Origin of the sequence: Enterobacter asburiae (genome assembly GCA_011754535.1) — a bacterium.
In the GTDB taxonomy this organism is placed as follows: domain Bacteria; phylum Pseudomonadota; class Gammaproteobacteria; order Enterobacterales; family Enterobacteriaceae; genus Enterobacter; species Enterobacter cloacae_N.
On record JAAQVN010000001.1, the window covers coordinates 1 to 115,343 of the forward strand.

General features: G+C 56.3%; 96 protein-coding genes and 1 other annotated feature (1 of these 97 running past the window's edge). Of the genes, 63 read left to right on the top strand and 33 right to left on the bottom strand.

From position 1 onward, the window contains the following. From dnaA to gyrB, 4 genes are read left to right on the top strand one after another with little or no spacing between them, the layout of a single operon-like run. Window positions 1-1,395, top strand: a complete 1,395-nt coding sequence (gene dnaA, locus HBM95_00005; GenBank protein ID NIH41334.1) for a chromosomal replication initiator protein DnaA — start codon at window positions 1-3, stop codon at window positions 1,393-1,395. 4 nt (window positions 1,396-1,399) lie between these two features. Beyond that, window positions 1,400-2,500, top strand: a complete 1,101-nt coding sequence (dnaN, locus tag HBM95_00010; protein NIH41335.1) for a DNA polymerase III subunit beta — start codon at window positions 1,400-1,402, stop codon at window positions 2,498-2,500. Continuing rightward, the gene (gene recF, locus HBM95_00015) at window positions 2,500-3,573 is read left to right on the top strand and encodes a DNA replication/repair protein RecF (protein ID NIH41336.1); all 1,074 of its coding nucleotides are present in this window, start codon (window positions 2,500-2,502) and stop codon (window positions 3,571-3,573) included. The genes dnaN and recF overlap by 1 nt, the downstream gene beginning before the upstream one ends. A 28-nt stretch (window positions 3,574-3,601) precedes the next feature. Next, the gene (gene gyrB / locus HBM95_00020) at window positions 3,602-6,013 is read left to right on the top strand and encodes a DNA topoisomerase (ATP-hydrolyzing) subunit B (GenBank protein NIH41337.1); all 2,412 of its coding nucleotides are present in this window, start codon (window positions 3,602-3,604) and stop codon (window positions 6,011-6,013) included. Between the two features lie 29 nt (window positions 6,014-6,042). Here the strand turns inward: gyrB and HBM95_00025 are convergent, their stop codons facing one another. Then, complete coding sequence (locus tag HBM95_00025; protein ID NIH41338.1) at window positions 6,043-6,978, bottom strand: LysR family transcriptional regulator; 936 nt, start codon at window positions 6,976-6,978, stop codon at window positions 6,043-6,045. Between the two features lie 108 nt (window positions 6,979-7,086). Here HBM95_00025 and HBM95_00030 point away from each other — a divergent pair, with 108 nt between their 5' ends. The 8 genes from HBM95_00030 to HBM95_00065 all read left to right on the top strand — a co-directional run bounded on the left by HBM95_00030 (window position 7,087) and on the right by HBM95_00065 (window position 15,370). After that, window positions 7,087-8,112, top strand: coding sequence for an NAD(P)-dependent alcohol dehydrogenase (locus HBM95_00030; GenBank protein ID NIH41339.1), 1,026 nt, complete (start codon window positions 7,087-7,089; stop codon window positions 8,110-8,112). Window positions 8,113-8,227: 115 nt separating this feature from the next. Further along, complete coding sequence (yidA, locus tag HBM95_00035) at window positions 8,228-9,040, top strand: sugar-phosphatase (protein ID NIH41340.1); 813 nt, start codon at window positions 8,228-8,230, stop codon at window positions 9,038-9,040. A gap of 226 nt (window positions 9,041-9,266) precedes the next feature. Continuing rightward, a complete protein-coding gene (gene dgoR / locus HBM95_00040) occupies window positions 9,267-9,956 on the top strand; it encodes a D-galactonate utilization transcriptional regulator DgoR (protein NIH41341.1) in 690 nt (229 codons plus the stop codon). After that, window positions 9,953-10,831: a 2-dehydro-3-deoxygalactonokinase gene (locus HBM95_00045; protein ID NIH41342.1), complete on the top strand. Its 879-nt coding sequence runs from the start codon at window positions 9,953-9,955 to the stop codon at window positions 10,829-10,831. The genes dgoR and HBM95_00045 overlap by 4 nt, the downstream gene beginning before the upstream one ends. Then, window positions 10,815-11,432: a 2-dehydro-3-deoxy-6-phosphogalactonate aldolase gene (locus tag HBM95_00050; GenBank protein NIH41343.1), complete on the top strand. Its 618-nt coding sequence runs from the start codon at window positions 10,815-10,817 to the stop codon at window positions 11,430-11,432. The genes HBM95_00045 and HBM95_00050 overlap by 17 nt, the downstream gene beginning before the upstream one ends. Next, on the top strand, window positions 11,429-12,577 hold the full coding sequence (dgoD, locus tag HBM95_00055) for a galactonate dehydratase (protein NIH41344.1): 1,149 nt from the start codon (window positions 11,429-11,431) through the stop codon (window positions 12,575-12,577). The genes HBM95_00050 and dgoD overlap by 4 nt, the downstream gene beginning before the upstream one ends. Window positions 12,578-12,757: 180 nt before the next feature. Next, on the top strand, window positions 12,758-14,095 hold the full coding sequence (locus HBM95_00060; GenBank protein ID NIH41345.1) for an MFS transporter: 1,338 nt from the start codon (window positions 12,758-12,760) through the stop codon (window positions 14,093-14,095). Between the two features lie 9 nt (window positions 14,096-14,104). Next, window positions 14,105-15,370, top strand: coding sequence for a DUF3748 domain-containing protein (locus tag HBM95_00065; GenBank protein ID NIH41346.1), 1,266 nt, complete (start codon window positions 14,105-14,107; stop codon window positions 15,368-15,370). A 2-nt stretch (window positions 15,371-15,372) separates the two neighbouring features. Here the strand turns inward: HBM95_00065 and HBM95_00070 are convergent, their stop codons facing one another. Next, window positions 15,373-15,705, bottom strand: coding sequence for a YceK/YidQ family lipoprotein (locus HBM95_00070; GenBank protein NIH41347.1), 333 nt, complete (start codon window positions 15,703-15,705; stop codon window positions 15,373-15,375). 250 nt (window positions 15,706-15,955) lie between these two features. Next, window positions 15,956-16,027: a sequence feature (ROSE (Repression Of Heat Shock gene Expression) occurs in the 5'-region of heat shock genes and acts as an RNA thermometer to modulate expression.), on the top strand. Here HBM95_00070 and ibpA point away from each other — a divergent pair. From ibpA to HBM95_00090, 4 genes are all read left to right on the top strand, one after another. Then, window positions 16,021-16,431: a heat shock chaperone IbpA gene (gene ibpA, locus HBM95_00075; GenBank protein NIH41348.1), complete on the top strand. Its 411-nt coding sequence runs from the start codon at window positions 16,021-16,023 to the stop codon at window positions 16,429-16,431. It overlaps the preceding feature by 7 nt. A gap of 136 nt (window positions 16,432-16,567) precedes the next feature. After that, window positions 16,568-16,996: a heat shock chaperone IbpB gene (gene ibpB / locus HBM95_00080; protein NIH41349.1), complete on the top strand. Its 429-nt coding sequence runs from the start codon at window positions 16,568-16,570 to the stop codon at window positions 16,994-16,996. Between the two features lie 117 nt (window positions 16,997-17,113). After that, window positions 17,114-18,268 carry an IS481 family transposase gene (locus HBM95_00085; GenBank protein NIH41350.1) on the top strand — a complete coding sequence of 385 codons (1,155 nt, stop codon included), beginning with the start codon at window positions 17,114-17,116 and terminating at the stop codon, window positions 18,266-18,268. 183 nt (window positions 18,269-18,451) lie between these two features. Further along, the gene (locus HBM95_00090) at window positions 18,452-20,113 is read left to right on the top strand and encodes a putative transporter (GenBank protein NIH41351.1); all 1,662 of its coding nucleotides are present in this window, start codon (window positions 18,452-18,454) and stop codon (window positions 20,111-20,113) included. Here the strand turns inward: HBM95_00090 and HBM95_00095 are convergent. Next, window positions 20,081-20,827, bottom strand: coding sequence for a GntR family transcriptional regulator (locus HBM95_00095; protein ID NIH41352.1), 747 nt, complete (start codon window positions 20,825-20,827; stop codon window positions 20,081-20,083). The genes HBM95_00090 and HBM95_00095 overlap by 33 nt on opposite strands. Before the next feature lie 221 nt (window positions 20,828-21,048). Between HBM95_00095 and HBM95_00100 the strand changes: the two genes are divergently transcribed. The 4 genes from HBM95_00100 (at window position 21,049) to HBM95_00115 (ending at window position 24,767) form a co-directional block, all read left to right on the top strand. Continuing rightward, window positions 21,049-22,671, top strand: a complete 1,623-nt coding sequence (locus tag HBM95_00100; protein ID NIH41353.1) for a PTS transporter subunit EIIC — start codon at window positions 21,049-21,051, stop codon at window positions 22,669-22,671. After that, window positions 22,668-23,990, top strand: coding sequence for a 6-phospho-alpha-glucosidase (locus tag HBM95_00105; protein NIH41354.1), 1,323 nt, complete (start codon window positions 22,668-22,670; stop codon window positions 23,988-23,990). Before HBM95_00100 ends, HBM95_00105 begins: the two co-directional genes overlap by 4 nt. A 92-nt stretch (window positions 23,991-24,082) precedes the next feature. Then, the gene (locus HBM95_00110; GenBank protein ID NIH41355.1) at window positions 24,083-24,430 is read left to right on the top strand and encodes a YidH family protein; all 348 of its coding nucleotides are present in this window, start codon (window positions 24,083-24,085) and stop codon (window positions 24,428-24,430) included. After that, on the top strand, window positions 24,420-24,767 hold the full coding sequence (locus HBM95_00115) for a DUF202 domain-containing protein (protein ID NIH41356.1): 348 nt from the start codon (window positions 24,420-24,422) through the stop codon (window positions 24,765-24,767). Before HBM95_00110 ends, HBM95_00115 begins: the two co-directional genes overlap by 11 nt. 17 nt (window positions 24,768-24,784) lie before the next feature. Here the strand turns inward: HBM95_00115 and dsdA are convergent, their stop codons facing one another. Continuing rightward, window positions 24,785-26,071, bottom strand: coding sequence for a D-serine ammonia-lyase (dsdA, locus tag HBM95_00120; GenBank protein NIH41357.1), 1,287 nt, complete (start codon window positions 26,069-26,071; stop codon window positions 24,785-24,787). A 95-nt stretch (window positions 26,072-26,166) separates the two neighbouring features. Here dsdA and HBM95_00125 point away from each other — a divergent pair, with 95 nt between their 5' ends. Continuing rightward, the gene (locus HBM95_00125; GenBank protein NIH41358.1) at window positions 26,167-27,255 is read left to right on the top strand and encodes a glycoside hydrolase family 5 protein; all 1,089 of its coding nucleotides are present in this window, start codon (window positions 26,167-26,169) and stop codon (window positions 27,253-27,255) included. Here HBM95_00125 and emrD read toward each other — a convergent pair. From emrD to tisB, 4 genes are all read right to left on the bottom strand, one after another. Beyond that, window positions 27,158-28,342, bottom strand: a complete 1,185-nt coding sequence (emrD, locus tag HBM95_00130; GenBank protein ID NIH41359.1) for a multidrug efflux MFS transporter EmrD — start codon at window positions 28,340-28,342, stop codon at window positions 27,158-27,160. The genes HBM95_00125 and emrD overlap by 98 nt on opposite strands. 175 nt (window positions 28,343-28,517) lie before the next feature. After that, window positions 28,518-29,351, bottom strand: coding sequence for an EamA family transporter (locus HBM95_00135; protein ID NIH41360.1), 834 nt, complete (start codon window positions 29,349-29,351; stop codon window positions 28,518-28,520). Window positions 29,352-29,413: 62 nt separating this feature from the next. Further along, complete coding sequence (locus HBM95_00140; protein ID NIH41361.1) at window positions 29,414-29,860, bottom strand: GNAT family N-acetyltransferase; 447 nt, start codon at window positions 29,858-29,860, stop codon at window positions 29,414-29,416. 64 nt (window positions 29,861-29,924) lie between these two features. Further along, on the bottom strand, window positions 29,925-30,014 hold the full coding sequence (tisB, locus tag HBM95_00145) for a type I toxin-antitoxin system toxin TisB (protein NIH41362.1): 90 nt from the start codon (window positions 30,012-30,014) through the stop codon (window positions 29,925-29,927). A 719-nt stretch (window positions 30,015-30,733) separates the two neighbouring features. On the opposite strand from tisB, the gene HBM95_00150 reads away from it, so the two are divergent. The 11 genes from HBM95_00150 (at window position 30,734) to HBM95_00200 (ending at window position 40,588) form a co-directional block, all read left to right on the top strand. Beyond that, window positions 30,734-31,447 carry a hypothetical protein gene (locus HBM95_00150; GenBank protein ID NIH41363.1) on the top strand — a complete coding sequence of 238 codons (714 nt, stop codon included), beginning with the start codon at window positions 30,734-30,736 and terminating at the stop codon, window positions 31,445-31,447. Next, window positions 31,440-31,622, top strand: coding sequence for a hypothetical protein (locus tag HBM95_00155; protein ID NIH41364.1), 183 nt, complete (start codon window positions 31,440-31,442; stop codon window positions 31,620-31,622). Before HBM95_00150 ends, HBM95_00155 begins: the two co-directional genes overlap by 8 nt. A 21-nt stretch (window positions 31,623-31,643) precedes the next feature. Next, on the top strand, window positions 31,644-32,123 hold the full coding sequence (gene hcp, locus HBM95_00160) for a type VI secretion system tube protein Hcp (GenBank protein NIH41365.1): 480 nt from the start codon (window positions 31,644-31,646) through the stop codon (window positions 32,121-32,123). A gap of 107 nt (window positions 32,124-32,230) precedes the next feature. Beyond that, complete coding sequence (gene ivbL / locus HBM95_00165) at window positions 32,231-32,329, top strand: ilvB operon leader peptide IvbL (protein NIH41366.1); 99 nt, start codon at window positions 32,231-32,233, stop codon at window positions 32,327-32,329. A gap of 106 nt (window positions 32,330-32,435) precedes the next feature. After that, a complete protein-coding gene (gene ilvB, locus HBM95_00170; GenBank protein NIH41367.1) occupies window positions 32,436-34,124 on the top strand; it encodes an acetolactate synthase large subunit in 1,689 nt (562 codons plus the stop codon). 3 nt (window positions 34,125-34,127) lie between these two features. Next, a complete protein-coding gene (gene ilvN, locus HBM95_00175) occupies window positions 34,128-34,415 on the top strand; it encodes an acetolactate synthase small subunit (protein ID NIH41368.1) in 288 nt (95 codons plus the stop codon). An 82-nt stretch (window positions 34,416-34,497) separates the two neighbouring features. After that, window positions 34,498-35,091: a transcriptional regulator UhpA gene (gene uhpA / locus HBM95_00180; GenBank protein ID NIH41369.1), complete on the top strand. Its 594-nt coding sequence runs from the start codon at window positions 34,498-34,500 to the stop codon at window positions 35,089-35,091. Beyond that, entirely contained in the window at window positions 35,088-36,593 is a 1,506-nt protein-coding gene (gene uhpB / locus HBM95_00185) for a signal transduction histidine-protein kinase/phosphatase UhpB (GenBank protein NIH41370.1), read from the top strand. The genes uhpA and uhpB overlap by 4 nt, the downstream gene beginning before the upstream one ends. After that, a complete protein-coding gene (locus tag HBM95_00190; protein ID NIH41371.1) occupies window positions 36,586-37,905 on the top strand; it encodes an MFS transporter in 1,320 nt (439 codons plus the stop codon). The genes uhpB and HBM95_00190 overlap by 8 nt, the downstream gene beginning before the upstream one ends. Before the next feature lie 132 nt (window positions 37,906-38,037). Next, window positions 38,038-39,435, top strand: coding sequence for a hexose-6-phosphate:phosphate antiporter (gene uhpT, locus HBM95_00195; GenBank protein ID NIH41372.1), 1,398 nt, complete (start codon window positions 38,038-38,040; stop codon window positions 39,433-39,435). Window positions 39,436-39,583: 148 nt separating this feature from the next. Continuing rightward, on the top strand, window positions 39,584-40,588 hold the full coding sequence (locus HBM95_00200) for an alpha/beta hydrolase (GenBank protein ID NIH41373.1): 1,005 nt from the start codon (window positions 39,584-39,586) through the stop codon (window positions 40,586-40,588). Here the strand turns inward: HBM95_00200 and HBM95_00205 are convergent. Beyond that, a complete protein-coding gene (locus tag HBM95_00205) occupies window positions 40,576-41,478 on the bottom strand; it encodes a LysR family transcriptional regulator (GenBank protein NIH41374.1) in 903 nt (300 codons plus the stop codon). The two genes, HBM95_00200 and HBM95_00205, sit on opposite strands and share 13 nt — an antisense overlap. Before the next feature lie 99 nt (window positions 41,479-41,577). On the opposite strand from HBM95_00205, the gene HBM95_00210 reads away from it, so the two are divergent. From HBM95_00210 to nepI, 3 genes are all read left to right on the top strand, one after another. Next, window positions 41,578-42,030: a DUF1198 domain-containing protein gene (locus HBM95_00210; protein ID NIH41375.1), complete on the top strand. Its 453-nt coding sequence runs from the start codon at window positions 41,578-41,580 to the stop codon at window positions 42,028-42,030. Between the two features lie 98 nt (window positions 42,031-42,128). Next, window positions 42,129-42,656 (top strand): SRPBCC domain-containing protein, encoded by a 528-nt coding sequence (locus tag HBM95_00215; protein ID NIH41376.1) that lies wholly within the window; start codon window positions 42,129-42,131, stop codon window positions 42,654-42,656. Between the two features lie 65 nt (window positions 42,657-42,721). Further along, window positions 42,722-43,912, top strand: a complete 1,191-nt coding sequence (gene nepI, locus HBM95_00220; GenBank protein NIH41377.1) for a purine ribonucleoside efflux pump NepI — start codon at window positions 42,722-42,724, stop codon at window positions 43,910-43,912. A 112-nt stretch (window positions 43,913-44,024) separates the two neighbouring features. Here nepI and HBM95_00225 read toward each other — a convergent pair whose 3' ends face one another. The 6 genes from HBM95_00225 to HBM95_00250 all read right to left on the bottom strand — a co-directional run bounded on the left by HBM95_00225 (window position 44,025) and on the right by HBM95_00250 (window position 50,378). Beyond that, window positions 44,025-44,930, bottom strand: coding sequence for an EamA family transporter (locus HBM95_00225; protein ID NIH41378.1), 906 nt, complete (start codon window positions 44,928-44,930; stop codon window positions 44,025-44,027). Window positions 44,931-45,508: 578 nt separating this feature from the next. Then, window positions 45,509-46,888, bottom strand: a complete 1,380-nt coding sequence (locus tag HBM95_00230) for a carbohydrate porin (protein ID NIH41379.1) — start codon at window positions 46,886-46,888, stop codon at window positions 45,509-45,511. A 136-nt stretch (window positions 46,889-47,024) separates the two neighbouring features. Then, window positions 47,025-47,330 (bottom strand): PTS lactose/cellobiose transporter subunit IIA, encoded by a 306-nt coding sequence (locus HBM95_00235; GenBank protein ID NIH41380.1) that lies wholly within the window; start codon window positions 47,328-47,330, stop codon window positions 47,025-47,027. A gap of 2 nt (window positions 47,331-47,332) precedes the next feature. Next, on the bottom strand, window positions 47,333-48,709 hold the full coding sequence (locus tag HBM95_00240) for a glycoside hydrolase family 1 protein (GenBank protein NIH41381.1): 1,377 nt from the start codon (window positions 48,707-48,709) through the stop codon (window positions 47,333-47,335). Window positions 48,710-48,726: 17 nt separating this feature from the next. Then, window positions 48,727-50,052, bottom strand: a complete 1,326-nt coding sequence (locus HBM95_00245; GenBank protein ID NIH41382.1) for a PTS sugar transporter subunit IIC — start codon at window positions 50,050-50,052, stop codon at window positions 48,727-48,729. Between the two features lie 11 nt (window positions 50,053-50,063). Then, window positions 50,064-50,378: a PTS sugar transporter subunit IIB gene (locus tag HBM95_00250; GenBank protein NIH41383.1), complete on the bottom strand. Its 315-nt coding sequence runs from the start codon at window positions 50,376-50,378 to the stop codon at window positions 50,064-50,066. A 293-nt stretch (window positions 50,379-50,671) separates the two neighbouring features. Between HBM95_00250 and HBM95_00255 the strand changes: the two genes are divergently transcribed. Further along, complete coding sequence (locus tag HBM95_00255; GenBank protein NIH41384.1) at window positions 50,672-51,622, top strand: LacI family transcriptional regulator; 951 nt, start codon at window positions 50,672-50,674, stop codon at window positions 51,620-51,622. A gap of 45 nt (window positions 51,623-51,667) precedes the next feature. Here HBM95_00255 and HBM95_00260 read toward each other — a convergent pair whose 3' ends face one another. Further along, the gene (locus HBM95_00260; GenBank protein NIH41385.1) at window positions 51,668-51,964 is read right to left on the bottom strand and encodes a hypothetical protein; all 297 of its coding nucleotides are present in this window, start codon (window positions 51,962-51,964) and stop codon (window positions 51,668-51,670) included. 139 nt (window positions 51,965-52,103) lie between these two features. On the opposite strand from HBM95_00260, the gene HBM95_00265 reads away from it, so the two are divergent. The 20 genes from HBM95_00265 (at window position 52,104) to HBM95_00360 (ending at window position 94,950) form a co-directional block, all read left to right on the top strand. Then, entirely contained in the window at window positions 52,104-52,523 is a 420-nt protein-coding gene (locus HBM95_00265; GenBank protein ID NIH41386.1) for a GNAT family N-acetyltransferase, read from the top strand. A gap of 129 nt (window positions 52,524-52,652) precedes the next feature. Next, the gene (locus HBM95_00270) at window positions 52,653-52,919 is read left to right on the top strand and encodes an AbrB/MazE/SpoVT family DNA-binding domain-containing protein (GenBank protein NIH41387.1); all 267 of its coding nucleotides are present in this window, start codon (window positions 52,653-52,655) and stop codon (window positions 52,917-52,919) included. Between the two features lie 305 nt (window positions 52,920-53,224). Further along, window positions 53,225-54,025, top strand: coding sequence for a lipoprotein NlpA (gene nlpA, locus HBM95_00275; GenBank protein NIH41388.1), 801 nt, complete (start codon window positions 53,225-53,227; stop codon window positions 54,023-54,025). 122 nt (window positions 54,026-54,147) lie between these two features. Continuing rightward, window positions 54,148-54,927: an MBL fold metallo-hydrolase gene (locus HBM95_00280; protein ID NIH41389.1), complete on the top strand. Its 780-nt coding sequence runs from the start codon at window positions 54,148-54,150 to the stop codon at window positions 54,925-54,927. Between the two features lie 26 nt (window positions 54,928-54,953). Then, window positions 54,954-55,907, top strand: a complete 954-nt coding sequence (locus HBM95_00285) for a helix-turn-helix domain-containing protein (GenBank protein ID NIH41390.1) — start codon at window positions 54,954-54,956, stop codon at window positions 55,905-55,907. 237 nt (window positions 55,908-56,144) lie between these two features. Beyond that, a complete protein-coding gene (locus tag HBM95_00290) occupies window positions 56,145-57,785 on the top strand; it encodes a ShlB/FhaC/HecB family hemolysin secretion/activation protein (GenBank protein NIH41391.1) in 1,641 nt (546 codons plus the stop codon). A gap of 14 nt (window positions 57,786-57,799) precedes the next feature. Then, window positions 57,800-70,936, top strand: a complete 13,137-nt coding sequence (locus HBM95_00295) for a filamentous hemagglutinin N-terminal domain-containing protein (protein ID NIH41392.1) — start codon at window positions 57,800-57,802, stop codon at window positions 70,934-70,936. Continuing rightward, window positions 70,933-71,292, top strand: a complete 360-nt coding sequence (locus HBM95_00300) for a hypothetical protein (protein NIH41393.1) — start codon at window positions 70,933-70,935, stop codon at window positions 71,290-71,292. Before HBM95_00295 ends, HBM95_00300 begins: the two co-directional genes overlap by 4 nt. An 866-nt stretch (window positions 71,293-72,158) precedes the next feature. Further along, window positions 72,159-73,091: a VENN motif pre-toxin domain-containing protein gene (locus HBM95_00305; protein ID NIH41394.1), complete on the top strand. Its 933-nt coding sequence runs from the start codon at window positions 72,159-72,161 to the stop codon at window positions 73,089-73,091. A gap of 5 nt (window positions 73,092-73,096) precedes the next feature. Further along, window positions 73,097-73,468: a hypothetical protein gene (locus HBM95_00310; protein ID NIH41395.1), complete on the top strand. Its 372-nt coding sequence runs from the start codon at window positions 73,097-73,099 to the stop codon at window positions 73,466-73,468. Window positions 73,469-73,791: 323 nt separating this feature from the next. Then, complete coding sequence (locus HBM95_00315; protein ID NIH41396.1) at window positions 73,792-74,040, top strand: DUF4258 domain-containing protein; 249 nt, start codon at window positions 73,792-73,794, stop codon at window positions 74,038-74,040. Continuing rightward, entirely contained in the window at window positions 74,037-74,303 is a 267-nt protein-coding gene (locus HBM95_00320) for a hypothetical protein (GenBank protein ID NIH41397.1), read from the top strand. Before HBM95_00315 ends, HBM95_00320 begins: the two co-directional genes overlap by 4 nt. Window positions 74,304-74,361: 58 nt before the next feature. Further along, window positions 74,362-74,778: an EndoU domain-containing protein gene (locus tag HBM95_00325; protein NIH41398.1), complete on the top strand. Its 417-nt coding sequence runs from the start codon at window positions 74,362-74,364 to the stop codon at window positions 74,776-74,778. 10 nt (window positions 74,779-74,788) lie between these two features. Then, on the top strand, window positions 74,789-75,040 hold the full coding sequence (locus HBM95_00330; protein NIH41399.1) for a MafI family immunity protein: 252 nt from the start codon (window positions 74,789-74,791) through the stop codon (window positions 75,038-75,040). A gap of 842 nt (window positions 75,041-75,882) precedes the next feature. Next, a complete protein-coding gene (locus HBM95_00335; protein NIH41400.1) occupies window positions 75,883-91,317 on the top strand; it encodes a filamentous hemagglutinin N-terminal domain-containing protein in 15,435 nt (5,144 codons plus the stop codon). Continuing rightward, window positions 91,304-91,858 carry a hypothetical protein gene (locus HBM95_00340; protein ID NIH41401.1) on the top strand — a complete coding sequence of 185 codons (555 nt, stop codon included), beginning with the start codon at window positions 91,304-91,306 and terminating at the stop codon, window positions 91,856-91,858. Before HBM95_00335 ends, HBM95_00340 begins: the two co-directional genes overlap by 14 nt. A 237-nt stretch (window positions 91,859-92,095) precedes the next feature. After that, a complete protein-coding gene (locus HBM95_00345) occupies window positions 92,096-92,614 on the top strand; it encodes a sigma-70 family RNA polymerase sigma factor (protein NIH41402.1) in 519 nt (172 codons plus the stop codon). Further along, window positions 92,611-93,363, top strand: a complete 753-nt coding sequence (locus HBM95_00350) for an anti-sigma factor (protein ID NIH41403.1) — start codon at window positions 92,611-92,613, stop codon at window positions 93,361-93,363. The genes HBM95_00345 and HBM95_00350 overlap by 4 nt, the downstream gene beginning before the upstream one ends. Before the next feature lie 121 nt (window positions 93,364-93,484). Continuing rightward, window positions 93,485-94,498: a beta-propeller fold lactonase family protein gene (locus HBM95_00355; GenBank protein ID NIH41404.1), complete on the top strand. Its 1,014-nt coding sequence runs from the start codon at window positions 93,485-93,487 to the stop codon at window positions 94,496-94,498. A 29-nt stretch (window positions 94,499-94,527) separates the two neighbouring features. Next, on the top strand, window positions 94,528-94,950 hold the full coding sequence (locus HBM95_00360; GenBank protein NIH41405.1) for a nuclear transport factor 2 family protein: 423 nt from the start codon (window positions 94,528-94,530) through the stop codon (window positions 94,948-94,950). Between the two features lie 63 nt (window positions 94,951-95,013). Here HBM95_00360 and HBM95_00365 read toward each other — a convergent pair whose 3' ends face one another. From HBM95_00365 to HBM95_00385, 5 genes are all read right to left on the bottom strand, one after another. Further along, the gene (locus tag HBM95_00365) at window positions 95,014-95,745 is read right to left on the bottom strand and encodes a carbonic anhydrase family protein (GenBank protein NIH41406.1); all 732 of its coding nucleotides are present in this window, start codon (window positions 95,743-95,745) and stop codon (window positions 95,014-95,016) included. A 102-nt stretch (window positions 95,746-95,847) separates the two neighbouring features. Further along, window positions 95,848-96,936: an AAA family ATPase gene (locus tag HBM95_00370; protein ID NIH41407.1), complete on the bottom strand. Its 1,089-nt coding sequence runs from the start codon at window positions 96,934-96,936 to the stop codon at window positions 95,848-95,850. A 146-nt stretch (window positions 96,937-97,082) separates the two neighbouring features. Next, window positions 97,083-98,042, bottom strand: coding sequence for a DUF523 and DUF1722 domain-containing protein (locus HBM95_00375; GenBank protein ID NIH41408.1), 960 nt, complete (start codon window positions 98,040-98,042; stop codon window positions 97,083-97,085). A gap of 102 nt (window positions 98,043-98,144) precedes the next feature. After that, window positions 98,145-98,555: a hydroxyisourate hydrolase gene (gene uraH, locus HBM95_00380; protein NIH41409.1), complete on the bottom strand. Its 411-nt coding sequence runs from the start codon at window positions 98,553-98,555 to the stop codon at window positions 98,145-98,147. A 99-nt stretch (window positions 98,556-98,654) separates the two neighbouring features. Next, complete coding sequence (locus HBM95_00385; protein NIH41410.1) at window positions 98,655-99,380, bottom strand: MerR family transcriptional regulator; 726 nt, start codon at window positions 99,378-99,380, stop codon at window positions 98,655-98,657. Between the two features lie 117 nt (window positions 99,381-99,497). Between HBM95_00385 and HBM95_00390 the strand changes: the two genes are divergently transcribed. Next, window positions 99,498-100,022 carry a lipocalin family protein gene (locus tag HBM95_00390; GenBank protein NIH41411.1) on the top strand — a complete coding sequence of 175 codons (525 nt, stop codon included), beginning with the start codon at window positions 99,498-99,500 and terminating at the stop codon, window positions 100,020-100,022. A 3-nt stretch (window positions 100,023-100,025) separates the two neighbouring features. Here HBM95_00390 and HBM95_00395 read toward each other — a convergent pair whose 3' ends face one another. The 6 genes from HBM95_00395 to HBM95_00420 are packed head-to-tail and all read right to left on the bottom strand — an operon-like array spanning window position 100,026 to window position 106,062. After that, window positions 100,026-101,036: a type 1 fimbrial protein gene (locus HBM95_00395; protein ID NIH41412.1), complete on the bottom strand. Its 1,011-nt coding sequence runs from the start codon at window positions 101,034-101,036 to the stop codon at window positions 100,026-100,028. After that, window positions 101,036-101,551 (bottom strand): type 1 fimbrial protein, encoded by a 516-nt coding sequence (locus HBM95_00400; GenBank protein ID NIH41413.1) that lies wholly within the window; start codon window positions 101,549-101,551, stop codon window positions 101,036-101,038. Before HBM95_00400 ends, HBM95_00395 begins: the two co-directional genes overlap by 1 nt. Then, complete coding sequence (locus HBM95_00405) at window positions 101,542-104,067, bottom strand: fimbrial biogenesis outer membrane usher protein (protein NIH41414.1); 2,526 nt, start codon at window positions 104,065-104,067, stop codon at window positions 101,542-101,544. Before HBM95_00405 ends, HBM95_00400 begins: the two co-directional genes overlap by 10 nt. Window positions 104,068-104,090: 23 nt before the next feature. Next, on the bottom strand, window positions 104,091-104,768 hold the full coding sequence (locus HBM95_00410) for a fimbria/pilus periplasmic chaperone (protein ID NIH41415.1): 678 nt from the start codon (window positions 104,766-104,768) through the stop codon (window positions 104,091-104,093). Window positions 104,769-104,821: 53 nt separating this feature from the next. After that, on the bottom strand, window positions 104,822-105,406 hold the full coding sequence (locus tag HBM95_00415; GenBank protein NIH41416.1) for a type 1 fimbrial protein: 585 nt from the start codon (window positions 105,404-105,406) through the stop codon (window positions 104,822-104,824). 53 nt (window positions 105,407-105,459) lie between these two features. Next, the gene (locus HBM95_00420; GenBank protein ID NIH41417.1) at window positions 105,460-106,062 is read right to left on the bottom strand and encodes a response regulator transcription factor; all 603 of its coding nucleotides are present in this window, start codon (window positions 106,060-106,062) and stop codon (window positions 105,460-105,462) included. A gap of 706 nt (window positions 106,063-106,768) precedes the next feature. Between HBM95_00420 and HBM95_00425 the strand changes: the two genes are divergently transcribed. From HBM95_00425 to HBM95_00445, 5 genes are all read left to right on the top strand, one after another. Beyond that, a complete protein-coding gene (locus HBM95_00425) occupies window positions 106,769-107,530 on the top strand; it encodes a transcriptional regulator (GenBank protein NIH41418.1) in 762 nt (253 codons plus the stop codon). A gap of 1 nt (window position 107,531) precedes the next feature. Beyond that, window positions 107,532-108,011, top strand: coding sequence for a hypothetical protein (locus HBM95_00430; protein ID NIH41419.1), 480 nt, complete (start codon window positions 107,532-107,534; stop codon window positions 108,009-108,011). A gap of 204 nt (window positions 108,012-108,215) precedes the next feature. Next, entirely contained in the window at window positions 108,216-109,142 is a 927-nt protein-coding gene (locus tag HBM95_00435) for a helix-turn-helix domain-containing protein (GenBank protein ID NIH41420.1), read from the top strand. A gap of 85 nt (window positions 109,143-109,227) precedes the next feature. Further along, window positions 109,228-110,226: a class I SAM-dependent methyltransferase gene (locus tag HBM95_00440; protein NIH41421.1), complete on the top strand. Its 999-nt coding sequence runs from the start codon at window positions 109,228-109,230 to the stop codon at window positions 110,224-110,226. 102 nt (window positions 110,227-110,328) lie between these two features. Beyond that, window positions 110,329-110,772, top strand: coding sequence for an acetyltransferase (locus HBM95_00445; GenBank protein ID NIH41422.1), 444 nt, complete (start codon window positions 110,329-110,331; stop codon window positions 110,770-110,772). Between the two features lie 32 nt (window positions 110,773-110,804). On the opposite strand, the gene HBM95_00450 is transcribed toward HBM95_00445, so the two are convergent. The 4 genes from HBM95_00450 to HBM95_00465 form a co-directional block, all read right to left on the bottom strand. Next, window positions 110,805-111,326 (bottom strand): hypothetical protein, encoded by a 522-nt coding sequence (locus HBM95_00450; GenBank protein ID NIH41423.1) that lies wholly within the window; start codon window positions 111,324-111,326, stop codon window positions 110,805-110,807. 73 nt (window positions 111,327-111,399) lie between these two features. Beyond that, window positions 111,400-111,879 (bottom strand): type VI secretion system tube protein Hcp, encoded by a 480-nt coding sequence (hcp, locus tag HBM95_00455; protein NIH41424.1) that lies wholly within the window; start codon window positions 111,877-111,879, stop codon window positions 111,400-111,402. A gap of 211 nt (window positions 111,880-112,090) precedes the next feature. Continuing rightward, complete coding sequence (locus HBM95_00460) at window positions 112,091-112,786, bottom strand: hypothetical protein (GenBank protein NIH41425.1); 696 nt, start codon at window positions 112,784-112,786, stop codon at window positions 112,091-112,093. A gap of 498 nt (window positions 112,787-113,284) precedes the next feature. Continuing rightward, window positions 113,285-113,626 (bottom strand): type I addiction module toxin, SymE family, encoded by a 342-nt coding sequence (locus HBM95_00465; GenBank protein NIH41426.1) that lies wholly within the window; start codon window positions 113,624-113,626, stop codon window positions 113,285-113,287. Window positions 113,627-113,762: 136 nt separating this feature from the next. Here HBM95_00465 and HBM95_00470 point away from each other — a divergent pair, with 136 nt between their 5' ends. Continuing rightward, window positions 113,763-113,939 carry a toxin-antitoxin system HicB family antitoxin gene (locus HBM95_00470; GenBank protein ID NIH41427.1) on the top strand — a complete coding sequence of 59 codons (177 nt, stop codon included), beginning with the start codon at window positions 113,763-113,765 and terminating at the stop codon, window positions 113,937-113,939. A gap of 64 nt (window positions 113,940-114,003) precedes the next feature. Here HBM95_00470 and HBM95_00475 read toward each other — a convergent pair whose 3' ends face one another. Next, window positions 114,004-114,870, bottom strand: coding sequence for a hypothetical protein (locus HBM95_00475; GenBank protein ID NIH41428.1), 867 nt, complete (start codon window positions 114,868-114,870; stop codon window positions 114,004-114,006). A 193-nt stretch (window positions 114,871-115,063) separates the two neighbouring features. Continuing rightward, window positions 115,064-115,343 carry the 3' portion of an RNA-directed DNA polymerase gene (locus HBM95_00480; GenBank protein ID NIH41429.1) on the bottom strand. Its footprint extends 671 nt past the window's final position, so 280 of the gene's 951 nt are visible here — the last part of the coding sequence; its start codon lies beyond the right edge, outside the window; its stop codon occupies window positions 115,064-115,066.

The following is a 115,343-nucleotide window of genomic DNA, read 5'->3' on the forward strand; positions in this document are numbered from 1 at the left end:
GTGTCACTTTCGCTTTGGCAGCAGTGTCTTGCCCGATTGCAGGATGAGTTACCAGCCACAGAATTCAGTATGTGGATCCGCCCGTTGCAGGCGGAGCTGAGCGATAACACGCTGGCTTTGTATGCGCCAAACCGTTTTGTGCTCGATTGGGTAAGGGACAAATACCTTAATAACATCAATGGTCTGCTGAACGATTTCTGCGGGTCAGATGTCCCACAGCTGCGTTTTGAAGTGGGCACAAAGCCGGTCACCCAAACCGTTCGTGAAACCGTAAATGTAGCCGCGCCTGCTCAGGCTGTTCCGGCTCCGGCACCTCGCGTCGCACCCGCTCGTCAGGGCTGGGATAACGTCCCTGCCCCCGCAGAGCCAACCTATCGCTCTAACGTTAACGTGAAACACACGTTCGATAACTTCGTTGAAGGTAAGTCGAACCAGCTGGCGCGCGCGGCGGCCCGTCAGGTTGCGGATAACCCCGGCGGAGCCTACAACCCGCTGTTCCTCTATGGCGGCACGGGTCTCGGTAAAACCCACCTGCTGCATGCGGTAGGTAACGGCATTATGGCGCGCAAGCCTAACGCGAAAGTGGTGTATATGCACTCCGAGCGCTTCGTTCAGGACATGGTAAAAGCCCTGCAAAACAATGCGATCGAAGAGTTTAAACGCTACTACCGTTCCGTTGACGCGCTGCTGATCGATGACATCCAGTTCTTTGCCAATAAAGAACGATCGCAGGAAGAATTTTTCCACACCTTCAACGCCCTGCTGGAAGGTAATCAGCAGATCATTTTGACCTCGGATCGTTATCCAAAAGAGATCAACGGCGTTGAAGATCGTCTGAAATCCCGCTTCGGCTGGGGCCTGACCGTGGCGATCGAGCCACCGGAGCTGGAAACCCGCGTTGCGATCCTGATGAAGAAAGCCGATGAGAACGACATTCGCCTGCCGGGTGAAGTGGCGTTCTTCATTGCCAAGCGTCTGCGCTCCAACGTGCGTGAGCTGGAAGGGGCGCTGAACCGCGTTATCGCCAATGCCAACTTTACCGGTCGTGCGATCACCATCGATTTTGTGCGTGAAGCGCTGCGTGATTTGCTGGCATTGCAGGAAAAACTGGTCACTATCGACAATATTCAAAAGACGGTGGCCGAGTACTACAAGATTAAAGTGGCAGATTTACTGTCTAAACGTCGTTCCCGCTCGGTGGCGCGTCCGCGTCAGATGGCGATGGCGCTGGCAAAGGAGTTAACCAACCACAGTCTGCCGGAAATCGGCGATGCGTTTGGTGGCCGTGACCATACGACCGTGCTGCACGCTTGTCGCAAGATTGAGCAGTTACGCGAAGAAAGCCACGACATAAAAGAAGATTTTTCCAATCTAATCAGAACATTATCATCGTGACGCTATGAAATTTACCGTTGAACGTGAACATTTATTAAAACCGCTGCAACAGGTGAGTGGCCCATTAGGCGGCCGCCCAACGCTGCCTATTCTCGGAAACCTGCTGCTTCAGGTCGCGGACGGTACGCTGTCGCTGACCGGTACAGATCTGGAAATGGAAATGATCGCGCGCGTTACGCTGACGCAGCCGCACGACGCGGGCGCGACCACGGTTCCGGCACGTAAATTCTTTGATATCTGCCGCGGGCTGCCGGAAGGCGCTGAAATCGCCGTGCAGCTGGAAGGCGACCGCATGCTGGTGCGCTCTGGCCGCAGCCGTTTCTCACTCTCCACGCTGCCAGCTGCAGACTTCCCGAACCTGGACGACTGGCAGAGTGAAGTGGAATTCACCCTGCCGCAGGCGACGATGAAGCGTCTGATTGAAGCCACGCAGTTCTCCATGGCGCATCAGGACGTTCGTTACTACTTAAACGGCATGCTGTTCGAAACCGAAGGTGAAGAGCTGCGTACCGTGGCTACCGACGGCCACCGTCTGGCGGTCTGTTCTATGCCGATTGGCGACTCACTGCCAAACCATTCGGTGATCGTGCCGCGTAAAGGGGTGATTGAGCTGATGCGTATGCTCGACGGTGGCGACACGCCGCTGCGCGTGCAGATCGGCAGCAACAACATCCGCGCGCACGTGGGTGATTTTGTCTTCACATCGAAGCTGGTTGACGGCCGTTTCCCGGATTATCGCCGCGTGTTGCCGAAGAACCCGGACAAAACGCTGGAAGCGGGCTGCGATAGCCTCAAGCAGGCGTTTGCCCGTGCCGCTATCCTCTCTAACGAGAAATTCCGCGGCGTGCGCCTTTACGTGAGTGAAAACCAGATCAAAATCACCGCTAACAACCCGGAGCAGGAAGAGGCAGAAGAGATTCTGGACGTCACCTACGCCGGGGCTGAGATGGAAATCGGCTTTAACGTCAGCTACGTGCTGGATGTGCTCAATGCACTGAAATGCGAGAACGTGCGCATCCTGCTGACCGACTCCGTTTCGAGCGTACAGATTGAAGATGCCGCATCACAGTCGGCTGCTTATGTTGTCATGCCAATGAGACTGTAATGTCGCTCACCCGTCTGTTGATCCGTGACTTTCGCAATATCGAAAGCGCGGATCTCGCTTTATCCCCCGGCTTTAACTTCCTGGTTGGCGCGAACGGCAGCGGCAAAACCAGCGTGCTGGAAGCCATCTATACGCTCGGCCACGGTCGGGCGTTTCGCAGTTTGCAGATTGGTCGCGTCATTCGCCACGAGCAGGAATCCTTTGTTCTGCACGGACGTTTGCAGGGCGCAGAGCGGGAAACCGCCATCGGCCTGACCAAAGACAAGCAGGGCGACAGCAAGGTGCGCATCGACGGCACCGACGGCCATAAAGTGGCGGAGCTGGCGCTGCTGATGCCGATGCAGCTGATTACGCCGGAGGGGTTTACTTTACTCAACGGCGGCCCCAAATACAGAAGAGCGTTCCTCGACTGGGGATGCTTTCACAATGAAGCCGGTTTCTTTAACGCCTGGAGCAACCTGAAGCGTCTGCTCAAGCAGCGTAACGCCGCGTTGCGTCAGGTTACCCGTTACGCCCAGCTGCGTCCGTGGGACATGGAGTTAATCCCTCTCGCGGAACAAATCAGCAACTGGCGTGCCGAATACAGCGCGGGTATCGCCGAAGACATGGCCGACACCTGCAAACAGTTTTTACCCGAGTTCTCTCTCACCTTCTCCTTCCAGCGTGGCTGGGAGAAAGAGACGGATTATGCCGAGGTGTTAGAGAGAAGCTTTGAGCGCGACCGCATGTTGACCTACACCGCGCACGGCCCGCACAAGGCGGATTTTCGCATTCGTGCTGACGGTGCGCCGGTGGAAGATACGCTGTCGCGCGGGCAGCTCAAGCTCCTGATGTGCGCGCTGCGCCTGGCGCAGGGGGAGTTCCTCACCCGCGAGAGCGGGCGGCGCTGCCTGTACCTGATAGATGATTTTGCCTCGGAACTTGACGACGCGCGGCGCGGGCTGCTTGCCAGCCGCTTAAAAGCCACGCAGTCGCAGGTTTTCGTCAGCGCCATAAGCGCTGAACACGTTATGGACATGTCGGACGAAAATTCGAAGATGTTTACCGTGGAAAAGGGTAAAATAACGGATTAACCCAAGTTGAAATGAGCGAGAAACGTTGATGTCGAATTCTTATGACTCCTCCAGTATCAAAGTCCTGAAAGGGCTGGATGCGGTGCGTAAGCGCCCGGGTATGTATATCGGCGACACGGATGACGGCACCGGTCTGCACCACATGGTATTCGAGGTGGTAGATAACGCTATCGACGAAGCGCTCGCGGGTCACTGTAAAGACATCGTGGTCACCATCCATGCGGACAACTCCGTCTCCGTCACCGATGATGGCCGTGGCATCCCAACCGGTATTCACCCGGAAGAGGGCGTATCCGCTGCGGAAGTGATCATGACCGTTCTGCACGCAGGCGGTAAGTTCGACGATAACTCCTATAAAGTTTCCGGCGGCCTGCACGGTGTAGGCGTTTCCGTAGTTAACGCCCTGTCGCAGAAGCTGGAGTTGGTCATCCAGCGCGAAGGCAAAATTCACCGTCAGATTTACCAGCACGGCGTGCCTGAAGCCCCGCTGGCCGTTACCGGCGATACCGACAAAACCGGTACCATGGTGCGTTTCTGGCCGAGCCTCGAAACCTTCACCAACGTCACCGAATTCGAGTACGACATTCTGGCGAAACGCCTGCGTGAACTGTCGTTCCTGAACTCCGGCGTATCGATTCGCCTGCGCGACAAGCGTGACAACAAAGAAGACCACTTCCACTACGAAGGCGGTATCAAGGCGTTCGTTGAGTATCTGAACAAAAACAAAACGCCAATTCACCCGAATATCTTCTACTTCTCCACCGAAAAAGACGGTATCGGCGTGGAAGTGGCGCTGCAGTGGAACGATGGTTTCCAGGAAAACATCTACTGCTTCACCAACAACATTCCACAGCGCGACGGCGGTACTCACCTTGCGGGCTTCCGCGCGGCGATGACCCGTACCCTGAACGCCTACATGGACAAAGAAGGCTACAGCAAAAAAGCTAAAGTCAGCGCCACCGGTGACGACGCCCGTGAAGGCCTGATTGCCGTTGTTTCCGTTAAGGTGCCGGATCCGAAGTTCTCCTCACAGACCAAAGACAAGCTGGTCTCTTCCGAGGTGAAATCAGCGGTTGAGCAGCAGATGAACGAACTGCTGAGCGAGTACCTGCTGGAAAACCCGAACGACGCAAAAATCGTTGTGGGCAAAATTATCGATGCGGCGCGTGCCCGTGAAGCGGCGCGTAAAGCCCGTGAGATGACCCGTCGTAAAGGCGCGCTGGACTTAGCGGGCCTGCCGGGCAAGCTGGCTGACTGTCAGGAACGCGACCCGGCGCTGTCCGAACTGTACCTTGTGGAAGGGGACTCCGCGGGCGGTTCTGCGAAGCAGGGCCGTAACCGTAAAAACCAGGCAATTCTGCCGCTGAAGGGTAAAATCCTCAACGTTGAGAAAGCGCGCTTCGACAAGATGCTCTCTTCCCAGGAAGTGGCGACGCTCATCACCGCGCTGGGCTGCGGCATTGGCCGCGATGAGTACAACCCGGACAAGCTGCGCTATCACAGCATCATCATCATGACCGATGCGGACGTCGACGGCTCGCACATCCGTACGCTGCTGTTGACCTTCTTCTATCGTCAGATGCCTGAAATCGTTGAGCGTGGCCACGTCTACATTGCACAGCCGCCTCTGTACAAGGTGAAGAAAGGCAAGCAGGAACAGTACATCAAAGATGACGATGCGATGGATCAGTACCAAATCGCGATCGCCCTTGACGGTGCAACCCTGCACGCGAACTCCAGCGCTCCGGCACTGGCAGGCGAGCCGCTGGAGCGTCTGGTCTCCGAGTTCAACGCCACGCAGAAAATGATTGGCCGTATGGAGCGCCGTTATCCAAAAGCGCTGCTGAAGGAGCTGGTCTATCAGCCGACCCTGACCGAAGCCGATCTGAGCAACGAGCAGACCGTGACGCGCTGGGTGAACGCTCTGGTGAGCGAGCTGAACGAGAAAGAACAGCACGGCAGCCAGTGGAAGTTCGACGTTCAGCAGAATGCGGCACAGCAGTTTGAGCCTATCGTTCGCGTCCGTACCCATGGCGTCGACACCGACTATCCGCTGGAGCACGAATTTGTGACCGGTCCGGAATACCGTCGTATCTGCACCCTCGGCGAGAAGCTGCGCGGCCTGATCGAAGACGATGCGTTCATCGAACGTGGCGAGCGTCGTCAGCCGGTAGCCAGCTTCGAGCAGGCGCTGGAATGGCTGGTGAAAGAGTCCCGTCGCGGTCTGTCTATCCAGCGTTATAAAGGTCTGGGCGAAATGAACCCGGATCAGCTGTGGGAAACCACCATGGATCCGGAAAGCCGTCGCATGCTGCGCGTCACCGTGAAAGACGCGATTGCTGCGGACCAGCTGTTCACCACTCTGATGGGTGACGCGGTTGAACCGCGTCGTGCCTTCATCGAAGAGAACGCGCTGAAAGCGGCGAATATCGATATCTAATGCCGTTACACTGCGATAAAAGCCGCGCTTCAGCGCGGCTTTTTTATGGGCGCAGGAAGGTCCAGCGACATCACAGCCGGTAAACGGCTCGCCAGCGTATCTACAGCAATTCTAACCCTCAGCGGCAGATGAGGCGTCAGCTGCCAGACGGCATGAACGTTGAAGTGAACATCCGGCGCCTGCTTCAGGAGCGGGACGAGTTTTCCCTGATGAATTTCTTTGATGACCATCCAGCAGGGCAACCAGGCAATGCCGTGCCCGGCCAGCGCAGCGTCGCAAATAGCCTGCAAATCATCCATGTTTAGCGACGAACGGGGAGTAAAGGTGCGAGACGTTCCTTCGTCATCCATCAACTGCCAGGGCAACACTCTGCCCGCGCGCAGATAGTTAATGGCAGTATGCTGGGGTAAATCATCAACGCGTTGTGGCTGGCCTTTCTTCTGCAGGTAATCCGGCGCGGCGCACAGCACCATGCGGTGTTCTCCAAGCTTTCTGGCCACCAGCACGCTGCTGTCCTGCAGCGTGCCGTTACGTACCGCCATATCAAACCCTTCCTCGACCAGATCCACCACGCGGTCGCTGAATGACATTTCCAGTTCAAGCCCGGGGTGTTCCTGCGCCAGCGCGATCAGCAGCGGGGCGACGCACTGACGGCCAAACAGTACCGGCATGGCAACGCGCAGGCGGCCACTGACCTGCTGTTTCCCTGTTTCAAGTAGCGATTCCGCGCCACGGATTTCCTCCAGCGCGCGCAGGCAGCGTTCATAAAAAAGGGCGCCGTTATCGGTCAGCCTCTGGCTGCGGGTGGTGCGGTGAAAAAGACGAACTCCCAACCGCTGTTCGAGGCGAGCGATGCTTTTTCCTACCGCCGAGCGTGACAAATGCAGACGAATGGCGGCCTGCGCAAAACTACCCGCCTCAACGGCGGCCACAAAAACAGGAATATCCTTCAGCGTATCGGACATAGATTGTCTCTATTCTGGCGTCAATAAAGGGAAAACTTATCGCCACTGGAGAATATGAGTCAACGGTAGACTGTCATTACTGAAGCTTATCTGATGGCAGGAGAAAAAATGACAGAAACAATGCAGCGCTGGTCAATGAACGCCCTCGGGCGCGAGAATCTTAAACTCGTTCATGAACCGGTTCCCCAGCCAGGCCCGGGTGAAGTGCGCGTGCGGGTAAATGCCGTTGCGCTCAACTACCGCGATAAAATGGTCATTGAAGGCACGATGCCGATCCCGCTTTCCTTCCCGTTCACCCCGGCGTCTGACATGGCGGGCGTGGTGGACAGCGTGGGTGAAGGCGTTACGCGTTTCAAACCTGGCGCTCGCGTCATTTCAACCTTCTTCCCGGAGTGGATCGACGGCAAGCCGCAGGCAGACGCGCGCAACTTGCCCTACAAAACGTCCGGCGGCTATTTCCAGGGAATGCTGGCCGAGTATGTGATTGTAAATGAAAACGCGCTGGTGGCTTCCCCGGAAACCCTGGATGACGCAGAGGCCAGCACGTTACCCTGCGCAGGTCTTACCGCCTGGTTCGCACTGGTGGAGCGGGGTCAGCTCCGCGCCGGGCAATCGATACTGGTACAGGGGACGGGCGGCGTGGCGATTTTCGCCCTGCAAATTGCAAAAGCGCACGGCGCAGAGGTCATTGTCACGTCCGGGAGCGATGAAAAGCTGGCGCTCGCCAAAAAACTGGGCGCCAGACAGGGCGTCAACCGCCTGAAAAGTGACTGGGCTGAAGAGGCATTGGCGCTGACTCAGGATCGCGGCATCGACCATATTATCGAAACCGTAGGTGGGGAGAACCTGAAGCATTCCCTGCGCGCCGTTGCCGTTCACGGGCGTATCTCCGTCATTGGCGTGCTGGGCGGAACTGACATTTCGCTGCCTGCTGGCGAGCTGCTGCTTAAATCCCCCGTCATTCAGGGGATTGGCGTGGGGCACCGTCGGGCGCTGGAAGATTTTGTCCGCGCTGTTGACGTCACGGGACTGAAGCCGGTGATTGAGCATCGCTACCGTTTTAACGAGCTTGAACAGGCCCTTGAACATCTGGATCGCGGCGCATTCGGTAAAATCGTTCTCACCCGCGAGTAAGTCGTCGTTCCCCGGGATTTGCGTAAAAGGGGTGTTTCTGTTGCGCAATGTAGCTCTATTTTTGTGTGCTTAATCGCGTTAGCATGAGGCAGCACTCATTTATCCCGGGGAACTCATGGCTATCAAACTTATTGCAATCGATATGGACGGCACGCTGCTGCTGCCAGACCACACTATCTCTCCAGCCGTTAAAAATGCGATCGCCGCCGCACGCGCAAAGGGTGTGAATGTGGTTCTGACCACGGGGCGTCCGTATGCGGGCGTTCACAGCTACCTGAAAGAGCTGCACATGAATCAGCCGGGTGATTACTGCATCACTTATAACGGCGCGCTGGTGCAGAAAGCCGCAGATGGCAGTACGGTTGCGCAAACCGCGCTGAACTATGACGACTACCTGTTCCTGGAAAAACTGTCCCGCGAAGTGGGGTCCCACTTCCACGCGCTCGATCGCAATACGCTTTATACCGCTAACCGCGATATCAGCTACTACACGGTACATGAATCCTACGTTGCGACCATTCCGCTGGTGTTCTGTGAAGCCGAGAAAATGGACCCGGCGACCCAGTTCTTGAAAGTAATGATGATCGACGAGCCGGAGATCCTGGATAAAGCCATCGCGCGCATTCCGGTCGAGGTAAAAGAGAAGTACACCGTGCTGAAAAGTGCGCCGTATTTCCTCGAAATCCTCGATAAACGCGTCAATAAGGGTACCGGTGTGAAATCGCTTGCTGATACGCTGGGCATCAAACCTGAAGAGATCATGGCGCTCGGCGACCAGGAGAACGACATCGCGATGATTGAATTCGCGGGTGTGGGCGTGGCGATGGATAACGCCATTCCGTCGGTGAAAGAAGTGGCTAATTTCGTCACCAAATCCAACCTGGAAGACGGCGTTGCCTACGCGATCGAGAAGTTTGTGCTGCAGTAACGCTTATTTTCAATCATCAGCCTCGGTTATCAACCGGGGCTTTTTTTTGCGCTGAACTTATCCAATTGTTCTTTTTGTGATCTTGATTGTAGTACAACATTAATTGATTGTACTACATTGTCACCACAGCAAAGACGAACTCTCTCACGTTTGTACTGCAAAAGTGAGGTGAAATTCAGCGGTCGCGGTAAAGTAGTGCTGGACATACAGAGCACAAGGACTCTCCATGACACTCAATAAAACCGATCGCATTGTTATCACGCTGGGTACCCAGATTGTGGGCGGTAAATACGTTCCCGGTTCGCCGCTCCCCGCAGAGGCTGAACTGTGCGAGGAGTTTGAAACCTCGCGCAACATCATCCGGGAAGTGTTCCGCTCGCTGATGGCGAAGCGGCTGATTGAAATGAAGCGCTATCGCGGCGCGTTTGTTGCCCCGCGCAACCAGTGGAACTACCTCGATACCGACGTGCTGCAGTGGGTGCTGGAAAACGACTACGACCCGAGGCTTATCGGCGCGATGAGTGAAGTTCGAAACCTGGTGGAGCCGGCAATTGCGCGCTGGGCGGCGGAACGCGCGACCTCCGGTGATTTGGCCCAGATTGAATCGGCTTTAAACGACATGATCGCCAATAACCAGAACCGGGAGGCGTTCAACGAGGCGGACATTCGCTATCACGAAGCGGTGCTGCAGTCGGTGCATAACCCGGTATTACAGCAGCTTAGCGTGGCGATCAGCTCGCTACAGCGAGCGGTATTTGAACGTACCTGGATGGGTGATGAGGCCAACATGCCAAAAACGCTCCAGGAACATAAAGCGCTGTTCGATGCGATACGGCATCAGGACGGCGATGCGGCAGAGCAGGCGGCGCTTACCATGATTGCCAGCTCGACACGAAGGCTGAAGGAAATCACATGACATCTCGCTACATCGCAATTGACTGGGGATCGACCAATCTGCGCGCCTGGCTATACCAGGGCGAGCAGTGCCTGGAGAGCAGGCAATCAGAAGCAGGCGTGACGCGCCTGAACGGTAAATCCCCCGAGGCGGTGTTAGCTGAGGTCACACAAAACTGGCGCGACAGCGCCACGTCGGTGGTAATGGCGGGAATGGTGGGCAGTAACGTAGGCTGGAAAATTGCACCTTATCTGCCGGTTCCCGCCCGTTTCTCCGCTATTGGTGAGCAGTTAACGTCCGTTGGCGACAATATCTGGATTATTCCCGGTTTGAGCGTCTCTCGCGACGATAACCGCAACGTGATGCGCGGCGAAGAGACGCAGCTGCTTGGCGCGCGCGCTCTCTCTCCTTCTTCTGTCTACGTCATGCCCGGCACGCACTGTAAGTGGGTCCAGGCTGACGCTGAGCAAATCCACGATTTTCGCACCGTAATGACCGGCGAGCTGCACCATTTGCTGCTCAACCATTCGCTGGTCGGGGCCGGTTTACCTGAGCAGGAATCCTCGTCAGAGGCGTTTGCCGCCGGGCTTGAACGTGGGATCGCCTCCCCTGACGTTTTGCCGCAGCTTTTTGAGGTTCGCGCCTCGCACGTGCTGGGACTTCTCCCGCGCGAGCAGGTCAGCGAGTTTCTCTCCGGCCTGCTGATTGGCGCAGAGGTCGCCAGCATGCGTGAGTTCATCGCGCACGAGCAGGCCATTACGATTGTCGCAGGCGCATCGCTAACGTCGCGCTACGAACAGGCATTTCGCGCCGTTGGGCGTGATGTTTCGACGGTATCCGGCGACACGGCATTTCAGGCAGGAATAAGGAGCATCGCTCATGCAGTGGCAAACTGATCTTCCCCTTATCGCGATTTTGCGCGGCATCACGCCCGATGAGGTGTTAGACCACGTCGGCGCGGTTATCGACGCCGGGTTCGACGCGGTAGAAATCCCGCTCAACTCGCCCGAGTGGGAAAAAAGCATTCCGGCCGTGGTGGAGGCCTTCGGCGATAAGGCGCTGATTGGCGCAGGTACCGTGTTACAGCCTGAGCAGGTCGATCGGCTGGCAAAGATGGGCTGCAGGCTTATCGTCACACCCAATATTCAGCCTGAGGTGATCCGCCGCGCAGTGGGTTACGGCATGACAGTCTGCCCGGGCTGCGCCACCGCCACAGAAGCCTTTACTGCCCTTGATGCGGGCGCGCAGTCGCTCAAAATTTTCCCGTCATCGGCTTTTGGACCGGACTACATCAAGGCGTTGAAAGCGGTATTGCCCGCCAGCGTGCCGGTCTTTGCCGTGGGCGGCGTAACGCCAGAAAACCTGGGCCAGTGGATGAGCGCTGGTTGTGTGGGCGCAGGGCTGGGCAGCGATCTTTATCGTGCCGGACAGGCCGTGGAACGTACCGCACAGCAGGCGGCAGCATTTGTGAAAGCGTATCGAGAGGCAGTGAAATGAAAATAACCAAACTCACCACGTACCGTTTACCCCCGCGCTGGATGTTCCTGAAAATCGAAACCGATGAAGGGGTTGTAGGCTGGGGCGAACCGGTGATTGAAGGGCGCGCGCGCACCGTTGAAGCGGCAGTACACGAGCTGGGCGAATACCTGATTGGTCAGGATCCGGCGCGCATTAACGACCTCTGGCAGGTGATGTACCGCGCGGGCTTCTACCGCGGTGGTCCGATCCTGATGAGCGCCATCGCCGGTATCGACCAGGCGCTGTGGGATATCAAAGGTAAAGTGCTTAACGCGCCGGTCTGGCAGCTTATGGGCGGCCTGGTGCGCGACAAAATCAAAGCCTACAGCTGGGTCGGTGGCGACCGTCCGGCGGAAGTGATCGACGGCATCACGCAGCTGCGCAACATCGGCTTTGACACCTTCAAGCTCAACGGCTGCGAAGAGATGGGCGTTATCGACAATTCGCGTGCGGTAGACCGGGCGGTCAATACCGTGGCGCAAATTCGTGAAGCCTTCGGCAACGAGATTGAGTTTGGCCTGGATTTCCACGGCCGCGTCAGCGCGCCGATGGCCAAAGTGCTGATTAAAGAGCTGGAGCCTTATCGCCCGCTGTTTATCGAAGAGCCGGTGCTGGCCGAGCAGGCGGAGTACTATCCGAAGCTGGCTGAACAGACCCACATTCCTATCGCGGCGGGTGAACGTATGTTCTCGCGCTTCGAGTTTAAACGCGTGCTTGAAGCGGGCGGGATTGCGATCCTGCAGCCTGATCTCTCTCATGCGGGCGGCATCACCGAATGCTACAAAATTGCCGGGATGGCAGAAGCTTACGACGTGGCGCTGGCACCGCACTGCCCGCTCGGCCCAATCGCGCTGGCGGCCTGCCTGCACGTCGACTTCGTCTCCCGCAATGCGGTGTTCCAGGAACAGAGCATGGGGATTCACTACAACAAGGGCGCGGAACTGCTCGATTTTGTGAAAAATAAAGAAGACTTCTGCATGGAAGGCGGTTTCTTTAAACCGCTTATGAAGCCGGGCCTTGGCGTGGAAATTGACGAAGCTAAAGTCATTGAGCTGAGTAAGAATGCGCCGGACTGGCGAAACCCGCTGTGGCGTCATGAGGACGGCAGCGTAGCCGAATGGTAAATGCGCGTCATACTTCGCGCTGGTGATGCGTTGGCTGCGTTTTCTTACCCCGGTCACATACTTTTGTATGCTCCCGGGGATGCGAAAACTTGCCGCCTTCCCCCAGCACGAATTATTTAGCGCATTCTGTTTACGTTTTTAATTAAAAAAACCAAATACACCCTCTGTAAATTACAGGGCATGGTGAGCGGCTTCGCTATGCCCAAAATCTGGAGACAGATTGCGATGGATATTCCAGTTACCGCTACAAAAACCGGGCGTCGCCGCTACCTGACGCTGATTATGATCTTTATTACCGTGGTCATTTGCTATGTCGACCGCGCCAACCTTGCCGTGGCATCGGCCCATATTCAGGAAGAGTTTGGCATCACCAAAGCGGAAATGGGCTACGTCTTCTCGGCGTTTGCCCGGCTGTATACCTTATGCCAGATCCCCGGCGGCTGGTTTCTTGACCGCGTGGGTTCACGTCTGACCTACTTTATCGCCATATTAGGCTGGTCCGTGGCGACCCTGTTCCAGGGCTTCGCCACCGGGCTGATGTCGCTGATTGGCCTGCGTGCCATCACCGGGGTTTTCGAAGCGCCCGCGTTTCCGACCAACAACCGTATGGTGACCAGCTGGTTCCCGGAACACGAGCGTGCGTCCGCCGTTGGTTTTTACACTTCCGGGCAGTTTGTCGGCCTGGCGTTCCTGACGCCGCTGCTGATCTGGATCCAGGAGCTGCTGAGTTGGCACTGGGTGTTCATCGTCACCGGCGGGATTGGCATTATCTGGTCGCTTATCTGGTTCAAGGTCTACCAGCCGCCGCGTCTGACCAAAAGTATCACCAGGGCCGAGCTGGATTACATCCGCGACGGTGGCGGTCTGGTGGATGGTGATGCGCCGGTGAAAAAAGAGGCGCGCCAGCCGCTGACCAAAGCGGACTGGAAGCTGGTCTTCCACCGTAAGCTGGTTGGCGTTTATCTGGGCCAGTTCGCGGTTACTTCTACGCTGTGGTTCTTCCTCACCTGGTTCCCGAACTACCTGACCCAGGAAAAGGGGATCGCGGCGCTGAAGGCGGGCTTTATGACCACCGTGCCGTTCCTCGCCGCATTTTTCGGCGTGCTGCTCTCCGGCTGGCTGGCCGATAAGCTGGTGAAAAAAGGGTACTCGCTGGGCGTGGCGCGTAAAACGCCGATTATCTGCGGCTTGCTGATCTCAACCTGCATTATGGGTGCCAACTACACCAACGATCCGGTGTGGATTATGGCCCTGATGGCGGTGGCGTTCTTTGGTAACGGTTTCGCCTCTATCACCTGGTCGCTGGTGTCGTCCCTTGCGCCGATGCGGCTGATTGGCCTGACCGGCGGCGTGTTCAACTTTGTCGGCGGACTGGGCGGGATCACCGTACCGCTGGTCATCGGCTACCTGGCGCAGGACTACGGCTTCGGTCCGGCGCTGGTCTACATCTCTGCCGTAGCGCTGATCGGGGCTCTCTCCTACATCCTGCTGGTGGGCGATGTGAAACGAGTAGGCTAATCCCTGCGGATGTTTTACCCTGATGCACTCACCGTGCATCAGGGTATCCTCATGAAACAAATCACCTTCGCCTCCCGCAACCACCAGCTCACCAACGTCAATACCTGGACGCCGGACAGCCGGTGGCTGGTCTACGACGTACGTCCGTCAGGCGCGTCCTTCACCGGCGAAACCATTGAGCGGGTCAATGTCGCTACGGGTGAGGTGGAGGTGGTCTATCGCGCCACTGACGGCGCGCATGTTGGCGTGGTGACCGTTCATCCGGCAGAGGATAAATACGTCTTTATCCACGGCCCGAAAAATCCGGATGCAGGCTGGCGCTACGATTTTCATCATCGTCAGGGGGTGATCGCGCATAACGGTCAGGTCAGCAATCTGGACGCGCTGGATATCACTGCCCCTTACACCGCAGGCGCGCTGCGCGGCGGCAGCCACGTGCACGTCTTCAGCCCGAACGGGCAGTTCGTCAGCTTCACCTATAACGACCATGTTTTACATGAGCGCGATCCAAAGCTCGATTTACGCAATGTCGGCGTGGCGGCGCCTTTCGGCCCGGTGAACCCGCAGGGGAACCATCCGCGTGAATATTCTGGCACGTTCTGGAGCGTGCTGGTCAGCCGCACGACGCCCGACCCGCAGCCGGGCAGCGATGAAATCAATCGCGCCTATGAAGAGGGCTGGGTGGGCAACAACAGGCTGGCGTTTATCGGCGATACCCTGTCCGCGCAGGGCGAAAAAGTGCCTGAACTGTTTATTGTTAACCTGCCAGAAGACGAGCAGGGCTGGAAACAAGCGGGCGATGCGCCGCTGCAGGGAACGCCAGACACCCTGCCAGCGCCGCCTGCCGGGGTGATGCAGCGTCGTTTGACCTTTACGCATAAGAGGGCGTATCCGGGCCTGGTGAACGTGCCGCGTCACTGGGTACGCAGTAATCCGCAGGAGACGCAGATCGCGTTTCTGATGCGGGATGATAACGGCATTGTGCAGCTGTGGCTGATCTCTCCTGAGGGCGGCGAGCCGCGCCAGTTAACCCATACGGAGAGCGGGATTCAGTCTGCGTTTAACTGGCACCCTTCCGGGAACATGCTGGGATTTGTGCTTGAAAACCGGATCGCCTGCTGCGACGCGCAGAGCGGAGAGGTAACGTTTTTGACGTCCGATCACGGCAACCCGCCGTCTGCTGATGCCGTCGTGTTTTCCCCTGACGGGCGCTTTATTGCATGGATGGAAGAGACGGGCGGTTTCCGCCAGCTGTGGCTAACGGAAACCGCTTAGGACTAGCGCGGGGGCATTGCAGCGGGCGGGATGACGGAATTGGTCGCCAGATTTTCCTGCTCGCTTTTCTCAACGCGTGAGCGCACGGAATTGTCCGTGCGGAACATGTCCCACGGCAGCAGCAGCGTATCGGCGACTGCCGTGAAAGGCATATCCAGGATAACCAGGGATTTGGTGCCCCAGTTGGTATCGTCATCGGAGATCATCGCCGCGCTGGCGCGCGTCCCCGGATATGTTCCTTCTTTACCGCCGGTGTGAGACATCACGCTCGAACACCCGCAAAGCAAAACTACCCCGCTGAACGCCGTCAGCTTTATCAGAACATTTTTCATCATCACTCAGTCATCGTTAATGGCACTGCATAGACCTGCAACTCAGGGTTATAGCGAGCCTTATCCGAAATGAATAGCCCGATAACCCCGCACTGTGGCAGCCATCGCAATTTAACCCTTTGTGCTGTTGTCCCAGAGTCTATGCGACAACCAGCAAAGTGCAAAAAAATCTCACAACAATACGCTTGAAAAGCCCGATTCCAGACCCATTTTAAGAATGTGGCCCGATAACGAGCACGCCTGATGGGTGTTCGGGGGCGCAAAGGCCTGTCCATGGTGGAAGGCTACAATTTCTCGCTGATTTCAGGAGTTTTATTTATGCGTAACTTCGATCTTTCTCCGCTATACCGTTCTGCAATTGGTTTTGATCGCCTGTTTAACCATTTAGAAAATAACCAAAGCCAGAGCAACGGCTACCCTCCATACAATGTTGAGCTGGTTGACGAAAACCACTATCGCATCGCCATTGCCGTCGCCGGTTTTGCAGAACACGAACTGGAGATCACCGCGCAGGACAACCTGCTGGTGGTGAAAGGTTCCCATACGGCCGAGCAGAAAGAACGTACCTACCTTTATCAGGGCATCGCCGAGCGCAACTTTGAACGCAAGTTCCAGTTAGCCGAGAACATTCACGTTAAAGGCGCGAACCTGGTCAACGGCCTGCTGTTTATCGAACTGGAACGTGTGATTCCGGAAGAGAAAAAACCGCGCCGTATCGAAATTAACTAATTACGCGGGTCGCGTGAGCGGCCCACCCGGACTTGCTTGCCGTAACGGGAGCATATGCGAATCCATCACGATTTGCAGGAACAACTGCGCACAAAATTAAACTGTGCCGAACTCGCTTCTCAGAAGGAGATTTAGTATGCGTAACTATGATTTATCCCCCCTGCTGCGTCAGTGGATTGGTTTTGACAAGCTGGCTAACGCCCTGCAAAGCACCACCGAGCAACAGACGTTTCCGCCGTACAACATCGAAAAAAGCGACGATAACCACTATCGCATTACCCTTGCGCTGGCCGGTTTCCGCCAGGACGATCTGGACATCCAGCTTGAAGGCACTCGCCTGACCGTGAAGGGGTCGCCGGAAAAACAAGAGGCTGAGACCCGGTGGCTGCATCAGGGGCTGGTTAATCAGCCGTTTAGCCTGAGCTTTACCCTGGCAGACCATATGGAAGTGTCCGGTGCGACGTTTACTAACGGGCTGTTGAATATCGACCTGATCCGTAACGTACCGGAGGCCATCGCGCCGCAGCGTATCGCCATTAGCGAGCGCCCGGCGTTGAATAGCTAATAGTGTGCGGGCTGATGCCCTCACCCCAGCCCTCTCCCACTGTACAGTCCGGGGACATAGTGAACACTTGTTCGGGGACATGGTAGACACTTACAACTGAGGCATAAGAACCCGTTTATGGAGTCGCTTATGCCCTGGGATGCGAGAGATACCATGTCATTACGTACCGGGTTTGTTTTGTTCGCCTCGCAGGACGGGGCGAACATCCGTTCCCTCTGCCGTCGCTTTGGCATTTCACCTGCCACCGGCTACAAGTGGCTTCGCCGCTGGGCTCACGAAGGCCCGTCCGGCCTTCAGGACCGCCCGCGCATACCGCACCATTCCCCGAACCGCTCATCTGACGACATCACAGCCCTGCTGCGCATGGCGCATGACCGTCATGAACGCTGGGGCGCACGCAAGATTAAGCGCTGGCTCGAAGACCAGGGGCACCCCATGCCCGCCTTCAGCACCGTCCATAACCTCATGGCCCGTCACGGCCTGCTGCCGGGCGCTTCACCGGGCATTCCCGCCACGGGACGCTTCGAATACGACGCGCCGAACCGCCTCTGGCAGATGGATTTTAAGGGCCACTTTCTCTTTGGCGGTGGCCGCTGCCATCCGCTCACCCTGCTGGACGACCACTCCCGTTTTTCCCTGTGCCTTGCGCACTGTACTGATGAACGGCGCGAGACCGTGCAGCAGCAGCTGGTCAGCGTGTTTGAGCGTTACGGCCTGCCGGACCGGATGACGATGGACAACGGCTCACCGTGGGGCGACACCACCGGCACCTGGACGGCGCTGGAGCTGTGGCTGATGCGTCTGGGTATCCGGGTGGGGCACTCCCGGCCTTACCATCCGCAGACGCAGGGCAAGCTGGAGCGTTTTCACCGCAGCCTGAAGGCGGAAGTGCTGCAGGGAAAATGGTTCGCGGACAGCGGTGAGCTGCAGCGCGCCTTCGACCACTGGCGGACGGTCTATAACCTTGAACGCCCGCACGAGGCGCTGGATATGGCGGTACCGGGCTCGCGGTATCAGCCGTCAGCCCGGCAGTACAGCGGCAACACAACGCCACCGGAATATGACGAGGGCGTGATGGTCAGGAAAGTGGATGTCAGCGGAAAGCTGAGCGTGAAAGGTGTAAGTCTGAGCGCAGGCAAGGCGTTCAGGGGAGAACGGGTCGGGCTGAAGGAGACGGTGAAAGATGGCTGCTATGAAGTATGGTGGTACAGCACGAAAGTGGGGGTGATCGACCTGAAGAAAAAGTCGATCACCATGGGTAAAGGATGTTAAAAAGTGTTCATCATGTCCCCGAACACCTGTCTACCATGTCCCCGGACTGTACACCCACAGGGAGAGGGTGAAAAGATAAAGCCCTGCCCCGGCAGGGCTTTTTTGTGCGCCATCGCCCATACAACCGCCCCCGGCTCTGAGAGAATCCTTAGCATAACTAAGGTTATGCCAAGGAAGTGGATCATGAGTGATATCGCGTTAACCGTAAGCGTGTTGGCCCTGGTCGCTGTTGTTGGCCTGTGGATAGGGAATATCAAAATTCGCGGCGTCGGGTTTGGGATAGGCGGGGTGCTGTTTGGCGGCATTTTTGTCGGACACTTCGCCGACAAGCTCGGGCTGGTTCTCAGCGCCGAAATGCTCCACTTTACTCAGGAGTTCGGCCTGATCCTCTTCGTCTACACCATCGGGATTCAGGTAGGGCCGGGCTTTTTCGCTTCCCTGCGCGTCTCCGGGCTACGGCTAAACCTGTTTGCCCTCGGCATTGTGGTAATGGGTGGGCTGGTCACCGCGATCCTGCACAAAATCTTTGCTATCCCGCTGCCCGTGGTGCTGGGCATTTTCTCCGGGGCGGTCACCAACACGCCGGCGCTCGGTGCCGGGCAGCAAATCCTGCGCGATTTGGGCATTGAGTCCGGCATTGTCGACCAAATGGGGATGAGCTACGCCATGGCCTATCCGTTTGGTATTTGCGGCATTTTGCTCTCCATGTGGCTGGTACGCGTCCTGTTTCGTATTAACGTCGAAACAGAGGCAAAAGATCACGAAACCACGCTTACCAACGGCCATATGCCGATCAAAACCATCAACATTCGCGTCGATAACCCCAATCTGAACAATATGGCGATTCAGGACGTACCGATCCTGAACAGCGCCAATATCATCTGCTCCCGCCTTAAGCGTGACGATATGCTGATGGTGCCTGCGCCTGGCACCGTCATTCGGCAAGGCGATCTGCTGCACCTGGTCGGCCAGCCGGGGGATTTAAATAACGCGCGGCTGGTGATTGGTCAGGAAGTGGATACCTCGCTCTCAACCCGCGGCACCGATATGCGCGTGGAGCGCGTAGTGGTGACTAACGAGCACGTTCTTGGCAAAAAAATTCGCGATCTGCAGGTAAAAGAGCGCTATGACGTGGTGATCTCTCGACTTAACCGTGCAGGTGTCGAACTGGTCGCCAGCCCGGAGGCCAGCCTGCAGTTCGGTGATATCCTCAACCTGGTCGGGCGCCCGTCGTCCATCGACGCCGTGGCGGATATGGTGGGTAACGCCCAGCAGAAACTGCAGCAGGTGCAGATGCTGCCGGTGTTTATCGGTATCGGGCTCGGCGTGCTGCTCGGTTCTATTCCTGTGTACGTGCCGGGCTTCCCGGTGGCGCTCAAGCTCGGCCTGGCGGGCGGGCCGCTGATTATGGCGCTGATCCTCGGGCGTATCGGCTGTATCGGGAAGCTCTACTGGTTTATGCCGCCGAGCGCCAACCTGGCGCTGCGCGAGCTGGGCATCGTGCTGTTCCTGGCGGTAGTCGGGCTAAAATCCGGAGGGGATTTTGTCGATACCCTGGTCAAGGGCGAAGGGATGAGCTGGGTCGGCTACGGCATCTTCATCACGGCGATTCCGCTGCTGACGGTGGCAATCCTGGCGCGGATGTTCGCCAGAATGAACTACCTGACGCTTTGCGGCATGCTGGCGGGCTCCATGACCGATCCGCCCGCGCTGGCCTTTGCCAACAACCTGCACGCCACCAGCGGCGCGGCCGCGCTCTCCTATGCCACCGTCTACCCGCTGGTGATGTTTCTGCGTATCATCACCCCACAGCTACTGGCGGTGCTGTTCTGGGGGATGGGCTAGCAGATCGTCCGGGTGGATGCGCCGCAGATGGTAGTCCACCTGGTAATCGCTGGTATTTCGGAACATCACGGAATAATTGAGGAACTCGCCGCTGTCGCTGTAGGAAAGAGAGGTAATGCGCAGCAGCGGCGTCTGTTCCGGCAGGTTCATATAACCGGCCAGCGTTTTATCTGCCAGCACCGGCGTCAGGCTTTCGTAGTTGCCGCTGATGGTGATCCCGCACTCCTTCTCGATGTAATCGAACTTAGACCCCTCAAGATGCGCCAGCGACAGGTTGCGGAACAGCTTCACCGGCATAAAGCTGTCCTCCAGCATCAGCGGCTTCCCGTCCACGTAGCGTACCCGCCGTGAAAAGTAGATCCGCTCATCCACCTGAATCCGAAGCTGGCTGGCGATGGCGGGCGGGGCGGGCATCACTTCGAACTGCAGCACCTTGCTCTGCACCTCTTTTCCCTGCTGACGCAGCACCTCCACCAGCCCGGTCAGGTTGGTGGTTTCGTGATGTACGTCTTTGCGTGAGACAAACGTTCCGCTGCCGTGCCGCCGCTCAACCAGCCCCCAGCTCACAAGCAGGTCTAACGCTTTTCGAATGGTCATTCGCGCCACGCCGAACTCCTGCGCCAGCGCTTTTTCGCCGGGCAGCGGGCTGCCGATATTGTAGTCCGACGAGTTCAGCCGCAGCCGCAACCTGTCGGCAATAGATTTGTAGATCACCACCAGACCTCTCTGCCCTTATCAGGGCGTGGATTACGTCCTTACATGTCCATATTTACCGCAAAAAGTAGACCTGATTGGTCAAAATAAAACCATGAATGCGATCACGAATCGCAGCGGCACGCCATGTTCACGCATCAGTAAGTTCTTATGCTCACCTCAGGCCAGCAAAAAACCATAAAGGCCTCTACCCCTACAGGTTGTTTCATGAGGATTTAAAAATGCTCAGTCAAATACAACGTTTTGGCGGTGCCATGTTTACCCCGGTGTTGCTGTTTCCGTTCGCCGGGATCGTGGTGGGAATCGCCATCATGCTTCGCAACCCGCTGTTTGTTGGCGAAGCGCTAACGGCCCCCGATCATCTTTTCGCGCAGATTGTTCACATCATTGAAGAGGGCGGCTGGGCGGTGTTTCGCAATATGCCGCTGATTTTTGCCGTCGGTTTGCCGATTGGCCTGGCGAAGCAGGCGCAGGGCCGCGCCTGTCTGGCGGTGCTGATTAGCTTCCTGACCTGGAACTACTTCATTAACGCGATGGGGATGACCTGGGGCCACTTTTTCGGCGTCGACTTCTCCGCCGAACCGACGGCGGGTAGCGGGCTGGCGATGATTGCCGGGATCAAAACGCTCGATACCAGCATCATCGGGGCCATTGTGATTTCAGGCATTGTCACCGCCATCCACAACCGCTACTTCGACAAGCCGCTGCCGGTGTTTCTGGGGATTTTCCAGGGCAGCTCGTTTGTCGTTATCCTCGCGTTCTTCGTCATGATCCCCTGCGCCTGGCTGACGCTGCTGGGCTGGCCGAAAGTGCAGATGGGCATCGAGTCCCTGCAGGCGTTTCTGCGCTCTGCCGGCGCGCTGGGCGTATGGGTGTATACCTTCCTGGAACGCATTCTGATCCCAACCGGATTGCACCACTTCGTCTACGGTCCGTTCATCTTCGGCCCGGCGGCGGTGGAGGGCGGGATTCAGGTCTACTGGGCGCAGCACCTGCAGGAGTTCAGCCAGAGCACCCTGCCGCTGAAAACCCTCTTCCCGGAAGGCGGGTTCGCGCTGCACGGCAACTCAAAAGTGTTTGGCTCGGTCGGGATTGTATTTGCTATCTGGTACACCGCGTCGCCGGAAAACCGCGTCAAGGTGGCGGGCCTGCTGGTTCCTGCCACGCTCACCGCCGTGCTGGTGGGCATTACCGAACCGCTTGAGTTCACCTTCCTGTTTATCTCGCCGCTGCTGTTTGCCGTGCACGCGGTGCTGGCGGCCACCATGGCAACGGTGATGTACACCTTCGGCGTGGTCGGGAACATGGGCGGCGGCCTGCTGGACCAGTTCCTGCCGCAAAACTGGATCCCGATGTTCCATAACCACGCCACGACGGTCTTCACCCAGATCGGCATTGGCGTCTGCTTCACCGGCATCTACTTCGTGGTCTTCAAAACGCTGATCGAACGTCTGAACCTGAAAACGCCTGGCCGGGAAGAGAGCGAAATCAAACTCTACAGCAAGGCCGACTATAAGGCTGCGCGCGGGCAAACCACCGCCCCGGCGGCGGCCAGCCAGCAGGTTGGACAGGCCGCCGGATTCCTGCAGGCGCTGGGCGGCGCGGCCAACATCGAAAGCATCAATAACTGTGCCACCCGCCTGCGTATCGCGCTGGTCGATATGGCGAAAACCCAAAGCGATGACGTCTTCAAAGCCCTCGGCGCCCACGGCGTGGTGCGACGCGGCAACGGCATTCAGGTGATTGTCGGCCTGCACGTTCCTCAGGTGCGCGACCAGCTGGAATCGCTGATGAAAACTCCTTTAACGAATGAACAAACCACCCTGACAGAGGCTATATCATGAAAAAATTCTCAGTTGTCATTGCAGGCGGCGGCAGCACCTTTACGCCTGGTATCGTCCTGATGCTGTTAGCCAACCGTGACCGCTTCCCGCTGCGCGCGTTGAAGTTCTATGACAACGACGGCGCACGTCAGGAGACCATCGCCGAAGCGTGCAAAATCATCCTCAGGGAGCAGGCCCCGGAGATTGAGTTCAGCTACACCACCGATCCTAAAGCGGCGTTTACCGATGTGGATTTCGTGATGGCGCACATCCGCGTGGGCAAATACCCGATGCGCGAAAAAGATGAAAAAATTCCGCTGCGCCACGGCGTGCTGGGTCAGGAAACCTGCGGACCGGGCGGTATCTCTTACGGCATGCGCTCTATCGGCGGCGTGCTGGAGCTGGTGGATTATATGGAGCAGTACTCCCCGAACGCGTGGATGCTGAACTATTCCAACCCGGCGGCGATTGTCGCAGAAGCCACGCGCCGCCTGCGCCCGAACGCCAAAATTCTCAACATCTGCGATATGCCGATCGGCATTGAAGGACGCATGGCGCAGATTGTCGGCCTGAAGGACCGTAAAGAGATGCGCGTGCGCTACTACGGCCTGAACCACTTCGGCTGGTGGACGTCGATTGAGGATCTGAACGGCAACGATCTGATGCCAAAACTGCGCGAATACGTGGCGAAAAATGGCTATGTTCCGCCTTCCGAAGATGCACATACCGAAGCGAGCTGGAACGATACTTTCGCCAAAGCCAAAGACGTGCAGGCGCTGGATCCGGACACCATGCCGAACACCTACCTGAAGTATTATCTGTTCCCGGACTACGTGGTTGCGCATTCCAACCCGGAACGCACCCGCGCCAATGAGGTCATGGACCACCGTGAGAAGCACGTGTTCAGTTCCTGCCGGGCGATTATTGAGGCGGGCAAATCCTCCGCAGGTGAGCTGGAAATCGACGAACATGCGTCGTACATCGTCGATCTGGCGACGGCGATTGCCTTTAATACGCAGGAGCGGATGCTGCTGATTGTGCCAAACAACGGGGCCATCCATAACTTTGATGCCGATGCGATGGTGGAGATCCCGTGCCTGGTGGGCCATAACGGGCCGGAGCCGCTTACGGTGGGCGATATTCCGCACTTCCAGAAAGGGTTGATGAGCCAGCAGGTGGCGGTGGAAAAACTGGTGGTGGATGCCTGGGAGCAGCGCTCGTACCAGAAGCTCTGGCAGGCCATTACCCTGTCGAAAACCGTGCCGAGCGCCTCCGTCGCGAAAGCGATTCTGGATGACCTTATTGAGGCCAACAAAGAGTACTGGCCAGAGCTGCATTAATCGTCCTGACCGGCATCGCCCGATGCCGGTCTCCTTGTCCTTGTCGATTTACGCTATGCTGAAGCCTGCCTGTAGCACGACAAGGAACCTCCATGAAAATTTCCCGCCTCGGCGAAGCGCCGGACTACCGCTTCTCTCTGGCTAATGAACGCACTTTTTTAGCGTGGATCCGCACCGCACTGGGCTTTCTGGCCGCAGGTGTCGGCCTTGACCAGCTCGCACCCGATTTTGCCACGCCCTTGATTCGTGAAGTGCTGGCGCTGCTGCTGTGCCTGTTCGCGGGCGTGCTGGCGATTTACGGTTACCTGCGCTGGCTTCGCAATGAGAAGGCGATGCGTCTGAAGCAGGATCTGCCCTATACGCGCGGGTTACTCATCATCAGCGTGATTCTGCTGACGGTGGCGGGCGTGGTAATGGTGCTGGTGTTCTATGCCGGATAGCCGCAAAGCGCGGCGCGAAGCGGACCCTGGCCTGCAGCCTGAGCGAACGTCGCTGGCCTGGCTGCGCACGCTGCTGGGGTATGGCGCGCTGATTGCCCTTGCGATTAAGCACAACTGGCACCGCACCGGGGTGCCATTCTGGATCTCGATTGTTGTGCTGGCGCTGGTAGCCATCATTTTATGGCGCTATACCCGCAGCCGTAACCTGATGGACGTGGCGCAGAACGACTTTGTCCAGCCGAAAGCGGTACGGGATAAGTTCCTGATCGCACTCGCTGTTCTCTCGCTGTCGCTGCTGTTTGCGGTAACCCATATTCAGCAAATTTTGAGCCTGTAAGCCGGGTGGCGGCTTAATTACTTCCCTTTAGCCAGATACTTCGCCATCTCGTCTTCCGGCACCATGCCGCCGCCGGTTGCCCACACCAGGTGGGTAACGCTGGCATCCGAATGAACGCGCACCGGCCCGGCCATCCCCGCCAGCGCCGACGGTTCCAGACGGATCCCTTCCTCCTGCGCCAGCCAGCCGAGCATGTCGTACATGCTCTGGTCGGAAAGTGTATAGAACCCGTCGAGCAGTCGCTCCATCGCGCGGCCGACGAAGCCGGACGCGCGCCCAACCGCCAGACCGTCCGCCGCCGTCACGTTATCAATGCCCAGATCCTGCACCGCGATTTCATCGTGCAGACCGGTGTAAACGCCCAGAAGCATGCACGGGGAGTGCGTTGGCTCTGCGAAGAAGCAGTGGACGTTATCGCCAAAGGCCAGCTTCAGGCCAAACGCCACCCCGCCGGGGCCGCCGCCGACGCCGCACGGCAGGTAGACGTACAGCGGGTGATCCGCATCCACCACGCGGCCCTGTTCGGCAAACTGCGCCTTCAGGCGCTCGCCTGCAACGGCGTAGCCCAGGAATAAGGTGCGGGAATTTTCATCGTCAATGAAGAAGCAGTTCGGATCGCTTTCCGCCGCTTTTCGTCCTTGCTCTACCGCCACGCCGTAATCCTGCTCATATTCCACGACGATGACGCCGTGACTGCGCAGTTTGGCTTTTTTCCACTCGCGGGCGTCGGCAGACATATGTACCGTCACTTTAAAGCCGATGCGTGCGCTCATTATGCCGATAGACAACCCCAGGTTGCCGGTTGAGCCCACCGCAATGCTGTACTGGCTGAAAAAGGCCTTAAAGCGCGGCTCCAGCAGAATGCTGTAATCGTCTTCGATGGTCAGCAACCCGGCTTCCAGCGCCAGCTTCTCCGCGTGGGCCAGCACTTCATAGATGCCGCCGCGCGCTTTAATCGAGCCGGAAATCGGCAGGTGGCTGTCTTTTTTCAGCAGCAGCGTGCCGGGAATGGCCTTGCCAGATTCTTTCTCCAGCCGTTTTTTCATTGCCGGAATAGCAACCAGCTCGGACTCGATAATCCCGCCCGTTGCCGCCGTTTCCGGGAAGGCTTTCGCCAGATACGGCGCGAAGCGTTTCAGGCGCGCGTGGGCGTCGTCCGCGTCGGCTTTGGTCAGCCCGACGTACGGCAATCCTTCCGCAAGCGTCGTGGTGCGCGGGTTAAGCCAGGTGGTTTCTTTCAGGGCAATCAGATCCTCAACCAGAGGAAACTGCGCGATGAGTGTATTGATGGCCGTTGCGTTCATAATTTTTCTCAGCAATTAGTTCGTTCTGACTCTACACCAAATGTGAAAAAGCGTGCTAAATACAGGTAATGCTTTCGATTTATCCAGGGTAAACCGTGCTAAAGCCTCTTATTGCTACCGCGTTACTGATCTCTTCCGGCTGGGCCATTGCCGCCGAGCCGCCGCTGACGGCTGCCCGTTATGCGCAGCAGCTGGGCGTCGGGATGGATGTGGACTGGGCGCGCACCGAGCGCGGCATACGCGAATTCGACCCGCTGGTGGTACGGGATTTTCGTGCAAAAGGCATTACCCACGTGCGCATTCGCGTCGCCGATGAGCCGACGGAAGCGCGGTTGATCCACCTGCGCAAGCTGGTGGAAGCCTGCGAGCAGTATGGCGTGATCCCGATTATCGCTTATCAGGCTGATGAATATAAAAACGACCCCAAAGCCGATAACGAGAAAGAGACGATCAACTGGTGGATTGCCGTGGCGCACTATTTCGGTCAGAGCTACCCGCTGCTGGGTTTTGATCTCATTTATGAGCCAGCCGACAAGCTTAACCACAACCTCGCGTCGTTAAACCGTGTGTATGAAAAAACCATTAAAGCGATCCACGATATAGACCCGCAGCGCATGATTTTCATTGCGCCGCGCCTGCGTGCCGCGCCGGAAGATTTATCCAGCCTGAAGCTGCCTGCGCACAGTCAAAACTACCTGCTGGCGGAATGGCATATTTTCCCGTGGGGGCCGCTGAAAAATAGCGGTAAATACCCGTGGACGTCCGGCACGGCGGCGGAGAAGGCGGCTATCCGTAACCGCATCAGCACCGCACTGCGCTGGCAGCAAAAAACCGGGCACGTCAGCTGGGTCGGAGGCTGGGGCGTGGGGGAGTCAAGCCGTCTTACGCCCACCGCCTCGCAAATGGCCTTCGCCACTTTTATGGCCTGCGAGCTGCAAAAGGCGAAAATCCCGTATGCGCTTAACGCGGATTTCCAGTTTTACGACGGGGAAGAGGGAGCCTGGCGGCCAGCACCAGAGCCGTTATTGCAGGCGATGATTGCGCCCGTCTGTGAAAAGCCCGGCGAGAAGCCGGGCCATCATGCGGTTAAACCGGCTGCTCGTGATGCGGAACACGCGACGCCAGCGGCAGCCAGCACAGTAAAATCAGCAGCCCCATCAGCGTCATCAGCAGGCCCAAACTAGCCTGCCCAGTCTGTGGCATCATAGCCGAGAGCCAGGCCAGCGCGCCGGAACCGATGTTCTGCAAACCGCCCACCAGCGCGCCTGCCGTGCCTGCGAGGAACGGGAACGGCTCCATTGCGCCGCTGGTGGCGAGAGGGAACAGCATTCCCGCGCCGAAGAAGAACAGCGCTGCCGGAATCAGCAGTGTCCAGACCGTCATCACGCCAAACAGCCCTGGGATCCACATCATCAGACCCGCCAGCAGACAGCTAATTACGGCCTGCCACATCAGGGTGGAGAAGCGCTTGTTCTGACGCCCGGCAAACCACGCGCCGAAGAACGCCGCCGGGATCGGCAGAATAAACAGAATGCTCACCACCATGCTACTCAGGCCAAGACCCGCACCCAGCAGCACGCCGGAGCAGGCTTCAAACACCGCAATGCCCGCCAGGCCGCCGATCAGCATCAGCAGGTAGCAGGTAAACGCACCGTTGCCGAACAGCGTTTTGTAGCTGGCGATAAGCTTTGTGCGCGGCGCGTCTTTTGGGCGGGTTTCCGGCATCCAGCGCGCCATGCTGAAGGTGACAATGATGCACAGTACCAGCAGGAAGGCGTAGCAGGCGCGCCAGGACCACATCGTGTCCAGCAGGCCGCCAATCAGCGGGGCCAGCAGCGGGCTGACCAGAATGCCCATGTTTAACAGGCTGTTGGCGTGGCGGAGCTGGGTGCCCTGATACATATCGCGCGGTAAGGTTCGCGCCATCACCCCGCCGACACCCGTCCCAACGCCCTGCAGGGCGCTGGCGGCAATCAGCACGGTCAGGCTGTGCGTGGTAATGGCAATCACCGTCGCCACCATGAAAATGCTCATGCCTACCAGGATCACCGGACGACGCCCGACGCGGTCGGAGAGCGGGCCGTAGAAGAGCTGTGAAACGCCATAGGTCAGCAGGTACGCTGCCATCACGCTCTGCACCGCACCCTCGCGGACGTTCAGTTCCTTTGCCATGTCGGCGATCGCCGGAATGTAGATCGTTTGCGCCATCTGACCGACGGCCACCAGTAACACCAGCATCAACAATAAGTTAACGTTCCGTTGCTTTTTCATGTCGCTGAATACTTTTGCCAAAAGAGGAAAATGAAGAATAAGTGACTACGCATTCCCATAAATGCGCGAGGAATCTACCACAGTAAGATGACAATTTAAGCATTGTCGTGGTGAATCAAAAAACCGGTAAAGGCAGGATTTGTAAACAAGAACGGCAACTAATGTTGCCAGTAATTTACGCCAGGCGCAGCAGAATGGCTCCGGCTGCAATGCCCAGCGCCGCCGCGATGCGCAGGCCCGCAACCTTCTCTTTTAAAAGGACAAACGCGATCAGCGCCCCGAAAAGAACGGAGGTTTCACGCAGCGCCGCGACCACCGCCAGCGGTGCCTGCGTCATTGCCCAGAGGGCCAGACCGTAAGAGCCCATAGTGCCAACGCCGCCGAGCAACCCCTTTTTCCAGTGCAGGCGCAGGTAGCCGGACGCCTCGCGCCGACGTGCCACCATCGCCCAGCCGAGCATGCAGAAGCCGTTCATAAAGAAGGTCCAGAGCGTGTAGCCCAGCGCGGTATCCGACAGCCGCACGCCGGTGCCGTCCACCAGCGTATACCCGGCGATAAAACAGGCGTTCAGCAGCGCCAGCCAGATCCCCCTGCGTGACTGCATGCGGCCATTCATCGCCATCGCCAGAATCGACAGGCAGATTACGCCAATGCCGGACCAGGCAAGCCAGGAGAGACGATCGCCGAGCACCAGCACGCTAATCAGCGCCACCAGCAGCGGGGCGGTGCCGCGCATCAGCGGGTAAGTCTGGCTCATGTCAGAGACCTGATAGGTCTTCGCTACCAGCACGGTGTAGACCACCTGTAAGGCGCAGGAGACGATCAAAAACGGCCAGCTCTCTGCAGATGGCTGTGTTGAGAAGGGCAATAAAATCAGGGCAATAATCGCAGCTGAGCCGCTAACGCCGATCGCAGAGTAGAGCTTGTCCGTTCCGGCTTTAACGATGGCGTTCCAGCTGGCATGCAGCAGTGCGGCGAAAAGCAAAATGCAGAAAACGGTAATGGTCATGGCGTATCGGGTGGTGAATTGTCACTCAACTGTAACATTCACATCCTGATGCCGCCAGCCGGTTACACCGCACAAAAAAGGCGGTGCGTCACCCGCGGTTCGTCCGAGACCAGCGTAAAACCGGCTCGATTGTAAAATCCGTACGCGCTGTCCGGCGCGTGGGTATTCAGGAAATCAAACCAGATGCTGGCATCGGCCATCACCACGGTTAAAAGCTGTTTGCCAATGCCCAGCCCGCGGCACTTCTCGCTGACGTAGAGATGGCGAATGCGCCCGGCACGCGGCTGCTGGCTGAACGGATCGCGGTTGAGGCCACACACGCCCACCAGCCTGCCGTTGAGAAACGCGCCCAGCAGCTTTTCACCCGGCGCGTTAAAGCGGTTCTCACCACGCAGCCAGTTCTCTTCCAGCCTGCGCAGCATGTTGAAATTCAATGCGATACTTTCAGCCTTCAGGGCGATATACCCCGGCTCATCGGGCGTGACAGGCTCAATTAACAGACGCGACATAGCATTCCCTCGTTATTAAAGAGGGGCGGTTGCCCGCCCCTCTCAGGTGCGACTTGAACCTGAATTACCGAACGAATTTCAGGACAGCATCAAGCAGTTGCAGTACTGCAACAATGAGTTTGAGGATAAGTATCACCATATCCACTACGCTCATACGCGTCTCCTTTTGGTTAAAAGGAGCACGATGCTGGCGTACCTTTCCGCCGCCTGTTGCCAGCACCTGGATTGACGTAACACAGTGTGCTCACTTCAGGGGGTTAAGGCACTGACGGCACCACCCGTTTCAGCCAGGACTTCGTTGCGCCGGTAGAACTGCGGCCCCCTCGCTCACTGCGAACACCCTCAGTATAGATAAATACTGTATGCATGAACAGTATTTTTTGGACAAAATCATGAAGGTGATCCATACTCAAAAACGTCAAAATCCGTGCCGGAATTGCGCGTTCGTCTTCGATCGCGTATACTTTTTGCGTTGACGTAACACAGTGTGTTCTGCGGCAACCAACCGCAAAACCCTGATAAAAACCTCGCTTAGGCGGGGTTTTTTGTTTTCTGGTCTATCCATAAAAAACTGCTGGATAAGCGAGGGTTCTGCTATTTGGCTTCGCTGTGAACTACTTTGGATCGCTTAAGTAATTTTCTTTAAATTAGAGGTATTAGACTCATTTTGTAAGATAACACCACTTAATTTATAAACTAATATAACTATTAATAGTCCTCAGGTAGTTAAATTTCTTCGCCTATAATAGTAATAAATAAAATCGAGCTAACTCATTATTTAAGTGAATGTTTAGTTTAAATAATATGGCTGGTTTGAATTCCAGAGATTTTCATTGTATATTTCTAGAGCCGCAAATACTGTATGGATACATTATGAAAGCATCTGAATATTTAAAGATGAAGTTCCAGAGTGACAGGCAGTTAGCTCTTTATGGACAGCAAGGTGTTGCAGGGACTTGGAGAGCATTAAAGGGGATCGGCTCTGATATTTACTCAGGAATAGAGCGAGTAAGTTGGTACTCTTCTTGCTTAATCCCCAGCTATCACGATGTATGTGATGAGCTTCTCTCAGAAGAAAAAAGGATGTACCTCTCAATTCTCTCGCTTTACCGTTATCGCGATGTAATAGCCCACATGCTATACCTTTATTTTGAAAGTGTTATTACCGATTCTGAAAATGGAAATGAACAAAATCGCGTTCGTAAGATGGATTCAAAAGTAACGGGGCTTGTTAACAACATACCGACAAGCAAGGCCGCGCGTTTGGCGATAGCATGGGGGCTGGCCAAATTCTTTTCCGAATCTGGCATACTCTCTGAAATCGTCGTGGAACGGCTTGCACGCCGCGTACCTAACGTTGTCATGGCGCTTCAATTGATTGGAACGGAACAGAAGTGTACTCTTGCCGCTCGTCGCCTGAAAACATTGGACCCTAAGTATTACGCTACCCTCTATGCCGCACAACTGGAGATGCTTTACTACTTTTTTGAGCCTTTCCTGTCTGAACTTATTAAGAAGGTGCAGATGGGATTCTATAAGGATTTCGATGCAATTTATAACGACTTAAAGGGCAAGGAGCATGTTTAAGAGTCTGTTATCAATTCTATTTACGGATATTTTATTCCCCGTTTATATTTTTGCGTTCGCCTCTTTATTCCTTTGGTCGGTGCCTGACCACTGGGTATTACTAACATTTATTTCTATCATTGTATTTATTATTGTTCATCCGATGATTTTTGGCCGCTTTGATAAGTACGATTAAATTTTATAAAAAGGATTTTTTATGTCAAACCCAGCTTATTTGTTTTTAACAGATGAAAATGGTTCTCCCATGGTTGGTCCTTGCCTTGTGTCAGGGCGTGAGGGTGCGATTGAACTCAAATCGTTCACTCATAATGTCAACATCCCAGTCAACGGGAATACCGGGAAATTGACGGGCACGCGTATACACATGCCCATCATGTTCCAGAAAGAATTTGATCGTGTAACCCCACTTCTCTTTCGCGCGCTGAGTACGGGAAGAACGCTTCAGTCAGCCACCATTAAGATGTATCAGATTAATGAGGCGGGTTTAGAACAGGAGTATTTTAATATCCTCCTGGAGAATGTGAAAATAACCTCAATCACACCAGACCTGTATCTCGGCGCAAACACTGGCACACACCTTGAAACGGTTCTCATACGCTACGAGAAAATCACCTGGAAGCATTGCGAAGGAAACGTCATCTTTAGTGACTCCTGGAATGAGCGAGCAACGTACTGAAACGTGATCCCTGACGCATTTTTGCGCAGATGAAAATATTTCCATTGTCACGCCCTAAAAGCTGTGTTTGTATAAATTCCATCAATGATTCCAAACACAGGTCCCCAATGACTTCATCCATCTTCACTTCGACCCTACTAAAAACTGCGCAACCAGCCGCAGTGGTCGTCGTGCGTGTGGTGGTGGTCGTCGGCAATGCGCCGTAGGGACTGGATCAACACACGAATCCAAAACCCCGCCGGCGCAAACCGGGCGGGGTTTTTCGTTTAGGACCCTCCCCGGAAGGCTGGCTCAGAAGAAAAGGACTGGAGCATGGCAAGTTCGGGCACAACATCCACCAAGACGCGTTTTACCGGCGCGCAGCTGATCGTTCATTTGCTGGAACGACAGGGCATCACCACGGTTGCGGGCATCCCTGGCGGCACGGTGCTGCCGCTGTACGATGCGTTAAGCCAAAGCACGCAGATCCGCCACGTGCTGGCGCGCCACGAACAGGGGGCAGGCTTTATCGCTCAGGGCATGGCGCGTACGCAGGGCAAACCGGCGGTCTGTATGGCCTGCAGCGGCCCGGGCGCAACCAACCTGGTCACCGCCATCGCCGACGCGCGTCTCGACTCCATTCCGCTGATCTGCATTACCGGCCAGGTACCGTCCTCCATGATCGGCACCGATGCGTTCCAGGAAGTGGACACCTACGGCATCTCTATCCCCATCACCAAACATAACTATTTAGTTCGCGATATCACCGAGCTTCCTCAGGTTATCAGCGATGCGTTCCGCATTGCGCAGTCAGGCCGCCCGGGCCCGGTGTGGATAGATATTCCTAAGGATGTCCAGACCGCAGAGATCGAGATCGACGTGCTGCCGGAGCCGGGCGAGCGCGCGGCCGCGCCGGAATTCAGCGCTGAGAGCGTGCGCGATGCCGCCGCCATGATTAACGCCGCCAAACGCCCGGTGCTCTATCTGGGCGGCGGGGCGATTAACGCCGCGGATGAAATCCGCCAGTTTGCGGAAAAAGCCAACCTGCCGACCACCATGACCCTGATGGCGCTGGGTATGCTGCCTAAAGCGCACCCATTGTCATTAGGCATGTTGGGCATGCACGGCGCGCGCAGCACTAACTACATCCTGCAAGAGGCTGATTTGCTGATTGTTATGGGCGCGCGTTTTGATGACCGGGCGATCGGCAAAACCGAGCAGTTCTGCCCGAACGCCAAAATCATTCACGTGGATATCGACCGCGCCGAGCTGGGTAAAATCAAGCAGCCGCACGTGGCGATTCAGGGCGACGTGGCCGAAGTGCTGGCGCAGTTGATCCCGCAAACCGATGCAGCCGAGCGCGCCGACTGGCGTCAACTGGTGGCCGATCTGCAGCGCGAGTTCCCGGGCGCCATCCCAACCGAGGGCGACCCGCTCAGCCACTACGGGCTGATCAACGCCGTGGCCGCCTGCGTGGACGACAGCGCGATTATCACCACCGACGTCGGCCAGCATCAGATGTGGACCGCCCAGGCGTATCCGCTGAACCGTCCGCGTCAGTGGCTGACATCCGGCGGCCTGGGCACTATGGGCTTTGGCCTGCCCGCCGCCGTGGGTGCGGCGCTGGCGAATCCGGACCGCAAGGTCATCTGCTTCTCCGGCGACGGCAGCCTGATGATGAACATTCAGGAAATGGCGACTGCGGCCGAAAACCAGTTAGACGTGAAAATTATCCTGATGAACAACGAGGCGCTGGGCCTAGTGCACCAGCAGCAGAGTCTGTTCTACAAGCAGGGGGTGTTTGCGGCGACCTATCCGGGGATGATTAACTTTATGCAGATTGCCGCCGGTTTTGGCCTGCACACCTGCGATCTGAACGCGGAAGAAGACGCACACGCGGCGCTGCAGGCGATGATTTCTCGCCCCGGCCCGGCGCTGATCCACGTGCGTATCGACCCTGAACAAAAAGTGTATCCGATGGTGCCGCCGGGTGCGGCAAATACTGAGATGGTGGGAGAATAAGCCATGCAGAAACAACATGATAACGTCATTCTGGAACTCACCGTCCGCAACCACCCTGGCGTCATGACCCACGTCTGCGGGCTCTTTGCCCGTCGGGCGTTTAACGTGGAAGGCATTCTCTGTCTGCCGATTCAGGGCAGCGAGCACAGCCGCATCTGGCTACTGGTCAACGACGATCAGCGTCTGGAGCAGATGATGGCGCAGATCGACAAGCTGGAAGATGTCACCAAAGTGGCGCGCAACCAGTCCGATCCCACCATGTTTAACAAAATTGCGGTGTTTTTCGAGTAAATCGCTTAAGGTAAGCGTCTTTCGCTCTTGTAGGCCGGATAAGCGCAGCGCCATCCGGCTTTTTCAGACCGCAGGAACACACATGACCACCATCGCTCTCATCGATGATCACCTTATCGTTCGCTCCGGCTTTGCCCAGCTTCTGAACCTCGAACCAGATTTTCAGGTCGTAGCCGAGTTTGGCTCTGGCCGCGAGGCGCTGGCGGGCCTGCCGGGACGCGGGGTGCAGGTCTGTATCTGCGACATCTCGATGCCGGATCTCTCCGGGCTGGAGCTGTTAAGCCAGCTGCCAAAAGGAATGGCGACGATCATGCTCTCGGTTCACGACAGCCCGGCGCTGGTCGAGCAGGCGCTCAACGCGGGCGCGCGGGGCTTCCTCTCTAAACGCTGTAGCCCGGACGAGCTTATTGCCGCGGTGCGCACCGTCTCCACCGGCGGCTGCTATTTAACGCCGGATATCGCCGTCAAGCTGGCGGCCGGAAGGCAGGATCCGCTCACCAGACGCGAACGTCAGGTGGCGGAGAAGCTCGCGCAGGGCATGTCGGTGAAAGAGATTGCCGCCGAGCTGGATCTGTCGCCAAAAACCGTGCACGTCCATCGCGCCAACCTGATGGAAAAACTCAACGTCAGCAACGACGTCGAGCTGGCGCGCCGCATGTTCGACAGCTGGCAATGAGTTCCGCTTTTTCACGGCTGATCGCCGTCGTCGCCAGCTTTTTTATCTTCTCCGCCGCTTGGTTCTGCCTGTGGAGCATCAGCCTGCATCTTGTCGAGCGCCCCGAGCTGGCGGTGCTGCTGTTTCCCTTCGGCCTGCGTCTGGGGCTAATGCTCCAGTGCCCGCGCGGCTACTGGCCGGTTTTGCTGGGCGCAGAGTGGCTGATGCTGGTCTGGCTGGCGCAGGAAGTTGCCCTCGCGCACCTGCCCTTATTGATGACCGGAAGCGTGCTCACGCTTCTCCCGGTCGCGCTCATTTCCCGCTACCGCCACCAGCGCGACTGGCGCACGCTGCTGCGGCAGGGGGCGGCGCTGATTGCCGCCGCGTTGCTACAATCCCTGCCGTGGATTGGCGAGAAGGAGATGCTCAACGCCCTGCTGCTGACCCTCACCGGCGGCCTGACGCTGGCACCAACCTGTCTCGTTATTTGGCACTACCTCACCAGCACCGTCTGGCAGCCGCTCGGCCCGGCGCTGGTTTCTCAACCGGTGAACTGGCGCGCCCGGCACCTTATCTGGTATCTGCTGCTGTTTGTGGTGAGCCTGTGGCTCCAGCTTGGCCTGCCCGCCGAGCTTTCACGCTTCACGCCATTTTGTCTGGCGCTGCCGATTATCGCCCTGGCCTGGCACTACGGCTGGCAGGGGGCGCTGATCGCCACGCTGATGAACGCTATCGCGCTGATTGCCAGCCAGACCTGGCACGATCATCCCGTAGATTTACTGCTTTCCCTGCTGGCCCAGAGCCTGACCGGGCTGCTGCTCGGGGCGGGCATTCAGCGCCTGCGCGAGCTGAACCAGTCCCTGCAAACCGAGCTGGCGCGCAACCGCCGTCTGGCGGAGCGTCTGCTGGAGACGGAAGAGAGCGTGCGGCAGGAGGTGGCCCGCGAGCTGCACGACGATATCGGCCAGACCATCACCGCCATCCGCACGCAGGCGGGCATTGTTCAGCGCCTGGCGGCCGAAAACGCGGGCGTGAAGCAGGGCGGGGCGCATATCGAACAGCTTTCGCTGGGCGTCTATGATTCCGTTCGTCGCCTGTTAGGACGGCTGCGCCCGCGCCAGCTTGACGACCTTACGCTTGAGCAGGCGGTACGTTCCCTGATGCGCGAGATGGAGCTGGAAAGCCGCGGTATTGTCAGCCATCTCGACTGGCGCATTAACGAATCTTCGCTCAGCGAAGGCCAGCGCGTGACGCTGTTCCGCGTCTGTCAGGAGGGGCTGAACAACATCGTCAAGCACGCCAGCGCCAGCGCGGTCACCATCCAGGGCTGGCAGCAGGACGAGCGCCTGATGCTGGTGATTGAAGACGACGGCTGCGGCCTGCCGCCGGGCTCCGGCCAGCAGGGCTTTGGCCTGGCGGGCATGCGCGAGCGCGTGAAGGCGCTGGGCGGCACGCTGACCCTCTCCTGCACCCACGGGACGCGCGTCAGCGTCAGTTTGCCGTTAAGGACGTCTCATGTTTAAAACCCCAGCCAGCGCAGCCCCATTAATCAACAAAGCGGAAATCGACGCCCGCTACCGCTACTGGCGTCGCCATATCCTGATTACCATCTGGCTCGGCTACGCGCTGTTCTACTTCACCCGCAAAAGCTTCAACGCCGCCGCGCCAGAAATCCTGGCCAGCGGCGTGATGACGCGCACCGATATCGGCCTGCTGGCGACGCTGTTTTACATCACCTACGGCCTGTCGAAGTTCTTCTCGGGCATCGTCAGCGATCGCTCCAACGCGCGCTACTTTATGGGCGTTGGGCTGATCGCCACCGGCGTGGTGAACATCCTGTTCGGCTTCTCCACCTCGCTGTGGGCCTTCGCCCTGCTGTGGGCGCTGAACGCCTTTTTCCAGGGCTGGGGCGCGCCGGTCTGCGCCCGCCTGCTCACCGCCTGGTACTCGCGCAACGAGCGCGGCGGCTGGTGGGCAATCTGGAACACCGCGCATAACGTCGGCGGGGCGCTGATCCCGATGGTGGTGGGTGCCGCGGCGCTGCACTACGGCTGGCGCGCGGGGATGATGATTGCCGGTGGCCTGGCGATTGTCGCCGGGCTGTTCCTCTGCTGGCGCCTGCGCGACAGGCCGCAAACCGTCGGCCTTCCGCCGGTGGGCGACTGGCGGCACGACGAGATGGAGATCGCCCAGCAGCAGGAGGGCGCGGGGCTGACCCGCAGGGAGATCCTCACCCGATACGTGCTGAAAAACCCGTACATCTGGCTGCTGTCGCTCTGCTACGTACTGGTCTACGTGGTGCGCGCGGCCATCAACGACTGGGGCAATCTGTACATGTCCGAGACGCTCGGCGTGGACCTGGTGACCGCCAACTCCGCGGTGACGATGTTCGAGCTGGGCGGGTTTATCGGCGCGCTGGTGGCGGGCTGGGGCTCGGACAAGCTGTTCAACGGCAACCGTGGTCCGATGAACCTGATTTTCGCCGCCGGGATTTTGCTCTCCGTCGGCTCGCTGTGGCTGATGCCGTTTGCCAGCTACGTGATGCAGGCGGCATGCTTCTTCACCATCGGCTTCTTCGTGTTTGGCCCGCAGATGCTGATCGGCATGGCGGCGGCTGAGTGTTCCCACAAAGAGGCGGCAGGCGCGGCGACGGGCTTTGTCGGGCTGTTTGCCTACCTGGGCGCATCGCTCTCCGGCTGGCCGCTGGCGCGGGTGATCGACGTCTGGCACTGGAGCGGTTTCTTCGCGGTGATCGCCATCGCGGCGGGGATTTCCGCCCTGCTGCTGTTGCCTTTCCTGCACGCGCAGGCCCCGCGCGAAGCCAGCGTGATGTGATGCGCTTCACCTTTTCACCCCGTATGGCGCAAAACTAGGAAATTTTCCCGGTTTTACCTGGACGCTGTCTCAGGCATCTCTCCCGGCTGATTTTTACAATGCTGCAAAAATCAGCTCAGGAGTAAACTAACCATGCTGGCCTTCTTAAATCAGGTGCGCAAGCCGACCCTGGATCTGCCGCTCGACGTGCGGCGCAAAATGTGGTTCAAACCGTTCATGCAGTCCTATCTGGTGGTCTTCATCGGCTACCTGACCATGTACCTGATCCGCAAAAACTTTAACATCGCGCAGAACGACATGATCTCAACCTACGGGTTGAGCATGACGCAGCTGGGGATGATTGGCCTGGGCTTCTCCATTACCTACGGCGTGGGGAAAACCGTTGTGTCCTACTACGCGGACGGCAAAAACACCAAGCAGTTCCTGCCGTTTATGCTGATCCTCTCCGCCATCTGTATGCTCGGCTTCAGCGCCAGCATGGGCGCGGGCTCCGTCAGCCTGTTCCTGATGATCGCCTTCTACGCCCTGAGCGGTTTCTTCCAGAGTACCGGCGGGTCGTGCAGCTACTCCACCATCACCAAATGGACCCCGCGCCGCAAGCGTGGTTCCTACCTCGGCATGTGGAACATCTCCCACAACCTCGGCGGGGCGGGTGCGGCAGGCGTGGCGCTGTTTGGCGCGAACTACCTGTTCGACGGCCACGTGATCGGCATGTTTATCTTCCCGTCGATTATCGCCCTGATTGTCGGCTTTATCGGCCTGCGCTTCGGCAGCGACTCCCCGGAATCCTACGGCCTCGGCAAAGCCGAAGAGCTGTTCGGCGAGGAGATCAGCGAAGAGGACAAAGAGACCGAAGAAAACGAGATGTCCAAATGGCAGATTTTTGTTGAGTACGTGCTGAAAAACAAAGTGATCTGGCTGCTGTGCTTCTCAAACATCTTCCTCTATGTGGTGCGTATCGGTATTGACCAGTGGTCGACGGTGTATGCCTTCCAGGAGCTGAAGCTTTCTAAAGAAGTGGCGATTCAGGGCTTCACCCTGTTCGAAGCGGGTGCGCTGGTCGGCACGCTGCTGTGGGGCTGGCTCTCGGACCTCGCCAACGGCCGTCGCGCGCTGGTGGCCTGCGTCGCGCTGGCACTGATTATTGCCACGCTCGGCGTCTACCAGCACGCCAGCAACCAGTACGTTTACCTGGCGTCCCTGTTCGCGCTCGGCTTCCTGGTGTTTGGCCCGCAGCTGCTGATCGGCGTGGCGGCGGTCGGCTTCGTGCCGAAAAAAGCGATCGGCGCCGCCGATGGAATTAAAGGCACCTTCGCCTACCTGATCGGCGACAGCTTCGCCAAGCTGGGTCTGGGGATGATCGCCGACGGCACGCCGATTTTCGGCCTGACCGGCTGGGCGGGCACCTTCGCGGCGCTGGATGCTGCAGCGATCGGCTGTATCGTCCTGATGGCGATGGTAGCGGTGCTGGAAGAACGTAAAATTCGCCGTGAGAATCGTGCGCAGAAGCAGAAATTGAAAGCGGCCTGAGTGTGCAGGTAACTTCTTTGCCCGGCTGACCACCGGGCTTTTTTATTTACAGGCTCTACCTTTACCCCGCTTTACACACCCGCTCCTCTCCATGCTCTACAGTGTTTTTGCTGCCGCCATTCGTGCAGCCTTAGAACGGAGAACCTGCATGTTGACCCGACGATTGTCCTGCCTGGCGCTGCTGATGGCGCTGGCGTCCCCCGCGATGGCCGCGGATAACCCTACCTACGGCGAAAAACTGGAAGGTTTTGACTATGGCTGGCCGGTAAAACACTTTGCCTTTACCTCGCAAAACCAGCCTCTGGAAATGGCCTACCTGGACGTTAAGCCGGAAAACCCTAACGGCCGCACCGTGGTGCTGATGCACGGAAAAAACTTCTGCGCCGGTACCTGGAACGGCACGATCCGCGCGCTTTCAGCCAGCGGGTATCGGGTGATTGCCCCTGACCAGATCGGCTTCTGTAAATCCACCAAGCCGGAGCGGTATCAGTACACTTTCCAGCAGCTGGCGGATAACACCCACGCCTTGCTCAAATCGCTCGGCGTCGATCGCGTGACGGTCATCGGCCACTCGACCGGCGGCATGCTGGCGACCCGCTACGCCCTCATGTGGCCGCAGCAGGTGGAGCAGCTGGTGATGGTCAATCCGATAGGCCTGGAAGACTGGAAAGCACGCGGCGTGCCGCATATTACGGTCGACCAGTGGTATCAGCGCGAGCTGAAGGTCAGCGCCGACGGCATTCGCCAGTATGAGAAAAACACCTATTACGCCGGGGAGTGGAAGCCGGAATACGAGCGTTGGGTAACCATGCTTGCCGGGCTGAACAACGGGCCGGGCAAAACGCGCGTGGCCTGGAACTCGGCGCTGCTTTACGACATGATCTACACCCAGCCGGTTATCTACGAATTTAGCGACCTGAAGATGCCGGTATTATTGATGATCGGCACGAAGGACAACACTGCCATCGGGAAAGATCTCGCCCCACCGGAAATCCGCAAGACGCTTGGCAACTATGCGGTGCTGGGGAAAGAGACGGCGAAGCGCATTCCGCACGCGACGCTGGTGGAATTTAACGACATGGGCCACGCGCCGCAGATGCAGGACCCCGCACGCTTCCACGAGGCGCTGCTGAAGGAACTTCAGGCTCGCTGACTGGTTTCCAGCAACAGCCCGCGCAGCCACGCCTGCGAGGGATTGCGGTGCGTTCTGCCGTGCCAGGCCATACTTTTGGTAAAGCCGGGTACGGCCACTGGTGTTTCGCACACGAACATCCCCGTCTGGTTTTCCGCTATGCGTGACGGCACGACGGCAATCATATCGCTGAGAGCCAGCACGTCCGGCAGGACCAAAAAGTTGCTCACTGAAAGCCCCACGTGCCGCATGCGGCCAATTTTCTCCAGCGCACCATCGGTAACGCCACGAAAACCGTCGCCTTCGTAAGAGACCAGCACATGCTCCAGAGTGCAGAATCGGTCTAACGCCATAGTCTTTCCCGCATCCGGATGGTCGGCGCGCATCATGCAAACGTACCGTTCATCATAAAGCGCCCGGCTGTGAAGCTCATCGGGCGTGGTATGTGGGGTGATCAGCGCCACGTCAACGCTGCCCTGTTCAAGCTGGCTGACCAGGCGACCAGATTCCACGGGCACCACGCGCACGCGAATGCCAGGCGCCTGCACTTTAAGGGCGGCGATAAAAGGTACGACCACCGCGCGCAGGGCGTAGTCGGTCGCGGCGAGGGTGAAGGTGAGCGTTGCGGTGATCGGGTCAAAAGCCACGGGCTGTAACAGCACGTCGATATCAGCAAGTATACGCTTCACCGGAGCGGCTAACGCTTCAGAGCGTGTAGTTGGCACCATCCCATGCGGGGCGCGGATGAAGAGCGGATCGTTGAAGTAATCCCGCAGGCGGTTGAGCATGCCGCTTACGGCGGGCTGGGTCAGGGCAAGACGCGCCGCCGCGCGGGTGACACTGCGTTCATCCAGCAGGGCGTCGAGCGTTTTCAGCAGGTTAAGATCCAGCGTGCGAAGATCCGCTTTCATGACGTTTTTCCACCTCTTTTCCGTACACTATTCTGGTGCCGCCCGCTGTCGACGCGCTGCGTTTCCCGCTATGATGAGCGGCTAGTCAAAGGAGAACACATGGTCTGGATAATGCTGGCAACGCTTGCCGTGGTCTTTGTGGTGGGATTTCGCGTCCTGACCTCAGATTCCCGCCGCGCCATCAAACGTTTAAGCGAGCGTCTGGGCATTACCCCAATGCCTGTTGAGTCGATGATCGATCAGTTCGGTAAAACGCCGGGCAATGAGTTTATCCGCTACCTTGAGCGCCCGGACGAGGCGCATCTGCAAAACGCCGCGCAGGTGCTGCTTATCTGGCAGGTCTGCATTGTCGACGGTAGCGAAGAGAACCTGCATACCTGGCACCGCCTGCTGCGTAAAGCTCGCCTGGCCGCGCCGATTACCGATGCACAAATTCGTCTGGCGCTTGGCTTTATGCGCGAGATGGAACCTGACCCGCAGGAGCTTAACGCCTTTCAACTGCGTTATAACCAGCTCTTCCTGCCGGAAGAGGGCGTGTTTTACCTGCACTGATATCACGAACCGTGATGAAGAGTATAAAGCATCGTCATTAGATTTATACCACTCACGGGTGCACCATCACCTCATCCACTAAAACGATGAGGTGAACCATGAAACAATCCGCCATTATCTGGCCGAACGACTACCTGCCAGGCACTACCGATAACTTTGCATCTAACGAAATCATCGTCGCCGGGCTGAGCGCGAAAGAGATCTGGGCGCAGCTCAACGACACCACCCTGTGGCCGTCTTATTACAGCAACGCCGAGGATATCCGTTTCCATGACGGCAGCGGCCCGGCGTTGAGTGCTAACGCTCGCTTTCGCTTTACCACCTTTGGCTTTCCGGTTGAGGCGCAGGTAACGGAGTATGTTCCACCTGTGGACGGTGAAGCCGCGCGTATCGCGTGGCACGGCTGGGTGGAAGGGGATGCGAATTCTCGTCTGGATGTGATCCACGCCTGGCTGTTTGAAGACCTGCCCGGAAACCGAGTGCGGATTCTGACTCAGGAATCGCAGAAAGGCGCACCAGCGCAGGAACTTGCTCGCGCCGTGCCGAACCCGATGATTAACGGGCATCAGGAGTGGATCGTCGGGCTGGCGAATGCGGCGATGCAAGAAAAGTTGTCAAATCGTTAAATCCGTCACACTTTTGATGATAAACTGCGCGACTTTTCCGCACGTTTTTATCTTCAGGTGACGCCATGACAGAACATATCCAGCCCACGACCAGACCGCAGACCAACGAGGTTTCTCGGCCCAACTGGTCGGCGGTTTTCTCCGTGGCGTTCTGCGTCGCCTGCCTGATTACCGTTGAGTTTCTGCCGGTAAGCCTCCTGACGCCGATGGCGCAGGATCTGGGCATTTCCGAAGGCGTGGCGGGGCAGTCCGTTACCGTCACCGCCTTCGTGGCGATGTTCGCCAGCCTGTTTATCACCCAGGTGATTGGCACCATCGACCGCCGCAAGGTGGTCATTCTGTTCAGCGTGCTGCTGACGCTCTCCTGCCTGCTGGTCTCCTTCGCGGAAAGCTTCACCCTGCTGCTGCTCGGTCGCGCCTGCCTGGGGCTGGGGCTCGGCGGCTTCTGGGCGATGTCGGCCTCGCTGACTATGCGCCTGGTGCCCGCGCGCACGGTGCCAAAAGCGCTTTCCGTTATCTTCGGTGCGGTCTCTATCGCGCTGGTGATCGCCGCGCCGCTGGGCAGCTTCCTCGGTGGGATTATCGGCTGGCGTAACGTCTTTAACGCCGCGGCGGTGATGGGCCTGCTCTGTATCATTTGGGTGTGGAAAGCGCTGCCGTCGCTGCCGGGCGAAGCGGCGCACCACAAACAGAACATGTTCAGCCTGCTCAAGCGGCCGGGCGTGCTGGCGGGGATGACCGCGATCTTCATGGCCTTTGCCGGGCAGTTTGCCTTCTTCACCTATATCCGCCCGGTGTACATGACCATGGCGGGTTTTGACGTTGACGGCCTGACGCTGGTGCTGCTGAGCTTCGGTATCGCCAGCTTTGTCGGCACCTCGCTGTCGTCGCAGTTCCTGAAACGCTCCCTGAAGGTGGCGCTGGCGGGCGCGCCGCTGGTGCTGGCGGCGAGCGCCACGGTGCTGGTGCTGTGGGGCAGCGATAAGTGGGTGGCGTCTGCCATCGCGATTATCTGGGGCTTTGCCTTTGCGCTGGTGCCGGTGGGCTGGTCGACGTGGATCACCCGCTCTCTGGCCGATCAGGCGGAAAAAGCCGGGTCGATTCAGGTGGCGGTAATCCAGCTGGCGAACACCTGCGGCGCGGCTATTGGCGGCGTGGCGCTTGACCATCTGGGGCTGACGTCACCGCTGGTGATTTCCGGTACGCTGATGCTGCTGACGGCGCTGCTGGTGGCGGGGAAGGTTAAGGCGAAGTAGTAAATTCCCCCCCTCACCCTAACCCTCTCCCCAAAGGGGAGAGGGGACTGCTCGGTACTGTCTTTTCACCCTCGCCCCTTTGGGGAGAGGGCCGGGGTGAGGGGACATCAGGCTACGCCGATGCCTTAATCCTTCTACGCGAATCCATCGAAATCAGCACCACCGACGACACGATCAGCAGCGTGCCCAGCCAGTCCGGCAGGGTGAACGCCACCCCCAGCAACACCACCGACAGCAGCGCGCTGCTCAGCGGCTCGGCGCAGCTCAGAATGCTCGCCTTCGGTCCGCCAATCATCTGCGCGCCTTTCAGGTACAGGCTGAACGTCAGCGCCGTGCCAATCACCACCAGATAGAAAAACGCCAGCAGCAGGCCGCCGTCAATCACGAAAGTGGTGCCGCGCCCGGCGTAGAACGGCGTCAGCATCAATCCGGCAATCAGCATGCTCCAGCCGACAATCGGCAGCGTGCCGTAGCGGGCGATCAGCGTCGACGGATAGGTCGTATAAAACGCGGCGGCAAACGCCGAGGCGATACCGAAGAACAACGCGGCAGGGGAAATGGAGAGCGAGGTCGGATCGCCGTGGGTCACCAGCAGGAAAGTGCCGATCAACGACGTAAAAATCGCTGACAGGACAAATACGCCGGGACGCTTTTTCCGCGCCAGGGCGAACCACGCCACAATGATGGTCGGTGACAGAAACTGCAGCACGGTAGCGGTCGCCGCGTTGGATTTTTCAATCGTCAGCAGGAAGGTGAGCTGCACGGTGAGCGCGCCGACCAGCGAGAAAAACAGCAGGCTGAGGGCGTCCTTGCGGTTTTTGATGACCGAGAAAATCTTGTCGCCGTGAACGAAGGAGAGCGTCAGGAGGATCACGCCGGTAAACAGCAGGCGAACCATGGTCAGGTAAGGCGAAGAAATGTGGCTTTTCTCCATGATGTACTGCGCGCAAACCCCCGAGCTGCCCCATAAAACGGCGGCGATCAGGACGTTCAGCATCCCTTTACGTGTGGAACCCATGTTCTCCCCTGCTATGTTGTCGTTAATTCGGTCAACAGCATAGCATGGTTGTGTACGGCCTGATGTCCTCACCCCGGCCCTCTCCCACGGGGCTGAGGAATCCCCAGTAATTTTTAAGCAGAAGCAATAATGTTGTTTCAGAACGAGTTAAAGCTTTCAGCGATGCCCTGGTCCGGCTGTAAATCGCCGAAGCGTTTCCGTAAGGCCGGGGCGAGGCGCACGGATGCGCCGAGAGGGCGTGGCCTGCAGGGATGCAGGCTCATGCCCGACCCGATAGCCTGAAGGAATAAGCTGAGGGCACCGCGAAGCGGCGATTTACCGCCGGGAGCCTGGGTCGCCAGGGCGGTGGCGATTGAGCCGCCCTGGCACGTTCACCGGTACAGAAATCACAGAGTAGCAAGGAACATAAAGTGAACGGAATGACCACCAGAGCCGTATGTTCCCCCTCACCCCAGCCCTCTCCCTCAAGGGAGAGGGGGTCGTCCATGCAAACATTATTTTGTGGGGATCCCTCAGCCCACGGGAAGAGGGAGCAAACACTAAAAACGGCAACGTTGCGTTGCCGTTTTGCTTTTACCTTAGAACCACGCCTCCCACATCGCGCCGACGTTGAAGTCGTCGAGCGTTTCGTCTTTGGTATTGTTCACGCGCGCGGTGCGTTCGTTGTCCACTTTGCCGCCGGTCACGTAGAAGCGCAGCATCGGGCGGAACTCCGGCCCCATGGCGATAGACATGTTCTGCGACAGGGTCAGCTTCCAGCCCTTGTTGTCGCCGCCGTTGTCGTAGTCAACGTGCTGCCAGCCTGCTTCCAGCCAGGTGGAGTGAACGTCGTTCCACCAGTGCATCGGGCGCACGATGGCGTTGTAGTTCTTGCGGTTGTCGGTCTTATCGCGGCTGTTGTCGTAGTCGTGGAAGGCGAGGATGTATTCCACCTGCGTCGCCTGGGTGAATTTGTACAGCCCTTCGAAGCTGGCGTAGACCGTGGTCAGATCCTCGGTTTTGTTGAACACGCTGTTGTCCGCGTTATCGGAGTAGCGGGCAATCACCTTGTTCACGCCGCTGTCGTTAGTGTGGCTCAGCACCACGCCGCCCTGCCAGGCGTTCAGACGCTCGTCGCTCTCCACCGCTTTGGAGTCAAAGCCGTAGTTGGCGTACAGCTCCATGTCGATCGGACCGAGCTTCATGCCGTGGATTTTCGAGGTTGCGGCGTAGTTGCCTTTATCGCCCGTCCCGGAACCGCCGGTACAGGTGATGCGCGACGGGTTGGCTTCATCTTCCATCACTTCCGGGCTACAGGATTCCACCGCCGCCACGGCGGCCACGTCAAACTGCACGCCGCCGATGTCGAAGTTCTTCACCCCGGCGCCCTGGCCGTCGTGGTTCATCCAGAAGTAGTCGTTGATGCCCTGCTGCGGACGCTGGTGGAAGTCACGACCGGCCCAGAAATAGGCGTTCGGATTGGAGGCCATAATGTTGGTCACCCCCGCGTAGGCTTTTTTCAGGTTAACTTCGTCGCCCCAGTGGTCGATCATCACGTTGATGTCCCAGATGGCGCCGTTGTCACCCTTGAAGGCCTTGGAGAGCTGGAATTCCCCGCCGTTACCTTCGTTGCCCAGACGACCAATCGCTGACGCGCCGTTGTAGGAGCCATCCACCGCCACGTATTTCTGATCGGCGGCCTGGAAGTGCGCGCCGTAGCGGGCGTAGCCGGTAAATTTCACGCCGAACGGGATCGCCATATCCGGGGATTGCGCCGCGCTTTGCGGCTCGGTCACGATGTCCGCTTTTTTCGCGACTGCCGCATCCATTTTGGCCTGACGCTCCGCCAGGGCTTTATCTACCGCTTTCGCCACAATGGCGTCGATTTGCTCCTGGGTAAATTCTTGTGCGAGCACGGAAATTGGGCAAAGCGCGGCGATAACCGCCATGGTTAATGGAAGTTTTTTAATCGTATTCATGGTTATCTCAATATAGTTTAATTTTATTCAGACAATAACCATCCCGCTCCGATCTGACAGAGTATGTCGCTATCATCAGAACAAGTGGATCTCTATTTAGGGTACAGAGGTATTACAGTAATTATTTCGCCATAGACTATCTCTGATATAAATGAATAATTTCTTCGGACAGTTCACGCGCTAATAAAGAATTCATTAAATGATCCTGCGCGTGCACCATGATTAACGTCATCGGCTGGCGGCCTTCGCCTGCATCCTGCTCGATCAGTTTGGTCTGCATCTTGTGCGCCTGGCGCGAGTAGCCGTCGGCTTCGCGCAGCAGGCTTTTGGCCTCGTCAAAGTTGCCCTGACGCGCCGCGTGCAGAGCTTCAAAGCACAGACTGCGTGACTGTCCGGCATTGACGATAATTTCCATTACGGCTTCTTCTAGTGCGATCATCATTATTACTCTTTTTCAAAACTATTATTTAAGGCGGTGGCGGCAAACCACTCTCCGCTTTTCTTAATGGTGCGCTGCTGCGTCTCTAAATCGAGCTGGATAAATCCGTAGCGATTTTTATAAGCATTGCACCACGACCAGTTATCAATAAACGTCCACATATGGTAGCCAAGACAATTGCACTCTTCGCTAATCCCTTTATGCAGCCATGCTAAATGCTCGGAAATAAACTCAATGCGGTACCGATCGTTAATCTGGCCGTTTTCAATAAAGCGCTGCTCATTTTCGACGCCCATGCCGTTTTCAGAAATAAAGCAGCGAGGGTTGCCGTAATTGTCGCGCAGGTTAACCAGAATATCGTAAATACCCGGCTCGTAGATTTCCCAGCCGCGGTACGGGTTCATCTTGCGGCCCGGCATCTCGTAGCTATCAAAGAACCACTCCGGCATAAACGGCGCCTGCGGGTTCACCGCGCTTTCGCGACACTTTACGCGACGCGGCTGATAGTAGTTCACGCCGAGCAGGTCGATTTTCCCTTCCGCAATCAGAGCGCTGTCTTCCGGCCTGCAGGCAGGCAGCTGATCGTAAGCCTTCAGCAGCGCCACCAGGTCCGCCGGGTATTCGCCGCGCAGCACCGGGTCGAGGAAGCTGCGGTTAAACATCAGGTCCGCGATGTGCGCCGCCTTCACGTCCGCCGGGTTCTGCGAGCGCGGATAGGACGGCGTCAGGTTCAGCACGATGCCAATTTCCCCGGCGTAATGCCCGGCGCGGTAGGCCTGAACCGCCTTCGCATGGGCCAGCACGGTGTGATACGCCACGGTGGCTGCCCGACGAAAATCCACCACGTTCGGGTAGTGGAAGTCGTACAGATAACCGCCTTCCACCGGGACAATCGGCTCGTTGAAGGTAAACCAGTGCAACACGCGATCGCCGAACAGCTCGAAGCAGATCTGCGCATAGCGGGCGTAAGCCTCCACCACGTCGCGGTTTTCCCAGCCGCCAATCTCCTGCATCGCCATCGGCATGTCGAAATGGAACAGGGTCATAAACGGCGTGATGCCCTGTTCATTCAGCTCATCAATGACCTGATTGTAAAAATCGACCGCTTCCGGATTCACTTCACCGATACCGTCGGGGATCAGGCGCGCCCAGCTAATCGAGGTGCGAAAGCTGTTGTGGTTCAGCTGCTTTAACAGCTGAATGTCCGTTTTCCAGTGCTGATAAAACGTGGAGGTCTGCTGCGGCCCCACGCCGTTGTGAAAACGGTTTGGCTCGCGGGCAAACCAGTAATCCCACGTGGTTTCTCCCTCTCTTGCCCCTTCGGTCTGGAGAGCGGAGCTTGCGCTGCCCCACCAGAAGTTATCGGGAAATGCGTATTTCATGTCCTTTCCTCTTTGACTTAATTACTTGCGGCTTCAGCGGTACCGACGGTTGCCTGGGCTTTCTGCTCTTCGTTTTTCATCAGCGTACGCTCATAGGCGCGCAGGAACGGCAGGTACATCAGCGCGGACATCACCATACAGACCAGGCACATGATCACCGGACTGAGCGCCCAGTTTGCCGCCCACGAGGCACCAATCGGCGCGGGGGTGGTCCACGGGGTCAACGACACAACCTGTGCCAGCCAGCCGAGTTTGGTTGCGCCGTACGCCAGGCAGGCGTTGACCAGCGGAACAAACACGAACGGGATAAACAGCATCGGGTTCATGATGATCGGCGCGCCGAACAGAATCGGCTCATTGATGTTAAAGAAGCTCGGCACAATGCCCATTTTGCCGATGGTGCGCAAATGCGTGGCGCGGCTGCGCAGCAGCAGGAACGCCAGCGGCAGCGTGGAGCCTACGCCGCCAATCAGCAGGTAGTGATCCCAGAAGCCCTGCAGGTAAACGTGCGGCAGCGCTGCGCCAGCGGCCAGTGCCGCCTGGTTTGCGGAGAGGTTTGCCATCCAGAACGGGTTCATGATGCCGGTGACGATCAGCGAGCCGTGGATACCGGCAAACCAGAAGATCTGGCACAGCAGCACGGAGAGCAGAATCGCGGGCAGGGAGTCAGACGCGGACACCAGCGGTTCCAGCAGGTGCATAATCGCCTGCGGGATAATCATTCCGGTCTGCGCTTCTATGAACAGGTTCAGCGGGTGCAGGGTACCAATCACCACCATCACCGGGATGAGGATTTCGAACGAGCGCGCCACGCCGGTTGGCACTTCCTTCGGCAGGCGGATGGTCACGTTGTTCTGCTTCAGCCACGCATAGACGCGGGTGGAGTAGATTGCGGTGATAAGCGCGGTGAAGATGCCCTGGCCGGAGAGATACTGGGTCGAGATTTTGCCGTCGGCATACGGCGCGGCGACCAGCAGGAAGGCCATAAAGGCCAGCAGGCCGGACATCACCGGGTCGAGGTTAAACTGACGCCCCAGGCTCGCCCCAATCCCCACCGAGATGAAGAAGGTCATCACGCCCATGCTGAGGTTAAACGGCAGCATCAGCTGTTCGCGGTAGGTCTGGGAGAAATCCAGCCAGCCGCGGGCGAAGCTATTGGTGGTATCCGCCGAGAACGGCGGGAAGATGAACACCAGCATAAACGAGCCGATGATCATAAACGGCAGCGCGGCGGTAAAGCCGTCGCGGATGGCAATCACATACTTTTGCTGACCCAGCTTCGCGGCCAGCGGGGTAATTGACTGCTCAATCACCGCGACCATGGATTGATATAACGAACTCATGTGAACACCTTCTAGTGTGCCGCTTTGATGAGCGACAGAGCATAGTCCAGTACTTTATCGCCACGCTGCATGCCGTAGTCCATCATGTCGATGGGCTGCACCGGAATGCCTTTCGTAGCCGCCTTGTCTGAGAGTGTCTGTAACATGTATTTCACTTGCGGTCCGAGAAGTACCACCTGATATTGCGGAAACTGCGTATCAAATTCGGAAACACCGTACGCATCAATCTTTACCGGAACACCACGTTCTTTCGCGACATCGACCATTTTGCTGACCAACAGGCTGGTGGACATCCCGGCAGAGCAGCACAGCATAATCTTGAACATCGACAACCATCCTCTAAATGTAAAAAGTTATTGCGAGGATGATTGGACATGATACGGAAACCGGTTTCCATTCATAAAAGACAGAAGTGTGACAATCATCAAGATCCCTTACTTATGAGGCTAATTAACCGGATGTGGGTCACATAATTTGGCTGTATTTGCGTCATTTTGAGTGGAAACGGAAAATCGGTTTCCATGAAAAACGGAAACGGATATACTCCGTTCTGGCTATAATGTGAGCCGTAGCGGTGATGGAATTTGCAGGCGCGAGGTTAGCCTGCCAGGGGAAAGAGATGTCGACAATCAATGATGTATCACGTCTGGCCGGGGTGTCTAAAGCCACGGTATCGCGAGTGTTGAGTGGGTCACGTGGCGTTAAGGAAGCCAGCCGTCAGGCTGTGCTGAAGGCGGTGGATGAGCTGAACTATCGTCCCAACGTGATTGCCCAGTCGCTGCTGAGCCAGTCGACGGGCTGCATTGGGGTGATCTGCGCGCAGGAAAACATTAACCAGACCACCGGGTATCTGTACGCGCTGGAAAAACAGCTCAGCCAGCATCAAAAACACCTGCTGCTGCGCTTCGCGCATAGCAAAGCGGAAGTGATGAACGCTCTCGAAGAACTCTCCTGCGGCCTGTGTGACGACATCCTGGTGATTGGTGCCCGTTTCCCGCTGGACGTGGATATGGAAAACGTCATCCTGGTGGACTGCATGGAGGCTGATAATTCCAACAGCATCCAGTTCGACCACGCTTTTGCCGCCGAAACCGCCTGTAACTACCTGACCAGCCAGGGGCGACGCCAGATTGCCCTGATCCACCCCCACGGCAGCGGGTTTGCCGACCAGGTGCTGCTTGGCTACAAGCACGCGCTGGAGAAAAATTTCCTGCCCTTTAATCGCAACCTCGTCTTTATGGACGCGACCTCCTCGTCCGTTGCGCTGCAGGAGCTGCTTAACAACGCCAGCACCCTGAATTTCAACGCGCTTCTGGTGGCGGACGAGCAGGAAGCTCAGCGGGTGATCCCGCAGCTGCAGGCGTTTAATAAATCGGTGCCGGAAGACATCATGGTCTTCAGTCTTGCCGGATCGCTGCACCTGCCGGGTATTCCGGTGATCCCGGCCATTGAATATTCCATGGACGCGATGGCGGCACGCATCGTGAGCTGGCTGACGGAGAAAACGCAGATGCTCGGGTCCTATGTTCTGCGCGGGGATCTCATCATTCCGGACGTGCGGAAGCGTTAAAAACGTTTTCCAGGCCGGGTAAGCGCAGCGCCACCCGGCGAGAACTCAATAATCCTCCATGCAATCCACCTGACTTACTGCATCCCAGTAGGCGTCAAGGTTGTCGCGCTTCACGGCGGTAACGGCATTTTTGATCAGCAGCTGGTTGGCCTCTGAAGACAAAATCATTGCCTGCCAGGCCTTATCGCTCTGCTTTTTCTGCGGCGTACAGGCTTTCTTCACATCTTTCAGAACCTGCTGTTTTATTTGTGCATCCTTTGCCGGATCGTCTTTTTCCTGAGCATGGACAAACGCGGCGAAGAGCAGACAAACCAGCAGGCAGACCAGGTGCGCAGCTTTCATCAAAACCCCCTTGAGAAGTCACAGGCTTCCCATGAAATATATCGTTACATTCAGTGTCGCGACGCCAGTCGAAAGTATGAATTTTCTCCAGAGTGTGGGTATGCGATAGTGAAACGGCAGAAAAAATAAGGAGAAAAATATGTACCTGAGCATTACTGATAATGTCACGACGCAGGAGAAAGAGGAGTTACTGACGGGTCTGAGGGCTTTTAACGGGCAGTTTCTCGATCTGACAAATTTTAGCGGCGACGTTGGGGTTTACGTGCGTGACGATAATGGCGCAATGCTGGGCGGGTTAATCGGCGTGCGTAAAGGCGACTGGCTTAATATCGACTATCTCTGGGTGAGCGACACCGTGCGAGGTACCGGCGTGGGCAGCCAGCTCATCAGAACGGCCGAAGAGGAAGCCAGACGCAAAGGCTGCAAGCACGCGCTGGTGGATACCGTCAGCTTCCAGGCGCGCCCGTTTTATGAAAAACAGGGGTACCAGTTGCAGATGTCTTTGCAGGATTATCCTTATCCGGGTATGCAGCGACATTACCTGGCGAAAGCGCTTTAAGTCCGCTGCGGTGATTATGGATTCTGCTATTTATTGCGAGTCGCTTTCCTAATTTGAAGCGTGCTGCTTGTCTTCTTTTCAGGCCCTGGCGCATGCTTTGGCCTGGTCAAATAAAGCATGGAGATGTCAATGGAACGGACAGCAAAACTCTTCAAAAAGGGGCGGAATCAGGCGGTGATGCTGCCTGCTGAATTCGCGTTTGATACGGAGAGCGTCTACATCCGGCGGGATGAGGTGGGGAATGTCGTTTTGGCGGCAAAACCTGTTCAGACAAAGAGTTGGGATAATTTTTTCCGCCTGCTGGCAGTTACAGACGTACCGGATTCGTTTCTGAGCAAAGAGGAGCGCAATCAGAGTGTTACGACAAGAGACCCTCTGGATGGAGCCTGTTCATGAGGCATATGCTGGATACGAATATCGTGAGCCACTTGTTTAAACGACACCCGGAGGTTGTAAGCAGAATGACATGCCTGACTCCGGGGGACAACGATTGTGACAAACGATCGTGCATTCAGAATGGTGCAGGAGCTTGCCGTCGAGGACTGGACGACAACGTCGTGATCCCTGATGCCGGGTAAGCGCAGCGCCACCCGGCGATACTCGCATATAACTTATCCTTCTTATTGATTCTTTTTCGTTTTTTATTTCACCGCCTCGTTGTCGATATAGTCACTACACCATTCAGCAAAAGGAACTGTCTCGTGAAACGTCGATTAGGTGCACTGGTACTCGCTGGCCTGCTGTTGGCAGGGTGCGATCAAAGTGGCAGCGATGCCAAACACATTAAAGTGGGCGTCATCAACGGCGCGGAACAGGACGTGGCGGAAGTCGCCAAAAAGGTGGCGAAAGAGAAATATGGCCTGGACGTGGAGCTGGTAGGGTTCAGCGGCTCGCTGTTGCCTAACGATGCCACAAATCAGGGAGAGCTGGATGCCAACGTCTTTCAGCACCGCCCGTTCCTTGCAGAAGATAACAAGGCGCATGGCTACAAGCTGGTGGCCGTGGCGAACACCTTCGTTTTCCCGATGGCCGGCTATTCCCGCAAAATCAAATCCGTGTCTGACCTGAAGGACGGGGCGACTATCGCCATTCCAAACGATCCGACCAACCTTGGCCGCGCGCTGCTGTTGCTGCAGAAAGAGAAGCTCATCACCCTGAAGCCGGACACCGGGCTGCTGCCGACGGCGCTGGATATTACCGCCAACCCTAAACAGCTGAAAATTATGGAGCTGGAAGGGGCACAGCTGCCGCGCGTGCTGGACGATCCGAAAGTGGATGTCGCCATCATCAGCACTACCTATATTCAGCAAACCGGGCTGTCGCCGGTGCATGACAGCGTCTTTATTGAAGATAAAAACTCGGCGTACGTGAATATCGTGGTGACGCGCGAAGACAACAAAGACGCGGAGAACGTGAAGGCGTTTATCCAGTCCTATCAGTCACCGGAAGTGGCGAAAGCGGCGGAGACGATCTTTAACGGCGGGGCGGTGCCGGGCTGGTAAAGGAACCGGCAGAAAACGCGGTGATTAAATTGGCCCGATTCCATCGGTAATCGCCCTTTAACCCACAGCGTTACCGGCGACGGCTGGCTATCCTCCTTATCACACCAACCGGAGGATAGCCCATGAACATTACCCACATTCGCAACGCCACCCAGCTGATTACCTACGCCGGAAAACGTCTTTTAATCGACCCGATGCTGGCCCCGAAGGGCGCTTATCCGGGTTTTCCCGGCACGGCGCATGCCGATATCCGTAACCCGACGGTCGAACTCCCCGTTGACGTCAACACGCTGCTGGATGTCGACGCGGTGATCGTCACTCATACACATGATGATCACTGGGATCGCGCCGCAGCAGAGCTGATCGCCAAAGATAAACCGATCTACGTGCAAAACGACCGTGACGCCGCGCTGCTGCGCAGCCAGGGGTTTAGCAACCTGACGGTCATGACCGACGCGACCACCTTTGGCGATATTCAGATTACGAAAACCCGCGGCGGCCAGCACGGTACCGACCGCGCTTACGCCGTACCGGAGCTGGCAGAGCGGCTGGGCGAGGCCTGTGGCGTGGTGCTGCGTCATCCCGAGGAGAAGACGCTCTATCTTGCCGGGGATACCATCTGGCGTGATGAGGTGGCGGCCGATCTGCAAAAACACCAGCCGGATGTAGTGGTACTGAACGCCGGCTATGCCCACGTCATTGGCTTTGGGCCCATTATTATGGGGCAGGAGGACGTGCTCAACGTTCATTTCCTGCTGCCGCAGGCTAAAATCGTCGCGAGCCATATGGAGGCGATTAATCACTGCCTGTTGACCCGCAGCGCGCTGCGTGAGTACGTGGAAGCCAATCAGGTGAGTGACGCGGTGAGCATTCCCCAGGATGGCGAAACCGTTATATTCTGAGTGCGTTAACGGGAAAGGAGAGACAGATGTCGCTAGTCAACGTCGCGATTGTCGCGGTAGACGGGTTCAGCCCGTTCCACTACTCCGTTCCCTGCATTCTGTTTGGCGATTCGGTCTCCGGCGAAAAGCGCTTTAATGTGACGATCTGCGCCGAAACGCCGGGGTTTCTTAGCTCAAAAGACGGGTTCGCCCTCAATGCCACGCAGGATTACACCGCCATCGGGCTGGCCGATATTGTTGTCGTTCCCTACTGGCAGCACGTTCTTGAACGTCCGCCTCAGACGCTGCTCGACAGCCTGGTACAGGCGAGAGACCGCGGCGCAGAAATCGTCGGGCTATGTCTGGGGTCTTTTGTGCTCGCCTGGGCGGGGATCCTCGACGGTAAACGGGCCGCTACCCACTGGGAATTTGAACGCCAGTTCCAGTCGCTCTTCCCGAACGTCGAGCTGGATATCAATGCCCTCTACGTGGATGACGGCAATATCATCACCTCTGCCGGTACCGCAGCCGCGCTGGACTGCTGCCTGTATATTATTCGCCAGCGCTTTGGCAGCGTGGTCGCCAACCAGATTGCCCGCCGGATGATTGTACCGCCGCACCGCGAGGGCGGGCAGGCGCAGTTCATCGCCCAGCCGGTTCCAAAAGATACCCGTGACGCACGTATTAACTGCCTGATCGACTACCTGCAGCAGCACATTACCGAACCGCATAGCCTGGACTCGCTGGCGGAGGTGGTTTCGATGAGCCGCCGCACGCTGACCCGCCATTTTATTAAAGCCACGGGCATGAGCGTCGCCGACTGGCTTACCGCCGAACGCCTGCGGCGCAGCCAGATTTTGCTTGAAGCCGGAAATATGCCCGTTGAGAGCGTGGCGGAGCTGGTGGGATTTAATTCCGCCGTCACCTGGCGGCAGCAGTTTAAGGTGCGCTTTGGGGTGAGCCCTGCTGAGTGGCGGAAAACGTTCCGTCTGCATATTTAATGCATTGCAGCTAACTTAAGATTTAAGGGTTAGTTAAACATTTTTTATTTTTTGTTAAGTGACTTCTTACGCTTCTAAAATAATCTTTTTTAAGATGCCATAACTTAAATTAGATATACTCGCCTTAAGAATGCTCTTATATTGTACAGATTATAATTGCGTCTTAATTTTGTGGCATGGATGAACACGTCTAAAATAAAAAATAAAATAATTTCATTTAGAAATTATGCTATTGCTATGTTCCTGGCTGCGCTATTTTCAGCGAGCGCTAACGCTGCACCGCTGTCTCCAGCGGATCGCGATGCTATCCAACAGCAACAGCAGCAGCTTTTACTTCAAAACCAGCAGCAGCGTGACGAGCTGGAGCGGAGTATTCCCCTCCCCGAACCTGCCAGACCAGGGCCTGTCACAGGCTCCGGGCCCTGTTTCACCATTAACAGCATTACGCTTTCCGGCGCGACCTTAATCTCTCCAAAAAACCAGCATAACCTTGTTGCGCCGTGGCAAGGACAGTGTCTGGATATGGCGAAAATAACGGAGCTTCTGGCCCATATTTCTGACTGGTATATCAGCCGGGGATATATCACCAGCCGCGCCTTTCTTACCGAACAGGATCTCTCCGGGGGCCAGCTGAATATTGTTGTGCTGGAAGGCCGGCTGGAAGCGATTCGCCTGGAAGGTGAAACGCCGCGGATGCTGAAAATGGCGTTTCCGGGACGGGTGGGGCGCATCCTTAATTTACGCGACATCGAACAGGGCATGGAGCAAATAAACCGTTTGCGCGCCGAGCCGGTTCAGATAGAAATTCTTCCGGGAACCCAGCAAGGATATTCGATTGTTAATCTCACGGCAAAACCGGAATTTCCGTTAAGTGCATCGGTAAGCCTGGATAATAGCGGGCAGAAGAGCACCGGTGAAGAGCAGCTTAATGGCGTGCTCACTGCCAATAATATGCTGGGGCTGGCGGATAAATGGTTCGTCAGCGGCGGGCGCAGCAGTGATTTTGCCAGCGCGTACGATGCGCAGAATTTCCAGGCGGGCGTCAGCGTGCCGTTTGGCTACGGCCTGCTGGACTACAGCTATGCCTGGAGCAACTACCGAACCACCATCAATAACCAGGGGTTCAACTGGCTCTCTACGGGCGATACCAAAACCCACCGCGTCAACGCGTCGTGGGTGGTTTTCCGCAACGGGGATGTGAAAACCGGTATCGCGGCAGGCGTGGTTCAGCGTTCAAGCCGCAACTGGCTCAACGACGCGCCGCTTCAGAGCAGCACGCGCAATCTCTCCAGCCTGATCCTGGGGGTTACCCACACACAAAAAATGCTGGGCGGCGTCGCGACCTTCAACCCGACCTGGAGCCACGGCATGCCGTGGTTCAATGCCGAAACCGACGAAGATAAATCCGGCGATATGCCGCGGGCTGAATTCCGCAAATGGAGCCTGAACGCCAGCTTCCAGCGTCCGATAGCCCGTAACGCCTGGTGGCTGACCAGCGCCTACGGCCAGTGGTCGCCTGACCGGCTGTACGGCTCCGAGCGTCTGACGCTCGGCGGCGAAAGCTCCGTGCGCGGTTTTAAAGAGCAGTATCTGTCCGGGGATAACGGCGGCTACTGGCGTAACGAGCTGGGATATTCCCTCTTCACCCTCCCGGTGATTGGCGCGGTGAGCGCCACGGTCGCCGTTGACGGCGGCTGGCTGGAGAAAGACAGTCAGGACCGCTTTGCCTCCGGCACGTTATGGGGTGCCTCTGTAGGGCTGAGCAGCGCCGGGCGCTGGTACAGCAGCCAGGTTTCAGTCGGCACGCCGCTGCACTATCCCGACTGGCTCGGCCCGGATCATGTGAGCGTTAACTGGCGCATTGCCTTTATGCTTTAAGAGACTCTACGACTATGGATACCCGTCACCCTCCCGTTCGTTTCTCGCAGCGTCTGATCAGCTGGATTGTCTGCGGCCTGATGATCTGGCAACCGATGGCTCCTGCCGTCGCGGCGGCGCTCACGCCGACCGGGCAGACCACGGTGGATCGGGCGGGGAACGGGGTTCCGGTCATCAATATCGCCACGCCGAACGGGGCGGGTATTTCGCATAACCAGTTCCAGGATTACAACGTCGGCAAAGAGGGGCTTATCCTCAATAACGGCACGGACCGCTTAACCCAGACCCAGCTGGGCGGGCTTATCCAGAACAACCCCAACCTGCAGGCCGGGCGGGAAGCGAAAGGCATCATCAACGAAGTCACGGGAGCCAGCCGCTCGCAATTGCAGGGCTATACGGAAGTCGCCGGCAAGGCGGCAAACGTCATGGTGGCTAACCCGTACGGTATCACCTGTAACGGATGCGGGTTTATCAACACCCCCAATGCCACGCTGACTACGGGTAAACCGCAGTTTGACGCTAACGGTAACCTGCTGGCGCTGGATGTAACGAAAGGGGCCATCACGGTTGAAGGCCAGGGGCTGGACGCCAGCAGGAGCGACGCGCTGTCGATTATTGCGCGCGCAACGGAAGTGAACGCCGCGATTCACGCGAACGACCTGAAGGTGACGGCGGGGGCGAACCGCGTTGGCGCAGATGGAAGCGTTAAGCCGATTGCCGGTGAGGGGGCAGCACCCGTCGTGGCTGTGGATACCGGCGCGCTCGGCGGGATGTATGCCAACCGTATCCGCCTGGTCTCCAGCGAGGCGGGCGTGGGGGTGAACCTCGGCAACCTCAACGCGCGGCAGGGGGATATTCAGCTTGATGCGGGCGGCAAACTGACGGTCTCGAACAGCCTTGCCAGCGGAACGATCGCCGCCAGCGGCGCGGGGGTGGCCCTCAACGGCAGCCATCAGGCCGGTGGCGCGCTGAACGTGACCAGCTCGCAGGATGTGGAACTCAATAACAGCACGCTCGCCAGCAGCGGCGATATGCGCCTTTCCGGTGAGGGAAAAGTGCAGATGACGGGCGGCGGGACGAACAGCGCGGGCGCGCTGGCGGTCGTGGGCAGGCAGGGGATTGCGCTTTCGGATGCGACGCTGACAGGCCAGACCGACACCATGCTGTCTACCGACGGCAGCCTGACGCAGCGCGGCGGCAGCATCACCAGTAAAGGCGCGCTCAGCGTGGCGGCCGGAAAGGATATCGCGCTGACCAGTACCCGCGTCGGCAGCGATACCCGCACCACGCTGACCGGCGGCACGCTGTCAGCCACGGGCAGTGCGATCTCGGCAGGGGAGAACCTTGCGCTGAGCGTCGGACAGCTGGTGCTGGACGGCCAGAGCCGGGCCGACGCCTCGGGCGATATCCGCCTGACGGGCAGCACCGTCAGTAACCAGGGACAGGTGAATGCGGGGCGCGACATTGTGCTCTCCGGCGACAGGGTGTCAAACGGCGGCCAGCTGGCGGCGAAAGGCCATCTGGATGTGAATGCCGGAGATCTGACGAACGGCGGTGCGGTTCAGGGTAGCGACATCACTTTACGGGGGCAGACGGTTACCAATAGCGGTACTTTGCAGAGCGCGGGAACGCTGGCGTTGAACGCCGGTACCCTGGAGCAGCAGGGCACGCTGAGCGCGAAAGGGGATGCGAACGTCACGGCGCGGCAAACCCTGCGTAACGGCGGCAGCCTGCTGGCTGACGGCGCGATGAACGTGACAGCAGGCACACTTGAACAGAATGGCACCCTGTCCGGCACGACGGCGCTGACGGCGCAGGCCGATACCCTGACCAGCGGTCAGGCATCCCGTACCACCAGCCAGGGCAACGTCCAGCTTACCGCCAACCGTAGCGCCAACCTGAACGGGCAGACGGACGCGGCGGGGGCATTAACCGTTTCCACCAGCGATCTGATCACCGATCGGGATGCCCGCCTGCAAAGCGGGCAGGCGCTTACCCTTCAGGCGCAGAATGCGACGTTGAACGGCACCCAGGCGGCAAAAGGAGCGCTGTTGGCGACCGCAGGCACGCTGGCGCATGCCGGGAAATCCACCGGTAACACCCTGAATTTTAACGCGACCAACGACCTGACCAGCAGCGGGGAACTTACCGCCGGTACGATCGGCCTCAGCGGACAGAACATCCTCCTGTCCGGCGTCGCAAAAGCGGACCGCATGACCCTGACGGCAGGCGACCGCATCACCACCCGCGGTTCGCTGGTGGCCGATACCCTGTCGCTGGACGGTGCGTCGGTAGAGAACGGCGGGCTGCTGCAGGGAACCACCCTGCTCAATCTGAAGACCGGATCGCTCGTGAACCTGAGTGGGGGATCGGTCTACAGCGCGCAGGATTTAACGCTGAACATCCCGGTGCTGGCTAACAGCGGTCTTATCACCACCGACGGCACGCTGCGCGTCAAAGGCGACACGCTGACAAACCAGGGTGAAATCAACGGCCTCAGTCTGAGCAGCGAATATCTCAACCTGAGCAACAGCGGACGCCTGCTGGCGGACGAGCGGATCACGCTGAACGGCACCACGCTGGTTAACACGGGCAATATTGCGGCCAGCGACCTGCACGTGACGGCGAACAGCCTGCAAAACCAGGGCACCGTTCAGGGGGAAGATACCCTGACGCTCGGCGTGGCAGACATCAGTAACCGTGGCGCGCTGCGCAGCAGCGGAACGCTGAAGCTCAACGGCGACACGCTTGCTAACAGCGGCGAACTCAGCGCCACCGCGCTGCTGTTGAACCTGACCCGTCAGGCCAGCAACGATGCCGACGGGCGGGTGATTGCCCGGGACGGCCTGACCCTGACTACCGCCAGCCTGACGAACGGCGGGCTGATGGCAGGTACCGACGCACAGTTCAACAGCGCGGCAGTCACTAACGGCGGCACGTTGCAGGGCACCCATTCCCTGACGGCGACGGGGGCGCAGCTCAGCAACCAGCAGTCGGGCATGCTGCTCTCCGGTGGCGCGCTCGATCTGCACCACACCACCTTAAACAACGCCGGGCTTTTGCAGGGCAAAACGCTAAACCTGGCCACCGGCGAGTGGATCAACACCGGTAACGCGCTGGGGGAAGCGGGCGTGACGGCGGAGGTGACCGGCGCGCTGACCAACAGCGGCAAGGTTCTCAGCCAGCAGGCGCTGGACGTGCAGGCCGGCAGCACCGATAACCGGGGCCAGCTGCTGGCGAAAGTGCTGACCCTGCGCGGCGATCTGCAGAACAGCGGCCTGCTTCAGGGCAGCAGCACGCTGGCCTGGTCCGGCGATACTTTCGCGAACCAGGCCCAGGGGCAGGTGACGGGCGGCGAGACCCTGACCCTGAGCGGAAAAAACCTCAGCAATGCGGGCAGCCTTCAGGGACGCAGCGCGACGCTTGGCGCAGAGAGCCTGAGCAACCGGGGCAGCGTTCAGGCGCTGGACGCCCTGACGCTTTCCGCCACCGGCAGGCTGGACAACAAAGGGGCTCTGCTCAGCCAGAACCTGTTTACGCTGACGGCGGCGCAGCTGTTTAACGACGGCCAGCTGGCCGGGAAGTCGCTGGCGGTGAACGCCGCGCAGCTGACCAACACCGGCATTCTGCAGGGTAACGACGCGCTGGCGCTGACCACCCACGCGCTGAGTAACAGGAATACCGGACAGCTGGTGAGCGGCAGCAACCTGGATTTACACCTCGACACGCTTGATAACGCCGGTCTGCTGCTGGTGGACGGCGGGTTCACCCTCCGGGGAAGTGACCTGACGAACCAGGGCGATATTCAGGCGCAGAGTCTGGATCTTGGCCTGAGCAACACCCTGACAAATACGGGGAACCTCGTTGCCACTGAAAATGCCATCCTTAACGCAACGATGCTGACCAGCAGCGGCACGGTGGCGGGCAAAACGCTGACCGCAGGCGCAACGGAACTGCGCAACAGCGGCCTGATGCAGGGCAGCAACACCGTTAACGCCACCGCCGATCGCTTTATCAACGAGCTGAACGGCAAATGGCTCTCCGGCGGCGGCTTCACGCTGAAGAGCGGACAGCTGACAAACGCCGGTACGCTGCAGGGCGCGACGCTGGGCATGACGGGCAGCACCCTAACCAACAGCGGCACGGTGAACGGGCTGACGGGACTCAGCGGCACGCTCAGCGGGGCGTTAACAAATACCGGGCTGCTGCAGAGCGGCGGCGCAACCACCTTCACCGCGGACATCCTGGAGAACCCGGGGCGCATCATGGGCGGCACGCTGTCCCTCAACGCTCGCGATCTCAACAACGGCGGGCTGATGCAGGGAACGAACGGCCTGGCGCTCATCGGCACCACGCTGACCACGAGCACGAATTCGCGCACGCTTTCCGGCGGCATGCTGACGCTGGATGCAGGCCTGCTGACCACCCAGGGCACGCTGCAGGGGAACGGCGCAGACGTCCGCGCCACCGATTGGTCGCACGGCGGGTCACTGCTCAGTCAGGGAACGCTGACGGCAAATGCAGGCGGCACGCTGACCTCAAACGGCTCGCTGATGAGCCAGGGCGGAGCGGATATCACCGCCCGGACGCTGGATAACCGCGGGCAGCTTCTCAGCGAGGATAACGTGACGCTCGGCGGCAGCACGCTCAAAAACAGCGGCACCGTGCAGGGGAAAAGCCTCACGCTGAGTCAGAGCAGCATCAACAACCAGGGCACCTTAACCGGCCTGCAGAGCCTGACCCTGCAGGGGCAGCAGCGGCTGATGGCGCGCATGGCGATGGCCGCGCCGCAGCAGGAACTCATTAACGGCGCAGGCGGCAAGCTGCTTACTCAGGGCACCCTGACGATGACGTCCGGCGCGGTGACCAACGCCGGAAGCTGGCAGGCACAAAATATCCTGCTCAACGCCCAGTCGCTCACCAACAGCGGTGCGGTGCAGAGCGCAGACGCGCTGCAGATGACGCTGGTCGACACGCTCACTGGCACCGCAGGCAGCAAGATTACCGCGCTGGGCAGCGCGACGCTGCAGGCTGCCACGCTGGCGAACCAGGGGCAATGGGCGGCGAAAAACCTGACGCTGAAAAGCGGCACGCTCAGCAACAGCGGCGCCATCAGCGGCGTGAACGGCCTGACCCTCAGCCAGACCGGCGCGGTGAGGCAGCAGTCATCCGGCACCCTGCTCTCCGGCGGGGCGCTGAACGTCACGGCGGCCACCGTCACCAGTGACGGGAAGATTCAGGGGAGCACGCTCGGCATCACTACCGGGGCGCTCACCAACGGCGGACGTTTGCAGGGCGATAACGGCGCGACGCTGGCCCTCAGCGGCACGCTGACCAACAACGGCGGGGGCGAAATCGTCAGCCGCGATGGCCTGACGCTGACCACACCCGCGTTGTTTAACTACGGCCTGATCCAGGGCGGCGGCGAGACGTGCGTGACCGCCTCCTCGCAGGCGCGTAATGACGGCAGGCTGCTTTCCGGCGCGCGCCTGACGCTCGGCACGCCGCAGTTCACCGGCACCGGCTGGCTGCAGGCCACTGACCTGATCCTCAATGCGGCGAACGCCACTAACGGCGGCACGTGGGTGGCCGACCGGGCCACCCTGACCGGCACCACGCTTGCCAGCCAGGGCACCACCCAGGCGGGACAGCTGACGGTTAACTACGGCCATCTGAACAACAGCGGCACGCTGCTCGGCAACGCGCAGCTGAATATTAATGCCGACCAGGTGACCCAGAGCGCGGGCGGCAAGCTGCTGAGCGGCGGCAACCTGTGGCTGCAGAGCCGGGGGCTGGACCTCACCGGCCAGCTGGTTTCCCTGGGCGATTTAACGCTGCAGCTGACGAACGCGTTTACCAGCCGGACCGCCGTGGCGGCAGGCCGAACCCTGACCATCAGCAGCGGCGGCGACATCGATAACCGCAGCGTGCTGCAGGGGCAGGCGGTTAACCTCAGCGCGGGCGGGCAGCTCAGCAACAACGGACAAATCACTACCGGCGGCGGTGCCAGTATGCTCTCTGGCAGCAATGTGGCGCTGAACGCCGCGGGCTCGGTGCAGGGCGGGGGCGATATCACCGTGGCCAGCCGGAGCAATATTACCGTCGACGGCTTCACCGGCACGCGCGGCTCGCTGACTCTCAGCGCGCCGGGCGCCATCGTCAACACCGCGCTGCTGTATGCGGCCAATAATCTGGCGCTGTTGGCCGACAGCATCACCAACCAGCGCGGCGACATCATGGCGGGGAACAACCTGTGGATGCAGCGGGATGCGGCGGGGAATGCTAATAGCCAGGTGGTGAATACGTCGGGGAATATTGAGACGCAGGGTGGAAGTCTTAATATTAAAACCATCAACTTACGAAATGAGCGGGAAGGGCTTAAAGCGTCAACTGAGAGTCAGGTACAACCAGTTGATGACTGGATGACAGGTGAGTCGACAATAGATGTACCTGTTACGGCTCTGCCAGATGGAAGTTATGGTTTTTATTCGCGTGAAGTCATTACTGGTCCGGGTGCTGGTAACTGTGGAGCTAATAGTGCATGTAATATCCATCGCTCCACATACTATTATCTGGCTCCTTTTAAAAATACAGTCAGGCAGCGTTTTTCCGGAAGATACAGCACAACTGTTATTACAGGGGGCGATTCTCCAGTAGGGCGTATCGCTTCAGGTAGCGACCTGAATATTCAGGCTTCCAGGCTTGATAATAATGCCAGCAATATATTGGCAAACGGTGATATTCACCTGTCAGGAAATCAATTAAATAACCAGAGCTGGCAGGCAGGTAGTGAGATTGACTACCTGATTTATGAATATAAACCGTTATCTGCATCTGTTGGTTACGCAACAAGTCAGTTAGGCACGGCTGGTAGTAAGAATATAAAATTCAAGAATGATACTATTGAGTACAATCTGGTTGGGCATGAAACAGAATTCCAACCGGGTGAACTCTACCGAGCCGTCATCCAGGCGGGCGGCAACGTCACAGCAAACTTCACCAGCAATATCAGCAATACTAATACCACCGCTAACGCGGGCGGCGTCAGCAACGTTATCTCCGCGCCGTCCCTGAACACCCTCAGCAACCAGACCATCGGCAGCGGGGTGCAAAAACAGGGGCTGAGCAATACCGGTACCGTGGCGGTAAACTCGCCGCAGTGGAACGATCAGCTCCAGGGTGCGCTGCAGCAGCTTAACGGCGGCGGGGCGCTGGAAAATGGCGGTGCGTCCGGCACCTCTCTCAGCAACATTGCTACCACGCAGAAAGGCAAAGCCAATCTCGGCCAGCTGGGCGCCCTGGCGAACGCCGGGGCCACCACCGCCGATCTCAAAACCGCTCAGGGCGGTGCCGTCGGGCATTATCAGGGCCAGCGCGTCGATACCAGCGCCTACCCGCTGCCTTCGGGCAACAACGGCTATTTTGTCTTCAACGACAATCCGAAAAGCCCGTACCTGATCAACATTAACCCGAAACTGAACGGCCTCGGACAGCTCGATCCCACCCTGTTTGCCGACCTGAACGCGATGCTAGGGGTCAAACCGTCGTCCACGGCGCCGCAGGAGACGCGGCTGGCGTTTACCGACGAGAAGCAGTTCCTCGGCTCGTCTTATATGCTGGGTCGCCTCAACCTGAACCCGGATTACGACTACCGCTTCCTGGGCGATGCGGCGTTCGATACCCGCTATGTCTCCAACGTGGTGCTCAACCAGACCGGCAACCGCTACCTGAACGGCATCGGCTCCGATCTGGATCAAATGCGCTATCTGATGGACAACGCCGCGGCGGCGCAGCAGTCTCTGGGCCTGCAGTTTGGCGTCTCGCTGACTGCGGACCAGATTGCCGCGCTCGACCACAGCCTTCTGTGGTGGGAGAAAGCCACCGTCAACGGTGAAACGGTGATGGTGCCGAAACTTTACCTGTCGCCGAAGGACGTCACCGTCAATAACGGCAGCGTGATCGCAGGCAACAACGTCACCCTGAAGGGCGGCAGCATCACCAACAGCGGCAGCTCGCTGCTGGCGAATAACAGCCTGACGCTCGACAGCCAGAACAGCATCAGCAACCTCAACAGCGGCCTGATGAAAGCGGGCGGCGACCTGAACCTGAGCGCCATCGGCGACATCAATAACATCAGCTCCACCATCAGCGGTAAAACGGTCGCGCTGGAGAGCCTGGACGGCAGCATCAACAACCTGACCCAGGTTGAGCAGATTGATATCAATGCCAAAGGGAAATACAGCAACATCAGCCTGAAAGACACGCTTCTGGGCAACACGGCGTCCATTACCGCACAGGATGGCCTGTCGCTTGAGGCGGGGAAAAACATCACCGTGACCGGGGCGAACCTGGCCTCCGGCGGCGACATGCTGCTGAACGCGTGGGGCGATATTGCCGTCAACGCGAATCAGATCAACGACGCATACAGCTCCAGCCGGGAGAAAACCAGCCGCTCGTCCGTCACGTATCAGGGCAGTAACGTCACCGCGGGGGGCAACCTGCTGGTGAATGCCGGGCACAACCTTGACGTGACCGCCAGCGACCTGAAGGCGGGCGGTAGCGCGGGGCTGAGTGCGGGCAACGATCTCAACCTGAACGCGGCACAGACCAGCGAAAGCAGCCAGAAAGGGAAAAGCGAATCCCACAGCACCGGAATCGACCGCACCACGATTTCCGCAGGCGATAACCTGGTGCTAAAGGCCGGGCAGGATATCAACGCTCAGGCCGCCGCGCTGGCGGCGGAGAAAAATGTCGGGCTGCAGGCGGGTCGCGACGTGAATCTGGCTGCGGAAGAGACCACGCAGGGCGACAGCTACAGGTCAGGCAAGAAAACCGTTATTAACGAGTCGGTGCGTCAGCTGGGAACTGACATCACGGCGGGTGGGAATGCGACGGTTGTCGCCGGACGGGATGTGACCGCGCAGGCAGCGGATATCTATGCCGCAGGCAATACGGCTGTGGCCGCCGGGCGGGATATCACCCTTACCACGGCGACCGAAAGTGACTATGCATACCGGGAAGAGAAAAAGACGTCCGGCGGGTTCCTGCGTAAAAAAACGACTCACACCATCCATGAAGAAACGCACACACGTGAGAAAGGTACGCAGCTTTCCGGCGACAACGTTGCTCTCCAGGCAGGTAACAACCTGACGGTGCAGGGCTCGTCGGTTGCTGCGGAGCGCGATGTGGCCCTGAAGGCTGGAAATGATCTGACGGTGGAGGCAGCAACCAACACCGACACGTTCTACGACATGAAGAAGACGAAGAAATCCGGTGTGTTCTCCAGCGGGTCGGGATTGGGTATCACCATCGGGTCGCAGTCTTCGAAATCCACCCGACAGGGGGCAAATACGACGCAGAGCGATGCCCGCAGTACGGTGGGTACCTCTGGCGGTAATGTCATCATCAGCGCCGGAAATAACGTCCAGCTGAGTGCAACAGATGTGGTTGCCGGAAGAGCGAAGGATGATGCCTCCCGTAAAACTGGCCATATCGATATCACTGGCGACAGCATCGCCATCCTTCCTGGACGGGATACGACCACTGAGTCCATGAAGCAGGAGGCTAAATCGTCTGGCGTAACGGTCAGTGTGAAAGCGCCATTCGAAGACACGGTGCGTAACGTGCGCGATATCGTGCGCGGTAAGGGCAACAGTGGCAACAGCACCGTTGATAAAGTGAAGGGGCTGGGGGCAGAAGGCGGTGCGCTCGGGCTTGACGGACCAGGGCAGATGATGGCCATTGCCGCAGGCAGCAGCCGGTCTTCCTCTGAGTCGTACTACGAGGGCGAGTTTAACAGCGGCAGCCATCTTGCCGCCGCAGGCAATATCCAGATGACTGCCACCGGTAAACAGGGAGGCAGCAACAGCGGCAATATCCTGATTGCCGGGAGCCAGGCTAAGGCCGGTGAAACGGTGATCCTCGATGCGAAACGCGACGTTGATATCACCACCTCCACAGACAGCGAGAAAAACAGCAGCAGCGCTAAAAATAGCGGCTGGAATCTTTCGAGCGACCTGAGTGCCGGAAGTGCTGTTCGCGCCATCTCGGGTGGGGGTTCCCACGGCAATCAGCTCCTGCCGGGCGGGATGAGCAAGGCGGAGAACAACAGTAGCGGCACCCGGACCACACAAAACGCGTCGGTCATTCAGGGCTCAGATATTTACGTTAACAGTCGTGACGGCAGCGTGAATATCAGCGGCAGCCGGATGACCGCCACGGATGATCTGTTGCTGTCAGCCACAAATGGAGATATCTCCGTTTCAGCCGGACGCGATACATCACGTAATGAGAGCAGCGGCAGCAGCAAATCGCTGGGAACGCTGGGAGGCGATGGTTACAGCGCTACAGCAGGCTACCGCCATGAAAAAAACAGCAGTCGGGAAGATAGCAGCCTCGAAAACGGATTGCGCAGCCAGCTAAGCAGCAAAAACGGTAACGTTGTCGCACAGGCAGGTAACGATCTCTCCCTGTCAGGTACGGATATCCGTGCCGGTAAATCGGTCTCACTCAGTGGCGAAAATGTACTCATGGGCGTGAGCCGGGATACCCGTGACGGTGAAAACCACAGCAGCAGCGCCCAGTATGGTGTGACGGCATCTGCTGGTGGTTGGGCTGTCGATGCTGCAAAAGCCGCTGAGACGGCTGCCCGCAGCGCAGAAAACGGCGATGACCCTAGGCTGACCGCCATCAGAACAGGCCAGTCGGCGGCAACCGCGGCACAGGGCGCGATGTCGGACTCGTCGCTCATCAAAGCTAAAGTGTCTTTAACGGCGGGGACGTCATCACAGGACAGTCGTTACCATAGTACGGACACGCAGGGCACCACCATTACTGCCGGTGAGAATGTCTCTGTCCGAGCCGGAAATGACATTGCCGGCACGGGGGTGCAGATCGCGGGTAAACACGTGGCGCTGGAAGCGGGTCGGGATATTCTGCTGGCGGCCTCCCAGAACACAACCACCTCTGAGAGCAAAAACAGCGGTAGCCAGTTTAGCGTGGGGGCTGGTGTGAGCCTGATTGGTGCGCAAAACGGCATCTCGGTGGAGCTGGGGGCGTCACAGCATAAGGGTAAGGAAAACAGCCAGTCGCAGCGCAATACCAACAGCGTTGTCCATGCTGATGAACAGCTCACGGTGAACAGCGGACGCGACACCACCCTGAAAGGCGCGGAGCTGGAAGGTAACCGCGTGGTGGTGAACACTGGACGCGATCTCACCATCAGCAGCGTGCAGGATACGGCCAGTTATGACAGTAAGCAGTCTTCGTCAGGCGCGTCCCTCAGTCTGTGCATACCGCCACTGTGTTATGGTGCCTCTTCCGGTAGCGTCAGTGCATCGGGTGAGAATATCACTCAGAATGGTAAGAGCGTTGCTGAACAGAGCGGGATATTCGCAGGCAAGGGCGGCTTTGCTGTCACCACCGGAAATCATACCCAGCTTGACGGCGCGGTGATTGCATCCACGGCGTCTGCTGATAAAAATAGCCTCGACACCGGTACGCTGGGTTTCAGTAATCTCCACAACGAGAGCCAGACCAGCGGCAACGGCTACACGGTGGCGCTTTCCGGCAGCGCGGGTGGCAGCGGAAACGGTGAAAACCGCAACCTGGCACCGGCCATCGGTACGGGCCAGGCAGAAGAGAGCCACACCGGCACGACCTCATCAGCGGTGAGTGGCGGTAGCATTGTCATTCGCAACCCGGCGGGACAGAAACAGGATATTGCTGACCTGAGCCGTGATACGGCTGACACCCACCACGGCGTGGACGTGAACGGTGATGTGCAGAAGGTCAGGGATAACCTGGCGGTCCAAAGCGAAGGCGCGGCGCTGGCCACATCTGCGCTGGATGCTTACGGCAAGTATGCGGAGCAGAAAGCGCGGGAATCCAATGCGGCGCTGGGCGCGAAGCTGGCATCTGAAGGAAAACTGCAAGGCGATACGCCGCAGGAGCAGGAAGCGTTCCTGAAGACGCAGCCCGGATACCAGAATACCGAGTACGGTCCGGGGAGTGCCTTCTGGACGAAGGGCAGCGCAGCGGCGGGATTACTGGCAGGTGCGCTTGGTGGTAACCTGAAGGCAGGCGCGGCAGCGGGGGCGGCCCCTCTGCTGGCGACCCTGGTCAAGGAGCAGAAGGACCCGACAGCCCGTGCCGCGCTGCACGGTATTGTGGCCGCGGCGCTGACGCAGCTGAGTGGCGGGAGCAGTGCGGATGGCCTGAAGGCCGGAGCCATCGGTGCCATTACGGCCTCGGCGATGACCGACCATCTGGTCAGTGCGTTGTATGGAGATAAAAAATCCAGTGACCTGACAGCGGATGAGAAACGGCTGGTCAGTAGCCTCGTGAGTATCGCGGGAGGTCTGGCGGGCGCTGCGGTGACGGATGGCAGTGTCTCCATGGCGGCGATGGCGTCGGAAACGGCGAAGGTGGAGGTTGAGAATAATTCGCTGAGTAAACTCGCCCTTGAAGGATGTGCTATCGCAGCGCCCTGCCGGACGAAAGTTGCTGAGCAGTTGCTGGAAATCGGGGTGAAAGCCGGTATTACTGGCGCTGCGGCGAAAACACTTGCCGACAAACTGACTACTGATGAACTGGATCATCTTGTTACCCTGGAAATGATGGGCAATGATGAGATCACCAGTAAGTATCTCAGTTCGTTGCAGGATAAGTACGGTTCCGGGAGTAATTCGAATCCGAATATTGGCAAGGATCTGACGGATGGTGAGAAGGCAGAGCTGGGTGGCGCGGGATCAGGCACGCCGGGAGGCTGGGAGCCGCAGGATGAGGAGAATGCGCGGAGCACTGAATCTCAACCAAATAAATCCGATGTCAATAATATATCTTCCCTACCTGTCGAAGAACAGATAGGTATATTGAGGGATGCGGCAAAAGGGAACAAAGGTAATTTTGGTTTAGGCCAGGCTACTGCTAAGGACGCTAACGCATTAGGTGAAGCATGGGTAGGGCCAGGGTATAGAGTATCTAGTGATGGTACCGCATGGGTAAGTTCTGATGGGTTGAGAGTTTATCGCCCACCTTCATCTAAACCAAATAGTCCTCATGCCACGACTGGGGTTCAGGCCAATTTTGAACAAAAACTGACGCCAACGGGAAGACCTATTAGCAATGGACATCTGGATATAACTAAATGAATATTGAATTGAAAGGGCTGAGATCGCTGGAACTGGAAGATAGTTTAATAAACTATTGGCCAACCGATCCTGTCAACTTTAGTTGTTGGATCAGAGCAATGATCGGACCCAATGATCAAGACGGTGCTGAAGCTTTTGATATGTTGGTATGTACGCCAATTTGGCTTCAAAACGAGCTAATATCAAATACGGTTTTGTCTGGTAAAGGAATGATCATTGTCGAAGAATATGATTATGATGAGATCCTTTCTTACGTAGAGAAAAAGGTCATTGCCTGCAATGATAGTGATTGGTCAAAAGCAGCCATCAAATTAAGTCGACTCAGTTTCTGGGAATATGAAGATTATCAGCCTTAAGTAGTAGAGATCCCGGCCACCGGGCCGGGATCTTCTTTTAGCCGTCAGGCTCACCTAAAATGCCCGTCCCGGCCCCTAATCACCGGCACATCGCCGATATCGTTTAGCACTCCCGCTGCACCACGCTGGGTTTCAGTAATTTCCACAACGAGAGCCAGACCAGCGGCAACAGCTATACGGTGGCGCTTTCCGATAGCGCGGGTGGCAGCAACCGCAACCTGGCTCCGGCCATCGGTACGGGCCATGGAGAAGAGAGCCAGACCGGGACGACCTCATCAGCGGTGAGTGGCGGTAGCATTGTCATTCGCAACCCGGCGGAACAAAAACAGGATATTGCTGACCTGAGCTGTGATACGGCTGATGCCCACCCCGGCGTGGACGTGAACGGTGATGTGCAAAAGGTCAGGGATAACCTGGCGGTCCAGAGCGAAGGCGCGGCGCTGGCCACCTCTGCGCTGGATGCTTACGGCAAGTATGCGGAGCAGAAAGCGCGGGAATCCAATGCGGCGCTGGGCGCGAAGCTGGCGTCAGAAGGAAAACTGCAGGGCGATACGCCGCAGGAGCAGGAAGCGTTCCTGAAGACGCAGCCCGGATATCAGAATACCGAGTACGGTCCGGGGAGTGCCTTCTGGACGAAGGGCAGCGCAGCGGCGGGATTACTGGCGGGTGCGCTTGGCGGTAACCTGAAGGCAGGCGCGGCAGCGGGGGCTGCCCCTCTTCTGGCGTCCCTGGTCAAGGAGCAGAAGGACCCGACAGCCCGTGCCGCGCTGCACGGTATTGTGGCTGCGGCGCTGACGCAACTGAGTGGCGGGAGCAGTACGGATGGCCTGAAGGCCGGAGCCATCGGTGCCATTACGGCCTCGGCGATGACCGACCATCTGGTCAGTGCGTTGTATGGAGATAAAAAATCCAGTGACCTGACAGCGGATGAGAAACGGCTGGTCAGTAGCCTCGTGAGTATCGCGGGAGGTCTGGCGGGCGCTGCGGTGACGGATGGCAGTGTCTCCATGGCGGCGATGGCGTCGGAAACGGCGAAGGTGGAGGTTGAGAATAACTCGCTGGCCGGGGACCAGGCCCGTGCAGCGGCGAAGCAGGCTGCTGAATCCCTGAAAAATCAGGTAAGAGACAAGCTGGGCGAAGGTACAACTTCTGCCATCGCGAACGCTATTATCAATGGTCTTGCTGAAACCGGCGATGCAGCATTAGGTTCAGCGGATTATGCTGCTGATGCGGCAATGGCGCTGGCTTCCTGTGCTGCGGGTGACAGCTACTGCACTAAGGCCATGAGTGATCTGGCCGGGAAAAATCAGGCAGTGGCGGATAGCGTTACGGCGCTGATGCAGAGTGAAACCTGGTCAGCGGTTGCGGATACGGTTAAACAGGCGGCCGGAGGAAATCAGGCAGCGCTGGAAGCCACCGGGGGAATGCTGGCTGGCATTATGCTGCCGGGTAAGAAAATACCAAACACAACAAACCGAATTGAAACGATACTTAAATCTGAGAAAAGCTGGGAAAGTGCACGAAACAAGGCATTGGATATTGTAGGTAATTTAGGGGCCGACTCTAAACCTGTCATAGGGCGATTGGAGGTAAGTGCAGGTAATGGAAAAGTAATTGGGCGTCAATCCAGTGATGGTAAAGTTGGCTGGCGTGTTGATTATGATCCTGAAAAAGGAACTCATATCAATATATGGGATTACTCTAAAGGAAAAGGGCCGGGAAAAGCAGTCAAGCAGGTAATCCCTTTTGAAGGTAATGAAAAATCATTTGAAACCATATTGAAACAGTTAAATAGGTAGAAAAAATGACTCTATTTGATGAATGTAAAGAAGCCCTTAGTGCTGATTTCAATGTGCTTGAAGGTCAGTGTGAGAAGGATGTTATTGATATTTTGCATGAATTCCCATTTCTTAAGGGGAATTTAATGTGGGAAAGCATTAATTATTCGGATTATGATGATATAAATGCTCTTGTATCCGATGAAAATAGAAATGACGATGTGTTCGTTTTTGTCGATGATATTAATGTCCCTATTTTCAGGACTAAACTATTTTTGCTCGCTGAGAATGTTTATGACGTTATGGCATTGTCACCAAAGTTATTTATTTTTAACAAAAAAATTATATTGCAGCCTTTATTTCCAACTGAAATAATCCGTTTGGGTATAAAGAATTAACTGCACTTTAACAATTGCTATGATGCGGGTTCCTGGCTGGAAGGCCACGACGGGGCGGTAGCGTGCCGTAAGCAAATCGCATATCGGGGCCTGATGGTCGGATAGCGAAAAGGTGTCGGAGAAAATTCAGGCTAATCAAATGAAATGACAGAGAATAATTGGTTATATCAGCAATCCTCGCAACGGATAAAGTTGTTATTGAGAATAACTCGCTGAAGAGCATGATGTGCGCGGAAAGTCCTTGGGACTGCCGCGATAATCCGCTGATTGAAGGTGGAGGCTCCAGAGGTGCTTACAATCCTACAGGTAGAAGTGGTAATCCCATGAATACCAAAGGTTCTAATTCACCTGCGGTAATTGGTGAGCGAGCATATTCAGCTCATGCTGTTGATCGTATGCAAGGGCGTTGCGTCCCGCCTTCAGCAGTAGAAAATACAATAAAGACAGGAAACATTTATCCGACAAAACCTGGAACTACGGGATATTACGATGCAACCAACAATCTTCGGGTAATAATTAACACTAATACAGGCGATGTTGTAACTGTAATTCCGGGAGCACCTACGAAATGAATGATCGCTTTTTATATGAGCAAGTTAGAACAGTTTTATTACAAGAATGGGATCCTATAGGTATCAATGATCTCATTGAGGCCAGTGATGAATATGATGCATATGTACAGCCTATTTGTGAGATGTTATACGCGGGAAAAGAAATCGAAGATATTTATCAATATTTACATTGGGTTGCTACGGATCATATGTGTTTGAATGGAGATAGTGATTTGGATCGTATAATTGCTGAAAAGTTATTTTATTTGCCAAAAACTCACTAAGATAATAAATCCCGTCCACCGGGCCGGGATCTTCTTTTAGCCGTCAGGCTCACCTAAAATACCCGTCCCGGCCCCTAATCACCAGCACATCGCCGATATCGTTCAGCACTCCCGCTGCACCAAGCTGGGTTTCGGTAATCTCCACAACGGTTGCCAGACCAGCGGCAACAGCTATACGGTGGCGCTTTCCGGCTGCGCGGGTGGCAGAGGAAACGGTGAAAACCGCAACCTGGCACCGGCCATCGGTACGGGCCAGGCAGAAGACATTGCTACCTCCCCCGATACCCAATGGTTTGCTCAGACCGAAGCTGGTGGGGCGTATACAAACGCAGGAAGGCCGGCAAGGTGGGTTGCCTGGGAAGAACGAGATGGTGTAAGAGTTCGTGTGGTATACGAGCCCGCTAGTGGGAAAATTGTAACAGCGTTCCCGGATAGTAATCCGATTCCTCCAACTTTAAAGCCTATTAAAAAATAGTGTGGGTGAAATGGATATTAATGACGAAATTAGACAATTTGGTGAAGGATTAAAAGATCGTCTGGAACCTTCGTTAGTTGACTTTGCCCTTGGTTATCTTGGGTTTTCAGAGAATGTATTAGCATTCGAAACGCTATGTGATCATATTGCTGATCATGATGTTGTGATCAGTAAAGATGAGTACACGCAAGTGCTTAAAATAGCTAATGATCTTGGTCTGGAAATTGATAGTCGGTATACATATATAAATCCAGAAAAATAACCCTTAAAACGTACAAATGCTCCCAACACCAACGTCAGGAGCATTTTAAAAAGATTTAGAAATGCGCAAAGGAAATATTTCGTGCCGCAAGAAAGCGGATGTAACTAACTGTATGCAGCGATACAGACTCGCTAAGAAGTCAAATGCAAGAGTATGGATAAATTACTGAGCAGGATCTACGTTTCCTGTAAGAATTTAGACGTTAATTTCCGATTAGACAGGCGATTCTACTTTAGGTAAATTCTGCTAGTGATCCCAGTTCTAGAGCCGAGAATTGTTTACCAGTCATCAAGGTTATTAAAAATGCCCTTCCCTTAAACCCCCGACGCCCCCCCAGCATATCCCACCAGAACCATCCCCTCCCCACATAAAAACCACGCCCCCTCAGCAAAAACTTGCAATTGTCTTACATATCAGAAATTAGAGCAGTCGACCCCCATCTCTATTTAAATAGCGAAGTTAGACAAGCGAAATAATGCCAGTTCCAGCGCTGATGCTCATCGATATCACATATTTTTAATTATTTTTACCCCTAACCTAAATATCACTACCAATTATGGTAGTGCTCCCTTTGGGACTATTCCTATTTATGGTGGGGGTGGCATACTGAAGAAAACTCAAAAAATTCTCTCTGCTTATGCGTAATTACAGCCCGGCTGTCTTTCGTTGTTCGTTATTGTATTGCTCCCTCGGCAATACCGCATCTTTTTCTCCTGACTACACGTGATATTCGCCGCCTGCTTAATATCGGGCAGGGCGCTCGGCTTTATTATCCGGGTGATTTGGCACCTGAGCGCCTCGACATTTATTACCGTATTGGGTTAATGATTTAAGGTAAAGGCATGGATAAGCATCCCGTTGGATTAGCGAAGCGTCTGATTAGTTATCTGGTCATGTTTCTAGTGGCAGGGCAGCCAGTCTTTCCCGCAGTTGCTGCATCCATCAACCCGGTTACGCCAGGTACCCGGATGGACCAGGCGGGGAACGGAGTGCCGGTCATCAACATCGCCACGCCAAATCAGGCAGGGATCTCTCATAACCAGTTCCAGGATTACAACGTCGGCAAAGAGGGGCTTATCCTCAATAACGGCACGGACCGTTTAACCCAGACCCAACTGGGCGGGCTTATCCAGAACAACCCCAACCTGCAGGCCGGGCGGGAAGCGAAAGGCATCATCAACGAAGTCACGGGAGCCAGCCGCTCGCAGCTGCAGGGCTATACGGAAGTCGCCGGCAAGGCGGCAAACGTCATGGTGGCTAACCCGTACGGTATCACCTGTAACGGATGCGGGTTTATCAACACCCCCAATGCCACGCTGACTACGGGTAAACCGCAGTTTGACGCTAACGGTAACCTGCTGGCGCTGGATGTAACGAAAGGGGCCATCACGGTTGAAGGCCAGGGGCTGGACGCCAGCAGGAGCGACGCGCTGTCGATTATTGCGCGCGCAACGGAAGTGAACGCCGCGATTCACGCGAAAGATCTCACGGTAACCGTGGGCGCCAACCGGGTTGCCGCCGACGGCAGCGTCACGCCTGTCGCAGGGGAGGGTTCGGCTCCTCAGGTTTCTGTGGACACTGGCGCACTGGGGGGAATGTACGCCAACCGTATCCATCTTGTTTCCAGCGAAAAAGGCGTCGGGGTTAACCTCGGGGATCTTAACGCCCGACAGGGCGATATTACGCTGGATACCAACGGTAAGCTGATGGTGAATAACAGTCTTGCAAGCGGTAGCCTGACGGCGAAGGCGGATAGCGTTGTCCTCAGCGGCGAACATAAAAGTACGGGAACGATGCAGATCAACAGCCGTTCAGACGTGGCGGTAACGAACGGCAAACTGGTTAGCGACGGGGATATTACGCTTGCCGGGAATGGAAAGCTGAGCGTCGCTAACGGTACGTTAACGGCGGGTAAAGACATTAACCTGAGCTCTGGTTCGCTTACCGCAGATACCACGAGTGAGGTTAATGCGGCTGGCGCAATTCAGGCTAACGTCGCCGGTGCTGCAAACCATGCGGGTAAGATGACAGCAGGCAGCGGTATCTCCCTTTCCGCAGGCCAGCTCGCTAACAGCGGAAAAATGACCGCGAACGGCGATCTGAACGTGAAGGCGGGAGGTTTTACCAATAGCGGTGCGGTACAGGCGCAGAAAAATACCCGGCTTGATCTGGGCACGTTGAACCACACTGGTCAGCTGCTGACCGGTGGTGTGCTGGGGATTTCAACGGGGGATGCTTGGATTGACGGCATGTTCAGCAGCGATAGCGATCTGAGCGTTAGCGGTACCGGCGCGCTGAATATCGGGCAAAACGGGCAATTGTTATCCGCCGGCAGGCTCGGACTGCAGTCTGACAGCGTCATAAACAACGGGCTGGTCAGTGGGAAACAGAATCTCGCGCTCACCAGCCGTCAATTCAGCGCTGTTCAGGGGAGCACGCTGACCAGCGGGGGCAGCCTGCAGCTCAATGCGGGTGATGCGCAGATCGCCGGGGAGGTTCTGGCCCAGGGCGATCTGTCCTTCAGCGGCGACCGGATCACGACGCTTTCGAGCGGACAGCTTCAGTCGCAGGGCGATATGCTGTTGCAGGCGCATAACGCCGCCGGGCTGGACGGTATCCAGGCTGCAAAAGGCAACCTGACGCTCGCTACCGGCAGCTTAACGCATCGCGGTACGAGCCGCGGCAGCAACGTTTCTCTGCAGGCTAACCAGATTGACACCAGCGGCACCCTGCAGGCGGATAATGCCATGGCGTTGAGCGCCGAAACCATTGTTCAGCAGGCCGGAGGGGCGCTGCTGGCGCAGAAAGCGCTGCAGATTAATGCCAGCCAGTTGACCAACGGTGGCTCTCTGGATAGCGATGCCTTAACGATTGCCATTAACGGGCATACCGATAACCACGCCAGCGGCAAAATGACGGCCCGCAACGGACTCACGCTGACGGGAAATACCTTCACCAACGACGGTCAGCTGGCTGCCAGCACGCTGGCGCTGACGCTAAATAACGCCTTTACCAACACGGTCTCCGGCAGCGTGCTCGCCGAAAATACTCTCGACCTGGCCGCTCCGGTGTTCAATAACGCCGGAAGAGTGGCCTCATCCGCTCTGAACCTGAACGCGAATACCCTCGACAATAGCGGCCTGCTGCAGGGCGGGCAAACGTTGCAGCTCGCTTCAGAAAGGCTGGCTAACCAGAGCGGCGGGAAAATCATCAGCGGCAGCGGGCTGGCGCTGAACATCCCACAGCTGGTAAATGCCGGGCTGATTTCGGTGAAGCAGGGGCTCACCATTGAAAGCCTGATGCTGACGAACAGCGGCAATCTTGAAGCCCAGTCGATGGCGCTGAAAGCGGGTCAGAAATCAAGTAATCAGCAAGGCGGCGTAATGCTGGCGGAAGCGTCGCTGGCGCTGACCACCCCGGCGTTTGATAACGCGGGCAGCGTTCAGGGCAAAACGCTGACGATTGACGCCGGGGAGTGGAGCAACGGGGGTCAGGCTTCGGGGCTGGACGATCTGTCGGTCAATGTCCGCGATACGTTTACTAACCTCGCCGACGGGCGGCTTGTCAGCCAGCAGAGCGGCAGCGTAAACGCCGGGCAGTTTGCTAATTTCGGCGGCGTCACGGCAGGCAATCTGCGCATTAGCGGCAACAGCCTGACTAACGACGGCTGGTTGCAAAGTGGCGGGGCGCTGGATCTGAATGTCGGCGCGCTGGCTAACCGGCTTTCCGGCACTCTTCAGGCAGGCAGCGGTCTGGCCGTTACCGTACAGCAGCTGGTTAATGCTGGTGCGATCTCCGCTCAGCAAGGCGCTGCCCTTGATGCGTTAACGCTGGATAACAACGGGCGGATTGAAGCTCAGGATCTGCAGCTGACGCTGCGCGAAAAGCTGAATAACCTGGCTGAGGGGATCCTACTCGCCCAGCGCAGCCTGAAGCTCGCGACGCCGCTGCTCAGTAACGACGGACGTCTGATGTCGGAAAGCGCGACGCTGAACGCGAAGACGCTCGTCAATAAGGGTTTGCTGCAGGGGAGCGCGGCACTTGTCGCTGACGGTGAGGAGTTTAACAATGCCTCCGAAGGCGAAGTCGTCAGCGGCGGTACGCTGACGTTCAATGAGTCCCAAGGGTTCAGCAACGCCGGTAAGGTGCAGGGCGAGACTATTGGTCTGAATACCAGAAGGGCGGATAACAGTGGCCAGATGCTGGGATTATCTGCGCTTAGCCTGAGCGGAACCGAAAGCCTCACCAATAGCGGTAATTTGCTCAGCAAAGGCAAACTGGGCCTTACGAGCGAGCAGCTGGATAACCAGGGGCAGATCGCGGCGCCCGAGCTGAACATCAACACCCGGCAGATGACCAATAGCGGTTTGCTTCAGGGTGACCAGCTGTTTGGTTTTACCGCCTCCTCACTCCATAACCAGAAGCAGGGCAGCATTATCAGCGGCAGCGGGCTAAGACTTGCCATTCCCGACCTGGTTAACGCCGGTTTGATTTCGGTCACCCAGGGGCTGGCTATCGAGGCCGCGACGCTGGACAACGCCGGGAACATCGAGGCGAAGGATTTACAGCTGACGCTGCGCCAGCAGCTGAATAACCAGGCGAAAGGTGTACTGCTGGCAGATGATACGCTTCATCTGTCGACGCCTGTGTTCACCAACCAGGGGCAGCTGATTAGTCGCTCAGGCACTTTGATCGCCGATACTCTGTCAAATGCGGGATTACTGCAGGGAAACCAGGGGCTTTCGGTCAGCAGCCTTACGCTGGATAACCTTTCAGGAGGTCAACTCCTGAGCGGCGGCGCGCTTACCTTGAATTCCGTGCTGGGAAAAAACGCCGGTCGCCTGCAGGGGGATACGGTTCAGGTCAGTGTGGGGAGGTTGGATAACAGCGGCCAGGTGCTTGCTGTCAACGGCCTGTCGCTCACCGCCGGGGAATTGAATAATACTGCTGGCGCAGAAATGAGCGGCAGCGGGGGCAGTTTACATGTTGATCAGCTGGTCAACGCCGGACTGATTTCGGTCAGCCAGGGGCTGGCTATCGACGCGCTGACGCTAACGAATGGCGGCAATATTGAAGCGGGCAATCTGGCGTTAACGTCGGTACAGACGCTGAATAACCAGACCAGTGGCGTACTGTTGGCAGACGATACCCTCTCGATTGACGCCGCCAGCGGTGATAACGCCGGGAAGCTTATCAGCAGTAACGCGCGTCTTGCGGTTAGCAGCTTAACAAATAGCGGGCTGATTCAGGGAAACCAGTCCCTCGGCCTGCAGAGCAGCCAGTTGAACAACATCGCCAGCGGCCAATTGCTGAGCGATGGTGATGTGGGACTTAATGTTGACCGTCTGGATAACGCTGGCCGGGTGCAGGGGAAAAGCCTGACGCTCGCGGGTGGACAGTCTGGCGGCGTTAACCGCGGACAAATGCTGGGCCGCGAGGCGCTGAATATTCTGTTCGCCGGGGCCTTCAACAACGATGGGCGCCTTATCAGCCAGAATTCCCTCAGCCTGAAAAGCGGGGCGCTTTCTAATACCGGGGTAATTGCTGCTGCAACCGTTAACATCGACAGCGCAGTGGGGCAGGCAAATAACAGCGGATTAATTCAGGCCGACGGCAAGCTCAGCTTCTCCGCCGCCTCATTGTCCAATCAAAAGAGCGGTTCGCTGGTAGCAGGCGATGATATTGCGCTGACGGTACCTGCGCTGATCAATGACGGGCTGATGTCGACGGGGAAAAACCTGCGCCTGGACGGGACTTCTCTCGATAACCGCGGTGGTCTGGAAGCGCTGAATGTGCAGCTGAATTTGTCCGGTCAGGTAAACAACCAGCCTGATGGGCATCTGTTTGCAGACGACCTGCTGACGCTTAACGCCGGAAGCTGGCGTAACGACGGGCAGCTTATCGGCAACAACGTCATTATTACGTCCGGGCGCGGGCAAAATAGCGGCCTGCTGCAGGGGGATATTGGTCTTAAACTTGCCGTTACCGGCCTCGATAACGATCAAGCAGGCAAGATATTAAGCGGTGGGCTGCTCGACATCACCGGCCAGCAGCTGAACAACAATGGCCTGATGCAGGGGCAGAACGCTCTCCTGCACGGCGTGGATTTCACTAATGCGGGTTTGCTGACAGGTAAAGGCGATCTGACGCTGAATGTGGATAATACCGCGACCATCAGCGGGCAAATGCTGAGCCAGGGCAAGCTGCAGCTTGACGCCAGTCAGCTCGATAATAGCGGTATTCTGGCAGCAAATACGGTTAGCGTGAGCACCGGAGAGCTGAACAATACCGGGACGCTGCAAAGCAATGGTGCTTTGAATCTCGTTGCAGACGCGTTCAGCAACGTTGGTACGCTTCTGGCCAAACAGGCGCTAAATCTCACGAGCGCAATGCTGACTAACAGCGGTGTGATTCAGGCCGACACGCTGACCCTCGCGGTAAAAAACGCGCTGACCAACCGGGACACGGGCAAAGTGCTTGCCACCCAGGCGCTGGCTTTTGACGGCAATACGTTAACCAACAGCGGCACGCTGGCGGCAGATAATGCGCACCTGGCTCTCGGGATCCTGAACAATAGCGGCCTGGTGCAGGGTAACAGTGGGCTGGCGATCCAGGGTCAAGCGGCACAGACCTCGGGCCTGAGAAGTGTTGACGCCGCGCAGACGCCTGCTGCCAAAGTGATTAATAACCTGATCGTCGGACAGCTGTTAAGCGGCGGCGATTTGACGATTGCCGGGGATAAGGGCGATAACGCCGGCACGCTACAGGGCCGGACGCTGAACGTTAAGGCCGGAAGCTGGGATAACGAGGGGACGCTGCTTGGCCAGCAAGGCGCGAGCCTGAACGTCAGCAGCATGCTGACAAACAGCGGAACGTTACTCAGCGAGGCCGGGTTTGATATTCGCGCAGGCGCTGTAGATAACCGCGGGCAGTTGGCGGCGGGTACGCTTAACCTGCAATCGGACAGCATCAGCAACAGCGGTTTATTGCAGGGTAGCGCTGCGTTGACGTTCGATACCCGGGCCCTGGATAACCTTACCGGTGGACAAATTCTGTCCGGCGGCTCGCTTAATCTCGATCTGCCGCAGTTTACCAACGGCGGGCTCGTTCAGGCGATTCAGGATATGACGCTGACGACCGGCAGCTTTGACAACCTGGGCACATTGTCTGCCGGAGCGTTAAATCTTAACGTCGCGCAACAGCTGAATAACCAGAGCGGGGGCAAGCTGCTGGCGACCCGTCAACTTAGCAGCCAGAGCGCCAGCCTGACGAATAACGGTGTGCTTGCCGCAATGAGTGTCGAGCTTACCAGCGGCCAGATCGACAACAACGGCATCCTGCAGGGAGACAGCGCGCTGGCGCTGCACACGCCGCGGCTCAACAATCTGACGAACGGGCAAATTGTTAGCGGCAGCTCGCTGAATCTCTCTATCCCGCAGATGGTCAACCTGGGACTGATGTCAGTAAAAGAGGCGCTGGTCCTTTCCGGAGCCACCCTGGATAACCAGGGAACGTTACAAGGGAGCCGCGTGGGGCTAAGCTTCTCCGGCGACGTCGTGAACCGCGGCAATGCACGCCTGGTGGCACAAAAAGATCTGACCCTGAGCGCCGCCAGCCTTAACAACCAGGGCACGTTAGCGGGAGATTCGGTGAATATCATCACCAATCTGCTGACCAACGTCGGCTTGCTGCAGGGCAACAGCGCGCTGGCGCTGAACTCCCTGACGCCATCAACTCTGGTACTTAACAATAAGACCGGCGGGCAAATTATCACCGGCGGGGCGTTGACGCTTTCCCTGCCGCAGCTGACCAACCAGGGGCTGCTGCTTTCGCAGCAGGGGCTCACGCTTAATCTCGATAATCTCGACAACCAGGGCATCGTGCAGGCGCGCGATCTGGGCCTGAATATCGGCAACCAGCTGACGAACCAACAAAGTGGACGGCTGCTCGCTCAGCAGGGGCTGAACCTGACGGCCGCAAGGCTGGATAACGCAGGTCAGCTGGCGGCGAGTAATGCCACGCTGGCGGTCAATATCCTGAATAACCGCGGCGTGCTTCAGGGCGACGGCGGGCTGTCGATTACCGGCCCGACGCTGAACAACCTGACGGGCGGTAAACTGCTTACCGGCGGACAGCTGACGTTTAAGGCCGGTCAGCTTGTGAATGCCGGGATAATGCAGGGGCAACGGCTGGGCGTGAACGCGAGTGGCTGGAACAACAGCGGCAGCGCGCTCGGTACCGACGGACTGACCGCTCAGGTTGATAACCAGTTGACCAACACGGGTCGCCTGCTTGGCCAGGGGAGTACGCGCGTCGCTGCGGGGGCGCTGAATAACCAGGGCTCTCTGCTGGTTGACGGTGACCTGATAGTGGACGGCGGCAGCCTGTCAAACGGGGGCAGCCTTCAGGGCAGTACCCTGACGGTAAATAGTGGTACGGTCGATAACGCCGGTTCCGTGATTGGTCTGAACGCCCTGACGCTTCAACCTCTTCAGGGGCTGACCAACCGGGCCGGTGCATCAATGAAAACGCAGGGAACGCTGCTGGCGGGTGGGCAGAGCATCACGAATGATGGTCTGTGGCAGTCGCAGTACCTGAAGGTTAACGCCCGGCAGTTACAGAACAACGGCACGCTGCAAAGCGCGGGAAATATGGATCTCGCGCTGACCTCCTCCCTGGTCAATACGGGCTCAATGGTGGCGAACGGGACGGCCACGCTCGGGGCGCCAACGCTGAAGAATCAGGGGCAAATGCTGGCGAAGAAGATGTCGCTGTCGGGCGGTTCGCTCAGTAACAGCGGCAGCATCAGCGGTGCCGATGGCCTTGGCGTCACGCTCAGCGGCGATCTTGACCAGCAGGCGGGTGCGAAGCTGTTAAGCAACGGTCTGCTCAGCATGGGCGCCAATATCCTGACCAACCTCGGTCATATCCAGGGGAGCACCCTGACGCTGAATGCCGGTAGCCTGAATAACCAGGGCCGCATGGAGGCGAATACCGCGCTCAACGCCACGCTGCGCGGTAACGTCGATAACGGACGCAATGCCGTGATGCTGAGCCAGGGCACTTTCCAGCTGGGCGCACAGACGCTGAATAATGACGGTACGCTACAGGGGAACGGTAATACACAGCTTGACCTGCGCGATCGCGGCAGTAATCAGGGGCAGTTACTCAGTGGTGCAACGCTAACGCTGAATACGCCGGGGCTGACCAACAGCGGCTGGGTGCAGGGCTTTGCGCTGTGGCTCAACGCCGGTTCGCTGAACAACAGCGGTACGGTGCTGGCACAGCAGCAGGGAACGCTCGGTGGTAATTATATTGTAAACAACGGCATGCTGCAGGGCGCGAACCTGACGGTTAATCCGGGCCAGCTCGATAATAACGGTACGGTATACGCCACCCAGAATCTGGGGATTGCCGCCTCGCAGGTCAATAACGCTGCTACTGCCCGGATGCTTAGCCAGGGTAACCTGGCGATTAACGCCACTAATACCGGCCTTCAGGGGCAGGTTGTGGCGCTGGGGGACCTCTCCCTCGCGAGTAAGGCTTCTTATAATCAGCTGACTACGCTGGCTGCGGGGAATACGCTGTCCGTCACCAGCCAGGGCGATATCACGACCAATGGCCTTATGCAGGGCAAGGGGATACAGCTTTCCGCTGCGGGTACGCTGAATAATAACGGCCAGCTGCGGGCGGGCTATGGCGAAAGCCAGCTTAGCGCAGGGCAGCTAAACCTGAATGGTACAGGCAGCGTCGAAGCGGGCGGTACGCTGCGCCTGAGCAGCCTGAATGGTATTAATAACGCAGGGTTTGTTGGAACTGCAGGCGATTTGATCGCCAGCGCCGGAAGCACGCTGCTGAATAGCGCTCTGCTGTACGCGGGCAATAATATGAGCCTGCTGGCGAACAGTATCCGTAACGCGCGCGGCGATATTCTGGCCGGCAACAGCCTGTGGATGCAGCGCGACAGCGCAGGTAACGCTAGCGCGGAGGTCGTGAATACTTCAGGCAATATTGAAACCCAGCGTGGCGACATTTCAATCCTGACCGGGCATTTAGTAAACGAGCGGGATGGGCTCAATGCAGTCCAGAGCGAAACGAATATCGCACCATCCTGGGTTAAGGGTGGAACGGCGGATATTCCTGTGGACTGGATTTCCTCTTCCGGTACCGGTAAATACGGTATTTATGTGACGGAAGGACAGCGTTATCACGGCCACGGTGACGACTGGAGCGAAATGCTTGGCAACTATGCGCCTTATGAAGACGCGGATGTTCAAAAAGTTGCCGTTAAAACCGTTTCGGTATCCGTGAGCGCGAAGGGGCAGCAGTCCCGCATTGCGTCCGGCCGAGACATCATCGCCCGGTCTGATAACGTTGAAAATATGGCGTCGTCGATTCTGGCGAACAGAAATATTCAGCTTTCAGGAAGTACCTTAAATAACCAGTCATGGCTAAACGGCACGTCGACGGTTTATAACGTTTATCGCTATGGGGTAGGCGATAAATATGCCCGCAGACCTGATGAGACCACGCGAAGCTATGACAAGCTGGTATCGAAGTCGATTAGCTATGTTCTTGACAGTGTGACCACTGAAGGGGCCAGCGGAGACGTTTATCGCGCCGTTATCCAGGCTGGCGGCGCGGTAGTCGCCAGCTTCAGCAACAATATCAGCAATACCTCCACCACGGCGAACGCCCCGGGCTATAAGCCTGGCCTCAGTGCCCCCGGACTCAACCTGTCTGGCGGCCCGACCGTTGCGGCTGGCGCTAAGGCCACCGGGCTCGGCGCGGCAAGCAGCCAAAGCGTTGCCGCACCGCAGGCGACCATTAACCTGCCCGGCGGTGGGAGTGGCATAGGCAATGCGGAAGCGCTCACCAGCCGCAATGCCGGAAATAACGGTCTGGCATCGATTGATAATCGTCCCCAGAGCATCGGCGATTTTGGCCAGGCTGGCGGCAAGCTGGCTGACGTTCACCTGCAGGCTGCAGGCTTAACCTCCCAGAACGGTGCGAACGGTACGCCGGTTGATTTGACCGGGACCGGTGCAGCCCTGGTGGTTCCCGGCAGCTCGGGTGGCAAGCATACGACTATTGCCAGCGATGCCGTAGCGCTGGCGGGGCAGAAGCAGTCGGGGACAAGCGGAACATCCGCGCTGGCTTCCCGCGATAAGATCGGTGAAATCGCTGCGGTAACGGCTCAGATCATTTCGCTTTCCAGCGGCGGGAAAACGCCTCCGCCACCGGGTTATAACTACCGTCCTGTTTCGCTTACCGATATCTCGTCGGTTGCCCCAGCGCTGACCAGCAATGGTTCGCCGATTAAGCTGAGCGACTATCCGCTACCGGCCAACAATAACGGCTATTTTGTGGCAAACCGCGATCCGAAAAGCCCGTATCTCATTGTTACCAACCCGAAACTGGCGGGTTTAGGGCAACTGGATAGCAGCCTGTTTAATGATTTGTACAAGCTGGCCGGGACAACGCCGCCTTCGGCGCCGCAGGAAACCCGTACAACCTATACCGATACCACGCAGTTCCTGGGTTCGGATTATTTCCTGGCGCGTCTGAATCTGCGTCCGGAATATGATTACCGTTTCCTGGGCGATGCGGCCTTCGACACCCGCTACGTCAGCAATCAGATCCTGAACGAGACCGGTAGCCGCTACGTTAACGGCGTGGGCTCCGACCTTGAGCAGATGCAGTATCTGATCGATCGCGCCGCTCAGGCCCGTGACAAGCTGGGGTTACAGCTCGGCGTCAGCCTGTCGGAAGAGCAGGTTGCCTCGCTGGATTCCAGTATCCTGTGGTGGGAAAACATGGTGATTGAGGGGCAAAATGTCCTCGTGCCAAGGCTGTACCTGTCGGCGAAGGACGTGGCGTTTAACAAAGGGAGCATTATCGCCGGGAACCAGGTGATCCTTAATGCCGGCAGCATCACGAATGACGGCAGTACGCTGCAGGGTAAAAGCCTGCTGGCAGCCAGCAGCCAGAGCACAATCAACAACATCAATGGCGGCCTGATCGGTTCAAGCGGAAGCCTGCAGCTTAGCGCCCTGGGCAATATCAATAACGTGGGGTCCACCATCAGCGGGCAGACGGTTAGCCTTGAGAGCGTGGGGGGCAGCATTATTAACCAGACGCTGACCAACCAATGGAATATCTCGGGTACCACGAACGGATGGAACAGCCAGGCCGTCTCGCTGACGCAAACCGACCTGGGCGCACTTGCTTCCATCAAAGCGACGGACAGCCTGACCCTGAGCGCCGGGAAAGATATCATCAATACCGGCGCTAACCTCAGTGCTGGCGGCGATATGTTGCTAAAAGCGCTGGATGATATCTCTGTTACAGGGAATCAACTGGTGACGCGCGACCGTTATGGCCGCAATCTCAATGAGACCGTCACCAACCAGGGCAGTACGGTCACCAGCGGAGGCAATCTTGGCCTGCAGGCAGGTCACGATCTGAACGTTACGGGCAGTAATCTGACGGCCGGAGGCAGCGCTGCGCTTTGGGCGGGGAACGATCTGGTGCTGGATGTGGCGCAGAATAGCCGCCACAGCCAGACCGCGAAAACGGATTCCCTGAAGACGGATAATACGCGTACGGTCATTAGCGCTGGCGACGATCTGACGCTGGCCGCAGGCCGCGATCTGCGCAGTAACGCCGCGGCGCTTGCCGCACAGGATCGCGTGGGGCTGCAGGCCGGACGGGATATCGATCTGCTGGCGGCAGAGACCACAACCAGCGACAAATACAGCGCGAAGAAAAAGGTCGAGATCAACCAGTCCGTGCGCCAGCAGGGAACGGAGATCGCCAGCGGCAGCAGCACCACAATCATTGCGAACCGTGATGTTAATACCCAGGCGGCGCAGGTCACAGCACACGGGGATATTGGCGTGGGCGCAGGGCGGGACATAAATCTCGCCACCGCTACCGACAGCGATTACCACTACAAAGAGCAGACCAAAACTAAGAAAGGTTTCCTGAGCAAGAAAACCACCCACACCATCGAGGAGAACAGCGCGACGCGTGAATCCGGCTCATTGCTGAGCGGCGATAACGTGCAGGTGGTGGCGGGCAATAACCTGCGGGTGTCAGGCTCCGCCGTGGCGGGCGATGGCGACGTGCAGCTTAAGGCGGGCAACAACGTTGATATCGTTGCAGCCACTAACACCGACACCTCCTGGCGCTTTAAGGAAGAGAAAAAATCCGGCCTGATGGGCTCAGGCGGGATTGGCTTCACCATCGGCAGCAGCAAAAGTACCCAGGATCTCCGTGAGAAGGGCACCACCCAGAGCCAGAGCTTCAGTACGGTGGGTTCGACAGGGGGAAGCGTGGATATCGCTGCCGGTAATCAGCTTCATGTCGGCGGTGCGGACCTGGTGGCGGGCAAGGACATGGCGCTCACCGGTGACAGCGTGGCGATCGAACCGGGTCATGACAGGCTTACCAGCGATCAAACCTTCAAGCAGAAAAGCAGCGGCCTGACGATTGCCCTCTCCGGCGCCGTGGGTGACGCAGTGAACGCTGCCGCCAGCACGGCAATGGCGGTAAAAGAGCAGAGCGATGGTCGTCTCGCAGCGTTACAGGCGACCAAAGCTGCGCTTTCGGGTGCCCAGGCCGTGCAGGCCAACCGTCTCGCAGAAGTAACCCACGGCAGCGACCCCACCAGGAATGGTGCGTTCGGTGTGATGGCCTCGATTGGCGGGCAATCTTCTAAATCCACTTCACATTCGGAGCAGGATAAGACCACCGGCAGCACGCTGAATGCTGGTAATAATCTCGCCATCACGGCGACAGGTCAGGGACATGCTGCCAACAGTGGTGATATTACCGTGGCGGGCAGCCAACTGAAGGCGGGCAAAGATCTGACGCTTAATGCAGCCCAGGATATCAGCCTGGCGGGCGCAGCCGATACCAACAAGCTGACGGGCAGCAACTCCAGCAAAGGTGGCTCGGTCGGCATCGGTATCACCGCCGGTCCGAAAGGTGCGGGTATCACCCTCTCTGCCAGCGTAAACGCTGCAAAAGGTAAAGAAAAAGGTAATGGAACCTCCTGGAACGAAACGACGCTGGATGCCGGGCAGACTGTCAGCCTCACGAGCGGCCGCGACACGGTGCTGAAAGGCGCACAGGTCAATGGCGATAAAATCACGGCGGATGTCGGGCGCGACCTGACCCTCAGCAGCCTGAAGGATAGCGACAAATACAACAGCAAACAGCAGAGCATGAATGCTGGCGCAAGCTACACCTGGGGTGCGGGCGGCGGTAGCGGTAGCTTTAGCATCAGCCGCGATAAGATGAAGAGTAATTATGACTCGGTGCAGGAGCAGACCGGGATCTTTGCAGGCAAAGGCGGCTTTGATATTAACGTCGGCAACCATACGCAGCTGGACGGTGCGGTGATTGCCAGCCGTGCTGACGCAGACAAAAACCGCCTGGAGACGGCGACGCTAGGCTTCGCGGACATCAACAATAAAGCGGAGTATAAGGTTGAGCATCAGGGCGTGGGCTTCAGTACCGGCGTCGGGGTTGCAGGTAATCTGGTTGGCAATATGGCCAACACCCTGCTGGCAGGGATGGGGAGTAGCGGCAATGCGGAAGGGACCACGCAGTCAGCGGTGGCCGACGGCGCTATCATCGTTCGCGACCAGTCTAATCAGAAGCAGGATGTCAGCACGCTCAGCCGTGACACTGACCATGCCAACGGCAGTATCGACCCGATCTTTAACAAAGAGAAAGAGCAAAAACGACTGCAAACCGCACAGATGATTGGCGAGATCGGCAATCAGGTTGCGGATATTGCGCACACCAACGGCAAGATTGCGGCCACGGAAGCGGCCAACGAGAAGATGAAAACCGCTGGCGGCGATGAGCGTAACGCCGCCATCAGCCAGCTGAAAAAAGACGGTAAAGAGGTTACCGATCAGGCAATTCATGATCAGATGTACCAGACCTTCTATAACGAAGCGTTCAACAAGTCTGGCATGGGAACGGGGCAGAGCACCCAGCGCGCCATCACGGCAGCAACGGCAGCCGTTCAGGCGCTTGCAGGAGGAGACATAAAAGCTGCGATTGGCGGCGGTGCCGCGCCGTATATCGCCAATGCCATCGCTAATGCCATACCCGAGACGGATCTTAAAGGACGTGTGCTGGCCCATGCTGTCGTCAACGCCGCGCTTGCAGCGGCTTCCGGCAGAGATGCTGCTTCCGCCGCAGCCGGTGCGGCGGTGGGCGAGCTGGCCGGTAAGATTGCGGTTGATGGCTTTGGTAAAAAAGTCAGCGAACTGAGCGAGGAAGAGAAACAGACGGTATCTGCGCTAGCGACACTGGCTTCTGGCCTGGCTGGCGGACTCGTCGGAGACAGCAGCGCGAATGCGGTAGCGTCGGCGCAAGCGGGCAAGACGACAGTTGAGAATAACTCGCTCAGTGCACAGGATGAGAAAAAACGCCAGGACGCGAAGTGGTCATTGCCGTATATCAAGGACGCAACAGAAAAAGCGAAAGCTGAAAAGCTGATTGCTGATCTTAATGCGAAGGATAAAGCATTCGATGTAGCGCTGGATAAAGCCTGCCAGGGACTGTCGTCATCAGCATGTCAGGGGATGAGGCAGGAGCTGGCTGTAATGGGTCAGAGCTATGATGAGCAGATGGATGGTCAGTATGTCGGCACAATGGGCAGTGTGTATAAAGACGGTGCCGAGAAAATTGCCGGGCAGCAGTGGCAGTACGCCACCGCTGATGCTAAGGCACAGCGTGACGCCAGTGTTGAGTTAATAGGCAAAAACTGGGGCGTCAGTCCGGAAACCGCCGCGATACTTTATGATGGAATGACGGCCGTGCACAGTACTGCGGCTGTTGCTGGGTCTCTTTATGGGATGAGAGGCCCGAGTACGGTAACTGTTTATCGCGTTGAAGGGACACCAAACACTCGCCTTTTGATTGGAGATAATGGACAAGTTACTATCACTGGCAGTACAACCTTATATTTAAATTTTGGCGATAAAGCCAGAGCTATAGCGTTTTTTGAAAAACGCAGCATCCAAAATATGGACGATGCAACGATCAAAACATTTGAAGTACCCAACTCTGTTTTGGATGATTTGAGAAGAACGGCTGTCAAAGAGAGTGTCGCCAGATTGCCAGAGAACAAAGGAAAGCCTGTGATTGCTGATCCAACAAAAGCTAAAGATCAGTATGGGATAAGACCTGAAAAGCTGAAAGAATTGCAAGATAAGATCATTCAGGGGACGGGAAAAGATGCAAGTAAATGACGAAGTATTACGGCAAATTGTTTTAGAAAGGGAGAGGTTAACAACCCCTCCCCAGGCGATGAGTAAGGCATCTGGAGTCGGAATCGCCAGGTTCGTTGTGTCGTGTAATGATGCTTATTTAGTTTTGACACTTGCGAAAGATGTTATGACTATTATAAATAATTATTCGACACAAAATTGGCCGTCTCTTGATAGATGGTTAAATATACTTCCACTTCAATTTACTCATTGTTTCTTGCCTGAGTTATCGGAAGTCGAAAGGGAAAAACAAACAAAAGACTGGGAAGCCCTGACATACGAAGAGAAACTAACTGAAGCTTCTCATGATGAACAGTGGACGTTATCGTCATGGTTATCATGGATGGAGCCAAATGAGCGTGAATGGTTTTGGTGGGATACTATTATTTTCGATATGCCCTTAAATAATACCCACTTTTTAATAGAAGTAACGACTTTGGACTCAATGTTTATGGCCGGAGCATTGAAAAAGTTATTTAAAGCCTGTGGAGCGATAGACGTTGTCTCAGAAGATGACCTGTAGATAAACAATTCCAATCTCTACTATTCCGGGATTGATGGCATGCTTGCGCCGGGGGAGATCTGGTCGCGAATACGCAGCAGCAGCCGCTCGTCGCCAATCTCGATGTTAATCTGAAACGCGGCCACCAGGTTGGCACCGCCCCCCTTCGCTTAAAAATAATTCTGCCGTGATGGAATAAAATCCTACAAGCGGCATCTTATTGCGAATGATAACGAGCCCACGACGAGTGCAGACCTTATGCCACCTAATGACGCTGAAAATAACCAGCTGCGAGAGCTGATCCCCGGACTGCGCCGTTTCGCCCTCTGGCTGATTCGGGATGTCCATGTAGCCGACGATCTGGTTCAGACAACGCTTGAGCGTGCCCTGGATAAATGGACAACACGACGCCCCGATGCCTCGTTAAAAAGCTGGTTATTCACCATTCTTTATCGCGAGTTCCTGATCGAGAAACGCCGCACAAAGCGCTACTGGGGATTGCTCAGCAGAATGAAAAGCGATGACAATCCTGCCTGGCCGTCAGCAGAGCAAGAGATTGCAACGCAAAGTATGCTGGAAGCCTTTGGTCGTTTGACGGAAGAACAACGGAGTTTGTTGATACTCATTGCCATTGAAGGACTGAGTTATCAGGACGTTGCCCATGTGATGGATATTCCCATCGGCACCGTGATGTCCCGATTGTCCCGGGCCCGCCAGGCACTACACCGTCTGGGTGAGGGTGACGTCCCACAGCCGATATTGAGACTGATGAAATGAAAATACCGCCTAACGAGCACGATTTGCATGCGTACGTCGACGACCAGTTGGATGCGAGCGAACGCGTTGTCATTGAACGTTACCTGGCGCAGCACCCGCACATTGCCCGTCAGGTTCAGGGCTGGCGGGAGGATGCACAACGCCTGCGTGCCACGCTGGCAGGGCTGCCTCTGCCCGACGTAACTACCACGCTGGATCCTGCCGCGATACGCGCCCGACAGGTGCGTCGAACCCACAGCCGTATGCGGCTGGCCGCCTCTTTTGTTTTGTGTATTGCGCTGGGTTTGCTGGGGGGCTGGCAGGCTCACAGCTGGCAAAGCCCCGCCAGCGCGCCGATGGGTGATGCGCTCAGCGCCTACAAGCTGATGGTCATAGAGAAGAGCATGACCGCCGATTTTACTCCGGATGGACCGAAAGCGCTGACAGCGTGGCTCACCCAGCATGTTGGTACGAGCGCACAAATGCCGGATCTGCGTCAGGCTGGCTTCACGCCGGTGAGCGGTCGCCTGTTTGCTACGGAACAGGGGGCCGCCGCGATGGTGCTCTATCGGGATCATGCCGGGCATACCCTTAGCTTTTATATTCGTCCACCGGACCCTCGCCAGCCGCTGCTTTCTACCGGGCAGCGCAGCGCAGAAGGTCTGGTTGCCCTTTATGGTTCCTCGCAGGGGTTGAACTACGCCGTCGTCGGCCCGGCTGGCATGGTCAATAATCCGGCCATTTCCCGCGAGCTGAGCAAACGGATCTGACGACGTCATTGTCCGTTGCGGAAAAAATAGTTTTTTTGCAACAGTCGGGAATAAACGGCGCGCTGAAGCATCTCTTACACAGGTCTGCATGATGCAGACCTGGATGAATAAGGATTGAGAGATGAGAAAAGCAACGCTAGCCACTCACGGTTTTTTCATGGCGTCTTTATTGCTTGCAGGTACTGCCTTCCCGGTTTCCGCAAGCACGACGCCGCTGACAAAAGCGGTCAAACAAAATTTTGATGGCGAAATCCAGAACAATACGCTGGCAGTGAGCCCGAATGAAAAACAGGCCGTTGTTGCACGCAGCGGACAACCTGAAGTCATTGTTTACGACTTGACGACCGGTACCGTCAGCGCGGTGCTGAAGCACTTCAACACTCCGCGAAATATCGTATTTGCACCGGACGGTAAGAGTTTCTATGTCTCGGATAGCAGTCTGGGCCTTATCGAGCGCGTGGATGCTTCGACCTTCGAAACGCGTGAATACTATGCCGCAGGCCCTGGCGCGTTTGGCACGGTGTTAAGCAAAGATGGCAAGACGCTCTATATCAATAATCAGGCCAGCAACGCAGTCATCAGTATGAATACTGAGACGAAAATTGCGAATGCCGTGATCACCGGGTTTTCGCAACCCCGACAGGGTGTGCGACTCAGCCCGGATGGCCGGGTGCTGTATGTTACCAACTTCGTTAGCGACAAAATCACCCTCGTAGATACCGCCACCAACAAAATCATCGGTGAAATTGGCGGGTTTAATAAGATCCGCGCCATTTCCGTGACCGCAGACGGGAAAACGCTGTTTGCCGCCAATAGTGGGAATGACACCATTTCGGTCGTCGACACCACCGCGCAAAAGGTGACTGACACCATTCCTGTCGGGAAGCAACCGTATGGTGCGGCGCTGTCGCCAGACGGTAAATTCGTTTACAGCGGCAACCTGGGTGATAACAGCGTCTCTATTATCGACGTGCAGACACGCAAAGCGATCGCCACCGTGAAGGGCTTTAACGAACCGCGACAGGCCATCGTCTTTACCGCAGATAACCGATATGCCTGGGTACTGAACAAAGATTTGAGCATCTCCAGAATTGATCGTGAAACGCAACGTATTGTGTCCACGATCAAACGCTGAAGACCTGAAACTTACGCAAAGAGAATGACATGAAAAAAACAACACACAACGTTTTACTTGCTGCACTGCTGGCTCTGGTTTCTGGGCAAAGCGTTGCTGCCGTAAAGGATGACGCGCTGGCGCATTTTAACGCTATCGCCGACGGGAAAACCGCAGATCTCAAGCAACAGTACGCGCAAGACGCGCGTCTGGATTGGATAGGAGGGCCGCTGGACGGCATTTATACCTCATCTGACGCGATTGGCGGAGTATGGAGCAAATTCATCACGGCCCAGGGAAAACTGAGCCACAAAGTCGATAATCTGAATGAGGTCACAAACCCGAAAGGGAGTACGGTCACCGCACGTGTTCAGTTTGCCGGGAAAACGACAATCAATGTCTTTTATGTCCTGACCTACCGCGAAGGCAAAATCATCAATGAAACGTGGCAGATTGATCCTGCAAAAGGTTAAAAAACGGCTGACCCCAGTTATATCCCGCCAGTTCGGCGGGATTTTTTTATGCATCACAGCGAGTTACTGAACAATAACCCGTCCATTTAGCGGCTGGAGTGGGCGGTTATTGCTGTGCTCAAGTGCTTGCTTAAATGTTTCCAGCTGTTTTTCAGATAGGTTTACCGTATTTTTCATCACCAGCCAGCGCAACCCTTCAGTACAGGGTGGGGTCGTCAGTGAGCCGCTGAAGCGATAATAGTGGAGATCGGCCGGAAACAGCGGGCGGAGGTCGAAGCGTTTATCAATCGAGACTTCGTGGTTCTTCTCTTTCGGAAGACGCGCCAGCAGCGGGGACAGAGCGGTGTTTTCAGGGCCAACCTCGAACATAACGGCAAGCACCGCGATGTCGCCGTCTTCGCTGGCATGGACAAAGTGCGCCTCAAGCGGGAAGGATTTACCGTTAATCCGGTTCTCGCTCGGGGTATGGAAATGATACTGGCGCAAGATAAACGTGGTGTCATCCAGACGGAATTCATCTTCATCTCCAGCAGTGACCTGAAGAGTGTGACCGTTGTTGACAAGCTTTTCTGCTGCGGTATGAAAATCCAGAATCAGCGGCGGCAGTGTGGCATCAAAGGGATGGCGGATATCGATAGGGGATTGGTATTTCCCGGTCTTGCAGGTGGAAAATGTATCACTGAGTTCTCCCCAGTTGTCCGGTCCACCTTTTCCTTCATACGCCCAGTGCGGGGGCGATTCCGCGAAGGCGGAAACAGACAAAACGAACAGGGATGCAGTAAGGACTCGTTTCATGATGTGTCTCTATAGTTAAAGCGGATAAAGATAGAGATGACATCGTATTAAGTCCTACAAGACCCGTCCTGAAACGTGTTTTAAAGTGGAAAATGAAAGACGTTACCCCAGCCTCTCCACCCTCGTCTCCCCCTCAACCATCGACAGCTGATACAGCGAAAACGATCTCTGCTTCTCAATCAACGTCGCCAGCTCCGGCGAGTGGCTGGTGAGCCAAATCTGCGAGTAGCGGCTGGCCTCGGCGATTAAGCTCGCCAGCGCGGGCAGCATCTGTGGGTGCAGGCTGTTTTCCGGTTCGTTCAACGCGATAAATGCTGGTGGACGCGGGCTGAGCAGCGCCACCGCCAGGCATAAAAAGCGCAGGGTGCCGTCGGAGAACTCCGCGGGTTCCAGCGGCCTGCTCAGCCCTTCGCGCTGCATCATCATGCGAAAACGTCCGCCGGTGTTGTCGCTGTAAAACACGCAGCCGGGGAAGGCCTGGTCGAGGATGCGCATTAGCAGCAGCTCGTCGCCAATCTCCACAATGGTCTGAAACGCCGCCGCCAGGTTGGCGCCGTCGCTGGCCAGCACCGGCGAGCGAAAGCCGACCTGCGGGGCGCGCATCGCCGAGCCGATTGATACAGAAAACTCATGATAAAAGCGCCAGTTACGCAGGGACTCGCGCATCTGCGACACTTCCGGGTAAAGGTGCGGTTCGCCGAGCTGCCCGAATACCGATTCGTTCTCGTACAGCGTGCCGCTGTGGGTCACTTTTTCATGATGCACGTTGTTCAGAAACACGGCCTGATTCCTGCGCTTCATCAGCTGGGACGAGGGGCGTCGGTGCTGGCCGCTCAGCCAGAGAGATTCTTCCTTGATCACCGGGTCGAGCTGGAACTGCGACGGGTAAGGCAGCTTCTCCACAAACCCGACCTGCAACTCGTATTCATAGGTCTCTGTTTCCACCGAGAGGTTCATCCGCCGCAGCTGGTCGCTGCGGGTTTTACCTGCCCAGAACACCTTCAGAATGCCGCCCTCGTTCGCCAGCGCCTGGGAAAACTGCCCCTGGGCGGCGCTGTGCATCAGGTGTATCGCCTTGTAAATATTCGATTTCCCGGTGCCGTTTGGCCCAAAGACGATATTGAGCTGCTCCAGCTCCAGCGACATCTCGCGGATGGAGCGGTAGTTTTGAATGTGCAGGGTGTTGATCACAGGCAGGCCCCTTTTTGCAGAATAAGCCTGTATATAATCACAGGCTTTGAGGTGAAATGCAAAAAAGAGACGACAGTGAGGATGTCGTCTAAACGGGGTACTGCTTTGGGCCTCTAAGGGTCAATGGGGCCTTCGCATTTTTATGATCACTTGACTGCCAGACGCAGACCCAAATCATCAGGATAGGGATCAAAATAGTTTTGCGTCATCAGATACCGGTCGGGGTATTCGGCCAGGTAGTGCTTCAGCAGCGTGATCGGCGCGAGGATAGGCAACTGTCCGTTGCGATAGTGCAGGATCACGTCGCGCAGCTCGCCGCGCTGGCGGCTGTTCAGCTGGTTACGGAAATACCCCTGAATATGCATCAGCACGTTGGTGTGATTCTTCCGCGAGGCGGGTTTTTTCAGGATGGTCATCAGCTTTTCCCGGTACGCCACGAAGAAGGCGTCCAGGTCTTCCCACTCGTGCAGCGAGGCAACGAACGGGCCGATTTCACGGTAGCCCGCCTGGTGGTGCGCCAGCAGCTGGAGCTTATAGCGGCTGTGGAAGTCCAGCAGCGCGCGGCGCGTAAGGCCATTTTTACGCAGCGTGTTCAGTTCGTGCAGCGCAAAAACGCGCTCGACGAAGTTTTCCCGCAGCACCGGGTCGTGCAGGCGTCCGTCCTCTTCCACGGGCAGCCACGGCCAGGTTTCAAGAAGGGCGGCGGTGAACAGCCCGACGCCCTCCTTGCGGCCCCGGTTGCCGTTTTCATCATACAGCCGCACGCGTTCCAGGCCGCAGCTTGGGGATTTTGCACAGACGATAAATCCCGACAGATCGCCGATTTTTGGCAGGTAGTCCGCCGTGAAGTCGGCCATTTTCTGCGTGAGGTCATCATGAGGCGGCTTGCTGAAACGGAGCTGCGTTTCGCCGCTGTCCGTAAGCGTCAGGCGTATGGCCGGGCGAGGCGTAGGCAGGCCGATGGCCATTTCCGGGCAGACAGGCCTGAAATTCACCCACTGGGCCAGCTCATCCATGACGAAGCCCATGCGTTTGTGTCCGCCGTCAAAGCGAACGGCGGATCCGGTCAAACATCCGCTAATACCGAGCACAGGTTTCGTTGTCATGGTGAAGTCCTCCCGTTCATATAACTAAAACTTACACAACATGACTAATTTGTCCAAGTATTCGCGGAACTATTTTTTATAATCCTTTAAAATCAATGCGTCTTAGCTGCCCTTGTAGGTCGAATAACCGTACTGGCTCAGCAGAAGCGGAATGTGCAGTTTCTCGTTGGTGCGGGTCACGGTAAACAGCACCGGGATCTCCGGGAAGAAGGTGTCCAGCTTTTTGCCATGGAAGTACTCTGCGGTTTTGAAGGTCACTTTATACACGCCAGGCTGCATGTCCTGATCCTGCGGATAGAGCGATTTGATACGACCGTCATGGTCGGTTTTACCGCTGGCAATCGGGGTCCATTTGTCCTGCTGCTGCTTCTCCAGCGTAACGGTCACGTCTGACGGCGGCATCCCGGTTTGCTGGTCGAGAATGTGGACGCTTAGCGTGCCGGCAGGGGCGCTAAAGGCGGCGGGGGCAAAGGCCATCGAGGCCAGGATCAGCAGAGGGGCAGTTTTTTTCATGGTGTTTTCCTGTGGAGTTATTCGTCACAGGAAAACGTTAGCATCTGCGGCGCGGGAAAATATTCAACTTTTCGTGAAGATTCCCGCAGGAGAAAATTATCAGAGGATAATCACTTCAAGCGATACCTGCTGCTGCCACTGCTCCACCTGCTTTTTCCGCCCGGCGGTGAGTTTGCCGCTGGTGACCAGAAGCCATTTACGCTCCGGGAAAATTTCCGGTGCCAGCGCGTCAGGCGGAACCGGCAGGATGTCGATGCGGTGGCCCTGCCCGGTGCGCGTCAGGGCTTCGAGCCAGATCTCGCACGGGTCATTCAGGTGCCAGCCGCTGAGCAGAATGTTATCGCCTGGCGCTTTTTTATCGCCTTCGAGGCAAAACGAGGTGTAGGCGATAATGATGCCGTCGAGGATCGCGCGCAGGGTCATGGCGGCGGCGACGTTGGCCGAAACCTGGCTGCGCAGAGGGCGCAGCACGTTCGCGACCAGCTCCGGCCTTGGGTATTCGCGTCCGGCGTCGTAAATCATCTGGCGCAGGGACTCGACTTTGCCGTCCTGCAGGCGCTGCAGCATGTTCTGCTGCAGGGTTTGCCAGTTGTTGGTCCGACCCGGCATCGGGCGTTCCAGCAGCGGTTTGACCTGGCCGATCGGGACGCCTTTTTTTACCCAGTCGAGGATTTTGAGCGCCTGCTGGACGTCCTCATCGCTGTACTGGCGGTGGCCGCCTTCCGTGCGTTGTGGCTTGAGTAAACCATAGCGACGCTGCCACGCCCGCAGGGTGGTGGCGGTGATGCCGCTGAGTCGGGCGAATTCGCCGATGGAGTAAGCCATGTCCGTGTCCAGAGTGGAGGAATACTCTCAATATACTACGAATTTTCCCGAACGGGATGAAGCGCCGAAACGGTGCACTACACTTAACATCCAACCGCGCAAATGAAAGGAATTCTCATGAAGCTATGGCCTGTTGTGACCGGTGTTGCCATTGCGCTGACGCTGGTCGCCTGTAAATCCCCCACGCCGCCGAAGGGCGTGCAGCCTATTACCAACTTTGAAGCCAGCCGCTATCTCGGAAAATGGTACGAGGTCGCCCGTCTGGAAAACCGCTTTGAACGCGGGCTGGAGCAGGTAACCGCCACCTACGGCAAACGCAGCGACGGCGGCATCAGCGTGCTTAACCGGGGCTACGATCCGGTGAAGAACAAGTGGAACGAGAGCGAAGGGAAAGCGTACTTTACTGGCGAACCGACCACCGCCGCGCTGAAGGTCTCCTTCTTCGGCCCCTTCTACGGCGGCTATAACGTGATCAGGCTGGACGATAAGTACCAGTACGCGCTGGTGAGCGGCCCGAACCGCGATTACCTGTGGATCTTGTCGCGCACGCCAACCATTCCGGATGCGGTGAAGCAGGATTACCTGAACACCGCGCGCAGTCTGGGCTTCCGGGTTGATCAGCTGGTGTGGGTGAAGCAGTAGCCCTTACTGGTAGGAAAACGTAATGCTGGCCAGCGCGTTGGCCGAGCCGGGGACCAGTTCGCCGGTTCGGATGTACTGCGCCTGGAACGGCAACGTGAGCGTTTGTGCCGTCGTGGTGCTCTTGATAAAGAACTGGCCGGTCGTGCCCGCAGCCGAGCTGTCCGGTCCCATCATCAGCGGCCCGCTACCGTTGTAGAAAAACTGCACCCCAACGCCGGACGCCGTGGAGTCTCCGGTCAGCGTCACCACCGACGAGGTGTTCGACGGTGTGGTCTGATCGGTCATCACAGCGTGAACCGCCACGTTCGCGTCGCAGGTCAGGCCGACGGTAAACGTCCCCGATGGTGACGTACTTCCCACCGTGGGCAGAGTGCGAATATCAATGGTGCCCAGCGCCACGCTGGCGTTTTTGCTGCCGACCGTACACCCGCTGGCGGTCACCGTGATGGTGGTCGGGCTGATAATCACCTGCGCCGTTTTCGTCTCGTTGTTATAGGCGGTCAACACCGCGGCGTTGATGGTCGGGATTTGATATACGCCGGATTTCAGGGCGGCGCCGGTTTTAATAAAGGTGACCTTTGCTGACCATCCCAGATCCTGGGCAAACCCACTGGTGCCCTCTGCCGGGTAGCTTTGTGTGATACCGGTTTGCAGGGGGATATATTTTGTACTTTTAAAATCCTTCAGCCCGATGATATACCCCACGCCCGGTACGCCGGTCTCAAAAATGGTGTAGTTCGCGCCGTCGACGGTAACCGTCGCACCGCTTGAGATGGCGCTGCTGCTGGGCTGCAGCGTCCCTTTGGTGCAGGTAAAAATAACCCCGCACCAGAACACCTGCTGCACGCTGGCGGTAGCGCTCCAGGTGGAGCCAATAATGCTGCCCGGCACCACGGAATCCGCTGGCCCGGTGTAGGTCATTGGCTGAGGGGAGAGGGTAATATCCGATTTCCAGTCCAGCGCCTGTACGCTGGCGCAGAAAAGTAATCCGCTGAGAAGAAACGCTAAACGCATCATAGATACTCCGTTGTCCAGGTGGCGATGGCTGACACATCACCGGCGCTCACGGGCGTAGCAGTTGCAACCAACTGCGCGTAGAAGGTCATCTGTACGCTGTCATCTCCCGCCGTTCCGTACGCGGTGGTCTTTGTATTCAGGGGAATGAGTACGCTCTCTTTATCAAGGATCTGAACCGCCACGCCGGTAGCGCCACCGTCGGCAATTTTCAGCAGCTGCGGGTTGTCATCATCCGGCGTACCGCTGAAGCGGATTTTTACGCCAGCAAAGGTTGGCCCGCACGCTTCAAGCCTGAGCGTGAAGGGCGTTTTGATATTGCTGACGGCCCCGGCACGGCTAAACTGTTTAATACCAATGGTGCCCAGCGGCACGTTCTGCTCCCCGGAGTCCTGCGCCACCACGCAGGTATTGCCGATCAAATTGCCAGTAACGGAAACCAGCACGTCATACCCGCGAACGGGGAGAGCGAAAGCCAGCAGTGCGATGCAGCCGATCCGAAACGTTACTGACATACTACCTCCTGAGAATAAAGTCCGGTGCGGGCGCTATAGTGCTGCTTGTTTAAGGCATAGGTAATGGCGCAGCGCTGGCGGCTGCCGCGGCCCCACACTGCGTTCAGCGTGCCCTTCTCTGACAAACCGGAGAGATACAGGCTGCCGGCATCGCCGACGATGCCGCTGGTTTTGTCATCATCGAGCGAGACCAGCGTGCCGAAGGGGAGCACGTCGTTGCCGTGACGCACGATAAACATCGCTTTTGCTCCCTGATGGGTGGTGAAGGTGGCGCGAACCAGGGCACCGTCGGTAGGCGTTTTGTTGGCGATGGCGTTTTCCAGCTCCACGTCGTTGCCGGCGGTCGTCACGTCCAGCGCGACCTGGTTAACGCGGTACGGCGTGGCGTACGGGATCACCGCGTAGCCACGGCTGTCCGTTTTGATGCCCTTATGGTTAAGCACGGCGACATTGCTGGCCCCCGGGGCTTTCACCAGAATGTTGGTATTTCCGAGCGGCTGGCTCAGCGTCAGGCCATCCTCATGCACTACCGCACCGCCGCTGATGCCGTAGCTGAGGTTGCGGGAGTCGCTGGCGTAGCTGTAGCCCAGGTTGTAGTCTCCCCACGCGCCCTCGTATTGCAGGGTGGCATCGCCGCCGTAGTGCTGTCGGGAGCTGGAGCGCTGGTTGACGCTATAGAACAGATTCTCCTCACCCGGCAGGTAGCCGCTCACGCCCGTGCTGGTGGTTGTACCGGTGGAGTCCGCATGGGTCGTGGTAAAGCGCGCGCGGGTCGACAGCGTCGGATTGCCCAGCGGGACCGAAATCGACATCGACAGGATGTTATCTTTCTTGTCGTCATACAGGCTCGAGCTTCGCTGGACGCTGACGCCAAGCGACACATTACGAAACGTGGCGTTCCACGCAAACTGCAGACTTTGCGTCGTGTCTGACGTGTTCCAGTAGGTCTGCTGATCCCACGACAGTGACAGCGAGCCGTATTGTCCCATCGGCTGCGACAGCAGCAGCTGGTTTTTTGCCTTGCGCGACATGCGCAGGTTGTACACGGTGTCGTATTGGGTCGTGACGGTGCCATCGTCTTCCACCGTCTGCTTTGGCGATCCGCCCGACATGCCTTTGTACGTGGTGTCGCTGAGGGTATAAAACCCTTTCGTGGAGTAGCGCAGGGAGAAGAAGTTAACCCGCGTGCCAATGTCGTTCAGCAGCTTGCTGTAGCGCAGGCGCACCGAATCACCGGTGTAGTGCTGATCGTCCGCCAACTGGCTGCGGGCGTGGGTCAGGTCGATGGAGTAGGCGCCAAAGCGGCCGAGATTTTGCCCAAACCCGAGGGCAAGGCCGTTATAGCGATTGGCAAACTGCGCCCCGCCGTAAAACGTCAGGCCGTATCGCCAGCCGTAGAACAGCTCGCCCTGCGCGAAAGAGGGGGCGTCCTGATTGCCCGTCGGACGGTATTTCCCGGCGCCCAGGGCATATTTCACCTGTCCGTTACGCACCAGGTTCGGCACGCTGGCAAAGGGAAGCGTGTATTGCGTTTTGCTGCCGTCGTTCTCCTGAATGGTGACCGCCAGATCGCCGCCCGAAGAGGTCGGGTAGAGATCTTTCAGCACGAACGCCCCCGGCGGAACGGAGGTTTGATAGATGATGTTGCCGTTCTGGCGAACCATCACGGTGGCGTTGCTGCGCGCGATGCCGCGAACTTCAGGCGCGTAGCCGCTGAGGCTGGCGGGCAGCATGTTGTCATCGGTTTTCAGGGCGATGCCGCGCAGGCCCACGGAATCGAAGACCTGCGCCGAGGTGTATGTTTCTCCGGCATACACCTGCGCACGCAGGGCGTGAATATCGCGCTGCAGCCAGGTCTGCACGTGGGTGAGCTCATTGCTGTCTTTGGCCCACGTGGTGAAATCACGCAGCCGCCACGCGCCCAGGTTGATGCCGCTGTTGAGGCTCGCAAACAGCTGCTGTTCCCGCGTGCGCGTCTCGCCGCGATACTCATTGTTCGAGCCGTTGACCACGTAATTCAGCCACGCGGCAGGAATGCCCGCTTCCCAGCTTTCCGGGCTGACGTATCCGCGCGGCAAATTGCGCATCGCACTTTGCGGTACGGTGAAGCCCAGGGTGAGCGTCTTCTGGTCCAGATCAAACTGCGTATCCGCAAACGCCTTCGTTAAGAAGATGCAGCGCTGCGCCAGCGGCAGCGCTCCGCCCTTCGCCTGATGACTATCGATGCCCAGCGCGTCGAATTGCTCAGGCGTGAGGCAGGGCAGCGCTTCACCCGTACTGTCTTCAGCAAGGCGGAACGTGACGTTACCTGTGAACGCGTAGTTGGTATTGATATACACGTTGAGGTTGTAATCACCCGGTGGCAACGCGCTCCCGGCATTGACCCAGGCGAGATCGGCGCTGTTTGCGCTCTCGCCGTTGAGGAACGCGGGGTTAAAGCGCAGCTCGCTTTCAGCAGCCACGGCTTGCCGAATCACCAGGGAGATCACCGTGGCGCACAGGATTTTTCTTTTCACGTGGTCACGCCTTACTGTTTTTATTATTGGGATAACGACGCGCGCGTGGCGGGGGTCCATGCCCCGTAATCGTTAATGGTCTGATAGCTCATGCTGCCCGCATGGCTGAAGGTTTCGGCCAGCATCACGCTGCCTTTCGGGGGCACCATCACCGGCTGCACCGGGATACCGTCAATTTTCACGTTGATGGTGGTGAGGTAGTACGGTGTTGGGTTACTGAGCGTCACTTTTCCGGCACGGTAGGCACCGGCCAGTTTTTTCCATGCTTCTCCCGGGCTTTCACTGAGTCCTTCCGGGCGATAAAAGACCTTAATACGGTTAGCCGATGCAAACTGCAGCGTATTCCCGGATCCGCTTTTCGTCTGCTGGGGGATGGCTTTGACCGTCATCCAGTAGAGCGTCTCCCGATCCGCTGGCAGGGCTTTACCGTTAAACATGATTTTCACCGCGCTTTCGCTGGCCGGTTTCATGACGTAGAGCGGCGGCGTGATCACGAAGTCGTTAGTACGTTCGCCTTTCTCATTCTCCATCCATGACTGGATGAGGAACGTGGCGTCGGGATGGGTGTTTCTCACCTGCATCATGGCCTGGCTGGTGGCGCTGGAGTAGACCATTCGCGTTGCGCCCAGCCCCACGCCACCGGCATAGACGGCGGAGGAACATAAAGCGCCCGCCAGGCAAATCCATGTGTTTACGCGCATAGTGTTTCTCCTGAAAGCTAAGACAGGCCCGGCCCGCAGACCGGGGCTGAAGATTACGAGTAGGTCACGGTGTAGGTCGCGACGGCGCTGGCATCACCCGCAGTGGCGCCGCCCTTCGGCGAGTAATATTTCGCGCTGAAGTTCAGGGTGTTGGCACCCTTGCGCAGAGGAATGGCCGAAGCAGGTTCACCCAGCTTCACCACGTTGCCCTGCTCGTCATAAAGGCGGATAGCCACGTTTTGCGCAGAGTTGGCGCCGCCGTTTGCCCCGACGGACAGGCTATTAACATCGGAGCCGTCCGGCGTGCCGGTGAAGGTGACGGCCACGGTTGTGGCGGCAATCGGGTTCTCAGCCGTAGAGGCTGAGGTGTCGGCGATTTCACAATCTTCCAGGGTGATGGCAAACGCTTTAGCCGTGCTGGCTTCACTGCCTGCAGCCGCCAGCGTTGCGGTACGCACTTCACCCATGTCCACGTCAATGTTGGCGCTTCCCGCGCTGATGGCGCAGGCGGACGTCACCACTTTGCCGTTAAAGTTCACCGTGCCGCCACTGGTACCAGCAGCCAGCGCCGTTCCGGCTGGCAGTAGTGCCGCAATAGCGATCGCAAGCAGCGTTTTATTATTGAATTGAGCTTTCATTGTCCTGATTCCATTATGGTGTTATGTCGAGATTTGCTCTGAAAGCAGCAGGTCTAACTGGTTAAAAAGACCAGCAAATCTGTCTTGTTCCTGAGCCCGAGTTTTCTTATCGCTGAGCTTTTTAACGCGCTGACACGACGGTAAGAAAGCTGCTCTGTTTCGGCGATGTAACGCATATCCAGACCCTTTCGCAGTTCCTTCAATACCCTCCATTCGCCCGGCGTCAGCGATAACGCCGTGGGTTTTTTTAGTGGTCGATAACGGCTATCGACCAGTTTTAATACGCTGGCTCGCCAGTGATAAAGTGGGGCCTGCAGCGAGATATAGGCGTCTATTTCACCGCGTATCCACAGCCAGGAATTTGCCGGTGCGGAATACATGCAAATAAGCACGCCGGGATAGAGGGCTTTCATTTTCCTGATATATTTCAGGCAGTCATATCCCGCGTGATATTTCTCCGTGCCGGATAAAAAAATCACGTCTACCGGCGTGGCCGCGAGTATCGTTTCGATCTCCGCGTAATTATCGAACGATGCTGTAATCTGCATAGACGGAGTAATATTTTTTAATAACGCAGCGATCCCCTGGCGCGCAAAGTGATCCCCACCCAATAGCGCGATATTTAAATGACGTGTGTTGTTGAGTTTATTCGCCATGTCATTCCCTCGATTTATAATTGTAATGAGACTCGTCTGTCTGGCAGAACGATGTCTGTATTTTCGAAGCAATTAAGCATTGCACGGTATGAGCCCACTATACTCAGGGCGTAAAAGAGGTAATCTGAATTAATCTTAATTTGTTTTAAGTTCAGTTTAGATGTAGCGTCAATTCTCCTCGCTGAACCGGCTTTTTGCTTATCTGCCTGTAAACAATCATACCGGTAGTTTTTATTGAAAAGTTAGCTTTAATAAATGTTTTGTAAGGAAATGGTCTGGTGACGTCACGCGAGGCGGGTTGTTACTGACGGTGGCTAACAGTTTTGTGCCGAAATCGTTAATAAAAACGACATCTTTCGAATTAGACTTAATTTCGAAACCCGCTGGCAGCGCGCGTCCTTTCTGCTTTTTGTTTAAAAAAACAAATTAAGCGCGCTGAATAATTCAGACAGCGATGGCTAAAGCGTTCAACGGGCGCCTTTGTCGAGTTTTGTCAGTGTCAAGACGGCTTTAAATGGCGGTTAAGAAAACTTCAGACGGTCAGATAAAGAGAAAGGAAAAATAAGATTTTTCGCCAGGCGCCAGGATATACAGTTGCGCGTTAATCCGTCACATTAATCTTTACACAGGCGAGGGATACGCAGGTTAACCGTGAAGGGAATCTACTGGAGCAACAAGCGTTGACCGGAGGTATTTAGCCCATTTTATGCATAAGCATTACATTATTAATGGCCTGGTAGAGTTTCACCCAGCCGCCAGCACATTACGCGATCTCAACAATCCTGACCGGGTGGTGGTATTAAATTCCCCGGCGGGCCGCTGTTTGTTGTTATTAATTGAGAGAGTCGGAAGTATTGTGACTCAACAGGAGTGCATGGATATTGTCTGGCAGCGCCGGGGGATGCTGGTTTCGCCTAATACCTATTACCAGAACATTTCTATTCTGCGTAAAGGTCTGAAGAAGGTGGGTTTCGAAACCGATCCAATTGTCACTATCCCGCGCATTGGACTGACGCTCGCAAGCGATACGCAAATCACCATTAAAGAGACGCAGCCGCAGGCTGAAGAGGAAGAATGCTCTGCTCCGGATGTCTGCGAAGAGACCGTCGTCCCGACGGTCTCGACACGCCGCTTCTGGCTGCCGTGCGCGCTGGTGCTATTGCTGATGCTGGCTGGCGTGAGCGTTATCAGCCATAACCTGCTGCATGACAGCTATTTCGTCGACGGGTACCGCTTCGCGATGAAGATGGGCGAATGCCAGCTCTATTTTTCTCGCGATATTGAAACGCAGCGTGACAGGGATAAAGCCCTGGCCTATGCCACCCCGTTTAAGGACCAGTGCGCGAACTATCCCTGGGTGTACGTCAGCGGATACATCCTGCTGCCTCGCGCGTCGATCATTCGCTGTGACAGGCCAATGACGGAACCCAACCGCTGTATGTCTGATTATTTTATAGAGGATCGATAGTATGGTTCGCTACCGTCAAACGCTTGTCGCGCTCTGCCTGTGCCTGTTGATGGGGGCTGTCGTGGCGGCGTATTACCTCTGGCATCGCCATTACATCCAGCCCTTTTCCTGTCAGGCGAATTTTATTCAGCATCACCGTGATGAGACGCTCTCTCTGTGGCTGAATTACACCGTGGAGGGTAACAGCGGAATACTCAGTATGAATGGGCATGTGAAAAGCGACCTAACGAAGACCCTGAATCGCAAAGTGTTCTTTCAGATTGAGCGCAAAGACAGCGTCTATAATCTGACGTCCATACGCAATATGAAATTTCCGGACGACAACATCAGCGACAGCTGGCTGGAGAAGTACGAGCCCTTATTTTTTATCTATCCGAATAAGAATATTTATATGCGCATTAAGAAACAGCAGAATGAGAATTATTTATTTATTCCGGGAACGCTGCCGACCTATGTGTGCCACACATCAAAAAACGGATAGCGACAGGGATAAATGTTTTTAAGTTTTTGCGGGCATCATTTATGCTTGATTTAACAGCCAGAACCTATCTTAGGAAAATATAACAGCAACAATAATGTTGCGATAATGTAATTATTATTCTTCGGCAAGTTAATGAAAAATTTAATTGATGATAGCGTCAGAATGACGCCTGCACGGAATAAATCCCTGCATATGGGTTTACTCATGTGGCCCCATTTCTCGCTTTTCGCATATTCAGGATTAATAGAGGCGTTACGCATTGCATCCAGCGTCCAGAAGCGTAGCCAGAAAATACGCTTTAAACTCAGCCTGATGAGCATTTACCCCGACTTACCGGTAGCAAGCAGCTCAGGGGTCAGCGTGCGGCCTGAGGCCGCCCATGCGCCGCCCGGTGACTTCGACTACATTGCGGTAATTGGTGGAGGCCTGGAGCACCTTCACCTGGGGCACCGTGGCGACAGAGCGTTCCTCACGGATGCTCATCACAACAACGTTCCTCTGATCGGTATTGGTACCGGCAGCTTTATTCTGGCGGAGGAAGGCTTACTGAACGAGCGCCGCGCCTCGATTCATCCTCATCATCATGGCGTTTTCACGCAGCGGTTCCCGCAGGTTTATGCTGAGCAAGGCCTCGATTTTATTGACGAAGGTGATGTGCTGACCTGCCCGGGTGGGATCTCAACGCTCACCCTGGTAACGTCGCTGATCCGCGCCCACGGGGGAGACGACATTGCGGCCATAACCTCCCGGCGTCTGTCTCTTCTTCCGCATGACGCCAGCGCGCCGCGGCCTGCCAATATCGCCATGATCCCTGATTCACGGCTGCGCAGGGCGGTGATGATTATCGAACAGTATCTGACTCACCCGCTGAACGCCGCCAGGCTCGCTCAGGACGTCAAGCTGAGCGAACGTCAGCTCAACCGCCTGTTTCACGCCGAGTTTGGCAAAACGGCGCGGGAATTTATTCGCAGCGCCAGGCTGCGCTATGCCTGCTGGCTGCTGAAGAACTCTCAGCAAAGCGTCACGGATATTGCGCGGCGGATGCGGTTTAGCGACTGCGCCCACTTTATTCGTCATTTTCAGACCGAGTACGGCTGTACGCCGGGGGTATGGCGCACCTCGCAGAACTGATGCACCTATTTCGTGCTTTCTTCGTAGGGTATTACTGGCTCGCCTGGATAGACTTCCGTTAAAAGCCTAACGGAGGGACGACAACATGAACTGGCAGCCTTTTCGCGGCGATGCACCGGAAAATATGACCATTTTCAGCGCGTCCTTTCCCGACGTCAGCGACCAGTGGCCGATGAAAGACGATGCTGCCCGTGAGATCGCCTCCCTTGACCGCGCCCTGAAAGCCGAACCGGCGCTCCGGGCACCGAGGGTGGAATACGACGAAGGGGGGCAGGCCGTGCTGGTTCCTCAGAACCGCTATTCCGAACAGGCCTTCCGCAACCGTCCGGCGCTCGCCGCGTGGCGCACCCGGCTGGTGCCCTCTGCGCTGGCGCTGTTTGTGGTGCAAAACCCACTGGAGGACCGCCTGCCCGACGGCACAAAAATGGACAGCGACAGCCGCCAGTGGTTTATCCACGCCAACGATGCCATCGGCGTGCGTTCCCGCGCCCGGGTGCTGGCCGCGCTGGTGGATAAGTACATTCATAATGAAAGCGAGAACAACTGGGTCAGCCTCGCGAGCGGCGCCGCCATCCCGGTACTGGAGGCGCTGCGTGAAGCAAAGCTCGACGGCCAGCAGGTCTATCTCACGCTGGTAGACAAAGACCCGGTGGCGCTCAGCTGGGCCGAAACTATGGCGGCGCAGGAAGGCATTGTGGTGGGCGAACAGCTGACACTGCTCAGGCGCAACCTGCTCCATACGCTGGTGCGTAACGAGGACCTGCTGCTGGAGCTGGGCGAGCACCAGGCCGAACTGGTCGACGCGCTGGGGATCTTCGAATACTTCAACGATACCGATGCGGTGATTTTTCTCCAGCGCGCCCTGCGGCTGGTCAAACCCGGCGGCGCGGTGATTGTGTCGAACATGCTCACCAGCAGCCCGCAAATTGACTTTGTGCTGCGGGGTATCGGCTGGGAAGATATTTACCCGAGGTCGTTACAGCAGCTGCAGGATATTCACCTCGCGGCGGGCGTGCCGGTGGAAAACGTCACCGTGGTTGTGCCGAAGGATGGGGTGTACGCGGTGATGGAGATTAAGGTTTAGCTCGATCTGTTCCCTCTCCCTGAGGGAGAGGGTTAGGGTGAGGGTGGAACAGACCGCAAAGCGTGGCTTGAAATAGCTCGGTTTTCCAATCATGATCCCCCAATGAAAATAGAAACCGCACTCCCCTCACACTTCGAACGTCTGGTCGCGATCTGGGAATCCTCCGTCCGTGCCACCCATCACTTTTTACAGGAAAGCGATATTGCGGCGCTGCGCCCGCTATTGCTCAACGCCTACCTGCCTAACCTCAAGGTTGTGATCGCTCGTGATGACGCAGGCGTTATTCACGGTTTTTTAGGCGTGGATGAAAACCGCATTGAAATGCTGTTTGTGGATGACGCGAGCCGGGGAAAGGGCGTCGGGAAATTGCTGCTGCAACACGCCATCGAAGAGTTTGGCGCGAACGAGGTGGACGTAAATGAGCAGAACCCGCAGGGCGTCGCGTTTTATCGCCATATGGGGTTTGAGCAGGTCGGACGCTCGGAAGTGGACGGGCAGGGGAATCCGTTTCCGTTACTGCATATGCGGTTGGGCGGGCAGGTTTAACGCCCTCTCCCTCTGAAGAGGGAGTCTGCAAGCTAGTTACTGGTAATTTGCCCGATGATTACGCCACGCACTTTTTCGCTATCGAAGTAATAAGAGACCGTATTGCTCTGTATGAATCCATTCTTTACTGGCGTCTCCTGATAAAAAAGCATTGCTTTCTTTTTGGCGATCTCTTTCTCGCCGAACGATGCGACTAAATTCCCATGCGTCGCATTTAATAATGGAACATTTGCGACGGAGACGCTGACAGGTTCCGTTGTTTTAGCACACTCTTTATGGATGCCATCTTTGGCTATAACTAGCGCAGTTAGCAATCCTGCACCCATTTCGTTATCAGAAATGAACCAGTAATTCGTGTCATCGTCGTCATGAAGGCAGACCCAGCGTGCGGAACTGTCTTTGTTAATTGGTGTGCTGGAGATGTCTGCCAGATGTGTAACCTCCAATTGCACGGTTTTCTTACCGATGGTAATAGTGGGATAGAGGTGCACTTCTGTGGGTTCTTCCGGCGTTGTTACGTCATCCTGATAAAACCTGGCTGCGAAGCCGGACATTTGGGCTGCTGATGTATTTTGAACCAGGAATAGAAGTGCAGCCAAAAATATCATTACTTTCATTTTAGATGCCCTAATACGTAGCACGATTATTCCATTCGTCAGTGTAGGCAATGTTCCCATCGCAATGTTTCCATGTAATCTTCTCGTAACGGAGTTGAATATCTTCGAGATGCGTGCTTGTTAAGCCGGTGGGATGCAACAGGGGTGATATAGAGGTGATCTTTACGTTCTCCATTATCATATTGAAATACTCACTCTCAACACCCTGGTCAAGAATTCGATACATTTTCAAAACTGCTTTTTTGAATATTCTTCCTTCACACATTGCACGATACAAAACAGGCGTTGCAGCATCAAATTCCTTATGCAAGTTTATGGGGGAATGAACTCTCGTGCCTGTCAAACGACCCGTATTCGAGCTCTCAGGGATCCATACCTGATGGATAACTGAACGGATTTCAAACGATCCTAATCTCGCTGGCAGTAAGGATGGACCCACTATAGGCGAACCATTTTCATCAAACAACCACAGATGAGCGGGAATCGACATAATTTACTCCTGTTAAATAGTAATTATCTTTTTTTACGTAAAAGGATATAGAGGCCTACAATAACTACAATTGACCATATTGCATTCATTGCGATTTTTTCAGGTAGCCAGGTTACGGAAAATAGTGCAAATATTATGACGAATGAAAGGGGAATTGCGCCTCTCAGGAAGAATATGAGTTGGCCTTTTAGCCAGTCTTTAATAGCTTTAATCATCCCTTTATCATCCTTGAAATCGCATATGCAATATCGCTGTCTGAAGCATAAGCTTGGTTAAGCATGGGGGATCTCATTATTATGGGCTCAATCATGAAAAACATCATTTCAAGTTCTTCCTGATAAAGAAGATTATAATAATAAGCATTATAATTTTTTAGATGGTTGGCACTTCTTGATGCCTGCTCAACGATACCATAAATTTTTAAACCAAGAACAGCATAAGTAGAAAACGATGTGATCTTTTCCTTCATCCAAATGTTGGTATGAACACTACTACAAATTGCAATAGTTGCCGAATATATAAAAGCTTGGCTGGAGAGCATTGATGATGAAATTGATACACCCAAATTCATAAGATTTCGTTGTATGCTATGTATTCTTTTTTCACTCTTGTTGCCTAGTAAGCTTTTAATATAAATATAGAGCATCTTATAGATAACGTCTCTGTGTTTTATTAACTGGACAATACCTGTCAAAAATCGTGAGTCTTCTTTGCGTAATCGTAAACATACGTCCTGATAGTTTTCAGTAAAGCACGAAAGTTGATAGCTTAGTCGCGTTACCCCATCATCTATCTGGTGCGCTTGCTTTAATACTTCATCTTTTACGCCTGTTAAGGCGTGTTCTAACTTTAAAGCCAATATTTTATGTGCATCTATTGATGTTATTAATGAGTCACTATAATACATATTGCACTCTTTAACAGTAAACAGAGGCACAAGTTCCTATTAATATTTGCGTTCTGCTGTGATGCATATCGCAATACTTAATCTTTAATAAAAAATACAGGGATATAAACCTTCGAGTAATATTTGTCGTGAATAATTGTTGGCTATCAATTTAGATATTGTATGAGCGTGAGAATTAGGGCGTTAGATCGGTTGTATATTAGTTTAATAGCCGTATGGCCGATAAAGGCGAAACTGGGTGCCACGAGCTGAGCGTAACTACGAGTGTTGCTTTGAGATTGTAGCGATCGCTCACTGGAAATCTGATGTCTCCTTTCCTGGCAAACTATCCGGAATTTCCGGATAGTTGAATGCTGATCAATTTCGCCATCAGAAATTCTATTTATGAGATGCTAATTGATGGTTCGAACAGGGAGATTGGGTTGCGACTTTCTCTGCATGTCCTCTCCCATCTACATCGTCTAACGCGCCTGGCGGGTTGTATGCCAGAAACAGTCGCTAAGCCAGGTGGCTTGTATTTGATTTTGCGGGGCGCTTTCCAGGACGCTGAGTTTGAATCGCTGCAAGCGCATCTTCTATCTCAATGAGCTTTGCCTTCGTCCGTTTATAATCATCCTGCAACCGCTGCTCCTGCTCGTTATACGCTACCAGAACGATGCACCCTTTCATGACCTTTACCGTGACCTGCTGTCCGGTATCAAAACCCGCCGCGCGAAGCCACTTGCCGGAAAGGATGATTTTTGGGGTGGATTTGTCGAAAACATTCGGGCGGTATCCCACAATTAATGAACGCTCGGTTCCGGATTGGTCTGTCTCTGGGGTAGAATGCGAATCAGCCATAATCAACTCCTTGATAGTTGGTGAGGTTAGCTCTCGTCCGGTATTGCGAGTACCTGGCGAGGGCGTTTCAATTTGAGGTTATCGTATGTTAAGGTACGTACCTCAATGAAGATATCTTGCTCTTGTAGGTACGTACATGTCAACAGCCAAACGTGACCCTAATCAGTCAAAATCCGGGAAAGCACCGACTTTTCAGATTCGCATTACGCCGGAGTTGAAGGCGCAGTTTGAGGCTGCGGCGAAGGAGGCGGGGATGAGTTTGGGGAATTGGTTGAAAAACCTTGGTAGAGAAGAGCTAAAAAAAAAACAATAATAAAAATTACTTGAATGAAACTAAATGAGAGGCACAGAACTTTATACTGTACCTCTTTTTTAAATCATCTTATAACTTTTGGATTAACCCAATTCCATTTTATATTCCTAATGACATCAGATTGAGTTATTTGGCAGTCAATAAATGTCGAGATACAAGGGATGTTGAATTTCAATAAATCAATATCTGTTTGGCTTAGTTTAAATGTGAATGTATTATTTTCTAATATGAAGTTATCGGAGGATTTTGCTTTTATAGTTACAGAGTATTCACCCGCTTTCCACCAAATAAAGTTTTCTCGTGAGGTAATCAGATTATGATATTGTTGCGATTCTTTCAGTTTTTTAATAAAGTCTACTGATGATTTACTTTTAAGATAGTTTATATGAGAAAGTAATTCATTTTGTAGTAATGAATCTTGTTCATGATATTTAGGTTCTTGAAATTTTATAAATTTTTCTGTCAATAGATCTTGGAAAAGATTTATTGCAATCGCAGGATAATCTTTTGTGATATATTGTTTATTACCACTGTCATCACTAATTTCGTTTTGGATTTCAGTAATCCCGACCCATTTCAAACTATGAATATCACCATCCATATGTTTTATTTCAATTGAAAGATCCTCGATTAATAATGGTTTTTTATTAGAAAGGAGATTCATCCTTAAATTAAAAATAGGACCAAAGGAAGTATAGCTTATCTCTAGGGTATTGTTATAGTAAAACTTCAACTTTGGTTTGGTTATGTATTTATAAAATAAATTAATTATTTGAGGTAGCCAGGCTGCGGCACCAATATACGCGACTATATCTCCAGTACTCATGCTATTATCCCCAATATTTAATTTTAATAAATTTAGCATTTTTAAGTAAAATATGCGAGAGATAGATAACGGAGATGTTTTGTTTAGTCTTTGGAGAGAAATCATAGGATTTTGGCGGAAGATCACAGGAGTGATAAACTCCATGTAATTATTTGATTTTATTTGATTTTATTTTGAGGGGAAAATAAATTATACACTTTGCTATACACAGTAGTGAGAGTGTAGATCACCCTAACAATCTCACATTGTTCGCAATACAATCAATAAACTTGCTAGGAACTTATTCAAAATCAATGGTTTATTCAATTTTATTATGAAGATTTTGAATCCATTTTATTTCTTGAAAGTATTTTCTGTTCAGCTTAGTGTAAAAATGAGGGTCTATATCTTTTGCATAAGCAATATAACCTGAAAGTTTGTTAAAATCTTCATCTTTTAATACTCCCTTTGATAAAAGAGAAAGATGTAATCTTATTTTATCTTTCATTGACCTATGTAATGTAACATGGAAATCATGACAAACTTTCAACCCGGTTACTACTATACTGCCACCCGAAGCACTACAGATCTTGAACTTT

Excerpts from the sequence above, each read along its gene's own strand:
- HBM95_00150 (NIH41363.1), top strand. The coding sequence starts at position 30,734 with ATGAAAGCATCTGAATATTTAAAGATGAAGTTCCAGAGTGACAGGCAG.
- ilvN (NIH41368.1), top strand. The coding sequence starts at position 34,128 with ATGCAGAAACAACATGATAACGTCATTCTGGAACTCACCGTCCGCAAC.
- HBM95_00430 (NIH41419.1), top strand. The coding sequence starts at position 107,532 with ATGGTTCGCTACCGTCAAACGCTTGTCGCGCTCTGCCTGTGCCTGTTG.
- HBM95_00420 (NIH41417.1), bottom strand. The coding sequence starts at position 106,062 with ATGGCGAATAAACTCAACAACACACGTCATTTAAATATCGCGCTATTG.
- HBM95_00235 (NIH41380.1), bottom strand. The coding sequence starts at position 47,330 with ATGATGATCGCACTAGAAGAAGCCGTAATGGAAATTATCGTCAATGCC.
- nepI (NIH41377.1), top strand. The coding sequence starts at position 42,722 with ATGACAGAACATATCCAGCCCACGACCAGACCGCAGACCAACGAGGTT.
- HBM95_00360 (NIH41405.1), top strand. The coding sequence starts at position 94,528 with ATGAAAAAAACAACACACAACGTTTTACTTGCTGCACTGCTGGCTCTG.
- HBM95_00355 (NIH41404.1), top strand. The coding sequence starts at position 93,485 with ATGAGAAAAGCAACGCTAGCCACTCACGGTTTTTTCATGGCGTCTTTA.
- HBM95_00475 (NIH41428.1), bottom strand. The coding sequence starts at position 114,870 with ATGATTTCTCTCCAAAGACTAAACAAAACATCTCCGTTATCTATCTCT.
- dnaN (NIH41335.1), top strand. The coding sequence starts at position 1,400 with ATGAAATTTACCGTTGAACGTGAACATTTATTAAAACCGCTGCAACAG.
- HBM95_00305 (NIH41394.1), top strand. The coding sequence starts at position 72,159 with ATGACCGACCATCTGGTCAGTGCGTTGTATGGAGATAAAAAATCCAGT.
- HBM95_00085 (NIH41350.1), top strand. The coding sequence starts at position 17,114 with ATGGAGTCGCTTATGCCCTGGGATGCGAGAGATACCATGTCATTACGT.
- uhpT (NIH41372.1), top strand. The coding sequence starts at position 38,038 with ATGCTGGCCTTCTTAAATCAGGTGCGCAAGCCGACCCTGGATCTGCCG.
- ivbL (NIH41366.1), top strand. The coding sequence starts at position 32,231 with ATGACTTCATCCATCTTCACTTCGACCCTACTAAAAACTGCGCAACCA.
- ibpB (NIH41349.1), top strand. The coding sequence starts at position 16,568 with ATGCGTAACTATGATTTATCCCCCCTGCTGCGTCAGTGGATTGGTTTT.
- recF (NIH41336.1), top strand. The coding sequence starts at position 2,500 with ATGTCGCTCACCCGTCTGTTGATCCGTGACTTTCGCAATATCGAAAGC.
- yidA (NIH41340.1), top strand. The coding sequence starts at position 8,228 with ATGGCTATCAAACTTATTGCAATCGATATGGACGGCACGCTGCTGCTG.
- dgoR (NIH41341.1), top strand. The coding sequence starts at position 9,267 with ATGACACTCAATAAAACCGATCGCATTGTTATCACGCTGGGTACCCAG.
- gyrB (NIH41337.1), top strand. The coding sequence starts at position 3,602 with ATGTCGAATTCTTATGACTCCTCCAGTATCAAAGTCCTGAAAGGGCTG.
- HBM95_00110 (NIH41355.1), top strand. The coding sequence starts at position 24,083 with ATGAAAATTTCCCGCCTCGGCGAAGCGCCGGACTACCGCTTCTCTCTG.
- HBM95_00290 (NIH41391.1), top strand. The coding sequence starts at position 56,145 with ATGTTCCTGGCTGCGCTATTTTCAGCGAGCGCTAACGCTGCACCGCTG.
- HBM95_00205 (NIH41374.1), bottom strand. The coding sequence starts at position 41,478 with ATGAAAGCGGATCTTCGCACGCTGGATCTTAACCTGCTGAAAACGCTC.
- HBM95_00390 (NIH41411.1), top strand. The coding sequence starts at position 99,498 with ATGAAGCTATGGCCTGTTGTGACCGGTGTTGCCATTGCGCTGACGCTG.
- hcp (NIH41365.1), top strand. The coding sequence starts at position 31,644 with ATGTCAAACCCAGCTTATTTGTTTTTAACAGATGAAAATGGTTCTCCC.
- HBM95_00320 (NIH41397.1), top strand. The coding sequence starts at position 74,037 with ATGAATGATCGCTTTTTATATGAGCAAGTTAGAACAGTTTTATTACAA.
- HBM95_00410 (NIH41415.1), bottom strand. The coding sequence starts at position 104,768 with ATGCGCGTAAACACATGGATTTGCCTGGCGGGCGCTTTATGTTCCTCC.
- HBM95_00375 (NIH41408.1), bottom strand. The coding sequence starts at position 98,042 with ATGACAACGAAACCTGTGCTCGGTATTAGCGGATGTTTGACCGGATCC.
- HBM95_00245 (NIH41382.1), bottom strand. The coding sequence starts at position 50,052 with ATGAGTTCGTTATATCAATCCATGGTCGCGGTGATTGAGCAGTCAATT.
- uraH (NIH41409.1), bottom strand. The coding sequence starts at position 98,555 with ATGAAAAAAACTGCCCCTCTGCTGATCCTGGCCTCGATGGCCTTTGCC.
- HBM95_00470 (NIH41427.1), top strand. The coding sequence starts at position 113,763 with ATGTCAACAGCCAAACGTGACCCTAATCAGTCAAAATCCGGGAAAGCA.
- dsdA (NIH41357.1), bottom strand. The coding sequence starts at position 26,071 with ATGAACGCAACGGCCATCAATACACTCATCGCGCAGTTTCCTCTGGTT.
- HBM95_00045 (NIH41342.1), top strand. The coding sequence starts at position 9,953 with ATGACATCTCGCTACATCGCAATTGACTGGGGATCGACCAATCTGCGC.
- HBM95_00265 (NIH41386.1), top strand. The coding sequence starts at position 52,104 with ATGTACCTGAGCATTACTGATAATGTCACGACGCAGGAGAAAGAGGAG.
- HBM95_00025 (NIH41338.1), bottom strand. The coding sequence starts at position 6,978 with ATGTCCGATACGCTGAAGGATATTCCTGTTTTTGTGGCCGCCGTTGAG.
- HBM95_00365 (NIH41406.1), bottom strand. The coding sequence starts at position 95,745 with ATGAAACGAGTCCTTACTGCATCCCTGTTCGTTTTGTCTGTTTCCGCC.
- HBM95_00250 (NIH41383.1), bottom strand. The coding sequence starts at position 50,378 with ATGTTCAAGATTATGCTGTGCTGCTCTGCCGGGATGTCCACCAGCCTG.
- emrD (NIH41359.1), bottom strand. The coding sequence starts at position 28,342 with ATGAAAAAGCAACGGAACGTTAACTTATTGTTGATGCTGGTGTTACTG.
- HBM95_00440 (NIH41421.1), top strand. The coding sequence starts at position 109,228 with ATGAACTGGCAGCCTTTTCGCGGCGATGCACCGGAAAATATGACCATT.
- HBM95_00225 (NIH41378.1), bottom strand. The coding sequence starts at position 44,930 with ATGGGTTCCACACGTAAAGGGATGCTGAACGTCCTGATCGCCGCCGTT.
- HBM95_00295 (NIH41392.1), top strand. The coding sequence starts at position 57,800 with ATGGATACCCGTCACCCTCCCGTTCGTTTCTCGCAGCGTCTGATCAGC.
- tisB (NIH41362.1), bottom strand. The coding sequence starts at position 30,014 with ATGAGCGTAGTGGATATGGTGATACTTATCCTCAAACTCATTGTTGCA.
- HBM95_00285 (NIH41390.1), top strand. The coding sequence starts at position 54,954 with ATGTCGCTAGTCAACGTCGCGATTGTCGCGGTAGACGGGTTCAGCCCG.
- uhpA (NIH41369.1), top strand. The coding sequence starts at position 34,498 with ATGACCACCATCGCTCTCATCGATGATCACCTTATCGTTCGCTCCGGC.
- HBM95_00050 (NIH41343.1), top strand. The coding sequence starts at position 10,815 with ATGCAGTGGCAAACTGATCTTCCCCTTATCGCGATTTTGCGCGGCATC.
- HBM95_00135 (NIH41360.1), bottom strand. The coding sequence starts at position 29,351 with ATGACCATTACCGTTTTCTGCATTTTGCTTTTCGCCGCACTGCTGCAT.
- HBM95_00280 (NIH41389.1), top strand. The coding sequence starts at position 54,148 with ATGAACATTACCCACATTCGCAACGCCACCCAGCTGATTACCTACGCC.
- HBM95_00400 (NIH41413.1), bottom strand. The coding sequence starts at position 101,551 with ATGTCAGTAACGTTTCGGATCGGCTGCATCGCACTGCTGGCTTTCGCT.
- HBM95_00215 (NIH41376.1), top strand. The coding sequence starts at position 42,129 with ATGAAACAATCCGCCATTATCTGGCCGAACGACTACCTGCCAGGCACT.
- HBM95_00340 (NIH41401.1), top strand. The coding sequence starts at position 91,304 with ATGCAAGTAAATGACGAAGTATTACGGCAAATTGTTTTAGAAAGGGAG.
- ilvB (NIH41367.1), top strand. The coding sequence starts at position 32,436 with ATGGCAAGTTCGGGCACAACATCCACCAAGACGCGTTTTACCGGCGCG.
- HBM95_00345 (NIH41402.1), top strand. The coding sequence starts at position 92,096 with ATGCCACCTAATGACGCTGAAAATAACCAGCTGCGAGAGCTGATCCCC.
- HBM95_00115 (NIH41356.1), top strand. The coding sequence starts at position 24,420 with ATGCCGGATAGCCGCAAAGCGCGGCGCGAAGCGGACCCTGGCCTGCAG.
- HBM95_00330 (NIH41399.1), top strand. The coding sequence starts at position 74,789 with ATGGATATTAATGACGAAATTAGACAATTTGGTGAAGGATTAAAAGAT.
- hcp (NIH41424.1), bottom strand. The coding sequence starts at position 111,879 with ATGTCGATTCCCGCTCATCTGTGGTTGTTTGATGAAAATGGTTCGCCT.
- HBM95_00385 (NIH41410.1), bottom strand. The coding sequence starts at position 99,380 with ATGGCTTACTCCATCGGCGAATTCGCCCGACTCAGCGGCATCACCGCC.
- HBM95_00030 (NIH41339.1), top strand. The coding sequence starts at position 7,087 with ATGACAGAAACAATGCAGCGCTGGTCAATGAACGCCCTCGGGCGCGAG.
- HBM95_00060 (NIH41345.1), top strand. The coding sequence starts at position 12,758 with ATGGTGAGCGGCTTCGCTATGCCCAAAATCTGGAGACAGATTGCGATG.
- HBM95_00425 (NIH41418.1), top strand. The coding sequence starts at position 106,769 with ATGCATAAGCATTACATTATTAATGGCCTGGTAGAGTTTCACCCAGCC.
- HBM95_00315 (NIH41396.1), top strand. The coding sequence starts at position 73,792 with ATGAATACCAAAGGTTCTAATTCACCTGCGGTAATTGGTGAGCGAGCA.
- HBM95_00105 (NIH41354.1), top strand. The coding sequence starts at position 22,668 with ATGAAAAAATTCTCAGTTGTCATTGCAGGCGGCGGCAGCACCTTTACG.
- HBM95_00260 (NIH41385.1), bottom strand. The coding sequence starts at position 51,964 with ATGAAAGCTGCGCACCTGGTCTGCCTGCTGGTTTGTCTGCTCTTCGCC.
- HBM95_00270 (NIH41387.1), top strand. The coding sequence starts at position 52,653 with ATGGAACGGACAGCAAAACTCTTCAAAAAGGGGCGGAATCAGGCGGTG.
- HBM95_00090 (NIH41351.1), top strand. The coding sequence starts at position 18,452 with ATGAGTGATATCGCGTTAACCGTAAGCGTGTTGGCCCTGGTCGCTGTT.
- HBM95_00450 (NIH41423.1), bottom strand. The coding sequence starts at position 111,326 with ATGTCCGGCTTCGCAGCCAGGTTTTATCAGGATGACGTAACAACGCCG.
- HBM95_00415 (NIH41416.1), bottom strand. The coding sequence starts at position 105,406 with ATGAAAGCTCAATTCAATAATAAAACGCTGCTTGCGATCGCTATTGCG.
- HBM95_00465 (NIH41426.1), bottom strand. The coding sequence starts at position 113,626 with ATGGCTGATTCGCATTCTACCCCAGAGACAGACCAATCCGGAACCGAG.
- HBM95_00200 (NIH41373.1), top strand. The coding sequence starts at position 39,584 with ATGTTGACCCGACGATTGTCCTGCCTGGCGCTGCTGATGGCGCTGGCG.
- uhpB (NIH41370.1), top strand. The coding sequence starts at position 35,088 with ATGAGTTCCGCTTTTTCACGGCTGATCGCCGTCGTCGCCAGCTTTTTT.
- HBM95_00065 (NIH41346.1), top strand. The coding sequence starts at position 14,105 with ATGTTTTACCCTGATGCACTCACCGTGCATCAGGGTATCCTCATGAAA.
- HBM95_00100 (NIH41353.1), top strand. The coding sequence starts at position 21,049 with ATGCTCAGTCAAATACAACGTTTTGGCGGTGCCATGTTTACCCCGGTG.
- HBM95_00140 (NIH41361.1), bottom strand. The coding sequence starts at position 29,860 with ATGTCGCGTCTGTTAATTGAGCCTGTCACGCCCGATGAGCCGGGGTAT.
- HBM95_00395 (NIH41412.1), bottom strand. The coding sequence starts at position 101,036 with ATGCGTTTAGCGTTTCTTCTCAGCGGATTACTTTTCTGCGCCAGCGTA.
- HBM95_00445 (NIH41422.1), top strand. The coding sequence starts at position 110,329 with ATGAAAATAGAAACCGCACTCCCCTCACACTTCGAACGTCTGGTCGCG.
- HBM95_00460 (NIH41425.1), bottom strand. The coding sequence starts at position 112,786 with ATGTATTATAGTGACTCATTAATAACATCAATAGATGCACATAAAATA.
- HBM95_00230 (NIH41379.1), bottom strand. The coding sequence starts at position 46,888 with ATGAATACGATTAAAAAACTTCCATTAACCATGGCGGTTATCGCCGCG.
- HBM95_00310 (NIH41395.1), top strand. The coding sequence starts at position 73,097 with ATGACTCTATTTGATGAATGTAAAGAAGCCCTTAGTGCTGATTTCAAT.
- dgoD (NIH41344.1), top strand. The coding sequence starts at position 11,429 with ATGAAAATAACCAAACTCACCACGTACCGTTTACCCCCGCGCTGGATG.
- HBM95_00240 (NIH41381.1), bottom strand. The coding sequence starts at position 48,709 with ATGAAATACGCATTTCCCGATAACTTCTGGTGGGGCAGCGCAAGCTCC.
- HBM95_00070 (NIH41347.1), bottom strand. The coding sequence starts at position 15,705 with ATGATGAAAAATGTTCTGATAAAGCTGACGGCGTTCAGCGGGGTAGTT.
- HBM95_00435 (NIH41420.1), top strand. The coding sequence starts at position 108,216 with ATGTGGCCCCATTTCTCGCTTTTCGCATATTCAGGATTAATAGAGGCG.
- HBM95_00190 (NIH41371.1), top strand. The coding sequence starts at position 36,586 with ATGTTTAAAACCCCAGCCAGCGCAGCCCCATTAATCAACAAAGCGGAA.
- HBM95_00255 (NIH41384.1), top strand. The coding sequence starts at position 50,672 with ATGTCGACAATCAATGATGTATCACGTCTGGCCGGGGTGTCTAAAGCC.
- HBM95_00350 (NIH41403.1), top strand. The coding sequence starts at position 92,611 with ATGAAAATACCGCCTAACGAGCACGATTTGCATGCGTACGTCGACGAC.
- HBM95_00155 (NIH41364.1), top strand. The coding sequence starts at position 31,440 with ATGTTTAAGAGTCTGTTATCAATTCTATTTACGGATATTTTATTCCCC.
- HBM95_00300 (NIH41393.1), top strand. The coding sequence starts at position 70,933 with ATGAATATTGAATTGAAAGGGCTGAGATCGCTGGAACTGGAAGATAGT.
- ibpA (NIH41348.1), top strand. The coding sequence starts at position 16,021 with ATGCGTAACTTCGATCTTTCTCCGCTATACCGTTCTGCAATTGGTTTT.
- HBM95_00210 (NIH41375.1), top strand. The coding sequence starts at position 41,578 with ATGGTCTGGATAATGCTGGCAACGCTTGCCGTGGTCTTTGTGGTGGGA.
- HBM95_00335 (NIH41400.1), top strand. The coding sequence starts at position 75,883 with ATGGATAAGCATCCCGTTGGATTAGCGAAGCGTCTGATTAGTTATCTG.